The sequence below is a fragment of the Rhodococcus indonesiensis genome, from assembly GCF_047782815.1.
GTDB lineage: Bacteria > Actinomycetota > Actinomycetes > Mycobacteriales > Mycobacteriaceae > Rhodococcus > Rhodococcus indonesiensis.
On sequence record NZ_CP180630.1, the window covers coordinates 4,039,317 to 4,151,464 of the forward strand.

Genomic DNA, 112,148 nt, shown 5'->3' on the forward strand with positions numbered 1-112,148 from the left:
CTCACGACCGGCGGGGGTGAGATGGTATTCGCAGCCCCGCGCCTGCGGAACCCGTACCAGCACGCCCTTGCGCTCGAGGTGCCGCAACCGGGTGGCCAGCAGGGTGCGCGAGATGCCGGGAAGACCACGCTCGATCTCGTTGAAGCGGGTACTTCCGTAGACCATTTCGCGCAGGATCAGCGGGGTCCACCGGTCGGCGAGCACTTCGCTGCCGATCGAGACCGGACAGTACTGCCCGTACTCGCGCACACCTCCAGAGTAGGTCCAGAACGTGCACTGGGCGGCATCGATCTGCCCTCCTACCGTCGAGACATGACCACCGTAGACATCACCCAGTACCCCCGCTCCCGGCCCCGCGAGGAACTCGGTGCCGGCGCCGACGAACTCGGCCGGCGGATCGCCCCCTACTCCCGCGCCCACGACCGCGACGGCACGTTCGTCGCCGAGGCCTACGAGATCCTGCGCTCGGAGGGCCGCCTCGCCCTCGCCGTCCCCCGCGAACTCGGTGGCGACGGCGCGACCGTGCGCGACGTCGCCACCGTGCAGCGCACCCTGGCGCACCACTGTGCGGCGACCGCGCTCGCCTCGGCCATGCACCACCATGTCGTGCTCGCCGCCGCATGGCGGTACCGGCACGGTGCGCCCGGCGCCGACCGGATGCTGCGCCGCGTCGCCGAGGAGGCGATCGTGCTCGTCTCCACCGGTGGCGCCGACCAGACCCACCCCCGTGGGACCGCCCGGAAGGTGCCCGGCGGCTACCGTGTCGACGGCCGCAAGGTGTTCTGCAGCCAGGCCCCCGTCGGCGACGTGCTCGCCACCATGTTCCCGTTCGACGACCCCGACGAGGGCCGCATCGTGCTCAACATGATGATCCCGATGAGCACCGACGGGGTACGAGTCCACGACAACTGGGACTCACTGGGCATGCGCGGCACCGGCAGCCACGACGTCGAGCTGACCGACGTGTTCGTCCCGGACGCGGCCGTGGCCGCCCGCCGCCCCTACGGGGTGATCGACCCGCCGTTCCAGCTGGTGCTCAGCGTCGCCATGCCCGTGGTCGCAGCCGTGTATCTCGGGGTCGCCGAGACCGCGCACGCGCACGCAACCGCCCTCGTCGCCGGGACCCCGCGGGCGAACGACCCGACGGTGCGCCGCCAGCTCGGGGTGGCGGCCACCCGCCTGCAGGTCGCGTCGTGGGCCCTCGACGGTGCCCTCGACGTCGTCGGCGACGATCCGGTGCCGTCGATGAGCACGGTCGCCGCGGTGATGACCGCCAAGGCCGAGATCGCACGCACCGCGATCGAGGTGTGCGACCTGGCGCTCGACGTCGCCGGGGGCCGCGGCTTCTACCGGTCCAGCCCGCTCGAACAGTGCTATCGCGACGTGCGCGGGGTGAAGTTCCACCCGCTCACGCCGGAGGAGACGCTCCTGCTCGCCGGGACGCAGGCGCTCGAATCGGTGGACGCTACAGCGCTGCCGCGAAGCGCGTGACCTCGGCGGCGAACCGCTGCGGGTCCTCGACGAACGGACCGTGGTCGGTGCCCTCCCAGTACGAGGTCGTCGCGTTCGGCAGCAGTGCCGCCGCGTGCTCGGCGGCCGAGACGTCGACGACCGAGTCGGCGGTGCCGTGCAGGACGAGCACGGGGGTGTCGAGGCTGCGCAGCAGCTCGTCGTTGCTCACCGTCCGGGCGAACATCGCCGCCCGCACGCGGGGCGGGGTGCACAGGCTGGTGCCGAACAGCGCCTGCGCCGCGACACCCGTGCCCGCCCCGGTCCCGGTGAGGGCGGTGCCGAAGGCACCGAGTGCGCGGATCGCCGTCGCCGCGTCCTCGGACATCGCATCGGGGACGGCGGCGCGCATGGCCGACCCGACCTTGCCGCCCTTCTCGCCGCGCCCGATGCTGGTGATCGCGCCGACGAGCACGATCCCGGCGACGCGATCGGTGCCGTGGGTCGCGAGGTAGTCGCAGATCACCAGGCCGCCGTAGGACCAGCCGAGCAGCACCGCGCCGTGGGCGTTCTCGGCGTCGAGCACGGCCTGCACGTCCGCGGCCCACAGTTTCGACTCGTCGTATCCGGTCTCCGGGGCGCCCGAGTACCCGTGTCCGCGGAGGTCGACGGCGATCACCCGGTGGGTGCGGGCCAGCTCGTCGAGCACGGACTCGCCCCAGCACCGCGACGACTGGGCCCATCCGTGCAGCAGGACCAGGGGACGATGGGCGGGATCGCCGATGGCGCGGTAGACGATGGGGGTGCCGTCGGAACTCTCGACCTCACGGATTGTCATGCGGGTCACCCTAGCCGGGCGAGCCGCGCCACTCCCGCGGCACACGCGCACCCGACGAGCGCGGCCACCACGGCGACCGCGATGCCCGCGCTCGGCCCCGACCGGTCGATGACCTGACCGACGACGGCGGAGCCGACCGCGACACCGACCCCGAGTCCCGTGACCGTCCAGGTGATGCCCTCCGTGAGCCGGCCCGGCGGCACGATCCGCTCGGTCAGGGAGGTCGCGACGATCATGGTGGGGGCGACGGCCACCCCGGCCGCCAGGTAGAGCACGGCGAGGGCCGGCACGGTGCCGGCGAGCAGCAGCGGCCACAGCAGCACCGCGACGGCCGTCGTCGCCCCCAGCAGCTGCCGTGTCAGCGGTGCCCGCAGCCGCACCGCACCGAAGACGAGGCCGCCGAGCGCGGATCCCGTCGCGAACATCGCCAGCACCACGGTCGCGGCGCCGGGCACGCCGTGCTCGGCGGTGAACGCGACCCCGACCACGTCGACGACGCCGAAGATCGTGCCCATCGCCGTCATCGCGACCACGAGCACGACGAGCACCGGGATCCGCAGCACGCTCACACCGGGCACACCCCCGACGACCGGGCGCGCGGGCGGTTCGGTGCCGCGCTGCACGGCGAGGGCGACGGTGCCGATCACCAGCAGCACCGCCCCGAGCAACGCGCCCGCCTCGGGGAACGCGGCGACGCTCAGTCCCACCGACAGCACCGGCCCGACGATGAAGCACAGTTCGTCGATCACCGCCTCGAGCGCGAACGCGGTCCGCAGCCGGTCGGTGCCGCGGAGCAGTTCGGTCCACCGGGCCCGGACCATGGCACCGATGGTAGGCATCAGTCCCGCCGGGATCGCGCACGCGAACAGCAGCGCCTCGGGTGCCTCCCACCGCACCCCCGCCAGCATCGTGACCGTCGCGGTCGCGCTGATCCCGGCGGCGACCGGTAAGACGCGGAACTGCCCGTGCCGGTCGGCGGCCCGCGAGACCAGCGGGGTGAGCGCGGCGTAGGACAGCGCGAACACCGCGGCCACCGCTCCGCCGAGGCCGTAGTCGCCGCGGAGCTGCGAGAACATCGTCACGATGCCGATGCCGACCATCGCGATCGGCAGCCGCGCGACGAACCCCGCCAGGCAGAACGCGGCGGCACCCGGCGCGGTGAACAGTGCACGGTAGGAGCGCATTCGTGCCAGCATGCAGTACGTGAGCGTGCTGGTGTGTTTCCATGCCCATCCCGACGACGAGGTGTTCACCACCGGCGGGGTGATGCGTCTGGCCGCGGACGCGGGACATCGGGTGGTGCTGGTCGTCGCGACGGACGGCGCCGCGGGCGAGGTTCCCGACGGTCTGCTCGGGCCCGGCGAATCCCTGGCCCAGCGCCGCCGCGCCGAACTCGAGGCGTCGGCCGAGGCGCTCGGGGTCGCCCGCCTGGTTCCGCTCGGCTACGCCGATTCGGGCATGGCGGGGACGCCACGGAACTCGGACCCGGCGGCGTTCTGCAACGTCGACGTGGCGGCGGCCGCAGCGCGCCTCGCAACGGTGCTCGAGGAGGAGAGCGCCGACGTCGTCACCATCTACGACCCCAACGGCGGGTACGGGCACCCCGACCACGTGCAGGTGCACCGCGTCGGCGCCCGGGCCCAGGAGCTGACGGCGCACCCGTCGGTGTACGAGGCGGCCATGAACCGGGACCACATCCGTCGTCTGCTCGCCGCCGCCCCGGAGATGGGCCCGGATGCGGCGCCACCGGATCTGGACACCTTCGGCCTGCCCGAGACCGAGATCACCACCACGATCGACGTGTCCGCGACGATCCCCGCGAAACGGGCGGCGATGCTCGCGCACGCCTCGCAGGTGGGCGACTTCGGGCCGATGCTGGCGATGACACCGGAACAGCTCGCGAGCGCGTTCGGGCTCGAGTGGTTCCGCCGACGCGGCGCGGAGCAGGCGCTGCGGGAGCACGCCCTGCCGCTGTGACCGACCCGACCGAAGGAGCACGAATGGGCCACCACATCGAACTGAGCCGTTCCGTCGACGCCCCATCCGACCGGGTGTGGCGGGTGCTCACCTCCGTCGACTCGGCCCCGCAGGTGCTGAGCGGGGTGGACAGTGTCGAACGGCTCGCAGGCGTCGGCTACGAGGTCGGCACCCGCTGGCGCGAGACACGCAGGATGTTCGGCAGAGCGGCAACCGAGGAGATGACGGTGACGGCCGTGGAGCCCGGGCGGCACACGGTCGTCGAGGCCGAATCCGGCGGGGTGCGCTACCGCACCGAGTTCGACGTGGCCCCGGATCGGGCCGGCACGATGCTGACCGTGCGGTTCTCCGCGGACGACGACCGTCCCGGCCGGATCCGGCGGGCGCTGACTGCGCTCCTCGCTCCCCTGGGCATGCGGGTGACGCGCACGGCGCTGCGCCGGGACCTCGACGACATCGCGGCCGCGGCCCGGGCCGGGATCTGAGCGTCGTGTCGCTGTATTCGCGTTACCGCGCCACCGGCGCCGACCTGCCCTTCGGCGATCCCCTCGCGGCGCACGACGTCGCGATGGAGGGATACTTCTGGCGGTTCACCCAACCCGGAACCGGGCGGGTGGTGATCGCGCTGTGCGGCGTCAACCAGGCCGGCGACGGGTCGTGGGCGACGCTCGGCCTGGCGGCGCACCCGGGCGGATTCCTGCGGACGACGGCGTACCCGGACGGATTCGCCGACCCCCTGCGGCTCGGCGCATCGGCGGGCACGGCATTCCACGGGGAACGCGACCGGCTGCGCGTGGACCTCGGCGACGACGCCCGCCTCGACGTGCGCGTGACGGCGCCCCGGCCGTGGCCTCGTCGCCGATTCGGCGGATCCAGCATCTTCCACGCGGTTCCCGCGCTGAACCAGTACTGGCACCCGTGGCTGCTCGACGGCCGGGCCGTAGGCGAGGCCGTGCTCGGCGGCGAGACCTGGAACCTCGACGGCGCCCAGGTGTACGCGGAGAAGAACTGGGGCAGGGGCGGTTTCCCGGAGTCGTGGTGGTGGGGCCAGGCGCACGGGTTCGCGGACTCCGCCGCATGCGTCGCCTTCGCCGGCGGGCAGGTCCACGCCGGTCCCCTGCGGACCGAGGTGACGGCCGTGGTCGTCGCCCTGCCGGACGGACCTGTGATCCGGCTCGGCAACCCGGTGGTCTCCCCGGTGCGGGCACACGTCACCGACGAACGGTGGTCGCTGTTCGGCCGCGGTCCGCGGTGGACCGTCGAGATCGAGGCGACCGCCCCTCTGGGCGACGCCCACGTGCTGCCGGTCCCGCTGCCGCTCGAACGCCGCAACGTGCCCGGCTCCCTCGAGCACCTGGCGGGCTCGTTGAGCGTGACCGTCCGCGACCGCGGCACACCGGTGTGGGCGGACGAGTCCCCCCTCGCGGCACTCGAACACGGCGGTCTGGCGCGCGCCCGGGCCGAACTGGACCGTCGGGCTGCGCCGGCGGGCGCCACGGACGGTCCGCCACTGCGCAGCCGATGACCGGCGGCCCCGGATCCGCGCGCTCCCCGGTCACACGCACATGAAATTGCATGCGCGCATAGCTATTTCGTGCGCGGCTCAGCCCAGTGCCCGGCGCATCGCCCCCAGCGGATCGGAGTACAGCGAGCTCAAGGACACCACGCTCGCGGCGTGCGCCTGTACCCGGTCGCCGAATCCGGTGACTCGGACGTCGGCGCCCGACGGCGCCCCGAGCGCACGCGCGACGTGCGGTGCGGCCGCCGGGTATGCGGTGAACGCCTGGCCGCCGAGAATCACCCGGTCCGGATTGAACAGGTCACGGAGCATCGCGACGGACCGCCCCAGTATCTGCGCCCGCTCCACGAGGATCTCGTGGGCCTCGCGAGAGCCGTTGCGGGCCAGCGTGTACAGCGCGGCGATGGACGTGGCACGTGCGTCGAGCAACCCGGCCTCCCGCGCCCGGGCCAGCACCGCCCGGTCGGCGACGGTGGCCTCGAGGCAACCGCGGGCACCGCAGGCGCACGGCACCGACGATCCCGTCGGCAGGTGCGACACCGAACCCGGGCCGCCGCGTGGCGTGTGCACCCGGCCGTCGAATGCGATTGCGATACCGACTGTCTCGCGGGCGTAGAAGTACAGGGTGGCGCCCTCGACGTCGGCGGTGTCGCGGTCGGGGGTGAGCAGCAGCTCCGACGCGGCCATCGCCTCGACGTGCGCGGCGACGGAAACCGGCAGGCCCAGACCCCGGCCCACCACGGTTCCGACGGGCGCATCCGCCCAGCCGAGCCGCGGATGGTCCACGGTTCCGGTGGCCGAGTCGACGCGCCCGCCGAGCGCGACGCCTGCCCACAGCGGCGTGCGCCGATGCCAGCGCGCCGCGAAGGCCCGGGCGCTGCTGGTGATCACCCCGAGCGCCGCTTCCTGGCCGCCGCGCGGGGTGGGGATCTCCACCGCGCCGATCACGCGCCCGCGCAGATCGCTCGCGACGATGCCGGTGACGGCCGCACCGATGTGGATCCCGACGGTCAGGTAGCGCTCGTGGTCGGTCTCGAACGGCACCCGAGGCCGGCCGACGGCGCCGGGCACGGTCAGATCCGGCCGTTCCCGCAGCAGACCCGCGGCGAGCAGCGCCGACACCTGCCGGTTGACGGTGGCGATGCTCGCGCCCGTCGTCGCCGCCGCTTGGTCGCGGCAGATCGGCCCGCGCGCCGCCGCGGCGCGGAACACCGCCGCGGCGGCGCCGTCGGCGAGCTTCAGTTCGGGCGGCACGATCTGCGCGCGCGCAGTCGATCGCACACGGACGGTGGCGCCGCGGGACCGGACCCCGGGCTTCGGACGGACGGCATTGGGGTACAGAACATTCGATGTAGCTGCTGCAGACACTGCGGCTCTTCCTCGGGGGCGGGTCCGAAGACCCGGGGCGTGACGGGGAGGCGCCGATCCGCTCGACCGCGAGGGTAGCGATCCGCCGGGTGACGGCAGGAGACGAAGCGGGGCGCGAGGTGCGGTGTCAGCGACAACACAGTTCGCGCGCCAGCGGCAGCCGCGAGCCCAGCGCGGCGGTCACATAGGTGACCCGCGGAGGACGGAGACGGCGAGCTGGCATACCCCGCAACCTAGCCGCCGGGCGCCGCCGTGTCCACTCCGACCGGCGACGCGCAGGCAACGGTCCCGATCACGGTGACGAAAACCCTTACGCCGGAACAGCACCGGTGATGAGGTCGACGGTACCGACATCCGATCCACGAAAGGCAGTCCATGTCTGTCGATTTCGATACCCACACCGCACGCGTTCGCGACGTGACCGTGGTCCGCCTGGGCGGGCACATCGGTGCCCGCATCGACGGAGTCCGGCTCGGCGGCGACCTCGACGGCCCCACCGTCGAAGCGATCCGTCGCGCCCTGGCCGAGCACAAGGTGATCTTCTTCCGGGAACAGCACCACCTCGACGACGCGTCGCAGTACGCGTTCGCCGAGTTGCTCGGCACGCCGACTACCGCGCACCCGACGGTGACGTCGCGCGGGGAGCACGTGCTACCCATCGACTCCGACTACGGCAGAGCGAACAGCTGGCACACCGACGTCTCGTTCGTCGACCGCATCCCGAAGGCGTCGATCTTGCGCGCGGTGGAACTGCCCGCCTACGGCGGTTCGACCACGTGGGCGTCCGGCGTGGCGGCCTACGAGGGGCTGCCCGCGCCGCTGAAGACACTGGCCGAGAACCTGTGGGCCACCCACACCAACGTGTACGACTACGCCGCCGAGAGCGCCGAGCATCTCCGCGACGGCGCCGACGAGCGGGTCGCCGAGTACCGCGCCGAGTTCCGGTCCGAGTACTTCGCGACCGAGCATCCCGTGGTGCGCGTGCACCCCGAGACCGGAGCGCGGTCGCTGCTGCTCGGCCACTTCGTCGAGGGGTTCGTCGGGCTGAGCGGCCGGCAGTCGCAGGCGCTGTTCCGGCTGCTGCAGGACCACCAGACCCGGCTCGAGTACACCACCCGCTGGCACTGGGCCGCCGGGGACGTGGCGGTGTGGGACAACCGGGCCACGCAGCACTACGCCGTCGCCGACTACGACGGTCTGCACCGTCGGCTGCACCGCATCACCCTCGCCGGCGACGTCCCGGTGAGCGTGCACGGCGAGGCGAGCCGGTCCGTCGCCGGCGACGCGAGCGCCTACTCGATCATCGAGACGCCCCGGCCGCTCGCGTCGTAGCGGGTGCCGCGGTCGCGCGGACCCCGCGCGACCGCACCCGGGGCACCCTAGGATCGCTCGCATGACGATTTCTCCCGATTCCCGCGTCGCCGTCGTCACCGGTGCCTCCTCCGGCATCGGCGAGGCCAGCGCCCGCACCCTCGCAGCCCAGGGCTTCCACGTCGTCGTCGGCGCTCGTCGCGTCGACCGGATCGAGAAGCTCGCGGAGGAGATCGGGGGTACGGCCCTCGAGCTGGACGTCACGGACGAGGACTCGGTGACCGCGTTCACGACGGTGCTCCCGCGGGTGGACGTGCTCGTGAACAACGCGGGCGGGGCCAAGGGTATGGCCCCGGTCGCCGAGGCCGACCTCGACGACTGGCGCTGGATGTGGGAGACGAACGTCCTCGGCACCCTGCGGATGACGAAGGCCCTGCTGCCGAAGCTCGTCGACTCCGGCGACGGCCTGATCGTCACGATCACGTCGGTGGCGGCGTTCCATGCCTACGACAACGGTGCGGGCTACACCTCCGCCAAGCACGCCCAGGCGGTGCTGCACCGGACGCTGCGCGGCGAGCTGCTCGGCAAGCCGGTGCGCCTGACCGAGATCGCGCCGGGCGCGGTGGAGACCGAGTTCTCCCTCGTGCGGTTCGAAGGTGACGCCGAGCGCGCCGCCAAGGTGTACGAGGGCATCACCCCGCTCGTGGCCGAGGACATCGCCGAGATCGTCGGGTTCGTCGCGTCGCGCCCGCCGCACGTGAACCTGGACCAGATCATCGTGCAGCCGCGCGACCAGGCCAGCCCCATGCGCTTCCACCGCACCGCCGAGTAGAACCGGTGGAGATCTCGGGGGACGCCGGGCAGCACCGCCTCTCCCCGGGCCCGCTGCTCGACGGGCGGGGCCGTCTCGCCGAGGCCGGATGGGCCGGCTCCGAGGTCCGCACCTACGACCGTTCCCGGATCGCGGTGCCACGGTGGCGGATCAAGGAGTGGGACTACTACTGCGTGCTCGCCGACGGCGACGACGGTCCGTTCGGTCTCGCGCTGACCGTCGCCGACAACGGTTACCTGGGCCTGCTCGGCGTGAGCTGGCTGGACCTGACCGGCCGCACGGAGACCACCGAGAACGTGATGGTCCCGTTTCCGCTGGGACGGCTGCGGTTGCCTGCCTCCGCGGACGCTGGCGAAGTGGTCGTCGACCGGCGCGGCATCCGCCTGGAGTTCCGGCACGAGCACGGCGCCCGGCGCCTGGTCGTCCGGCATCCCGGATTTGCGGGCGGACGGGGTCTGTCGGGCGAGGTGGTGCTCACCCCGCCCGGCGACGAGCGGATGGTCGTCGCGCTCCCGTTCCCCGGCGACGATCGGGCGTTCTACTACAACCAGAAGTTCCCCGGCCTCTCCGCTGCCGGAACCGTCACGCTCGCCGGTCGTGAGCACACCTTCGACCCCGCGTCGGCATCCGGGGTGTTCGACTGGGGCCGCGGAGTGTGGACCTACGACAACACCTGGTTCTGGGCCTCCGCATCGGGACGGCACGAGGGGCGTCCCTTCGGGTTCACCGTCGGTTACGGCTTCGGCGACACCACCGCGGGCAGCGAGAACATGGTCCTGGTGGACGGCGTGGCGCACAAGCTGGACCGGGTGCAGTTCCACCTTCCGCACGGCACCTACGACGGCGCTCCGTGGCGGTTCGCGAGCAATGACGACCGGTTCGAGATGAGCTTCGAGCCGATCCTCGACCGTGCCGCCGACGTGAACGCCCTCGTCCTGCGCTCGACGCAGCATCAGGTCTTCGGCCGGTTCACCGGACGCGTCACGCTCGACGACGGTGTCCGGCTCGAGGTGCGCGACCTTCTCGGATTCGCCGAGAAGGTGCACAACCGCTGGTAGTTCGCGTCTCCTACAGCGCGGACATCGATTGCCAGGTGGGCCAGTCGATAGCCCAGTCGTAGAGGTCGCCGTCCGCAGCGGACAGTTCGATCGAGGTTCCGGATACCTCCACCGGGTCGCCGTACATCGCCGTCTCGAAATACGCCTGGGCGTCCCCGAGCGAGAGGTTGATGCAGCCGTTGGTGACGTTGGTCGCGCCCTGCTGACCGAGGGTCGCGGGGTTGGCGTGGATGAACTCGCCGTTGTTGGAAATCCGCACCGCCCAGCGCTCCCGTACGTTCTCGTAGTACGGCGGGTTGGACATCAGGAAGTCCGCGTGCTTCTCGGTGACCACGTGGATCCCGCTACGGGTGACGTTGCGGGCCTCGTTGCCTTGCCCGTAGCTCACCGGGATGTCCATGATCGTCGCCCCGTCGCGCACGACCTGCATGCGGTGCGACGTGGCGTCGGCTACGACGACCTGGCTGCGACCGATCGTGAAGTCGAGTGTGAGGTCCTCCGCGCCGTAGGCACCGTCGCCGAAGTCGAGGCCGTACAGGCGTGCGTCGAGGTGCACTGCGGTGCCGGGCACCCAGTACTGCTGCGGCCGCCAGTGGGCCTGGGCGCCGCCGTCGCCGTCGGGCAGCCACGCCCAGCTGCCGATCGTCGGCGGATCGGTCGTCACCGCCAGTGCCTTCTCGACGGCGGCCCGGTCCGCGATCGGGCCGTCGAACCGGACCACGATCGGTGCGGCGATGCCGACCTCCTGGCCGTCGGCGATGTCGAGGGTCGCGGCGACGATCCGGTCGGGGTCGACCGTGTCGAAGCTGCCCTCGACCGGCGCGGGCCGGCCGTCGGAGCCGACGGCCGTGCCGGACCAGCGGTAGGTCGCGCCGTAGCCGAGCGGCTCGGCGACGGTGAAGCTCCGGCGGTCGGCGGACAGTGCGCCGCGCACGACGGTGCCGGTGCCGGTGTTGGTGAGCGCGACGTCGGTGAACTCGCCGTCGGTGACCGAGGCCCGGGCCGGGGCGGTGGGGTCGACCCCGGTAGCACCGTCGACCGGGTCGGTGGCGACCGCCGCGATCGGCTGGGGCTCGGCCGGGACCGCGCCCCCGCCCGACGAGCACGCCGCGAGCACCGCGACGAGCGCGAGTACCGCCGACCACAACAACCGACGACGTCGTTCACCCAGGTCATGCACTCCGACGAGGGTACGCCGCGGGCCCGCATCCGCGCCGTCCGCAGCCATCCGCTCCGACGACCGTCACAGCGGACGGCTGGGCGCCGAGCGGCTGTCGATCGTCAGATCACGCAGCCCACGGTCACCGGCTCCGGCTCGAGCCGCACCCCGAACGCGTCCTGCACGCCGTCGCGGACCTCCCGGGCGAGGGCCACCAGATCCGCGGTGGTCGCGGAACCCCGGTTGGTGAGCGCGAGGGTGTGCTTGGTGGACAGCCGCACCGGCGCGTCGGGACCGGGGAAGCCCTTGCCGAACCCGGCCCGCTCGATCAGCCACCCCGCGGAGAGCTTGGTGCCGCCGTCCGCGAGGAATCGCGGGATCCGCACGTCGGGCCCGACACGTTCCTCGACGACCGCGAGCACCCGGGACAACTCGTCGTCGGAGAGCACTGGGTTGGTGAAGAACGATCCGGCGCTCCAGGTGTCTAGGTCGCCCGGGTCGAGCACCATGCCCTTGCCGCGGCGCAACGCCAGCACCTGCTCGCGTACCTCCGCGGCCGGGCGCCGCTCCCCCTCCTCGGCGTGGAGGGCCGACGCCAGCTCCCGGTAGCCGAGCGGTGCACTCGTCCCGTCCGGCCGCACGGCGAGGTCCACCTCGAGCACCAGCGCGTCGTCGGAGTGTTTGAGGACGCTGGTGCGGTAGCCGAGTCCGAGTTCCCCGGGGCCGACCCACCGGACGTCGCCGCTGGTGCGGTCGAGCAGCCGTACGGCGCGCAGGACCGATCCGACCTCCACCCCGTAGGCGCCGACGTTCTGCACCGGGGTCGCGCCGGTGGAGCCGGGGATCCCCGACAGGCACTCGAGCCCCCCGAGGCCGGACTTCACGGTGAGGGCGACGACGTCGTCCCACACCGCACCCGCCTCGGCGCGGACGGTGTCCTCGCCCGCTTCGATCCCGGTTGTCGCGATGCGCACGACCACGCCGTCGAACCCGGCGTCGCCGATCACCAGATTGGAGCCCCCCGCCAGGACCAGGGTGGGGACACGCGCCGCGTCGAGCAGGCGGACGGCCTCGACGAGCGTGTCGGTGGTGGTGCACTCGGCGAGCCACCGCGCCGGACCACCCAGCCGCAGCGTGGTCAGCGTCGACAGCGGCACGTGCTCGGACACGGCAGCGCCCGCCTCGACGAGTTGGGCCCCAATACGCGGATCAGACACCCGCAAACGGTAGCGTGCCGACCATGGGCAGCCGCATCGACCATTACTCGCACTACGCGTCCCCCGTCGCCACGGTGCACGCGGCGCTCGTCGACGAGAACTACTGGCGGACCCGCCTGGCGGAGATCGGCGGCCCGGGCGCGACGCTCGAGGACGTGCGCACCGGTGACGGGACGATCGACCTGCACATGACCCAGTCGATCCCGGCGGAGCACCTGCCGAGCTTCGTCACCAACTTCCATCCCGGCGACCTGGTCATCCATCGGCACGAGTCGTGGCAGCCGCTCACCGGGGACCGCGCGACGGGCCGCTTCTCCGCGCACGTGGACGGGCTGCCGGGCAAGGTGGACGGCACGTCCACGATGGCTCCGGACGGCTCGGGCACCATCGTGGAGATCGACGGCACCGCCGAGGTGCGGATCCCTTTTCTCGGCGGCAAGATCGAGGGCATCATCGTCGAGCAGATCGTCGAGCTGTTCGACATCGAGCGCACCTTCACCGAGCAGTGGTTGTCCGAACCCCACTGACGGCAGTCCGAACCACACCGGCGGCAGTCCGAACCACACCGGCGGCAGTCCGAACCACACCGGCGGCAGTCCGAACCCCACCGGCGGCAGTCCGCACCTCACTGACGGCAGTCCCGAGCCGCACCGGCGGCTGTCCGCACCGCACCGACGTGCCGTTGCGGAGCCGTGACGATTTCCGTCGTTCGGTAACGAACCGGTAACCTCGGCTGTCATGGCACGGCGAATCGACTACTCCGCCCGCTATCCGTACAGCCCGGAGCAGGTGTACGAGGCGCTCTCGGACCGCACGCACTGGGAGGCGCGCATCGTGGAGATGCGCAAGTACTCCGAGAACCATCTCGCGGAGTTCGAAGTGTCGGACGACGGTATCGACCTGGTCCTGCACCACGTCCTGCCCCGCACGGAACTGCCCGAGATCGCCCGGACGGTGATGAAGAAGGACATGGTCATCACCCGCAAGGAGACGTACACCCCCCTCGGCGACACGATCACCGGCAGCTACCAGGCCTCGGTCCCCGCGGGGCCCGGCAGCCTCACCGGCACGATGGAACTGTTCGCCTCCGACGGGGGCAGCACCCTGCGCACCACGTCGGAGGCCAAGGTCTTCCTGCCGTTCATCGGCGGCAAACTCGAACAGCTCATGCTCGTCAACCTCGTCGACCTGTTCCGCACCGAGGCGGAGATCACCGCCGACTGGCTCGCGCGCCGGTTCGGATAGTTCCCCAGTGCGCGTCCCGCGCCCGGAAGGTGTCGTCACCCGCGGCACCACGGGCATCAATCGCCTGCGCCGCAGCGACCGCTGGCTGATGCACCATCCCGACGTGGCCCGCGTTCTGCACTCGCGGGACGATGCGCTCGTCGTCGACCTCGGTTACGGCGCGATGCCGGTGACCACCCTCGAACTGGCCGCGCGGCTGCGCACGGTGCGTCGCAGGCTGCGGGTGGTGGGTCTCGAGATCGATCCCGAGCGGGTGGTGCCGGGCCGTGACGGCGTGGAGTTCGCCCGCGGGGGCTTCGAGCTGGCCGGGCTCCGGCCGGTGCTGATCCGCGCGTTCAACGTGCTGCGTCAGTACCCCGAGGAGGCGGTGGCGCCGGCGTGGGCTCGGCTGCGGGCCGGGCTCGCACCGGGCGGGCTGCTGCTCGACGGCACGTGCGACGAACTGGGTCGGCGGTGCGCCTGGGTGCTGCTCGACGAGCACGGACCGCGCACGCTCACCATGGCGTGGAGCCCGTTCCATTCGGCCACACCGTCGGACCTGGCCGAGCGTCTGCCGAAGGCGCTGATCCACCGCAACGTGCCGGGGGAACGGATCCACGAGCTGCTGCAGGCGGCGGATCGCGCCTGGGCGGCGGCGGCGCCGCACGCGGCGTTCGGACCGCGAATGCGCTGGCGCGCGACGCTGGAACTGTTGCGTGCCCAGGGGGTGCCGGCGGCACCACAACGCCGTCGACTGCGGGACTGTGTGCTGACCGTCCCATGGGACTTCGTCGCCCCCGCGACGGCTCAGCCGGCGGCGAGCAGCGCCAGCTCGATGCGGTCCGCGACCGCCGCGGGCTGATCGACGACCGCGGCGTGCAGCTGCGCCGAGGTCACCCGTCCGATCGCGATCGCGTCGCCGACGAGTTCGTCGAGCACCTCCTGTGAAACTCCGCCCGCCGCCAGGTCGACGGCGGTTCGCGCGGGGGTCGTGATGCGGAAGCATCCGACCTGCTCACAGTCCTGCTCGCGCAGCTGCCGGTGGTGCAGGGCGAGCCGGTTGCTCGGCACCGTCCGCTGATCGGCCGTCGACAGATGCAGGAATCGGGGTTGCAGGTGGCCCATACCGTGCAGGTCGGCCGCGCTCTGGTGGGAGACCACTGCCGCGCCCTCGTACCAGGCGCACCACTGAGCGAACTCGTCGAACTTCGTGTGCGGGCTGTCGCCGAGCCGGAACAGATCCGTCTGGATCCGGATCCAGTGCCCGGCCGCGATCCGGCCGACGAAGTCGATGGTGGCGATGCCGTGGGCCACGGCCTGTCGCGTGGTGAAGAAGCCCGCCTGCGCGAGCGCGGTGTGTCGCAGGGCCTCGTCCGGATCCACCCGGCCGGAGGCGTCGTGTTCAGGTTCCGTCCAGCCCGTCATGCCGCCACAGTACCCGAACAACTGTGTCCCACCTCACACTTTCTCGTCCCGGCTGCGCATCTTCACAGACCTTCCTCAGAGTTCTTCGGGACAATCCGATCTCATGACGAACCGGAAGCGTGTCCCCTTCGCCACCATCGGCATCGTCCTCGCCGTCGTGCTGGTCGCGGTACTCGTGGGTGCCGAGGTGTACGCCCGCAACCGCGCCACCAATTGCCTCGCGCAGTCGTTCGAAAGCGAACTCGGCACGAACGTCGACGTGGACCTGGGATGGAAACCGGTGCTGCTCTCGCTCGTCGACAAGCAGGTCTCGTCCGTCACGCTCGACAGCGACGACACGGCGTTCGGCCCTGCCCAGGAGATGCAGGTACACGCCGTGGTTCGCGACGTGGACCTACGGGAGAGCGCCGCCGGCGCCGGGACGATCGGCAGCTCGAGCGCGGAGGTCGTGTGGCCGTCGTCGGGCATTCTCGCGACCGTGCAGACGCTGCCGCTCGGCTCGCTGATCACCGACGTCACCCCGGACGCGAACGCGGGCACCCTCCGCTTCACCGTGGGCGGCGCCGGGCTGGCGGAACTGACCGTGCGGCCGGCGGCCCGGAACGGGACGATCGCGATCGAGACGGTGGACGCGTCGCTGTTCGGCATCGGGTTGCCGACAGCGCTGGTCGACGGCATCGTCCAGATCCTCACCGAGAGCTTGCAGCAGTACCCGCTGGACATGCAGGCGACGTCCGTGGCGGTCACCGACTCCGGCATCGAGGTGACGCTCGAGGGCGGCGCCTACACGATGCCGGAGCCGCCGGCCGGTCAGCAGTCGCAGAACCAGCTCGACTGCTGAGGACGCGGCCCACTCACTCGGGCAGGTCGTCGAGTACCGCGCGGGTTCCGGACAGGCCGAGCCGGGTGGCGCCGGCCTCGATCATGGCCAGCGCCGCCTCGGCCGTGCGGATGCCGCCGCTGGCCTTGACGCCGAGCCGACCGCCCACGGTCTCGGCCATCAGCCGCACCGCGTGCACCGAGGCGCCCCCGGCGGGATGGAACCCGGTGGACGTCTTGACGAAGTTCGCGCCCGCCCGCTCGGCGCACCGACATACCTCCACGATCGCCTCGTCCGACAGCACGGCCGACTCGATGATGACCTTGAGGACGGGGTCGAACCCGATCGCCTCGCGCACTGTGAGGATGTCGGCGAGCACCGCGTTGTAGTCGCCGGCGACGGCCGCGCCGACATCGATGACCATGTCGATCTCGGCGGCCCCCTGATCCACGGCGAGTCTGGCCTCGGCGCCCTTGATCAGCGAATGGTGCTTGCCCGACGGGAACCCCGCGACGGTGGCGACGACGAGTCCGTCCGTCCGCAGCGGCAACATCGACGGCGACACGCACACCGACCAGACGCCGAGCTCGCGGGCCTCGTCGACGAGCGCACGCACGTCGGCGCCCGACGCCTCGGGCTTGAGCAGGGTGTGGTCGACGATCGCGGCGACCCGGGCACGGGTGAGGGTGGTCTCCGGCATGCCCGTCAGCTTTCCACAGCGATATCCGGTTGCCCGGGGCGGCGCCGGTGTCCACACTGCTGTCGTGATCGTCCGACGAGAACTCCCCGCCGACGTCCCCGCGATCGCCGACGTGCACCGCGCCGCGTTCGCGGCGCTCACCCCCACGGACGCGGAACCGGTGGAGCCCGGTCTCGTCGAGGCGCTGCGCGCCGACCCGGCGTGGCTGCCCCGGCTGTCACTGGTTGCAACGGAAGCCGAAGGCTCGGTCGTCGGGCACGTGTGTGTCACCCGGGCGACGGTCGACGGTGAGCCGGCGCTGGCGCTGGGTCCGATCGGTGTGCTGCCGGAGCTGCAGCGCTCCGGCGTCGGCGGTGCCCTGATGCACGCGGCGCTCGGTGCCGCGGACGCCCTCGACGAACCGCTCGTGGTGCTGCTCGGGCACCTGGACTACTACCCGCGCTTCGGGTTCGTCCCGGCCGCCGAGCTCGGGGTGGAACCCGACGTGCCCGACTGGGCGTCGCACCTGCAGGCCCGTGCGCTCACCGCCTACCGGCCGCAGCTACGTGGCGTCTTCCGCTACGCGCCCCCGTTCTACGACCTCGGTTGACGCGAGGGACGTTTCCGCGCACTCCGCGGTTCGCCGCGAGATCCACCCGGTCGGCGCAACAATGAACCGGCTGGACTTCCGTCGGGCCTCCGCGGGTCCGACCGCGGATCGGAGAGAACCCGAGGAGGAGGAGGCATGACCGACGAGACGGCACAGCTCGCGAGCACCTTCGACGACGCGAGCGGCGACTTCGACCGGCTCACGCCGACGGTGTGGGGTCCGGCCGGGCAGGCGCTGGTCTTCCAGCTCGGGCCGGGTCCCGGCGCGACGGTGCTGGACGTGTGCTGCGGCGCCGGCGCCTCGGCGCTGCCCGCCGCCGCGGCCGTGGGGCCGACGGGCCGGGTCCACGCGATCGACGTCGCCGACGACCTGCTCGAGCTCGGCCGGCTCGTCGCCGCCGAACGGGCGCTGCAGAACATCGACTTCGTGTGCGCCGACGCCACCACGTGGGAACCGCCCTCCACGGTCCCGGAAGCCGGATACGACGTGCTCGCCATCTCCTACGGGGTGTTCCTGCTGCCCCACATGGACGCCGCGTTCGATCGTCTGGTGGGCCTGGTGCGGCACGGCGGCCGGATCGGTGTGACCGTGTGGCGGGCCGGGGCGATGGAGGAGATCAGCGCGACGCTGTTCGACGTCGTCGGCCGGCGCAACCCGGCGGTGGCGGGCCGGCCGTCGCTGCGGGAGCGGACGCCGCTGCGGACGATCGATCTGCCGCGCACCCTCGAGGCGTGGCTCGCGGCCGCCGGCACCCACTCGATGGAGGTACGCACCCTGTCGAACCTGCTGCCCGCCACCGACGAGCTGTGCTGGGCGCTGGTGACCGGGTCGGGCCTGCGGGCGGTCCTGGCCGGGCTCGACACCGACGCGGTCGCCGCGGTGCGCGCCGAATTCCTCGCGGCCGTCACCGAGCGCGGCATGCACACGATCGACGCGACGACCCTCGTCGGGACCGCCACGGTCCGGCGGCCCCCCGCGACGGTGTGACCGGTCGAATCGGACCGGGGTCCCACCTGAGAGACTGGACGGCATGACCTCCGCTGCCTCGTCCGACGACCGTCGGTATGTACTGTCACTGGGCTGCCCCGACGCCACCGGCATCGTCGCCCGCATCTCGACCTTCCTCGCGGACGTGGGCGGCTCGATCGTCGAAGCCGGCTATCACGCGGACCCCGACAGCGGTTGGTTCTTCACTCGGCAGGCCGTGCGCGCCTCGTCCATCCCGCTCGGCCTCGACGAACTGCGCGACCGATTCTCGGCCGTCGCGGCGGAACTGGGCCCGGAGACCGAATGGACGCTGCAGGACACCGGCGAGACCAAGCGGGTGGTGCTCCTCGTCAGCAAGGAAGGCCACTGTCTGCACGACATCCTCGGCCGGGTGGCCGCCGGGGAACTGAACGCGGAGATCTGCGCAGTCGTGGGGAACCATCCCGACCTCGAACGGGTGACCCGCCGGCACGGCATCGACTTCCACTACGTGTCCTTCCCGAAGGATCCGGAGCAGCGGGGGCCCGCGTTCGAGCAGGTGCGCAAGCTCGTCGACGTGCACGATCCGCACGCCGTCGTGCTGGCGCGGTTCATGCAGATTTTGCCGCCCGAGCTGTGCGAGCACTGGGCGGGCCGGGCGATCAACATCCACCACAGCTTCCTGCCGTCGTTCATCGGCGCACGCCCCTACCATCAGGCCTTCGCCCGCGGCGTGAAACTGATCGGCGCGACGTGCCACTACGTGACCCCCGAGCTGGACGCCGGCCCGATCATCGAGCAGGACGTGGTGCGCGTCGGTCATGCCGACACCGTCGGCGACATGGTGCGCCTCGGTCGTGACGTCGAGAAGCTGGTGCTGGCCCGCGGGCTGCGCTGGCACCTCGAGGACCGGGTGCTGGTGCACGGCAGCAAGACCGTCGTCTTCAGCTGACGGCTCGGAATCGGCCGGTCAGCCCACGGTGACGGTGCGGCTGTGCCAGCCGGTGGCGCCGTCGGGGATCGGCGGGCGGCGCTGCTCGTCCTGCACCCGGCCCTCCCCGTCGGTGGCACGCACCTCGAGGGTGTGCGTGCCGGGCGTCGCGTCCCATCGCCAGGTCCACTGCCGCCACGTGTCGAGCGAGTACTCCTCGGCGAGTTCGGCGTCGTTCCAGGGGCCGCCGTCGACGCGGACCTCGACGCGGTCGATGCCGCGTTGCTGCGCCCATGCGGTACCGGCAACGATCGCGGGCCCCGGCTCGAGCCGGCCGAAGGCGGCGGGGACGTCGATGCGTGAGGCGGTCCGGACGGGGGCCTGTTCCGCCCAGCCGCGCTGCGTCCAGTAGGCCTCGGCCCGGTCGAATCGGGTCAGTTCCCAGTCGACGACCCACTTGGTGGCGGAGACGTACCCGTACAGCCCGGGCACCACCTGCCGGGCGGGATACCCGTGTTCGAACGGCAGCGGTTCGCCGTTCATCGCGACGGCGAGCAGGGCGTCGCGGCCGTCGAGGACGGCGTCGACGGGGGTGCCGCAGGTGAAGCCGTCGGCGCTGGTGGACAGGAGCATGTCGGCGTCGGCCCGGACTCCGGCGCGGGCGAGCAGGTCGCTCATCCGGTATCCGATCCAGCGGGCGTTGCCGGCCAGGTTGCCGCCGACCTCGTTGGACACGCAGGTGAGGGTGAGGATCCGTTCGACGGGTTCGAACGCGGCCAGATCGTCCCAGGTGAGTGTCACTTCCCGCTCGACCATGCCGTGAATGCGCAGCTGCCAGTCCGCGGTGCGCAACCGCGGCACCTGCAGCGCGGTGTCGATGCGGTAGAACTCCGCCGGCGAGGTGAGGAAGGGGGTCGCCCCGGGGACCGTCACCTCGGTGCCCGCCGGCACGGGTGCGGCGGCCCGGACCGGTCGCGGGACCAGGAACCGGGCACGATCCTCGACGGCCCGCGCCAGCCGGTCGGTGAGGTGCCGGCCGGCGGCGCCGGCGGCCACGGCCACCGCGGCGGCGGTGCCGAGCACCGTGAGAAATCGGCGGCGCGGCCACGCCGCCGGGGTTGCCGTCCCGTCGTCGCGGACGCCGGATGCGGCGAGCAGCCGGACGGCGTACTGCAGCAGCACCGCGCCCGCGACGGCGCCGACGACGGTGGGCAGCGCAGCGACGGCGGTGGCACCCGGCCGGCTCAGTGCCGCGTATCCGCCGACGGCGGCCAGGACCGCGATGACGACGCCGCCGCGCGGTCGGCGGGGCTGTTCGAGCAGCCCCGCCGCCACGGCAAGCACCGCGAGGATCACCGACATGCCGATGAACAACGCCGGTTTGTCCGACATTCCGAACGTGTCGATCGCGAACTCGCGGGCCCACGCGGGCGCCCGGTCCACGGTCGTGGCGCCGACGGCGTAGAACGGCGACGAGGCCGGACCGACCAGCGCCGCGAGCAGTTCTCCGACGCCGAGGACGACACCGAACGACACCAGTCCGGCGAGGGCACGCGCGGCACGGTGGCCCGACACGGTCACGGGTCCTTCTCCAGTGGATGGCACACCGGGGGTTCGGTGCCGCGGCCGCCGCGGATGGGAGCGTCAGGCGGTTGCCTGCACGGGCTCCCGTTCGGCGAGGTACAGCAGTTCGTCGTCGAACGCGTCGATCGCCTCGACCGAGCTCATGTGCCCGATCCCGTCGAGGACGACGAAGTGCTCGAGGTGGCCGGCGGCCTCGAGGGCCTCGGCGAGCCGGTGCGCGTGCACCGGCGGCGTGAGGCGGTCCGCGGTGCCGACCAGCACGGTGGTCGGGACGGTGAGGTGCTCGAGGCCCGTTCGGATGTCGATCGCGCTGAGCGCCGCCCCCCAGTTGCCACGGGCCCGGGGGGTGCAGCCGAGCACGATCTTCTCGCAGAACTCCACCTCGGCGGGGCTCGAGCCGGGTGCGAGCGCGACGTACTTCAGCGCGCGGGTGGTCAGGGGGGAGGCGACGAGCGGCAGGGCGGCGCCGAGGACACGCCGCGCGACGGGCTCCGGCACTCGTCCCAGCCGGGGCGGCAGCAGCGCGGCCTCGGCGAGCAGGCTGTCGGTGCCGGTGCTCGCGAGCAGCACTCCGGACGCCTTCTCCCGCACCTGTTCGGGGTGGCGGCCGGCCCACGCGATGATGCTCATGCCGCCCATGCTGTGCCCGGCGAGGACTGCCCTGCGGCCGGCCGGCACCGTCGCCGCGAGGACCGCTGCGAGATCGTCGGCGAGGACATCGGGGCCGAAGGCCCGGGTACCGAGATCGCTGCGGCCGTGACCGCGCTGGTCGTAGGTGATCACCCGGTAGCGCCCGGCGAGTGCATTGATCTGCGGGATCCAGTAGTCGGCGTTGCACGTCCACCCGTGGCTGAGCACGATCGGGTCGGCGTCCGGATCGCCGTAGGCGCGGATGTGGAGGTGGGCACCGTCGTCGGTGGTGAGGTCGACGACGTCGGGGTCCAGCGTGGGCGGCGCGAGCAGCGCGTGCGGTGGCCGGTCGGCGGCGCGCACCACGGCGCGGCGACGGCGGGCGCGGTAGGCCACGAGTCCGGCGACGGCAGCAGCGCCGGCCACCCCGGCGATCACCAGCGTGGTCCTGCGGGACGGCTTCTTCACCTGTGTTGTTCTCCTGGTTGCTGGAACGACGGCCGTCGCGGGACGCGGCGGCCGAGGGACGGGTGCGCGATCACAGGACGTGGGCGCGGCGGAGCAGCAGAGTCGACGGTCCACCGATCAGGCCCACGTCGTCGAGGAACTCGATCGTCCGCCGGGTGCCCTCACGGAGCCGGTCGTGGTAGTGCGTGTTCGTCCGCACCGCCGCCGTGGCCTCGGCGACGTCGAGCCCCTCGGCGGCGTAGACGTCGTCGTGGACGAGGCTCGTGACGACGAAGTACGCGGAGATGCCCAACTGCAGCCGGACACGGGCGCGGTCGGTGCGGGACAGGTGGCGTGTGCGGCGGACTATCTCTTCGCGCGCGTAGCGGATGTGCCGGGACTCCTCGACGACGTGGATGCGGCTGACCGTGCGGGTGACGGGCTGGACCCGCTCGTCGCGCATGAAGTCGCGCTGCATCGCGTCGAGGATCTCTTCGGCGAACAGGGTTCCGCCGAATGCGAGCGCCCCACTCGCCGTGGCCTTGAACAGCCTGCCGCTCTCCCGGATCCAGCGCTTCGGCCGGTAGGACGGGATCCCGAAGTGCTGAGCCGCGCGCGCGAACATGATCGAGTGGCGGCACTCGTCGGCAATCTCGGTGAGCCCGAACTGGACGTAGGCGGTGGCGGGGTCGCGGCGGTAGAGGTCGCGCACGAGCATCTGCATCAGGATCATCTCGAACCAGATGCCGGTGCCGGCGATGCTGGCGGCCTCGTGCTGGGTCAGGACGATTCGCTGCCGTTCGCTCATCGACTCCCACAGAGCGGTGCCGTAGAGGCTGCTCCATTCGGGGGTCATCCCGTACTTGTCGGCAGGGACGGGAGCGTCCCAGTCGATTTCGAGGGCCGGGTCGTAGGAGGAACGTGCGGCGGAGGCCAGCAGTCGTTCGGCGGTGTCCTCACGGTCGGCCGTGCGGACGGTCCGGGTGAGCGCCATCGTCGATCACCTCGTCTCGGTAATTACCCGTTACTCGAAGTGTCATCAACCTTTCGGCGCTTGTCAAGGCCTCCCGGCGGGAACTACCAGCGCGGCCGCTGCACCTCGTCCACCCGTGGTCGCACGTCGACGAGGTACACGCTCACGGCGATGACCGCGATGATTCCGAGCATCATGAAGGTGCCCCAGAAGACGACGATCACCAGCAGCGAGGCGGCAAGAATGCCGAGCCACACCGGCTTGGTGAGCTTGTCGACCGCGGGGAAGGCCTCGGCGGGTTGCCGCACGGCATGCAGCAGCGCGAAACCCGCCCCGGCGAGCGCGACGATCTGCAGAGCGAAGATGATCAGGGCGGCGAGAGAATCGACGTTGGGCACGTTCCCATGGTACGAGCAACGGCCCCCACGCGAAGGTCGCGTGGGGGCCGTCGGCGGTTCTACCGCCCGGTGGAGATCAGGCGCCGGTGGTCTTGCGCGGCGCTGCCTTCTTCGCGGGCGCCTTGGCCGGAGTCTTGGCGGCAGCCTTGGCCGGCGTCTTGGCGGCCGGGGTCTTCGGCGCCTCCGTCTTCGAAGCCTCCGTCTTCGAAGCCTCGGTCTTCGGCGCAGCCGCCTTCTCTGCGGCTTCCTCGACCTTGGTGGCAGCCTCGTCGAGCTCGAGCGCGGCGGTCTCGACCCGGTCCGCGGCCTCCGCAGCCGCCTCCTGGGCCTGGCCACCGAGGTCGAGCACCCTCAGGCCGGCCTCCTCGCCGGCCCCGGAGATGGCCTCGCCGACGTCGCCGGCGGTCTCCTCGATCCGGCCGGCGGCACGGCCCGCGAGCCGGGCGGCCTGTTCGCCCACCGCGCGGGTCTGGCGCGCGACGGTGCCCAGAGCCTCCTCGGTGAGCTCGACGGCGTCGCCGAACGCAGCCTCCGCGCGGCCGATGCCCTCCTCCACGACCGGCTGCTTGCGCAGCCGTTCGATGGTCTCCTCGCCACGCTCGGCGAGCGCGGTGTAGATGTCGGAGGCCACCTTCAGGTAGGCCTCGGCCACCTTGCGCAGCTCCTCGGCGGTGAACTTCTCGCGCAGCTCGGCGAGATCCTCGGGCAGTTCGGCCGGCAGGCCGGCGAGCCGCTCGCGCAGGGACTCGACGTTCTCGGTCAGATCCTCCTGGAAATCGGCCAGGCGGCCCCGGGCACTGTCGACCCGGTCGCTGACGTCGGTCTGGGTGGTCTCGGCGCGACGGCGGGTGCGGGCCACGATGTCCGCCACCGCCTGGACCACGGTGTCACCGGCACCGACGGCGGCATACAGCGGGGTGGCGAGGTTCTTCGGATCGGTCATGTCAGTTCTCCTGTCGATCAGGGTCGGTCGCGCCGTTCGGGGCAGCGGCCGCGGGTGCGGATACCTCGGGTACAGACACCTCGGGTGAGAGGTCCGCCCCGGAAGGGTGGGAACCGTTCTCGCGGCAGAACGATTCGTAGATGTCGAGCAGGACCTGCTTCTGCCGCTCGTTGAGTACGGCATCGGTCAGCAGCGCGTCGCGCACCGCGCTCTGCGGGCGTTGCTCCAGGATCCCGGCCCGGACATAGAGGACCTCCGCGGACATCCGGAGCCCCTTGGCAATCTGCCCGAGCACCTCGGCCGAGGGCTTGCGCAGCCCTCGCTCGATCTGGCTCAGATAGGGATTGCTGACGCCGGCGAGCTGGGAGAGCTGGCGCAGAGACACCTGCGCCGCCTCGCGCTGCGAGCGGATGAAACTGCCGATGTCCTGCGCGGCAGTACTGACCACCCGCGTGGCAATCTCGGTGGCGCCGGACGCGTCGTCCTTGTCATCGTCCCCTCCGTCGGCGGGTTCACCCCGTTCCTTCGTGGACACATTTCCACTGTACCCACAAGTGCTAGCTGTAGCAAGCACTCTGCTAGCAGGTGTGACACGTCACGCGAACAGCAGATTCGACAGGGTGTAGATGGCCAGACCGGCGAGCGACCCGACCACCGTGCCGTTGATCCGGATGAACTGCAGATCGCGTCCCACCTGGAGCTCGATCTTGCGGCTCGCCTCCTCCGCGTCCCAGCGCTCCACCGTCTCCCGGATGACCGCGGTGATCTCGTCGGCGTAGTTGGCCGCGATGTACCGGGCCCCGTCGAGCAGCCAGCGGTCGAACTTGCCGCGCAGCTCGTGGTCCTCCATCAGCCGCACACCGAAGTGGATGACGTTCTCGGTGACCTTCGTGCGCAGCGTGCTGTGCGGGTCGTCGACCGACTCGAGGATCATCCGCTTGGCCGCGCGCCACGTCGCGGAGGCCAGCTGGGTGACCTCCTCGCGGCCCATGATCTCCGCCTTGACCTTCTCCGCCTTGGCGATGGTGACCGGATCGTGCTGCAGGTCCCGCGCGTACTCGGCGAGGAACCGGTTCGCGGCCACGCGCACCTCGTGGTCGGGATTGGACCGCACCTTCCAGGTGAACTCCACCAGCTCGCGGTGGATCCGCTCGCCGAGCAGCAGGTCCACGAACTTCGGCGACCACGACGGCGAGTCGCGGCTGATGATGCGGTCGATCGTCTCCTGGCTGCCGAGGGCCCACTGATGAGCCCGCTCGGCCAGCATGTCGATCAGCGGCAGTTGCCGGTTCTCGGCGAGCAGTTCGGACAGCACCCGGCCGATGGGCGGCCCCCATTCCGGCTCGGCGATGCGCTTGACGATGGTGTTGTCGATGATCTGCTGGATGTCCTCCTCGCGCAGGACCGTCACGAGTCCCCGCAGCACCGTCGACGTCTCCTGCGCGATCCGTTCGGCGTGTTCGGGCTCCGCCATCCAGGTCCCCAGGCGCAGCGGGATCCGGGCGTTCTCGACCTTCGCCGACACCACCTCGGGGGCGAGGAAGTTGGAGCCGACGAACGAACTCAGGCTCGCCCCGAGCTGATCCTTCTTCCGCTTGATGATGGCCGTGTGCGGAACGGGGATACCCAGCGGATGCCGGAACAGCGCGGTGACCGCGAACCAGTCCGCGAGCGCGCCGACCATCCCGGCCTCGGAGGCGGCGCGCACGTACCCCACCCATTCGCCGGCGCCGCGCGTCTCTTGCCAGCGGCAGAACAAGTAGATTGCGGTCGCCGCGAGCAGAAAGCCGGTGGCGACCGCCTTCATCCGGCGCAGGTCTCTGCGCTTGGCGTCATCGTCGATGCTCATCAACTGCACCTCCGCCATTGTGCCGAAGACACCTCCGCCGTTGTGCCGAAGCCGCGCCCGGCTGTGCCGAAGCCGCGCCCGGCTGTGCCGAAGCCGTGCCCGGCGAGGGCGGCACGCGGCGGAAACGGACGTGGCGTCCCGATCGGGACGTCCACACGGCCGGTCGCGCGGCCCCCTCTAAACTGGACGGACGATCGAGCGAACGGATGTGCCACCCAGTGCCGAACCACCGAGTTCCCCAGCCCCCGTCCCCGACCGACACGCCGGTCCCGACGACCGCCGCGCCGACCAAACAGGACGGCCGCAAGCGTCGCTGGCACGAACACAAGATCGCCCGCCGCGAGGAACTCGTCGACGGCACGATCAAGGCGATCCGGACCCGCGGGCGCGACGTCGGGATGGACGAGATCGCCGCCGAGATCGGCGTCTCCAAGACCGTTCTCTACCGGTACTTCACCGACAAGAACGACCTGACCACGGCGACGATGCTGCGGTACGTGGAGACGATCCTGGCGCCGCGCATCTACGCGGCGGTGGCAGAGGACCTCGACGAGTACGACCTGACCCGGGTCGCGATCGCCACCTACGTCGAGACCGTCGCCTCCGATCCCGAGGTGTATCTGTACGTGATGACCAACAGCGCCGCGGCGGGGCGCGACGTCGTGGCCGACTCGGAGCGGATGATCGCCGAACTCGTCGCGACGGTGATCGGTGAACGGTTGCGGCACCTGGAAATGGACTCGGGCGGGTCCGTGCCGTGGGCGTACGCGATCGTGGGCGCGATCCAGCTCGCCACCCACTGGTGGATTTCCAACAAGTCGATGTCGGCGGAGGACCTGACCGACTACCTCACGATGATGACCTGGGGCGGAATCTCCGGGATCGCGGCCGTCGGCGGCTCACCGGCCCGCTTCAAGAGCCGGCCGCACCCGCTGCTTCCGGACGCCGGAACATCGTGACCCTGTTTGCGTGACCCTGTTTATGTGACTGGGGTTTACATGTAAAGTCGCGGGCATGTCCGACCCACACGACGACGAACCCGACGGCTACCGCGGCCCCGCCGAGGTCACCGTCGGCGAGCGGCACGCCACCACGGACGTGCAGCTGTCCGGGGCATTCGACCCCATCAGCGGCCGCTACCGCTGGCGGGGCCGCCTCCGCGGACTCGCGGCAGCCCTCCCGGGCACCGACCTCTCCCCCGGCACCGACGTCCGCCTCACGGTGCCCGGACCCGAGGGCCCCGTCCCGGCGGCCGCCCGGATCACCGAGACGGACCTGTGGGGCAGCCACATGGTCGACGGGATCTCGGCTCCGCCCTACCCCACCCGCCCGGACGACACCGAGCTCGAACTCGGCTGATCCGGCCACGGGATGTGGCACGCTCGGCAGATGACCGTCAAGAGCACCGACCCGTGGCAGACACCGGCCGTCGAGGTGCTCCGCGCCCACCCCGGGATCAGGGTCGCCGAGATCGAGACCAACGCAACCCCGGGTTTCACCGGCGACAAGGCCACCGGTGAACGGCTCATCGAGGAACGCGGGGCGGTGCTCTCGCGCCTGCAGGAGATGCTGTTCGCCAACGGACGCTGGGGGGACCGCCGGTCGATCCTGCTGATCCTGCAGGGCATGGACACCGCCGGCAAGGGCGGCATGGTCCGCAACGTCATCGGTCACGTGGATCCGCAGGGCGTCGACCATACGTCGTTCGGCGTGCCCACCCCCGAGGAGAAGCGCCACCACTACCTGTGGCGTATCAACAAGGCGCTGCCGCGGGCGGGGCAACTCGGGGTGTTCGACCGCTCGCACTACGAGGACGTGCTCGTCGTGCGGGTCCGCAACCTCGTACCCGAGAGCGTGTGGAGCACCCGGTACGACGAGATCAACCAGTTCGAGCGTGAACTCGTCGACAGCGGGACCACGCTGATCAAGGTGGCGATGTTCGTCTCGCTCGACGAACAGAAGCGGCGCCTGGCCGAACGGCTCGAGCGGCCGGACAAGCACTGGAAGTACAACCCCGGCGACGTCTCCGAACGCAAACTGTGGCCCGCCTACCAGGAGGCGTACCAGGCGATGCTGGACAGGACGTCGACGGAGCACGCCCCGTGGTACGTCGTGCCCTGCGACCGCAAGTGGTACAGCCGCATCGCCGTCATGGAACTGCTCATCGACGCGTTCGAGCGCCTCGACCTGGACTGGCCGTCGGTCGAGTTCGATGTGGAACTCGAGAAGCGGCGCCTGGCCGAGGCGTGAGACGGCGGAGCCGTCAGAACAGGTGCGGCGTCTCGCGATGCAGACGATGGTCGTGATGGACGGTACTGCCGATCATCGCGATCGCCGACGCGACCGCGAGGACGCACACTATCCCTGCGACGAGCGCCCACCCGCCGTTGCCGGACCCCGCGGCGTAGAGGAAACCCGCGAGACTCACGATCGAGACCAACGCGAGCATGTAGCCGGTCCATGCGACGAACAGATTGAGCTTCATGACCGCCCTCCTTTCCTCGGAGCGACGTTGTCCCTGGTGGAGCCGACAGTACCCGTACAGTGACGCAGGTCACAAGAGGGCGGCGGTGCGCCCGGGAGGTTTGACGAGCGCCGCACGGGGCATGCCGAGAGGGTGCAGCCCACAGCGGTTCCGAACGAGGACTGGAACAAGCGGGTCCGGCACGAGACGCCCGTGCAGCGGCTGGACCGGAACTGGTCGAGTCTGCTGCAGGAGCTGCGCGTCGTGCAGACCGGCGTCCAGCTCCTCACCGGCTTCCTGCTCACTCTGCCGTTCCAGAGCCGGTTCGACGAGCTCACCGGCTTCCAGCGCGGCGTCTATCTCGTCACCGTGCTGGCGTCGATCACGGCCACCATCCTGCTCGTCGCCCCGGTGGGCATGCACCGCCTGCTCTTCCGGCAGCGCCGCCTCCCGGAACTGGTGGTCACGGCGCACCGCTTCGCCATGGCGGGTCTGCTCCTGCTCGGTGTCGCGATGGCCGGCGTCGTCGTGCTGGTCGTCGGGCTGGTGGTCGGCACCGCCGCCGGCATCGCCGGGGGCATCGTCACGGTCGTGCTGTTCCTGACCCTGTGGGTGGTCTACCCCTGGCGATACCGGCGCTGACCCCCCGGCTCAGCCCGGCAGCGTCTCACCCCCGATGGGGGCGAGCACTTCACCGCTGTAGTACGACGACATCGTCTCGGAGGCGAAGAACACGTACGAGGGTGCGATCTCGTCGGGCTGCGCCGCCCGGCCGAACGGGGCCTGCTGCCCGAACGTCGCGACCTTCTCCGCATCCATGGTCGCCGGGATCAACGGCGTCCACACCGGTCCCGGTGCGACGCAGTTGATGCGGATTCCCCGGTCCTGGAACGACTGCGCCAGCGAGTACGTCAGCGCGAGCACCGCGCCCTTGGTCGCCGAGTAGTCGATCAGCGACTTGTTGCCCCGCAGGCCGTTGATGGAGGCGGTGTTGATCACGGCGGAACCGCGCGGCAGGTGGGCGAGCGCCGCCTTCGTCACGTGGAAATAGCTGTCGATGTTCACGGCGAACGTCCGCCGCCACTGGGCGTCGTCGAGTTCGGTGAGGTCGTCCACCGGTTCCTGGTACGCGACGTTGTTGACCAGCAGATCGAGGCCGCCGAGCGCCGCCGCCGACTCGGCGACGACTGCGCGGCAGTGGTCTGCCGCGGCGAGATCTCCCGGGAGCAGATGGCACCGACGACCCGCACGCCGCACCAGTTCCGCGGTGTGCTCGGCGTCGTCGTGCTCGTCGAGGTAGGCGATCGCGACGTCGGCGCCCTCCTTCGCGAAGGCCACCGCCACCGCGCGCCCGATCCCGGAGTCACCGCCGGTGATCAGCGCCTTGCGGCCGGCGAGCAGGTCGCGGCCGCGATAGTTCCGCATCTCGTCGCGGGGTTGCTCGGCCATGTCGGCCGTCTCACCGGGATAGTCGATCGTGTGCGGCGGACGCTCGACGTCCTCGCCGCCGGACACCGTCCCGTTCTCCGTGTCGCTGTTGTCACCGTCGCCATTTTCACCATTCATGTCCGGGCGGATACCCGCGCGGACCCACCCCACACCCGGCGTTTCGCACGAATCGGGTCCGGGTATCCGCGCACATGCCTGCGAATTCTGCGACCGCCGTGCTGCAGTCCGCCGCCCTCCCCCGGGCTCGGGGGCCTGTCTCCCAGCAGGTGATCGAACGGCTCTCGCGTCCCGCCGACACCGACACCTGGCCGGTCGAGGTGGCCGGCACCGATCCCTACGGCGAGGATGCCCAGCTGGCTCTGGCGGTGTTGTACGAACTGTCCTACCACGGGTTCGACGGGGTCGACCCCGGCTGGGAATGGGCGCCGGGCCCGCTGGCCGTCCGAGCCGGTCTCGAACGGCTCTTCCTGGACCGGCTGCGCGCCGACGTACCGTCGGGCGACGATCCCCAGCGAGTGTTCGACGACCTGTGCCGCGAACCCGAGGACGCGTGGGGCGTGTCCCATTACATCCGCGACCACGGCACGTGGGAGCAGGTGCGCGAGTTCTTCGTCCACCGGTCCGTCTACCACCTCAAGGAGGCCGACCCCCACTCGTTCGCCATCCCGCGGCTCACCGGCCGAGCGAAGGCGGCGCTGGTGGCAGTGGAGTTCGACGAATTCGGCGGCGGCCGGGCCGAGCGCATGCACTCGGTCCTCTACTCGGACCTGCTCGCCGCGGCCGGTCTCGACACGGGATACCTGGCCTATCTGGACCGGGTGCCCGCGGAGACGCTCGCCACGGTGAACTTCATGTCGCTGTGCGGTCTGCACCGCGCGCACACCCCGAAGCTCGTGGGCCTGTTCGCCTCCGCCGAGATCACCTCCTCGCCGATGGCCCGCCGGATGGCCCGCGGTCTCGAACGCCTGGGCGCACCGGACGCGTGCATCCACTTCTACACCGAGCACATCGAGGCGGACGCGGTGCACGAGCAGGTCCTCCGCTACGACGTGGCGGGTGATCTCGTCGAGCGCGATCCGCGCTGCGCCGGGGACGTCGCGTTCGGTGCAGAGGCGATGGAATACCTCGAGGGCCGGCTCGCCGCGTACCTGCTCGAGCGGTGGCAGAACGACGAGCCGTCCCTGCTCGGCACCGGAGCCGTCTGATCGTCCCCCGGCTGATCCGGCCCGGCACCCGACCTCTCGGGTGCCGGGCCGTCGTCGTTCAGTCCTCCCGGCCGGAATCCTCCTCGTCGATCAGGTGCACTGCCGCTTCCTCGGCGGACGCGGCGCCTCCGTCGATTCCGACGTCCGTCCCGAACAACTCGGCGTCCTGATCCTCGGCGGTGCCCTCGTCCGGCGCGACGAGGCGTCCGGCGCGGGCCCGGCCGGCCTCGGCGACGGAGCTGCGGAATTCGCTCTCGCCCTCGTCCTCCCGTTCGGGTTCCTCCTCACGCAGGCGCTCGTCCAGGGTCTCGTGGCGGTCGAGGCCGACGGGTCGTTCCATCGGCGAGAATCCCTCGTCGAGGACGTCGTCGACGCCGCGGTCGATCAAGGAGTCCTCCGGCTGCAACTGGTCCTCGTCGTCGACGCTGTACTCACCGGGGACGCTGTCCCCAGGGTTCTCCGAAGTAGGCATGCCCCAGACAATGCCACCGGTACCGTCGGCGCGCCACGAATCCACGGGAAGTGCCCACCGTCGACCGATGAGAGGTTCGCGAGGTTTCGGCACGGCTGATGCGGGTATCCCCTCGCCAAGGCCCGGAGGCGACCGGCAACGGGCACCGACAGCGAGGTGACACTCATGATCATTCTGGGTTTGATTCTGCTCGTGGTGGGTTTCCTCACCAACATCTCGATCCTGTGGACACTCGGGATCATTCTCCTGGTGGTGGGCGCAATCCTGGCGATCCTCGGAGCAACGGGCCGGGCTGTCGGCGGCCGGAAGTACTGGTATTGATGCATGACGTGTGACGGCGCGTAGACGCGTTGCGGGGCGGGCGGTTCCTCAGGAACCGCCCGCCCCGCTGTGTGCGTACCGTGCGCCGGCCGAAGGGGCCGGACTCAGCGCGGATCGCGCCGGGGCCGGCGGTGACCGGTGTCGCACAACGGGTACCGCTCGCTGCGACGGCACCGGCAGATCGCGACGACGAACCGGTCCGACTCCACCTCCTCGCCGTCCTCGGCGACGATGCGAACCGGGCCCTCGACCAGGGCCGGACCGCCACGGACGAGCCGGACGACCCTCGGCTCCTCCCCCGCTAGGCCCTCCACCCGCAGTCCCGGGCACAGGCCGGGCACAACGATGCTCCCGGGGGACGTGTCCCGGGGGCTGCCACCCGTGGCTACCTCACGGGCAGTGCGTTCGATCGGCACGGATCACCACCACTTCCTCGGTGTCGACTCCTGCAGGCAGCTCGTACCGCGTCCGCAGATATCCGGTGCGGCTGCGCATCACGGGTCCGAACGGGACCCGGCGACGGGCGACGACGGAGGCCTTGAGACCGCCGTCGCGCAACCGGACGAGCGTCTCGCCCACCCCCGAGAACTCGGAATGCACGACGAGTGCGAAACCGCCGGGGGACAACAGGTTCGGCAGCCCGGCGCACAGGGGGTCCAGCACCGCCCGGCCGTCCGCACCGGCATCCCAGCGGGCATCGCCGGAATCGGCGTCGTGCGGGACGTAGGGCGGATTGGACAGCACCACGTCGAACGGGCCGTGCCGGCCGGCCTCGTCCAGACCACCGCGCACGACCCGGATCGGAAGCTTCCGTGATCTCGCATTGAGACGCGCCGCGAGGACCGCACGGGGCGCGATGTCCAGTGCGGTCACGGACCCGGCGCCGGACATCGCCGCCGATACTGCGATGAAGCCTGTGCCGGTGCAGAAGTCGAGCACCTTGGCGCCGGGGGGTGCCGCCGCACGGTCCAGTGCTCCGGCGAGCAGATGCGAATCCTCCTGCGGGCGGTACACACCGGGCAGTCGCCACACCCTCCTGGGCGCCGGCACGTTACCGGACCCCGGCTGCGACGGCACGGCCCCCGTGGGTGGACCGGACGAGGGACACGGTGAGTTCCGGGCGAGACGTCGTTGTCATACGTGGGAGTACCCCTCGGAACGGCCACCCGAAACGTGGTGGGGACGGAAGGCGGCGGCGCCGCCGCGGCGCGACACCGCGGCCCCGTCCGGACGAGTGCGGGAGGCCGCGGACCGCACCGAACCCGGCCGCCCGGCGGCCGGCGCCGCGGTCAGCGAACCGAGCATGAACGACAACCCCGCCGCCACGGCGAGTCCCGCCCCGACACCCGTGAGTGCGGAAGCGGAGAGCACACCCACACCGACGGCGGCGATCACGCAGATTCCGGCAGCGAGTGCGGCGACTCCACCTTCCACCTCACGCAACGCCTGCGGCACGAGCGACGGGCCGTGCCCCTGCCGGATCGGTGTTCCCACTGGCATTCCCATGCCTACTGATACCCGTTCGGCGGATCGTCCAATCGCGTCGGCGACGAGACCGGGAAATCAGCTGCGTGTCAGCATGTCCGAGATCGCCTCGTTCAGCCGCCGCCGCACCCTGCCGCCCACGCCGTGGTCACGCAGAGCTGCGCGGGCCGCGTTCCACCCGCACATGCCGTGCACGCCGCCGCCGGGGTGGGTGGACGACCCGGCCAGGTACACACCCTCGACCGGCGTGCGGGGACCACCGAAGCCGGGCAACGGCCGGAACACGAGCTGCTGGTGGATCTGGGCGGTGCCGCCGTTGACCGCCCCGCCGACCAGGTTCGCATTGGCGGCCTCGAGGTCGCGAGGGCGTTGCACGCTGCGGTGCACGATCGAGCTCAGCACCCCCGGAGCGTGTGCCTCGAGTTCGGCGTCGACGCGCCGGGCCAGTTCCTCTGCGGAGGCGTCGTCGGCGACACCGCGTGGCAGATGGGTGTACGCCCAGGCGCTTTCCGTCCCCTCCGGTGAGCGCACCGGATCGGCGGTGGTCATCTGACCGAAGATGATGAACGGGTGCTCCGGCACGCGACCGGTCGCGAGGTCGGCCGACCAGCGCACGAGACCGTCGGCGTCGGCGCCGAGATGGACGGTCCCGGCTGTCGCGAGTGCCTGCGAGCGCCACGGAATCGGCCGGTCGAACCCGTAGTTCACCTTCACCACGGGCGTGTCCCACTCGAAGCGCCGCAGGTCGTCGCGGACCGCGGCCGGCACGGCGTCCGCGGGCAGGAGCGAGCCGAACAGCGCCGGCGCGGACACGTCGGCCAGTACCGCCCGCCGGACCCGGAAGCGTTCGCCCTGCTCGGTGCGGACCTCGGTGACCGTGCCGCCGCCGACCTCGATGCCGGTGACCTTCCGGCCGCACAGAATCCGCGCCCCGCTGTGTTCGCCGCGACGCGCCAGGGCCGCCGCGAGTTCCCCGGCCCCACCCTCGGGCACCGGATAGCCCACATCCTGCGCGAGCATGGTCAGGACGTACCCCATGATTCCGCTGCCCGCCGAGTCCACGGGGGTGTCGGCGTGCATCGCGTTGCCGAGCAGCAGCAGCCGCGCGTGTTCGCCACCGAACAGTTCCTCGGACATCCGGCGGGCGGGCAGCGCCAGCATCCGGACGAAGCGCAGGGCGTCCGCGGTACCGAGGCGGCGCAGCAGCCCCGCCGGGCCGCGTACGGGTGGAAAGGGCTCGAACAGGGTGCTCAGGAACGGTTCACGGATCTCTTTCCACTGCTCGGTCAGCCGGATCCAGGCGCTGCCGTCGCCGGGATGCCGCCGTTCGAGTTCGGCCGCGGTCGCCGTGACGTCCGGGAAGACCACCGCGGCGTCCTCGTCGTACGGACCGGCGGCGTGCCCGTACACCTTCGGCGCCCGGCGCAGGCGCAACCCGTGCGAGGACAGGTCGAGCGCCCGGAACGCCGGAGAGGCCGCCGCGAGGGGATAGAAGGCGCTGAACAGGTCCATCCGGAAGCCCGGATGGAGTTCCGCCGTGCGGACGGCGCCACCGACCTCGTGCTGCTCCTCGAGCACCAGGACGTCCCAGCCGGCGTCGGCCAGCACGGCCGCGGCCGTCAGGCCGTTCTGGCCGGCGCCGACGACGACGGCATCGACGGTCTCGGCACTCACTCGCCGACGCCCTTCGGCTCCGTGGCGCGTTCGGCCATGAGGACGAGCCGGCGCAGGCATTCGACGTTGCGCGGCAGCACCAGCCGGGCCTGGATCGCATCGGGAACGAGTTGACCCGGGCCGGCGGCGGCCTGCTCCGCCATCTCGATCCGGCAACCGCCGGGTCGCTCGTGCAGGCGCATGGTGATCTCGGCCTGTCCGGCCGGCCACGCCCGCGCCCGCAACTTCAACTCCTTGCCGGGAACCGACTCCACCACCTCCGTGTGGTCGTTCAGCAGGGCGGGCCACACCCCCACCGAGTGGTGGATGCGGCTGCCCACCGCCGGCCACGTGTCGTCCACCGCCCGGATACGGGAGGCCCCCACCACCCAGCCCGCGTACGACCAGCCGTCGGCGAGGACGTCCCACACCTGCTGGGGCGTCGCCGTGGTGTCGCGCTGCGCCGTCTCACTCATCCCGATACCCTCTCTCGTCGCTGCGCCGCGAGTGGTCACGGCGGGACGCGGCGCCCGACGGTCCCCCGCCCGAGCAGGGCGCTCATCGTCTCCAGCGGTCCGCGACTGCGCAGGACCGGGCTGTCGGTGCCGGCCTCGGCCTGCATACCCGCGATGGCCTCGCGCCACACCCGGGGGCCCGGGACGGTCGTGTCCCAATCCAGGTCCCGGCGGGCCCGGTCGCAGTTCAGCATCGGGGTGTTGTACGCCAGGTCGATCCAGCCGCCGGCGATCGGTTGCAGGTGGACCTGCCAGGTCGCCTCGACGACGGCCCGCAGCACCTGCCGCGGCACCGGGACGGCCCGCGCCCCGAATGCGCCGGCGATGTCGGCCGCCCGCAGCGGTTCGGGGGCCGCGAGGTTGAACACGCCCGGTACGCGCCGCTCCAGGGCGACGTCGAGGGCGGCGGCCACGTCGTCGGCGTGCACGGCCGGGATCGCCGTTCCGGAATCCACAGGCAGCATAGGTAGGTGACGAAGCACCAGGTCGGGCACGTATCCCGGTACCGCGTAGCGTCGCAGCGCGCTACCGCCCGCGTACTGACCGATGAAGCCCGGCCGGAACCGGGTGACGATCGGCGCCGCGGCCGTCTCCGCGATGCGTCGGTCGAGCAGCCGCTCCGCCGCGACCTTGTCGACGCTGTACGCGCACGATTCGATGCCGGTCGCGGGCCACGACTCGTCGACCGCGCGGCCGTACGCCCCGGCCGCGTACACCGCGGCCGAGGACATGTGGACCAGATGCCCGACGCCGGCGGCGAGGACGGCGTCGATCACGGCCGCGGTGCCGTCCACCCCGGTGCGGCGCAGGTAGTCCCGTCGGTGCGAGGGCTGGAAGCCCCAGGCCAGGTGCACGACGGCGTCGGCGCCGTCGACGACCGGGCGCAGCCGGGTCTCGGCGTCGGGCGCGGCGAGGTCGATGCTGTGCCAGTTCATGTCGCCGTAGGGATCGGTGGCCGGTGGCACGCGGCGGGCGACGGCCACGATCTCCGGCGGTTCCGATCTCAGAGCGAGCCGTCGCAGCAGGGCGGTGCCGACATTGCCGCTGGCGCCGGTGATCACGATGCGCTGTCCCATGATCGCAGGAGTTACCCCCCCGAGCTGCGTCGTACACCCCTCGTGGCAGGTTTCACCCGCCCGGGGACGGGTATGCCCGTGGGCATGACGGGCTCGCAGATGGACATCCTCTATTCCGGGACGGAATCGGCGACGTGGCTGGACGGCCCGGCCGAACTGTTGGGTAGGCAGCTCGAGCGGATCGCGGACACTCCGGTCGGCGCGGTGCTCCACGGCACGCCGGTCGGTCACCCGCTGCATCCGGCACTCGTGACCGTGCCCATCGGGGCATGGACCGCGGCCGTCGCCTTCGACGCCCTGCGGCAACCCGAGGCCGCGCGGCGGCTGATCGGGCTCGGACTGCTGGCGACTCCGCCGACGGTCCTGGCCGGCTGGGTCGACTGGGCGCACACCGACACCGTGCAGCGCCGGGTCGGGCTGATCCACGCAGTCGTCAACGGCACCGGAGCGGCCCTCATGGCCCTGTCCTACCGCCGCCGGCGGCGGGGGCCCACCGCCGGCGCGGTGACGCTCAGCGCCGCCGGCGCGGCACTGATCGGGCTGGGCGGGCTGCTGGGCGGTCACCTCGCGTATTCGCTCGGCGCCAACGTGCATCCGGCCGAGGTGCCGAACGCTCCCGCCTACGATCCCGTCCTCGCCGGTTCGCCCGACGGAACGGCCTGACAGGCCGACACCGCCGAACGAACCGCACGCTCGTCACCGCGGGCGGCGCACCCACCTCTCCCCGAAGGATCTACATGACTGCCCCGTCCCGCGACGGCAACGACGACAATGCCCCCTCTGCCTTCGTTTTCGCCCCCACCCCCCTGCTCACCGTCACCGTCGAGTCGTCGCCGTCCGACGTCCCCGAACTGCACGTCCATGCCGGCGGCCAGGGCTTCTGGATCGCCCGCATGGCGGTCACTCTCGGCCTGAACGTGCGGCTGTGCGGCACCTTCGGCGGCGAGACCGGTCCCGTCGTCAGCGATCTCATCGCACGCGAGGGCGTGTCGGTGCGACCGGTGTTCACCGCGGGGCAGAACGGCTCGTACGTGCACGACCGCCGCGGCGGTGAGCGCGAGGAGATCGTCGAGGTCCCGCCGCCCACGCTCAACCGGCACGAGGCCGACGACCTGTTCGGTGCGGCCTTGTCCGAGGGTCTCGACGCGGACGTGGCGCTGCTCGGCGGCCCGCACTGCGACCAGGCGATACCGCACGACGTCTACACCCGGCTGGCCGCCGACCTGACCGCGATGAACGTCCCCGTCGTCGCCGATCTGTCCGGTCCGACGATGACTGCGGCGCTCGAGGGCGGCCTCGCCGTACTCAAGGTCAGCCACGAGGATCTCATCGAGGACGGGCGGGCGAAGTCCGACGACGTCGACGACCTGATCGCCGCCATGAAGGAACTCGTCGCCCAGGGTGCCCGGAACGTGGTGCTCTCCCGCGCCGGCGACCCGGCACTCGCGCTCGTCGACGACGAACTGATGGAGATCGTCTCGCCGCCGCTGAACATTGCCGACCACCGCGGCGCCGGCGACTCCATGACCGCCGGGATCGGGGCTGCGCTGGCTGCCGGGCGGCCCCTCGCAGAGGCGCTGCGGCTCGGGGCGGCCGCCGGCGCCGTCAACGTCACCCGGCACGGGCTGGCCACCGGACAGCGAGAACTCGTCGACAAGGTCGCCGAGAGCGTCGAGGTCCGGCCGTTCGCGAAGGGCAAGAAGGGGAGGTAGTCCTGTGAGAGCGCTGATCGTCAACGACGACGGGGTGGACAGCCACGGCATTTCGGTGCTCAGCCGGGTGGCGGTCGAGGCCGGTCTCGACGTGGTGGTGGCCGCGCCCCACGCCGAGCGCAGCGGCGCCAGCGCCTCGCTCAGCGCCCTCGAGGAGGACGGCCGGCTCGTCGTCTCGCCGCGCACGTTCCCGGACCTGCCGGACACGACGGTGCTCGCCGTGGAGGCGTCGCCGGCACTGATCGCCTTCGTCTCGATGTACGGCGCCTTCGGTCCCCCACCCGACATCGTGCTCTCCGGGATCAATCACGGCCCCAACACCGGTCATGCGATCCTGCACTCCGGAACGGTCGGCGCGGCGCTGACCGGCGCCAACCACGGCAGTCTGGCCCTGGCCGTGTCCCTGGCAGGATCGGTCCACGAGCACTGGGACGGCGCCGAGGCCGTCGCCCGGCATGCCCTGCAATGGGTGCTGAGTCAGGGCGTGCCGGGCACTGTGCTCAACGTCAACGTGCCCGACATACCGCTGCACGAGCTGCGCGGGCTGCGCACGGCACCGCTCGCTGCGTTTGGTGCCGTGCAGGCCGACATCGGCGAGTCGGGCCAGACCCCGGACGACGACGACCGCCGGTTCGTGACGGTGACGTTCAGCGACATCCGGGCCGAGGAGGCCGAGGACACGGATGCGGGCCTGCTCGCCCAGGGCTGGGCGACGGCGACGGTGCTGCGGTCGCCTTTCGAGGCCGCCGACGTCGCCACCGAGGATCTGCCGCGCACCGCAGCCGACCTGGGGTGACGCCGGCGGCACCGAACACCGGCGCACCGGTCAGGGCTCGAGCTGGATCTTGATCGCCCCCTCCTGCTTGCGCTGGAAGATCTCGTACGCGTGCGGGGCGTCCGACAGCGGCAGCCGGTGCGTGGCGAAGGTGTCCACACCGAGCGGATCGTCGTCGGTGAGCAGCGGCATGATCTGCGGCACCCAGTTGTTGACGTTCGCCTGGCCCATCCGCAGCCGGATCTGCTTGTCGAACAGGGTCATCATCGGCATCGGGTCGGTCATGCCACCGTATACGCCGCTGAGCGAGATCGTGCCGCCGCGCCGTACCACGTCGATCGCGGTGTAGAGGGCGTGCAGGCGATCGATACCGACGTGGGTCATCAGCGGCGCGGCCAGCGCGGAGGGCAGCAGGCTCGTCGCGGTGTGCATCGCCGACGCGACCGGTGACCCGTGAGCCTCCATGCCGACCGCGTCGATCACCGAATCGGTGCCACGGCCGTCGGTGCGGTCCCGGATCATCTCGCCCAGCGAGTTCCCGGCCTCCTTCAGGTCGATGGTCTCGATGCCGCGCGTGGCGGCCCGCGCGAGCCGCTCGGGCACCATGTCGACACCGATCACCCGGTAGCCGCGGTGCACGGCGATCCGCCCGGCCATCTCACCGATGGGTCCGAGGCCGAGTACCGTCACCGAACCACCGTCGGGAACGTGCGCGTACTCCACGGCCTGCCACGCGGTGGGCAGCACGTCGGACAGGTAGACGAACCGCGAGTCCGACGGCCCCTCCGGAACCGAGATGTGGGTCGAATCCGCATGCGGCACACGCAGATACTGCGCCTGGCCGCCGGGAACACTCCCGTACAGCTTCGAGTACCCGAACAGCGCTGCCCCGGAGCCCTGGTCCCGGACCTGCGTGGTCTCGCACTGGGAGAACAGGCCGTCCCCGCACATGAAGCAGCTGCCGCACGAGATCTGGAACGGGATGACCACGCGGTCACCGGGTTTGATCTTCGTGACCTCCGCACCGACCTCCTCGACGATGCCCATGGGTTCGTGCCCGAGGATGTCCCCCGGCGACATGAACGGCCCGAGCACCTCGTACAGGTGCAGATCCGAACCGCAGATGTTGGTGGTCGTCACCCGGATGATCGCGTCGGTGGGCTGTTCGATCTTGGGGTCGGGGACCGTGTCGACGCTCACCTTCCGCTTGCCCTGCCATGTCACTGCCTTCATCGCCGCTCCTCTCGCCCCGGTCGTGCCGGGCTCTTCCAGTCGTGGGCTACGCGGCACAACGCCGGCTCGAACCGCCTACCCGCCAGGGCGGGATGCAAACCTCCCTGCGCTACCGCAGCATCGGCGACCAGCGCGAATACCCCGGTCGCAGCTCGACCCGGCCGTCGCCGACCCGGCGCACGTCGCGCCACAGCACGAGGAACGCACCACGGTGTCGCCACCGCAGATACCGGGCGATCAGCGCGGGCCGGACCTCCTCGGTGCGTTCGTAGCCGAGGAACGAGCCACTCGAACACGGGCTGACGAGCACGCCCTCAAGCCGCAGCCGGTTCTGCGGCGACTCCACGAACCGCACGTCGACGGCGAAACCCACGCGACGGCCGTCCGCATCGTGGACCCGCGCCCCGACGAGTTCACTGAGGCGCACGACGACCTCCGGGGAGGCGCGCGACGATGCGGTCCCGGACCCACCGCTCGACCCACAGGTGGTCCAGTCGATCGCCGGACACTCGCAACTCCACCGTGGTGCCCAGGTGGGCGACGTCCGACCAGTCGATCGTGTCGAGTCGCGAATCCGGCGGCCGACCACCGAATATCCTTGTCGGAAGCGCGTTTCCGCTCAGAATTGCATGCACCGTCGGCGGCGGCGCGGCGGGGTCGATGTCCGTCCCGGCCTCGACCCCGGCCAGCTCGACATCGTCGACGGTGGTCACCGGCCGGCCGTCGACGTCCACGACCAGCCGGTCGAGCAGATGCAACCGGGCGTCGACGAGCCGGCCGCGCAGCGGCGCCTCGGGCAGCTTTCCGGATTCGCTCATGCTCCCGCTCCCGTCATCACCAGCAACGGCACCGCTGCGATCGACGCGACGACGATCACCGGAAGGTAGGCGAGGGCGAGTGCGTTGACGACCGGTCCGTTGACGTGTTCTCCCATGTATTCGCGGTCGTTCGCGACCAGGAGGATCGGCAGGTAGGTCAACGGCAGGGCGACCGCCGAGAACACCACCGACACCTCGGTGACCAGAACCGGGTCCACCCCGGTCGCCAGTACCGCGAGACCGACGACCAGGGCGATCATCATCGACACGTGGAAGCGCGCCGCCTCCGCCGGGCGCCGGAACTTGCCCCACGACCAGCCGAAGAACTGCGCGAGCGTGTACCCGCTCGACAGGGTGGTCTCGAGCGCCGCCCCGAAGGTCGCCGCGACGATCCCGACGAGGACGAACGCCAGCGCGAGCGTGCCGCCGGCCACCACGACCGGCATCACGACCTCCGACAGCGACGTCACCTCGATGCCGCGGGGCAGAAGAACCACCGCGGCGCATCCCGCGATCGCGACCGACAGGATCCCACCGAGCGGGAACCCCACCGCCACGTTGATCCGGGAGCGGGCGAGATCGGCGACCGTCCACCGCTCCTCCACCGCGCCGGAAGAGAAGAAGAACACCTCGTACGGGGTCATCGCGGCGCCGAAGAGAGCGACGGCGTAGAACCAGTACACGGCCGTCGACTCGGACTCGGGGACCGCCGGCGCGAATGCCTGACCGGTGAGTTCCCCCCAGTCCGGGCCCGTCAGGAACAGCGCGACGGCGAACACGATCAGACACAGGCCCAGCAGGCCCGTGACGTTCTCCATCACCGAGAACCGCACCCGCCAGATCACGAGCCATACCGCGAACGCCGCCACGGGCATCCACATCAACGGTCCCGTCCCGGCGGCCAGCTGCAGAGCGAGGGCTACGCCGCCGACCTCGGCGGTCAGGGTCAGCAGGTTGATCAGGAACGACGCACTGAGATTGGCGAGCGCCGCGCGCGGACCGAGCCGTTCCCGGATGATCTCGAAGGTCGCGCGACCGCTCACCGCGGCGACGCGTCCGGCCATGTTCGCGTACAGGCAGATGCCGCCGACCCCGAGGACGACGACCCAGGCCAGACCGAGCCCGAACCGTGAGCCCACCACGGCGTTGGTGACCATGTCGCCGATGTCGAGGAACCCGCCGATGGCCGTGAGGATTCCGAGGGCGACACCGAGGAGCTTCTTCATCGGCTCCCCTCCGCGAACGCGGACAGGTAGCCGGTGAGATCGGCCAGGCGGCCCGTCACGTCCGCCGCGGACGGGGCTGTGGCGACGGCGTCCGTTCGAGCGCGGGCCTCACCGAGGACGGTCGCGGCGGCGTCGATCCGGTCGAGGAGCGCGGCGCGGTGCGCCGCCTCCTGACCGGTGGCGACCTCGACCGCAGCCACGGCCGAGTAGGCGGCGAGCACCTCGTCGAGTGCGTCCGACAGCACGGTCACGGCGTGGGCGCGGGTGGTGCGGTGCCCGGCCACCAGTTCCATCGCCAGTTCCGCGGAGGCGGTGGCCGAGGCGGACTGCGCGGCGGCACGCGCGAGGTCGCCCTCCGTGCCACCCGGCAGCCCCGCACAGCTGCCCAGCACCGCGGCGGATGCGACGAGCCATGCCGCGACCGTCCGTCCCACGCTCCCGTGCCCTGCCTCCACCGGATCCACCTCGCAGTCCGATGCCCGCGGGTCCACGAGCGGGCACCTGCCGGATACCGCGTGGCGCCGCGGTCGAAACTCGCGGGCGGACTCAGGACCGGCGCAGCAGCCGGATCACGGCGCGTTCGACGACGGCCCGGGATTCGTCCGGATCGCCGCACCTGCCGGCTCGCCGCAGCGCAGCGCGGATCGTGCGGCCGTCCGCCCAGGCCCGCATCACGCGGGGGTCGACGTACGAGGCTCGTGCCACCGCGGGGGTGTTGCCGAGCTCCTCCGAGACCGCACGCATCACGGCCGCCTCGACCCGCGTCCGGCCGCGCCCACTGCCGGGCACGTCGTGCTCGGCGAAGGCCGCGGCGGCAAGCACCGTCGCCCCCCACGTGCGCAGATCCTTCGCACTGCAGTCCTCCCCGGCGAGTTCCTTGAACCGGGCGTTGACGTCGTCCGCGTGCAGCTCGCGGATCGCATCACCGTCGCGGTAGACCAGCAACCGGCCCGATTCGCTGCGGACCCGGCGCAGCGCCCGGACAGCCGTCGCCAGGTCGGCGTCCTCGACCGTGACGACCCTCCGGATACCGCCCTTGGCCGGATAGTCGAACGTCAGGGTGGTGTCACGCAGCCGCACGTGGCTGCGCAGCAACGTCGCAACCCCGTAGGTACCGTTCTCGGCCGCGTACTCCTCCCCGCCCACCCGGAACACGGCCCGGTCCAGCAACCGCAGGGCCAACGCCTCGACCCGGCGCCGCCCCACCCCCCGCCCGGTCAGGTCGGCCTGCACCTGGGCCCGCCAGGACGGAAGCCGGGCCGCCATGGCCAGTACCCGGTCGTGCTTCTCCTCGTCGCGCTCCTCGCGCCACCGCTGGTGGTACAGGTACTGCCGCCGGCCGGCGGCATCGATGCCCACGGCCTGGATGTGCCCGTCGGGGCGGGGGCAGATCCACACCTTGCGCCACGCCGGAGGGATGACGAGCTCGTGGATACGGGCGAGCACGGCCTCGTCGGTCACGCGATTGCCGTCGGCGTCGTGATAGGTGAAGCCCCGGCCGCGGCGCACCCGCCGGATCCCGGGGCCGGACGTGTTGCTCCGCCGCAATCGCATCCCCCTCCCTCCTCCCGCCGGCTCCCTGCCCCGCGGATACCCCGGCGGGCACCCGGGCAACCGGAGGTTTCCCGCACGCGGCACCGGGCATACCCCACAGGTGACCTCCCTGTGGCTCTCCCGCACCGATACCGCCCACCTCGACGACACTCCGTGGCCCGAGGGTCCGGCCCGCTTCGACACCGTCGTGGTCGGCGCCGGCCTCACCGGAGTGGTGACAGCTCTCCTGCTCGCGCGCGCCGGACACCGCGTGGCCGTCCTCGAGGCCCGCACGGTCGGCGCCGTCACCACCGGCAACACCACCGGCAAGGTCAGCCTGCTGCAGGGCAGCACGCTCTCGAGTATCGCCCGGGGCCATTCGCGCGACGTCCTGCGCAACTACGTGGCCGGCAACCTCGAGGCCCAACGGTGGGTGGTGCAGCTGTGCCGCGAACGGGACCTGCCGATCGAATCCGCGGCGGCCTACACCTACAGCGCCGGCGAGGAGAGCGCCGCCACGGTGCGCGCCGAGTACGAGGCCTGCCGCGCCGCCGGGCTCGACGCCCGCATGACCACCGAGACGGAACTGCCGTACCCCGTGGCCGCCGCGGTGACGCTGGCGGACCAGTCGCAGATCGATCCGATGCCGTTGCTGCACGAGCTGGTCCGGGAACTCCGGGAGCGCGGTGGCGCACTGTTCACCGGTTGCCGGGTCCGGAAGGTCCGCTCGGACCGGAACGGCTGCGTGGCCGTCACCGATCGTGGCGACGTGCAGGCCGGGCACATCGTGCTCGCGACGGGGACACCGATCCTCGATCGCGGCGGGTTCTTCGCCCGGCTCGAGCCCCAGCGGTCGTATGCGGCCGCGTTCGAAGTGCCGGGCGACGTCCCGAGCGGCATGTACCTGTCCGTGGATTCGCCGACGCGGTCGCTGCGCACGGCGTACGGAGGGCAGTACTTCCTCGTGGGCGGCAACGGGCACACCGTCGGGCGGGCACACGACCATCGCGGGGCCGCGGACGATCTCGTCGCGTGGACGGGCCGCCACTTCCCCGGCGCGAAAACCGTGGCACGTTGGTCGGCGCAGGATTATTCGACACTCGACCACCTGCCGTACGTGGGTCCGCTGCTGCCCGGCAACGACCGGTTGCTCGTGGGCACCGGCTACGGCAAGTGGGGAATGACGAACGCGGTGGCCGCGGCCCGGTTGCTGTCGGACCGCATCCTCGGCGAGGTGACTCCGGAGTGGGGGTCGGCGTTCCAAGCCTGGAGTCCCACACAGGTTTTCGATCTTCCGGCCGCGACCCGCCTCAATGCCGCCGTGGCGGTGGAGATGACGCGCGGATGGATGCGCGCCGAGTTCTCCGGGGACGGCGCGCTGCCGCCCGCCGGCGGCGGCGAGGTACGCCGGGAGAAGCTCCGTCCGGTCGGGGTGTGCACCGTGGACGGCACCACGCACCGGGTGTCCGCGGTGTGCCCGCACCTGGGCGGGGTGCTGCGGTGGAACGATGCGGAGGCCTCCTGGGACTGCCCGCTGCACGGTTCCCGCTTCGCCGCGGACGGGCGCCTGCTCGAGGGTCCCGCCACCCGGGATCTGCCGCGGGAGTGACGTTTCCCCGTCGCCGGCCTCGGGTACGCGACCGGCGGAACACGACGAAAGGACGACTTGCGATGAGTGACCCAGGAAACGGCCGGCTGGCGGGACGCACCGTGGCCGTCCTCGCGACGAACGGTGTCGAGGAAGTCGAGTTGGTGGAGCCGCGGCGCGCGGTCGAGGAGGCGGGTGGCACGGTGCGCCTGCTGTCGCTCGAACCCGGTGAGATCCAAGCCATGAAGTCCGACGTGAACGCAGCCGGAAGATACCGGGTCGACCAGGCGGTATCGGAAGTGTCGGTGTCGGACTTCGACGCCCTGATCCTGCCCGGTGGCACCACCAATCCCGATCACCTGCGCCAGGACTCCGCCGCCGTCGCGTTCGTGCGGGACTTCGTCGAGTCGGGGCGGCCCGTCGCGGTGATCTGTCACGGGCCCTGGACGCTGGTCGAGGCCGACGTGGTCCGGGGACGGACGCTGACGTCCTACCCGAGTGTCCGCACGGACATCCGCAACGCCGGCGGAAACGTGGTCGACGAGGAAGTGGTCGTCGACGGGAACCTGGTGTCGAGCCGCAATCCGAAGGATCTGCCCGCCTTCTGCACGACCCTCGTCGACGTGTTCGCGAACGCGGAGCAGCACGCCGGTTAGCTCGCGTCACGTCACGCGCCGTCCGAGAGAGTGCTCGCCTCCCGAGGCATAATCGTTGCGTGACGGAACCGAGCACGCGCACCGGCGACACCCGGACCGACGACGCCTCCGAGCAGGTGTTCGCGAGCGGGAAGCCGCAGCGGGTCGGGAGTTTCCGCTATCTGATCGACGAGGACAAGTGGGAATGGTCGGACGGCGTGGCACGGATGCACGGCTATGCCCCCGGAACCGTGCAGCCGACCACCGACCTGCTGCTGCAGCACAAGCACCCCGACGACCGGGCCCAGGTCGCCGCCATGGTGAGCGCCATGCAGCGCAACGGTGAGCCGTTCAGCGGCCGGCACCGGATCGTCGACGCACACGGCAGGGTCCGACCGGTGGTGGTGATCGGCGACCGCCTCCTCGACGAGCGAGGACGGGTCGTCGGCACGGCCGGGTTCTACGTGGACCTGTCCGACGCCTACGACGACGAGGTCCGCGAGGGCGTCGAGGAGGCGGTCTCGGCGCTCACGCAGGACCGTGCCGTCATCGAACAGGCCAAGGGCATGATCATGGCGGTCTACCGGATCCAGGAGGATCACGCCTTCGAGATCCTCGCCTGGCGGTCACAGGAATCGAATGTCAAGCTCCGTGCGCTCGCCGAGCAACTGGTCCACGACGTCACCACCGGACTCGACGTGCCGGCGGTGTTCCGGAACGAATTCGACCATCTGCTCATGACCGTGCACGAGCGCGTCCCGTCGAAGTCGACTCCCCCGGGCGCCGTCACGGACTCGGCTGCGGAAGTTCGCACTCCACCTTCGGATTGACACCGGCGTAGTTCAGCGGTCCCGCGACGACCGTCACCGCGACGGTGGCGAAGTCGGCGCAGTTCTGCTCGGCTTCCGTGAAGTACCCTCGCTGCCCGGCCGCGATCGCCCCGATCACCAGCCACACCAGCACTACGAACGTCACAATGCGCATCGCTTCTCCTCGGGAGACGAAGACCCGGGAGCCGAACGGCCCCCGGGTCGTGGACGAACGACGGGCGCGGCCCAGCGGCCGCTCACCCCGTCACTGCTGATGCGAGCGCTGGCGGGCCTCGTCGACCTCGGCGTCGGCGCGGGCCTTCTCCGCTTCGGCTTCCTTCTTCGCGGCCTCCCGCTGGCTGTCCGCCTTGTCCTGCTGGGCCCGCCCCTCCCGGGTGAGCTCGTCGTTGCCGACGACGGCGCCGGTCGCCTCCTTGGCTTTGCCCTTGACGTCTTCGACGACGCCCTTCACGCCTTCGCTCGGTCCGCTCGTGTTCTCTGCCATGCGACTCTCCCTCGTCGGCGTTCCTCGCTTGCGAGCCAGGAATACCCTCGTCGAACTCCGGCAAACCACTCGGGACTGCGGCGCCTGTAGCTGCGCCGTCTACATCAGGATTCCCACGATCACCACCAGGAAGAGCACCACGATCAGCGCGACCGCGCCGATCGCGAGGATACCGGTGGGCGGGAAGTGGTTCCGAGTGCGCGGCTCGGGTGCCGACAGTCCGGAGGTGGTACCCGAGTCCGGGGGTGTCGAACCAGGTGCCACCCCGCCGCCGGGCTTGAGATCGGGCGTCCGGGCAGGGTCGGGATCGGTGTCGGAATGCGCCTGCGGATCGGGGATGTTCCGCGGATCGGGGGCGTTCATCACCCACTCCTTTCTCTCGGCGGCCGACACCTCGACCGGAGGTGACGTGGCCGGAGGGTGCCGTCCGCCTCAGAGAGTGTTGTGGAACCCGCGCTGTCAGTCGGTGAGGTCCTCTGCTAGCCGGCGTGCCGCTTCGGCTTCGATCGGACCGCGGGGCTCGATGTCTTCGCCGGCCAGGCGGGCCGCCATGAGCCTGATCATCGCGACCTGGATCATGGCCTCGGCATGTGCCGTCTTGCGTTCGTAGTCCCGTGCCAACCGTCTACACCTCGTCAACCATCCGAAGGTCCTCTCGACCACCCACCGCCGGGGCAGCACCTGGAAGCCTTTCACGTCCGCGTTGCGAGGTACCACCACGACCTCGAGATTCTCGGTGCGGGCCGCCCAGTCGACCAGGCCCGCATCGACCGAGTTGACGTACCCGCCGTCGACCCACACCAGCCCCAAGCCGGGGAACCGGGTCCGGGCCCCGGCCAGCACCAGCCGGGCCCCGGCCCGGTCCTGCACCGACGCCGAGTGCACCAGCCCGACCAACATCAACCCGAGGGTGTCGACCAGCAGATGACGCTTGCGGCCCCGGACGCGTTTGCCGGCGTCGTAGCCGATCTGCTCGCCGCCCTCGCTGCTGCGCACCGACTGCGAGTCCAGCACCGCCGCCGATGGCTGCGGATCACGTCCGTCGTTGGCACGCAACCGATCTCGCAGGGTGTCGTGGATGCGCGCCCAGGTGCCGTCCGCGCTCCAGGCGGCGAAGATCCGGTAGGCGGTGCTCCACGGGGCCAGATCGTGCGGGACCAGCCGCCAGGCGCAGCCGGTGGCCAGCACGTACAAGATCGTGTCGACGACCAGTCGGCGCGGGTGCACCGGCGGCCGGCCCCCGAGCCGCGGACTCGGTCGAGGCAGCAGCGGTTCGATCACCGCCCACTGCGCATCGGTCAGCGACGAGTCGTAGGCGGGCTTGCACACACACGGACACACGTACCGAGACGATCATCGATCACGTTCGGATACCACGGCCGACACGCCGCGTCCGCACAGGGTTCCACAACACTCTCTCAGGTGGGTTCCCGGCCCGCCTCCGGTCAAACCGCCGCACCGGCTCGGGTTACGGCGGGCCGTGCAGGGTATCCGCAGGCCATGACCGAGCCGGCGGCCGGCGAGCAGTTTGACGGGACCGGCCGCCGGGCACCCGTTCCACAGGACCGGACATCCGAGAGGAGGAGCGTGATGGCTACCTGCGATACGTGCGGCAACGACTACGACAAGACCTTCACCGTGACCCGGGGCGACGTCTCGGGCACATTCGACAGTTTCGAATGTGCGGCACAGGCGATGGCGCCGCAGTGCGCACACTGCGGTTGCCGCATTCTCGGCCACGGAGTGGAAGCCGACGGCACCATGTTCTGCTGCGCCCACTGCGCCCGGAAATCGGGACAGGTCGCGCTCACCGACCGAGCGTGAGGAGAGCGTGAGGAGACACTGTGACACAAGATGTGGAGAAGCGGTGGCGGGATCCCCGCACCGCGCGTTCGGCGGTGCGCTATGCGGCCGTCGTCGTCGTCGCGGCCCTGCTGCTGATGGCGGCGGTGGTGATCTGGGCCGCCACGAACGGTGACCGGTGCGCCGACGAGGAGTTCCTCGTCTGCACCGACCCGGCACGGCTCGTCCTGGCCCTCGGCCCCACGGCGATTTTGCTCTTCGGCGCGGTCGGCGCGTTCGTGCAGACCTACCGGGTGTGGCGCTCGGGCGGGACCTGGCCGATCTGGCACGGCACGGGCTGGGGACTGATGATCCTGACCCTGGTGTACGGGACGATTTCGTCCGGCGTTCTCGTCGCGGGGTGAGCCGACGAGACACCGGGCGGGCGTGTTTCGACAGGAACCGCCCGGGCTATTCCTCCGTCCCGGGGCGTTGCGCCCCGCGCATCCCGATAGAGCGCCCCGCGCACCCCGATGGAGGAACGATGATCCGATCCAGCCCGTATCCCAGGGTGCAGCGCACCCGGATCCAGGGTTACGCCCTCGCGGTCGGCATCGTGTTTCTCTTGATCGGCGCGCTCGGCTTCGTTCCCGGTCTGACCAGCGGGTACGACTCGATGACGCTCGCGGGACACGAGTCGCACGCGCATCTTCTGGGCCTGTTCCGGGTCTCGGTTGCCCACAACCTCCTGCACCTCGCCTACGGCGGGGTGGGAATCCTGGCCGCCCGCAAGGTGCGCGCGTCGCGGATCTACCTGATCGCCGGTGGCGCCGCGTACCTGGCACTGTCGGCGTTCGGCATGGTGGTCGGCCACGACAGCGCCGTCAATGTGGTGCCGGTCAACGCGGCCGACAACTGGTTGCACCTGGCATTGGGCGTGCTGTTGCTCGTCCTGGCGGTCGATCCGCGCGGCAACCGTCCCCCTAAGCTCCCGAAGCCTGCCTGACCGGCAGCCGAGCCGGCCGGCGGACAGTCGCAATTGCGGATCAGGACGAGTGCGGCTCAGATCGGCGCTCGCAGGGCGTGGATCGCGCTGTCGAGCGTGGCATGCGCGTAGACCGGTTCGCCGAGCACCCGCAGCAGCCGATTCACCGCCCGTCCACCGACGAGCGCCCACCGGGAGCTCCGGCGCCGGGCCAGGGTGTCGAGTTCCTCGAACACGGTCAGTCCTGCCGAACCGAAGAAGTCGACGTCCGACAGGTCGAGCACCACACGCGACGACGTGTGCAGCCGGGCTCCCGCGTAACTGCACAATGCGGGAGCGTTGCGCATGTCGAGTTCGCCCGCCACAGCGACCCGGACGAGCGCGGAACTGATTCTCTCGGTGGAGAAATCCGCCCCGGACGAGGTACGGCAGAGCGGCGGCTGATCCGATCGGGTGACCCACAGCGAGGTGACTTTGCGCTGGGTAACGGTAGTCATGAGCTTCCCATCGTCGGGAGAGTGGAAGCGCCGACGGGACGGGACCGCACTGACACCGGCTACCGCGAATATGCGGCACTTCCGAGCCAGGCTGTGTGCTCAACCTCACTCACACCCTACGGCAGTCGCCACGGCACTGCAAAGAACCGGCCTACCAGCTGCAATGCCACTGGTACGGAAACCGTTTCCGCATGATTGAGAACCCCGCGTCGCGGGTAGTCTCGCGAGGAACACCCGCTCGCCCGGGCCCTCAACCTGCCGCAACGGAGAAACAACACACATGGCGAACACGGCATCGATCGATTCGGCCCTCGAACGCACCCATCCCGTAGTGGAGTTGCGGGTGCGCGCGGAACCAGGCCAGCTTCCCGTACTGCGCGCGGTCGCTGCCGCCATCGCCATCCAGCAGGGCTTCGACCTCGATGCAGTGGCCGACGTCAAGCTCGCGATCGACGAGGCGGGCACCCGGCTCATCACCCGGGCTCCGGAAGGTGCGACGTTGTCGTGCCGGTTCCAGGCGATGCCGCCTGCACTGCGGATCAGCGCGTCTGCTCTCACGGTCGACGGTGGACTGACCGCGGATTCGCGGACCTTCGGGTGGCATGTACTCAATGCGCTCGCCGACTCCGTCGACGTGAAGGTGGACGAGACCGACGAGGGATCCGTCACCACCATCGACGTCTCCCTGACCGACAGCAGCGCTGTTCTGTGACGGGGACCGGCGCCCAACGGCGCAGCGGCCGAGCCGCCGACGAATACGCCGACGTCATCCCTCTCTTCGAGAAGATGGTGACGCTCGGCGAGGACGATCCTGCACGCGGAACCATGCGCGACAGCCTGGTCGAACGGTGCCTGCCGCTCGCGGAACACATCGCCCGCCGATTCGACGGCCGCGGCGAGGCGTTCGACGATCTTCTGCAGGTTGCCCGCCTCGGCCTGGTCAACGCCGTGGACCGGTTCGATCCCGAGCGCGGCTCGGACTTCGTGTCCTTCGCGGTTCCGACCATCATGGGCGAGGTGCGCCGCCACTTCCGCGACGCCGGTTGGGCGGTACGCGTGCCGCGCCGGATGAAGGAGATGCACCTGGCGCTGAGCAAGGCGACCGGGGAACTCTCGCAGCGCCTCGGCCGTGCCCCCACGGCGGCCGAACTCGCAGCGGAACTGGGACTCGATCCCGAAGAGGTCGCGGAAGGCCTCGTCGCCGGCAACGCATACCAGGCGGTCTCGGTCGACCGGCCTGCCCCGGCCGGGGACGACGGCGTCACCCTTGCGGACACTCTCGGCGACTACGACGCCGCGCTCGCGCACGTGGAGAACCACGAAGCGCTGCGTCCGCTGCTGGCCGCGCTGCCGGAACGCGAGCGCACGGTCGTGCTGCTGCGTTTCTTCGGGAACATGACCCAGACCCAGATCGCCGAACGGGTCGGTGTGTCCCAGATGCACGTGTCACGACTGCTGACGAAAACCCTCGCCCAGCTGCGTGAACAACTGGGCGAGGGCTTCTAGGACCGAGGGTCGCTCTTCGTCCCCGGGTCACTGCTTCCCGGGCCAGGTGCCGGTGACGCGGCGGAAGCCGACTGCGCTCGCGCGGTTCGCCGCCGCGCTCACCGCGCCGAAGATCGCTCCCTGCACGGCGGCGGAGACCAGCACCTCACGCCACCCGAAGCGGCTGTCCATGGCCTCCGGCGGATCGTCCTGGCCGGCACCGAGCGCCCACACCTTCCGGAACACCATGCCGGCGGCCACACCCGCCAGAGAACTGACTACGAGGCTCACGGGCCGGTACAACGCCTTCTTCACATTTCCTCCACGTGTCGAGGTACGAGGCGGGAGTACCCGGCCGTCGCGGTCTCACACCTGCCGGACTGCTCAGATGGTGGTGGCATCGATGACGAAGCGGTAGCGCACGTCGCTCGCCACGACCCGGTCGTACGCCTCGTCGATCCGGTCGGCCGGGACGACCTCGATCTCGGCGCCGATCCCGTGTTCGGCGCAGAAGTCGAGCATCTCCTGGGTTTGCGGGATGCCGCCGACCATGGAGCCGGCGAGACTGCGGCGGTTCCGGGCGAGCGAGAACGCCCGGAGCGTGAGCGGGTGTTCGGGCAGGCCCAGCTCGACGAGGGTGCCGTTGCGGGCGAGCAGCGACAGGTAGGCATCCATGTCGAGATTCACCGACACGGTGTTGACGATCAGGTCGAATGTGTCCCGCAGATCCACGAAGGTCTGCGGATCGGTCGTGGCGCGGTAGTCGACGGCGCCGAACCGCAGCCCGTCCTCCCGCTTGGCCAGCGAATGCCCCAGCACGGTCACCTCCGCACCCATTGCCGCGGCGATCTTCACGCCGACGTGGCCGAGACCGCCCATGCCGATGACGGCGACCTTCCTGCCCGGTCCGGCGCCCCAGTGCCGGAGCGGGGAGTACAGGGTGATGCCCGCGCAGAGCAGCGGCGCCGCCGCATCGAGCGCCAGGCCGTCGGGGATCTTCAGGACGAAGTGCTCGGTGACGACGATATGGGTGGAGTATCCGCCCTGAGTCACCTCGCCGTCGCGGCCGACCGCGTTGTAGGTGCCGGTGACCCGCTCGGTGCAGTACTGCTCGTCGCCGCTGGTGCAGGCCTCGCACTCGAGGCACGAGTCGACGAAGCAGCCCACGCCGACCCGGTCGCCGACCGCATGCCTGGTGACGTCGGAGCCGACAGCGCTCACCACCCCGACGATCTCGTGGCCGGGGACGACCGGGTAGCGGGTGCCGCCCCACTCGTTGCGGGCGGTGTGGATGTCGGAATGGCAGATCCCGGCGTACCGGATCTCGATGAGCACGTCGAGGGGACCGAGCTCGCGCCGCTCGATGGTGGTCTTGACGAGGGGGCTGTCCGCCGCGGTGGCGGCGTACGCAGCAACGGTAGTCATGCGTTCATGCCTACCTGCCGGCGCGCCGACGCGCACCCGCGGGGCTGCTCGCGGGTGCGCGTCGGCGGTGCTTTCCGGTCGCTACTGTCCGGCCGCTACTGTCCGGCCGCGCGGCGCCGCAGCCGGCGTGCGGCGGCGACGAGGTTGCGCAGCGACGGCTCGAGCTGCCAGTAGTGCCGGGTCTTGAGCCCGCCGTCCGGATTGGCCCACAGCCGGTCGAGTTCGACGGATTCCGCAGCGGTGCTGAGCAGTTCGTCGAGCTCGTCGATGTCGGGAATGCGCGCCGAACGGCTCTCGTAGACACCGGGCCCGACACCGTGCGTGAGCGCCTTGTCCTTGATGGCCTCGAGCACCCAGCGGATCGAACGGGTCGCGACGATCGCCGTGACGTCCGCGTCGAGCCGTTCGATCGCGTCGACCACCGACGCCTGACCGGAGTAGGTCAGGTGCGTGTGGATCTGTGTCTCGGGCTTGGCGCCGCCCGTCGCGAGCCGGAATGCGTCGACCGCCCAGTCCAGGTACTCGGCCCGGCCGTCCTGCCGCAACGGCAGCAGTTCCCGGATCGCGGGCTCGTCCACCTGGATGATCGCGATGCCGGCCCGCTCGAGATCGGCGATCTCGTCGCGGATCGCCAGCGCCAGCTGGTCGGCCGTCTCGTGCAACGGCTGGTCCTGGCGCACATACGACCGGGCCAGCATCGTGACCGGACCGGTGAGCATGCCCTTGACCGGCTTGTCGGTCAGCGACTGCGCGAACGCGATCCACTCCACCGTCATCGGCTTCGGCCGCACGATGTCGCCGTAGAGGATCGGCGGCCGCGTGCACCGCGACCCGTAGGCCTGCACCCAGCCGAAGTGCGTCGTGGCGAAGCCCTCGAGCAGTTCGGCGAAGTACTGGATCATGTCGTTGCGCTCGTGCTCGCCGTGGACGAACACGTCGAGACCGATGTCCTCCTGCAACCGGATGGTGGACTCGATCTCCTCCTGGATGCGCTTGACGTAGTCGTCCCACGACATGCGCCCCTCACCCAGCTCGTAGCGGGCCTTGCGGATCTCGGCGGTCTGGGGGAACGAGCCCAGGGTGGTCGCCGGCACCGGGGGCAGCTTCAGGCGCTCCTGCTGCGCGGCGCGGCGCTCCTCGTACGGGACCCGGCGGCGGTGTTCGGGGCGCAGGGCGTTGACGCGGGCGCGGATCGTGTGCTTCTGCTTGAAGTGCACCGAGGTCGGCGGCTTGCGCCACCGCTCCTCCGCCCCGGTGGTCAGTGCCTTGGCGAGCGAGACCACCTCGCCCACCTTCTGCTTGGCGAACGCCAGCCGGTCCGCCACGTCGCCCGGGATGTCGTACTCGGCGAGCACGTCGTAGGGCACGTGCAGCAGTGAGCACGACGTGGAGACCACCAGGTCGGGCGCGACGGCCGCGAGGCTGCTCAGGTATTCGAGAGTGCGGTGCCGATCGGCCTTCCACACGTTGCGGCCGTCGACGACCCCCGCATAGATCCGTTTGCGCTTGAGTCCCGGCACCGCGGCCAGCTCCTCGGCGCTCATCCGGCCGTTGACCAGGTCGAGACCGATGGCCTCGACCTTGGTGGCAGCGAGGAGGGGCAGCGCCTCGCCGAGGTGGCCGTAGGGGCCGGTGACGAGCAGGCGCGGGCGCAGCGGCGCGTGGGAGAGGGTGTCGTAGGCCCGCGCGAACACCTCGAGCTCCTGCAGGGTGCGATCCTCGGTGAAGGACGGCTCGTCGAGCTGCACGCACCAGGCGCCGGCGCGCGCGAGTTCCGCGAACAGCTTCTCGTACTCCGGCAGCAGCCGGTCGAGCAGGTCGAGCGTGGAGAACCCGTCCTGCTCGGACGTCTCCGAGACCTTGGACAGCAGCAGCAGGGACATCGGGCCGAGCACGACCGGGCGCAGCTCGATGCCACGGGCCTTGGCGCGCTCGAACTCGTCGAGTACCGCCGCCGAGTTCAGGGCAAAGGTGGTGGTCTCGTCGAGCTCGGGCTGCCGGTAGTGGTAGTTGCTGCCGAACCAGCGGACCAGCTCGAGCGGCGGGAAGTCCTCACGGCCCCGGCACAGCGTGAAGTAGAGGTCGAGTGGATCGAGCTCGCCGACGAGCGGGCGGAACCGCTCGGGGATCGCACCGAACAGCAGTGCGTTGTCGAGCACGTGATCGTAGTAGGAGAACGTGTTGCCCGGCACCTGGGTGAGTCCGGTGGCGGCGAGTTCGCTCCAGGTGGACTCCTGGATCTCGCGGGCCACCGCGACGAGTTCGTCGCGCGTGCCGGTACCGTGCCAGTAGGCCTCGAGCGCACGCTTGAGTTCACGGCGGGGTCCGATGCGCGGATACCCGAGAATGCTGGAGCCGTATCCGTCTGCATTGCTGGCCATCAGGGGTCGACCTTTCCCTCGATGCACCTCGCGCCCGTGCCCCGACAGCCAGCGCAACGGCTGTGCTGTCGGCACACGGGCGCCGAGATGCGGTGTGGTGCTACCTACCTAGCTGACTTTCTTGGCGGCACGACCGTTGTCGGCGTACTCGTAGAAGCCGGCGCCCGACTTCTTGCCGACGAGGCCCGCCTCGACCATGCGCAGCAGGAGCGGCGGAGCCGAGTAGAGCGGCTCCTTGAACTCCCCGTACATCGAGTCGGCGATCGACTTGACCGTGTCCAGGCCCACCAGGTCGGTCAGCGCGAGCGGACCCATCGGGTGCGCACATCCGAGAACCATCGCCTTGTCGATGTCCTCCTTGGTGGCGAAGCCGGATTCGACCATCCGGATCGCCGACAGCAGGTAGGGCACGAGCAGCGCGTTGGCGATGAAGCCGGCCCGGTCGGAGGACCGGACGACCTGCTTGCCGAGCACCTCGGAGGCGAAGGCCTCCGCGCGCTGGGAGACCGCGGGGCTGGTCTTGAGCGTGGTGACCAGCTCGACCAGCGGCAGCACCGGAACCGGGTTGAAGAAGTGCATGCCGATGACCCGCTCGGGCCGGGTGGTGGCGATGCCCAGCTTCATGATCGGGATCGACGAGGTGTTGGATGCCAGCACCGCGTTCGGATCCGTGACGATCTTGTCGAGCTCCGCGAAGATCTCGGCCTTGACCTTCTCGTCCTCGACGACCGCCTCCACGACGAGCTGGCGATCGGCGAAGTCGCCGAGGTCGGAGGTGAAGCGCAGCCGCCAGGCGGCCTGCTCACGCTCCCGTTCGGTGATCTTGCCGCTGCTGACACCGCGGTCGAGGGACCGGAGGATGCGGGCACGCCCGGCAGCCGCGAGTTCGCGGGTCTGCTCGTACACAAGTACGTCGACATGAGCGCGCGCGCACACCTCGGCGATACCTGCGCCCATCATCCCGGCGCCGATCACGCCGACGCGCTGAATCTTTTCGCTGGTCACGTCAGCTCCTACTCGTCATGTGGGGGTCGTGAGAGAGGTTTTCGACAGAGGGTGGATACGGCCGCGGCGGGACCTGGTCGTTCGAGATCCCGCCGCGCCCACATCCGGTTGCCGGTTCCTAGTGGAACTGGCCCTCCTCGGTGGAGCCCTTCAGGGCCGCCGTGGAGGTGTTCGGGTCGACGGTGGTGGCGATGGCGTCGAAGTAGCCGGCGCCGACCTCACGCTGGTGCTTGATGGCGGTGAAGCCACGCTCCTCGGCGGCCTTGAACTCGCGCTCCTGCAGGTCGACGAAGGCGGTCATGCCCTGGCGGGCGTAGCCGTGGGCCAGGTCGAACATGCCGTAGTTCAGCGAGTGGAAGCCGGCGAGGGTGATGAACTGGAACTTGAAGCCCATCGCGCCGAGCTCCTTCTGGAACTTCGCGATGGTCGCGTCGTCCAGGTGCGCCTTCCAGTTGAAGGACGGCGAGCAGTTGTAAGCGAGGAGCTGGTCCGGGAACTCGCCGCGGACGGCCTCGGCGAACTTCTTGGCGACCTCGAGGTCCGGCACGCCGGTCTCCATCCAGATCAGATCGGAGTACGGCGCGTACGCCTTGGCGCGCGCGATGCAGGGCTCGATGCCGTTCTTGACGCCGTAGAAGCCTTCGGCGGTGCGGGTGCCGTCGAGGAACTCGCGGTCACGCTCGTCGACGTCGGAGGTCAGCAGCGTCGCGGCCTCGGCGTCGGTGCGGGCGATGACGACCGTGGGGACGTCGGCGACGTCGGCCGCGAGGCGAGCCGAGGTCAGGGTGCGGATGTGCTGCTGGGTCGGGATGAGCACCTTGCCACCGAGGTGGCCGCACTTCTTCTCCGACGCGAGCTGGTCCTCCCAGTGCGAACCGGCGACACCGGCCGCGATCATCGCCTTCTGCAGCTCGTAGACGTTGAGCGCGCCACCGAAGCCGGCTTCACCGTCGGCCACGATCGGGGCGAGCCAGTTGTCGACGGAGGTGTCGCCCTCGATCTTGGCGATCTCGTCGGCGCGCAGCAGCGCGTTGTTGATGCGGCGGACAACCTGCGGAACCGAGTTCGCCGGGTACAGCGACTGGTCCGGGTAGGTGTGGCCGGACAGGTTCGCGTCACCGGCGACCTGCCAGCCGGACAGGTAGATGGCCTTGAGGCCGGCGCGGACCTGCTGCACGGCCTGGTTGCCGGTGAGGGCGCCCAGCGAGTTGATGTAGTCCTCGTTGTTCACGAGGTCCCAGAGGATCTCCGAACCGCGGCGGGCGAGGGTGGCTTCCTCGACGACGGTGCCCTGCAGCTTCGCGACCTGCTCGGCCGTGTAGTTGCGGGTGATCCCCTTCCAGCGCGGGTTGGTGTCCCAATCCTTCTGGATTTCCTCAGCGGTCCTCGGGGTGCCGGTGGTCGACATCTAAAGCTCCACTCTCTAGATCGGATCCGCGCCGGACGTTCTGCAGTACGTGCGTACTACTTCACATCCTTCGCGAACCTTTCGGATGTACCACTCGACAATGACACACCCCGAAAGTGCGGTCTACCTGTTGCTAATGCCAATCTTCGCTAGGTTTTCCAATAGCCTTGCAAAGGTTGTAAACGTTTGGGGCGTCCAACGAACTCGCCTACCGGGCCCTGGGCTACTCGTCGGTAGCAATTACCTCGGCATTGTCCGCCACGCCGCCTCCGGCGGGCGCGGATCGCGAAGACCTCCGAGTGCGGGCCCACCAGCCCCGGGAACGCGGGATACCGCCTCCATTGTGACCAGTCTCACAGAATCGGCTGCGGCGAATCGGGAAGTCGTCCCGGTCGAATCGGCCGGGGACCAAGATCGTTCGTCTACCATGTGCGCGTTGATCAGTCGGGGCCGGTCACGCCGAGCGGGCGTGCCCACTCCCCACTCGCACACGAGTCGAGGAGGGCGCCATCCTTTCCGCCACGTCGAAGCCGGTGATCGAGGCCACCCTGCCGGTCGTCGGTGCCCATATCGGCCGGATCTCCGAATTGTTCTACGACAAGCTCTTCGCGGCCGCACCCTCGCTGCGGACCGACCTGTTCAACCGCACCAACCAGGAGAACCGGGAGCAGCAGAAGGCCCTCGCGAGTTCGGTCGCCGCGTTCGCGACGCTCCTGGTCACCGAGGACGCCGCGGACATCGACGCGATCATGGCCCGGATCGCCGCCAAGCACGCCTCGCTCGGCGTCCAGGCTCCCCACTACGAGGTGGTGCGGCACCAGTTGTTCGCCGCGATCGCCGAGGTGCTCGGGGATGCGGTCACCCCCGAGGTCGCCGCGGCCTGGCGCGAGGTCTACACCCTGATGGCCAACTCGCTCATCGAGCAGGAGGCCGCCCTCTACGACAAGGCCGGGGTCCGGCACGGCCAGGTGTGGCGCGTCGTCGTGGTCACCGACGTCCAGTTCGACGGCGCCGAGGTCGCGACTCTGACGCTGCGCTCACTCGACGGCACTCCGCTCCCGGATTTCCTTCCCGGACAGTACATCTCCATCGCGACCACCCTCGGTGACGGCACCCGTCAGATCCGCCAGTACACCCTCGTGCGCAGCCACGTCCCGGGCGAGTGGGCCGTCACCGTCAAGCGGGTCCGGGGCGGGATCGTCTCCCCGTTCCTCGCCGGGGGCGTCGGCATCGGCACCGAACTCGTCGTCTCCCATCCGTTCGGCAGCCTCGTCGTCGAGGACGGCGACGATCCTCTGGTGCTGATCTCGGCCGGCATCGGCATCACCCCGACGCTCGCGGCGCTGCAGCACCTGGCGGCGCACCGATCCGAGCGCGAGGTTCTCGTCGTGCACGTCGACCGCTCGACCTACGACCATCCCCGCCGCGCGGAGACACAGGCCCTGGTCGATCGCCTGCCGCGGGCCCGCATGCAGACCCGGTACTCCGAGTTCGAAGAACTCCGCGAGGACGGCCACTCCCCGCTCGACGGTGTCGAGTTGCCGACCGACCCGCAGGTCTACGTGTGCGGTCCGGTCCCGTTCATGCGCTCGATCCGGCAGACGCTGCTCGCTGCGGGGGTATCGCCCGACGCCGTCCACTACGAGGCCTTCGCGCCCGGTTCCTGGCTGGGCCTGGCGGAGAGCTAACGTTGCGAATCCCTCGTTGCAAAGCTGTGTAGACGCTCGTACGCTGGGGTGATGCCAAAGACGTTCGTCGGCGCCCGCCTGCGCCAGCTGCGGACCGAGCGGGGATTGAGCCAGGCAGCACTGGCCAAGACCCTGGAGATCTCGGCCAGCTACCTCAACCAGATCGAGCACGACGTGCGGCCGCTCACGGTTCCGGTCCTGCTGCGCATCAGCGAGGTCTTCGGGGTCGACACCACGTTCTTCTCGTCCCAGGACGACACCCGGCTCATCGCCGAGATGCGAGAGGTGGCCCTCGACCAGGAGATGGGCATCGACGCCGACGCCCAGGAGATCGCCGCGATGGTGTCGGCCCACCCCGGGCTCGCACGGGCGATGGTCAACATGCACCGGCGGTTCCGCAACACCACCGCGCAACTCGCCGCCGCCACCGAGGACCGGTACAGCGACGGCAGCGGCACCGGCACCATCACCATGCCGCACGAGGAGGTCCGCGACTACTTCTATCAGCGGCAGAACTACCTGCACGAACTCGACACCGCCGCCGAGGAACTCGCCACCCGGATCCGCTTCCACCGGGGCGACATCTCCGGCGGCATCATCAAGCGCATGGAGGCGGTGCACGACGTGCAGCTCGTCCGTCGCGTCGATCTCGGCGAGAACGTGCTGCACCGGTTCGACCCCGCCACGCGCACCCTCGAGATCTCCGCGCGGCTGTCGGGCGGCCAGCAGGTGTTCAAGCTGGCCACCGAGCTGGCCTACCTCGAGTGCGGGGAGCTGATCGAGAAGCTGGTCGCCGAAGGCGCCTTCACCAGCGAGGCCTCGCTCTCCCTGGCCCGCCACGGCCTCGCCAACTACTTCGCGGCGGCGATCATGCTGCCGTACGCGCAGTTCCACGAGATGGCCGAGGACTTCCGGTACGACGTGGAGCGGCTCTCCGCCTTCTACGCGGTCAGCTACGAGACCATCGCCCACCGGATGTCGACCCTGCAGCGACCGAAGCTGCGCGGCGTGCCGTTCTCGTTCGTCCGCGTCGACCGGGCGGGCAACATGTCCAAACGGCAGTCCGCCACGGGCTTCCACTTCTCCACCAGCGGCGGCACCTGCCCCCTGTGGAACGTGTACGAGACGTTCGCATATCCGGGCAAGATCATGACCCAGCTCGCCCAGATGCCCGACGGACGTCGCTACCTGTGGGTCGCACGCACGGTCGAGCGTCGCGCCGCCCGATACGGCCAGCCGTCGAAGACCTTCGCGATCGGCCTCGGCTGCGAACTGCGCCACGCCCACCGCCTCGTCTACGCCGACGGACTCGACCTCAGCGACGCCAACCCCGGCGCTCCCATCGGGGCCGGCTGCCGCGTGTGCGAGCGCCTGAACTGCCCCCAACGCGCATTTCCCCCACTGGGCAAGGAACTCGTCATCAACGAGCACCAGAGTTCGGTGTCCCCCTACCTCATCAAGTAACACCCGCGCACATGTTCGTCGTGCGCGAAAGCGATTGCGTGCGCGGCTGACTGCGAAGTTCGCGGATCCTCTGTCCACAGGCGGACGATTCATCCACAGATCGCCGTCTCGCGCCCGCGGCTCGCGGACGGAGCGCCGGCGTTCGGGCACGCTCCACGTATGAGCGAACCTACGCCGCTGCTGCGCCCTGCCGCCCTCGCAACCGGGATCACCGACGCCGAACTACGCCGAGGAATCCGTACGGGTCGTCTCGAACGCATCGTGCCGGGGATGTACCTCGGGCGAGAGGACGCCGGGCAACTCGACGATGTGGCACGCCACGTGCTGCGGATCCGGTCGAGCGCAGCGCGGTTGCGCGAGGGCGCCGCGATCAGCCACGTCTCGGCCGCCGTCGTCCACGGCTTCGCGGTCTGGCGCACCGACCTGTCCCGCATCCACCTCACCCGCGATCGCGCGTCGGGTGGTCGACGTACCCCACGTCAGCACGTCCACGCCGCGGCCCTCCCCCACGACGAAGTCGAGACCGTGGAGGGGATCCGCGTCACCTCGGCTGCGCGGACGGTCGTGGACCTCTCGCGCACGGTCACCGCCGAAGAGGCCGTGGTGACGGGGGACTCCGCGTTGCGCGGGTATCCCGGTCTGCGGCCGGCACTGGCCACCGCACTCCACCGGGCCGAGGCGCGAACGGGAATCGCCGCGGCACGGCGAATCGTCCCGTTCCTGGACGGTCGCAGCGAGAGTCCCGGCGAGTCGATCAGCCGGCTCCGCATCCGCCAGGCCGGACTGCCGGCCCCGGCGCTCCAGCACGACGTCCGGACGAGCGAAGGCCGATTCGTCGCGCGGACCGACTTCTACTGGGAAGAGCCCGGGATCGTCGGGGAGTTCGACGGCATGGGCAAGTACGGCGCCGACGACCCCGGAACCACGGCCGAAACGGTGCGGCGCGAGAAGCTGCGCGAGGATGCGCTGCGAGACCTCGGCTTCGAGGTGGTCCGCTGGACGTGGGCGGAGCTGTTCCGGTTCCCGACGGTTGTCGCCCGCTTCGAACGGGCCGTCGCCCGATCGCGTCGCTGAGAACAACCGCGAAGACCCTAGGCATCCGCATCGGCAATTGCTGGCGCGGACGGCTATTCATGGTGCGGAAAGGGCACCACCTCGGGGTGTGCGCATTCGGCAACGAGGTCGTAACACGCGTCATGAACTCGTCACCGCGAGACATTCTCACGCAACACCGGCCGCCTACTCTTCGGACCCACGGATACAGCGCTGTATACGCAGCCCGGATACGCCGGGCCCCGTCCGGTTCCCACCTTCGAAGAAGGGCACCTCCATGCCAGTTGCCACATCCACGTTCGCCAGGCGCGCCGTCGCCGCGCCGGTCGCGCTGGCCGCCGTCGGTCTCGTGCTCAGCGCCTGCGGCAGCAAGGCCACCGACAGCACCGACGCCGCCGGATCCGCCTCGTGCGTCGACACCTCCGGCGACACGATCAAGGTCGGCTCGTTGAATTCGCTCTCGGGCACCATGGCGATCTCCGAGGTCACGGTGCGTGATTCGATCGCGCTGGCCGTCGAGGAGATCAACGCGAACGGCGGTGTTCTCGGCAAGCAGATCCGGATCGTGGCCGAGGACGGCGCGTCGGAGCCGACGGTGTTCGCCGAGAAGGCCGAGAAACTGATCAGCTCCGACTGCGTGGCCGCGGTGTTCGGTGGGTGGACGTCGTCGAGCCGCAAGGCGATGCTGCCGGTGTTCGAGGACCTGAACTCGCTGCTGTACTACCCCGTGCAGTACGAGGGCCTCGAGTCGTCGCCGAACATCTTCTACACCGGTGCCACCACCAACCAGCAGATCGTGCCCGCGCTGGACTACCTGAAGGAGAAGGGCGTCCGGTCGCTCTACCTCGTCGGCAGCGACTACGTCTTCCCGCAGACCGCGAACCGCATCATCCGCGCGTACGCCGAGGCCAACGGCATCGAGATCAAGGGCGAGGACTACACCCCGCTCGGCTCCACCGACTTCTCCACGATCGTCAACAAGGTCCGCACCGCCGACGCGGACGCGGTGTTCAACACCCTCAACGGCGACTCCAACGTCGCCTTCTTCCGCGAGTACGCCAACGTCGGCCTCACCGCCGCCGACATGCCGGTGATCTCGGTGTCCATCGCCGAGGAGGAGGTCGTCGGAATCGGCGCGCAGAACATCGCCGGCCAGCTCACCGCGTGGAACTACTACCAGACCGTGGACAGTGCCGAGAACACGGCGTTCGTCGACGCGTACAAGGCGAAGTACGGCGCGAACAAGCCCACCTCCGACCCGATGGAGGCCGCGTACGCCTCGGTGTACCTGTGGAAGAACACCGTCGAGAAGGCGAACTCGTTCGCCGTCGCCGACGTGCAGGCCGCAGCCGACGGCGTCTCGTTCGACGCGCCGGAGGGCACCGTCACGATCGACGGGGACAACCACCACATCTCCAAGACGGCCCGCATCGGCGAGATCCGTGGCGACGGACTGATCTACACGGTGTGGGAGTCGAGCGGGGTGATCGAGCCGGACCCGTACCTCGAGAGCTACGACTGGGCCGCCGGCCTGTCCGGTAGCTGATCACCGTGACCGGGAAGCCGACGAGAAGGGAGGCGACATGGATGTCGTCGTAGGACAGCTCTTCACGGGTCTGAGCATCGGCTCGATCCTGCTGCTGGCGGCGCTGGGCCTGTCGCTGACGTTCGGGCAGATGGGCGTGATCAACATGGCCCACGGCGAGTTCATCATGGCCGGCTCCTACACGGCATACGTCGTGCAGCAGGTGGTCTCGGCCGCCGGGGTGTCCCTGCTGGTGTCACTGCTCGTCGGTTTCCTGGTCGGTGGCACGATGGGAGTGCTGCTCGAGGTCGCCCTCATCCGGCGCATGTACCACCGCCCCCTCGACACCCTGCTGGTGACCTTCGGCGTGGGCCTGCTGCTGCAGCAGGCCGCCCGCGACGTCTTCGGCGCACCCGCCGTCAACGTGGTTGCACCGCAATGGCTCTCGGGTGGCGTCGAGATCTTCGGAGCGGTGGTGCCCAGGACCCGGCTGTTCATCCTCGTGCTCGCCGTCGTGTGCGTCGCGATTCTGATCGCCGCGATGAAGTACACCCCGATGGGCCGGCGCATCCGGGCCGTCGTGCAGAACCGCGACCTCGCCGAAACCGTGGGCATCTCGTCCCGCCGCACCGACATCACCACCTTCTTCCTCGGCTCCGGACTGGCCGGTCTGGCCGGGGTGGCCCTGACCCTGATCGGCTCCACCAGCCCCACCATCGGCCAGTCGTACCTCATCGACGCGTTCCTGGTGGTCGTCATCGGCGGCCTCGGCCGGATCGAGGGTGCCGTCGTCGCGGCGGTCGCGCTCGGCCTGCTCAACTCGTTCATCGAATACTCCACCACCGCCTCGATCGCGAAGGTGATCGTCTTCGTGCTCATCGTCATCTTCCTGCAGGTCCGGCCGCAGGGCCTGTTCGCGGTCAAGACAAGGAGCCTGGTCTGATGCCTGCCCCGAGACTTCTGCCGACACTCACCCGGCCCGGACCGGCCCGCACCTGGGCCGGGTTCGCACTCGCCGCGCTGTTGCTGTTCGTCCTCGCCCCTGTCGTGTTGTCGGACTTCCGGCTGAACCTGCTCGCGAAGTTCCTGTGTTTCGCGATCGTCGCCGTCGGGATCGGTCTCGCCTGGGGCCGGGGCGGCATGCTCACCCTCGGCCAGGGCGTGTTCTTCGGCCTCGGCGCCTACATCATGGCAATGCACCTGAAGATCGCCGACGCCGAGCTGCGCGGCGAGGCCGTCCCGGACTTCATGCAGATTGCCGGAATCCGTGAACTGCCCGGCTACTGGGCGCCGTTCGCCTCTCCGTTCGTGACGATCGCCGCGATCCTGGTGCTCCCCGCGCTGGTCGCGGTGCTGCTCGGGCTCGGCGTCTTCAAGCGCCGCGTCAAGGGTGCCTACTTCGCGATCCTCTCCCAGGCCCTGACCGCCGCCTTCGCGATCCTGCTGATCGGGCAGCAGTCGATCGGCGGATCGAACGGACTCAACCGCTTCCGCAGCTTCTTCGGCCTGTCGCTCGCCGACCCGGCGAACAAGCGGATGCTGTTCTTCGTCGCCGCGGGTGTTCTGCTCGTCGTCGTCGCGCTCACCCGGCAACTGATGTTCTCCCGGTACGGCGAGCTGCTCGTGGCCGTGCGCGACCAGGAGGAGCGGGTCCGCTTCCTCGGCTACGACCCGGCCGACGTCAAGGTCGTCGCCTACGCCACGGCGGCCTTCTTCGCCGGCATCGCCGGGGCGCTGTTCGTGCCCGTCGTCGGCATCATCTCCCCCGCCGACGTCGGCATCGTCCCCTCCATCGCGTTCCTCATCGGCGTCGCCATCGGCGGCCGCACGACCCTGCTCGGCCCGGTCCTCGGGGCCATCGGCGTCGCGTGGGCCCAGACCGCCCTGTCGGAGAACTTTCCTTCCGCGTGGACCTACGCCCAGGGCCTGCTGTTCATCGTCGTCATCGGGTTCTTCCCCGCCGGCCTGGCCGGGCTCGCGACGTTGCGCCGGCGACGTACCCGCACCGGCCCGGCCCGCCCGATCCCCGCACCGACCACGACGATGGAGCCGGCGAGATGACCGAACCCCACTACGGCGGCAACGCCGGTATGTCCAGCCAGTACCTCGAGATCCGCGATCTGCGGGTGAGCTTCGACGGGTTCACCGCCGTCGACGGCGTGGACCTGACCCTGTTGCAGGGCGACCTGCGCTTCCTCATCGGCCCCAACGGCGCGGGCAAGACCACCCTCGTGGACGCCGTCACCGGGCTGGTGCCGGCCACCGGATCGGTCACCAAGTCCGGCACCGAACTGCTCGGCAAGAAGGTGCACAAGATCGCCAGGCTCGGGGTGGGCCGCACCTTCCAGACCGCGTCGGTGTTCGAACAACTCACCGTGCTGCAGAACCTCGACATCGCCGCCGGCGCCGGTCGCTCCCCGTGGTCGCTGCTGCGCCGCCGCACGACGGTGCTGCCACAGATCGAGGAGGCCCTCGAGACGATCGGCCTGACCGGCCTGCGCGACGTGCCCGCCGGCATCCTCGCGCACGGGCAGAAGCAGTGGCTCGAGATCGGCATGCTGCTCGTGCAGAACTCCGACGTGCTGCTGCTCGACGAGCCCGTCGCCGGGATGAGCCACGACGAACGCGAGGAGACCGGGCAGTTGCTGCGCCGGATCGGGGCGCAGCGCACCGTCGTCGTCGTCGAGCACGACATGGACTTCATGCGCGCCTTCGCCACCTCCGTCACCGTCCTGGCCCGCGGCAGGGTGATCGCCGACGGGACCGTCGAACAGGTGCAGAACAACCCGCAGGTCCAGGAGGTCTACCTCGGGACCGCCACCGCTGTACAGGAGGCGTGAGATGCTCGAGCTCGTCGACGTGCGGACCGGGTACGGCCGCACCGAGATCATCCACGGGGCCACCCTGACCGTCCCCGCCGACGGAGTCGTCGCCGTCATGGGTCACAACGGGGCCGGCAAGACCACCCTGCTGCGCGCCGCCGTCGGCCTGCTGCCCACCACCTTCGGCCGGATCCTCCTCGACGGCGAGGACATCACCTCGCTGCGGCCCGCCGCGCGCGTCGCCCGCGGCCTGGCCTACGTCCCCCAGGGGCAGCAGTCCTTCGCGCAGCTCACGTGCGCCGAGAACCTGCAGGTCGTCGCCGACGGACGCAGACGCGGCAAGCAGCTCGTCGCCGACATGCTCGAGCTGTTTCCCGCCCTCGTGCCGTTGCTGGACCGACGCGCCGGTCTGCTCTCCGGTGGTCAGCGCCAGCAACTCGCGATCGCCCGCGCTCTGATCACCGAGCCCCGCATGCTCATCCTCGACGAGCCCACCGAGGGGATCCAGCCGTCGGTCGTCGCCGAGATCGAGAGCACTGTGGTCGAACTCAGCCGGCGCGGCGACCTCGGGGTCCTGCTCGTCGAGCAGCACATCGGCTTCGCCCTGCAGGCCGCGCAGCGGTACTACGTCCTCGAATCCGGCCGCATCACCGCCAGCGGCGACGGCGGGACGGACGCCGCCGGCACCGTCCGCGCGGCCATGGCGATCTGATGAGCGCCGGCGGCACGCGGCGTGACCGGGTCTACCGGGCGCTGCGTTCGGATCTGATGACGGGCGTTCTGCCGCCGGACGCCCGGCTCGGCGAGGAACGACTCGCCGAGCAGTACGGGGTCTCCCGGACGCCGGTGCGGGAAGCACTGGCGCGGCTGGTGTCCGACGGGCTGGTCGAGCGGCGTGAGCAGGGGCTGTTCCCGTACCGGCCGCGCTTCGACGACCTCGCCGACCTGTACGAGCTGCGGACCACATTGGAGCTGAGAGGCATCCGCCGGGCGCTGGCCGATCACTCGGTCCGGCACGATCCGCACGTGCTCGGCGCCGAGCTCGACCGGTGGTACGCGCTGCGGCGGGATCTGCCCGAACCGGACGCGGGCTTCGTCGGGCTCGACGAACAGTTCCACCTGGCATTGCTGGCTGCCGCCGGCAATGCGGCCCTGTGCGACGCACTGGCTGCCGTGAACGCGAAGGTGCGGCCCGTGCGCATGTTCGACTACCTGACGCACGACCGGATCACGGCGACCGTCGACGAGCACATCGGCGTGGCGGAGGCGGTGCTCGCCGGCCGCCTCGAAGACGCCCACGACCAGCTCCTCGCCCACATCGACACCTCGCGGGCGGTGGTGGTGCAGCGCGCCGAGCAGGCCCGGAGCATGGCCCGATTGGCGCGTGCCGTGCGAGACTGACCGGCATGTCGCCTCGCATCCGGCCCGGCCGGTTCAAGGAACTCGGCCCCCTCAACTGGGCGGTCTGGCGTGTGCTCTCGACTGTGGCGGGAACGAAAGACGCGCGCCTGTTCAGCACCCTGGGCCGTACCGGCGGCCTGTTCCGCGGCTGGCTGCACTACTCCGGGAAGCTCATGCCGTTCGGGCGGTTGCCCCGGTTCGAATCCGAACTGGTCATCCTGCGGGTGGCGCATCTGCGCGAGTGCGGCTACGAGTGGGACCACCACACCCGCCTCGGCCGCCGCGCCGGCATCACTCCCGAGATCCTGCAGCGCATCCTCGACGGCCCCGAGGCCCCCGGATGGAGCCCGCGGCACCGGGCGATGCTCGCGGCCGTCGACGAACTGGTCACCACCAAGGACCTCGGCGACGAGTCGTGGGCGGCGCTGGCCGCTCACCTCGACGACCGGCGGATGATCGAATTCTGCCTGCTGGTAGCGCAATACGACGGCCTGGCCACCACCATCGGCGTGCTGCGCATCGAGCGGGACTTCTGAGAGTTCTTCCTAACCGTCGCTTTACCGCGGGCAATCTCGGCGAAACACGACGTCCATAGCGTATACAGCTATGTCGACACGTACGGATACAGCCACGGCGCAACCGCTCCGGACCCGGGTGTACCGGGAGCTGCGTACCGAACTGATGAACGGCTCGATCCCGGTCGGTGAGCGGCTGACCGAGCCGAAACTGTCCGCGCGCTTCGGCATCTCCCGCACCCCGGTCCGGGAGGCCCTCGCGATGCTGTGCGCGGACGGCCTGCTGCGCCGCGAGGAGTACGGATTCTCGCCGGTGCCCCCGAGCATTCCCCGCATCCGCGACCTCTACGAGCTGCGGATCACCCTGGAACTGCAGGGCATTGCGCGCGCGATCGACAATCCCGATGTGCGGCACGACCGCGTCGCCCTCACCGCCGAACGCGAACGATGGTTACACCTGTCCGCCCATCCGCCGCAGCAGGAACCGGGTTTCGTGGTGCTCGACGAGGAGTTCCACGTGGCCCTGCTCGCCGCATCGGGCAACGCGGAACTGGCCGGCTCGCTCGAGTCGGTCAACTCCCGGATCCGGCACGTGCGGATGTACGACTTCATGGTCAACAGCCGGATCGAGACGTCGATCACCGAACATCTCGCCATCGTCGACGCCGTCCTCGGCGACGAACTCGAACTCGCCCACCGGTTGCTGCACCGGCACATCGGCGAATCCCTCGCAGTGGTGCTCGACCGGGTGACCCGTGCCGTCACCGCGATGTCGTTCGCTCACTGACGACCGTTCCGCCCCCACACCTTCCCCGTCACCGAAGGAGCCCGTCGTGACGTTCGCTTTCGACACCCTGCTCGTCGCCAACCGCGGCGAGATCGCCTGCCGCATCATGCGTTCGGCGCACACGCTGGGGCTGAAGACCGTCGCCGTCTACTCGGATGCGGACGCGTCCGCCGCGCACGTCGAAATGGCGGGCATGGCAGTGCGTCTCGGCCCGGCCCCGGCCGCGCAGTCGTATCTTCGGGCGGATGCGGTGATCGAGGCGGCGCTGTCGACCGGCGCCGGCGCCGTCCATCCCGGCTACGGCTTCCTCTCGGAGAACGCCGAATTCGCGGCCGCGTGCGAGTCGGCGGGCATCGCGTTCATCGGGCCCACCCCCGAGCAGTTGCGGGTCTTCGGCGACAAACACACCGCCCGCGAGGCGGCCCGTGCCGTCGGGGTCCCGCTCGTCGAGGGCAGCGGCCTGCTCGGGTCCGTCGACGACGCGCTTGCCGCAGCCGCCACCGTCGGTTACCCCGTGATGCTCAAGGCCGTCGGCGGCGGCGGCGGCATCGGGATGCAGGCCTGCCACACCCCGGGCGAACTGCGGGACGCCTACGAGCGGGTGCAGCGTCTCGCGTCCGCGAACTTCTCCTCGTCGGGGGTGTTCCTCGAACGGTTCGTCGCCCACGCCCGCCACATCGAGGTGCAGGTGTTCGGCGACGGTCTCGGCCGCACGATCAGTCTCGGCACACGCGACTGCTCGCTGCAGCGACGCAACCAGAAGGTCGTCGAGGAGGCGCCCGCACCGAACCTGCCCGACGCGGTCGTCGAGGAACTGCTCGCGTCGTCGCGACGGCTCGCGTCGTCGGTGCACTACCGCTCCGCCGGCACCGTGGAATTCGTGTACGACGTCGAGCGCGGCGAGGCGTCGTTCCTGGAGATGAACACCCGTCTGCAGGTCGAGCATCCGGTCACCGAAGAGGTGACCGGCATCGACCTGGTGGAGTGGATGCTGCGGCTCGGCCGGGGCGAGACCGAGATGCTCGACGCCCTGCCCGACAGCGGACCGCGCATCGTCGGTCACGCCGTGGAGGCGCGCGTGTACGCGGAGGACCCGGGGCACGACTACCGGCCCAGCGCCGGGCTGCTCACCGCCGTCGAGTTCCCGGCCCACACCCGCGTCGAGACGTGGGTGGACACCGGCACCGAGGTGAGTTCGTTCTACGACCCGATGCTCGCCAAGATCATCGTGCGCGGCGAGTCCCGTCGCACCGCGTTCGCGGCCCTCGCCGAGGCGCTCGACGACACGCACCTGTACGGGGTGCAGACGAATCTGCCGCAGCTGCGGCGCATCTGCACGGCGGAGCCGGTGCTCGGGGCCGCTCACACCACCGCGACGCTGCGGGAGGTGCGGGCGACGGGCCACCGCATCGACGTGCTGCGCGCGGGCACCATGACCACGGTGCAGGACTTCCCCGGCCGGATCGGGTTGTGGGCGGTCGGCATTCCGCCGTCGGGGCCGATGGACGACCTGTCGATGCGCGCCGCGAACGGCGCCGTCGGCAACCCGGAGGGGGCACCGGCGCTGGAGTGCACGTTGCAGGGTCCGCGTCTCCAGTTCTCCGACCCGACGCTCGTGTGCGTCACCGGTGCCCCGGTCGTGGTCACCGTCGACGGGACCCCCGTGCCCATGTGGGAGCCCCTGGAGGTGCCGGCCGGTGGCGTGCTCGACGTCGGCACCCCGGCCGAGCAGGGCCTGCGCACCTATGTCGCGGTGCGTGGCGGTCTCGACGCCCCGCTCTACCACGGCAGCGCTTCGACGTTCACGCTCGGCGGCTTCGGGGGCCTCACCGGCAGGGCCGTCGCCACGGGCGATGTGCTCGGTGTGGCCGAGTCCCGGGCGCTCGCCTCCCCCGGACCGGTGCCCGTGGACCGTCGGCCGGAGTTCACCCGTACGTGGCACCTCGCGGTCACCGAGGGGCCGCAGCCGGCACCGGCGTACTTCACCGAGGACGACCTGGCCCAGTTCTACGCCGCCACGTGGACGGTGCAGTCCCACGCGAACCGCACCGGGATCCGCCTGGAAGGCCCGAGACCCGGCTGGTCCCGCACCGACGGCGGGGAGGCCGGGCTGCACCCGTCGAACCTGCACGACAACCCCTACTCGGTGGGCGCGCTCAACGTCTCCGGCGACACCCCGATCCTGCTCGGCCCGGACGGCCCGAGCCTGGGCGGATTCGCCTGCCCGCTGACGGTCGTCTCCGGGCACCGCTGGAAGATGGGACAGATCCGGCCCGGGGATTCGGTGCGGTTCGTCCCGGTGACCGACGAGGCGGCGGTCGAGCTGCGCGGCGCCACCACTCGCGCCCTCGACGTCCCGCCCGTGGCGCGGCCGTCCGCACTCGACGGCGGCCGCTTGGCCGGCACCCCGGCATTCCTGGATCGCCCCGAGGTGGTCTATCTCCGCGGCGGCGACGACAACATCCTCGTCGAATACGGCGAGATGGTGCTCGACCTCGGTCTGCGGATGCGGGTGCACGCGCTGTCCGAGGCGCTCGCGGCGCTGCGCCTGCCGGGCATCGTCGACGTCACGCCGGGTGTGCGGTCCCTGCACGTGCACTTCGACCCGGACGTGCTGCCTCAGCACCGCGTGCTGGGGATCCTGCAGGATCTCGAGACCGAACTGCCGGCCACGCACGACCTGGTGGTCCCCAGCCGCACCGTCCGCCTGCCGCTCTCGTTCGACGACCCGTCGATCGCCGAGGCGATCTCCCGCTACCACAGCGGTGTCCGCGCGTCGGCGCCGTGGCTGCCGTCGAACACCGAGTTCATCCGGCGCATCAACGGACTCGACTCGGTCGAGCAGGTGCGGGACACGGTGTTCGACGCCGAGTACCTCGTCCTCGGCCTCGGCGACGTGTATCTCGGTGCGCCGCTGGCCGTTCCGCTCGACCCCCGGCATCGGCTCGTGACGACGAAATACAACCCGGCACGCACGTGGACCCCGTCGGACGCCGTGGGCATCGGCGGCAAGTACCTGTGCGTCTACGGGATGGAGTCCCCTGGCGGCTACCAGTTGATCGGGCGAACGGTACCGATCTGGTCCGGATACCGGCAGTCCGGCCCGTTCGAGGACGGCAAGCCGTGGCTGTTCCGCTTCTTCGACCGGATCGTGTGGGAACCGGTGAGCCCGGAACAGCTGCTCGAGCACCGCGCCGCGTCCCTGGCAGGCCGGTTCGACGCCGAAGTCTCGGAGGGTACGTTCGCCCTCGCCGACCATCTGCGGTTCCTGGCGGACAACGCCGAGTCCATCGACGCGTTCCACGAGCGGCAGTCCGCGGCGTTCGAGACCGAGAAGCTGGCATGGCACGCGGCCGGTGAGTTCGACCGGGCCGAGTCGGCACCGGCAGAGGTGGCCGAGTCCACCGACCCGCTCGCCGGGATGCCGGCCGGATCCGTCGTCGTCGAAGCCCCCATGGTCGGCAACGTGTGGCGGGTCGAGGTGGCGGAGGGTCAAGAGGTCGGCGCCGACGACACCGCCGTCATCCTCGAGGCCATGAAGCTCGAGATGCCGGTGCCGGCCGCCGTGCAGGGGACCGTCCTGAAGGTCCTCGTCGGACCGGGCGCGAAAGTCGCCCCCGGTACCCCTCTTCTCGTGATCGGAGCAGCATGAGCATCGTTGTGGAACAGGCACTCTCGGCGACGTCGGTGTCGAGCCGGGCCCGCGCGGAGGCGGCGCTGCGCCGCATCGACGAGGTGGACCGGCCGGAGGTGTGGATCGCGCTGCGGCCTGCCGCCGAGGTGCTCGCCGACGCCGACTCCGTGGACGAGCGCGTCGCGGCGGGCGAGAACCTGCCGCTCGCGGGCCTGCTCGTCGCGGTGAAGGACAACGTGGACGTCGCGGGGATGCCGACCACGGCGGGCTGTCCCGAGTTCGCGTACACCCCCACCGAGACCGCCTCGGGCGTCGCGCGCCTCGTCGACGCCGGTGCGGTGATCCTGGGCAAGACCAACCTCGACCAGTTCGCCACCGGTCTCGTCGGCACCCGCAGCCCGTACGGCGCGGTGCGCTGCTCCTGGGATCCCGAACGGGTGTCGGGCGGCTCGAGCTCGGGTTCGGCGACCGCGGTCGCACTCGGTATCGCGGACCTCGGGATCGGCACCGACACCGCGGGTTCCGGCCGGGTCCCGGCCGCGCTGCAGGGACTCGTGGGGATCAAGGCCGCCCTGGGCGTGATCCCGGCCCACGGCGTGGTGCCGGCCTGCGTGGACTACGACTGCCTCACGGTGTTCGCCACGTCGCTCGACCTGGCGGCGACCGCCGCGGCGGTGATGGCCGGGCCGGAACCGCGCGACCCGCGCAGCCGGACGTGGCCGGCCGACGTAGCGTTCGCGGCGCCGGCGTCGCCGCGTGTCGCGGTTCCGCGCGCCGAGAATCTCGTCGCGCTGTGCGACGACTACCGGGACGCGTTCGCGCGCACGGTCACTGCGGCGCGCGACGCCGGGATGGAGGTGACCGAAGTCGACGTCACCCCCCTGCTGGAGGCCGCGACGCTGCTCTACGACGGCGCCGTCGTCGCCCAGCGGTATGCAGCCGTCGGCGAGTTCCTGGCGACGAACCCCGCCGGCGCCGATCCGACGGTCGCGGCGATCGTCGCGGCCGCAAAGCGCCCGGCGGCGCACGAGCTGGTGGCCGACCTCGACACGCTGACCCACGTCGAGGCCGTCGCGGCGGGCCTGCTGGACGGGTTCGACGGGCTGTTGCTGCCCACCACCACCGAGCACCCGACGATCGCGGCGGTGCAGGCGGACCCGACCGGGATCAACCGGCGGATGGGCACGTTCACGAACTTCTGCAATCTGCTCGACATGGCGGCCGTCGCGGTGCCGGGTGCACCGACCGTCGACGGCCGTCCCTTCGGGGTGATGTTCGTCGTGCCGGCCTTCGCCGATCAGGTCGCGGTCGATCTCGCGGCCCGGTTGACGGGCGTCCCCACGCCGGAGTTCGTCACGGGCGGTGTGGAGCTGGCGGTGTTCGGGGCGCACCTGCGTGGCCAGCCGATGCACTTCCAGCTCGAGGAGATCGGCGCCCGGTTCGTCGACGAGGTCCGCACCTCCGACGCGTACCGGCTGACGGCGCTGAACACCACTCCCCCGAAACCCGGCCTCGTCCGTCACGGCGCAGGCCGGGGCGCGCCGATCGCCGGCGAGCTCTTCCGCGTCTCCGAGGCCGGCCTCGGCCGGTTTTTAGCCGCACTGCCCGCTCCGATGACGCTCACCAGCGTCGAACTGTCCGACGGTCGGTGGGTCGTCGGCTTCGGCTGCACGCACGACGCCGCGGCGGACGCCGTCGACATCACCGAGTTCGGCGGCTGGGTGGCGTACCGGAGTCGCTGAGTCGGTGCGCGACTTCGGAATCTGCCTACGCCCCGGCGTGGGCGGATTCCGGTTCACCGCTTCGATTTCCGAGCGACGGCACGGGCGAATCGTTCGGCGACGACGTCGAACCGCTCCAGGTCGGCCCACGTCCACCGGACGACCTCGAGCCCGAGATCGCGCAGCGCGTCCTCCCGATGCTTCTCCGCGACGAGATCGCGGCGGTCGGAGTACTTCCCGGCGCCGTCGAACTCGCCGACGACGCCCTCGGTTTCCCAGAAGAAGTCCACGCGGTACCGGCGCCCGTCCCGAACCACGACCTCGTGCTGCAGTTCGGGCCGCGGCAGGCCGCATCGAGCCATCCGCAGACGGGACAACGACTCCCCGACACTGTCGCTCCGCCCGTCGAGTAGGTTCACCACCGCGGCTGCCCGAGATGCGCCGGTACGGTGCCGGGCGGCGGCGAGCACCCCCGGCAGGAGCTCCCGCGCGGACGGTTCGGCGCGCAGGCCGGAGTCCCCGGCGACGACGGCCTCGTCGAGCGGCAGCGACCGCCCGAGGTCGACGACGGTCCGCGCCACGGAGGTGACGTGGACGCCGTCGATTACGACGACGTCGCCGTCGCGCCAGTCGGTTGCATGCACATGCAGGTATGTGGCCTTGCGCCCACTCGCAGATGTCCGCGAGACGTGCACCCGGCGCAGGTCCACGTTCCACACGTCCAGGCCGAGCAGGACGGCGGCCGACACGTGGCTGAGCGCATCCCCGGGCCGCAGACCCGCGCCGAAGTGCCGCGCCATGACCCGGTGGCGGCCCACGTCGTCGAGGGACGCGACGTCGGTTCGGTCCAGGTAGACGCCGGGTTTCAGCGCGACGAGGTCTCCGGCACGCAGCGCCGCCCGGATCCGGTCGTCCGATATGCCTTGCGTCAGCAGGTCCTGTCTCGTCATGGCGATGGGATCGGTCATGCAAGGAGGGTGACGCACACCTCGGGCGGCCGCGGTCGGAATATGCGCGGACCGGCGCATCTGGGGATGAAGCCGCTGCCTGTGGACAACCGGGATTCCCACGGTGTTTCGGAATCCGCCCATGCCACGTCGTGAGCGGATTCCGAAGGCGCGCGCGGATCCGCGATCGTCAGCGCGGCGGCGGCTCGACCTCCACCCCGCCGTGCTCGTGTTCCGGACCGGCGGCCGGGTGGTCTGCCGGCAGCCGGCTGCGGAAGCGGGCCGCCTCGCTCGGCGCCGCCGACGGATCGTCCGCGCTGCGGTACGGCCCCGGCTTCGGCCGCGGTTTGCCGCCGGGGAAGGCGAGACGCAGGATCGTCCGGTGCACGGTGCCCCACTGCTTCGACAGGGGCCCGGTGTTGTACGGCAGCCCGTACCGCTCGCAGATGTCCTTCACCGCGGGCGCTACCTCGGAGTACCGGGTGCTGGGCATGTCGGGGTAGAGGTGGTGTTCGACCTGGTAGCCGAGGTTTCCGCTGATGACGTGGAACAGCGGACTGCCCTCGATGTTGGCCGCGCCGACCAGCTGACGGACGTACCATCCGCCGCGGCTCTCGTTCTCCACCTCCTTCCGGCTGAAGGTGTACGTCTGATCCGGGAAGTGGCCGCAGAAGATGATTGCGTGCGACCACACGTTGCGGATGATGTTGGCGGTGAAGTCTGCCGCCAGGGTGGCCAGAAACGTCTTCTCCACCCCCGGCAGGACCTTGTCGAGCACGTCGGCGACGGCGTCGGCCCGCGGGGCAGCGCCACCGCGCCCGAGACGGCCGAGTCCCCGCAGCCGGCGTCCGATCCGGGAGGTCCGCGGCTGCGGGATCCGCCCACCCGACAGCAGCGCCGTGGCCGCGAACGCGCCGGCCGAGACCAGCGGCCAGCCCACGTAGTCCTTGACGAACTGCCGCCGCGCCTTGCCCGCGATGCCCTTCAGCTCCTCGAGCACCTGCCCCGGCGTCTTCTCCCCTGCCCACAGCGCGTCGAGATCGAGGTCGTGCAGCGCCACCCCCCACTCGAAGAACGCCATGAGCAGCACGTTGTAGAACGGCTGGGCCAGGTAGACCGGGTGCCACTTCTGGTGCGGATCGATCCGCATGATCTCGTACCCGAGATCCTTGTCCTTGCCGCGGATGTTCGTGAAGGTGTGGTGGATGTAGTTGTGGGAGTGCTTCCAGCCCGCCGCGGTCGAGGCGGTGTCCCAGTCCCACACCGACGAATGGATGTCCGGGTCGTTCATCCAGTCCCACTGCCCGTGCATGACGTTGTGGCCGATCTCCATGTTCTCGAGAATCTTGGCCATGCCGAGGCAGGCCGTGCCCGCGACCCAGGCCGACTTCGACGCCGAACCGAGCAGCAGGGCCCGGCCGGCGACGGCCAGCTGTCGCTGCGTCGCGATCACGGTCTTGATGTAGCGACGGTCGCGCTCCCCCAACTCGGAGTAGACCTTGTCGTGGATGGCGTCGAATTCCTTCGCCAGTGCGTCCAGCGTTTCCTCGCTCAGATGCGCGAGTGGACTCTCGATCTCCGTCGTCATCTCGCGTTCCTTCCGTTCACAGCTCGATTTCGATGTCGCCCTCGGCGGTGTGGATGCAGGTGCGGACCGCAGCGCCGGCGGGTTCCGCGACCTCGTCCGTACGCAGGTCCCGGATCTTGCCGGAACGCAGCGTGCCCACGCAGGTGTGGCAGATCCCGATCCGGCATCCGTACGGAAGCTGCAGACCCGCCTTCTCGCCCGCCACCAGGATCGGCGTGCCGCCGTCGCATTCGACGTCGGCCTCGCTGTCGAGGAAGTGGACCGTACCGCCCTCACCCGATCCCGCATTCCCGCCGATGATCGGCTGGAAACGCTCCATGTGGAGCTTCTTCGGATCACCGTGGTCGTTCCAGTGCTCGACGAATGCGTCGAGCATGTCGCCGGGGCCCGAGCAGAACGCCTCCCGCTCCCGCCAGTCGGGGCACAGCTCGTCCAGATCGGCCGGGGTCATGCGGCCCTGCTCCGCGGTGAGCCGCAACACCAGCCGGAAGCCGGGGCGGCGCGCGTCGAGGTCACGCAGCACGGAAGCGAAGATGACCTCGTCGGCGGTGCGGGCCGAGTGCACCAGAACGACGTCGTCGAGGCGATCGCGGTGGTCCAGGCTGCGCAGCATGCTCATGATGGGGGTGATACCGCTGCCGGCGCTGACGAACAGCATCTTCCCAGGCAGTGGATCGGGCAGGGTGAACACGCCCTCGACCTCGCCGAGCCGCACCACGTCGCCGGGCCGGATGCGGTGCACCAGGTAGGGCGAGACCACGCCGGTTTCGACCACCTTCGGGGTGACGCTGATGAGTCCGTCCTCGGGATCGGGATCGGAGGTCAGCGAGTAGGCGCGCCAGTGGTAGACGCCGTCGATGATCACGCCCAGTCGTACGTATTGACCGGGGCGGTGCCCGCGCCACTCGTACGCGGGACGGATCAGTACGGATGCCGCGGCGGGCCCTTCCGGTACCACCCGCTCGACCCGGCCCCGCAACTCCCTCGTGGTCCACAGGGGATTGATCATCTCGAGGTAGTCGTCGGGCCGGAGAGGAGTGAAGAGGTGTCGGACGGCGCGCAACATCATCTTGCGCACCGGATGCACCGTGGGACGCGCACCCCGTTCTGCCATGCCGACAACGTACCCCGCGTCACGGGTATCCAATCAGGTTTCGTCTCCCGAGACGACGACAGCCCGCGGCGACGTTTCGGTCACCGCGGGCTGAGGCCGGTACATCCGAGCGGGGATCTGCCCGCGCGGAGGATCTTCGACGCGCTGGGATCAGAAGTTGATCATGTGGCCTGCGAGGCCGTGAATGGCCTCCTGCAGTGCCTCGCTCAGCGTCGGGTGGGTGTGGACGTTGCGGGCCAGTTCGTTGACCGTCAGGTCCCACTTCTGCGCGAGGGTCAGCTCGGGCAGGAGCTCGGAGACGTCGGGGCCGATCAGGTGGCCGCCGAGCAGCTCGCCGTGCTTGTTGTCGGCGATCAGCTTGACGAAGCCGTTGGGATCGCCGAGGCCGTGGGCCTTGCCGTTCGCGGTGAAGGGGAAGGTGGCGACCTTGACGTCGTAGCCCTCGTCGCGGGCCTGCTGCTCGGTCAGGCCGAAGCTGGCGACCTGCGGCTGGCAGAACGTCGCGCGCGGCATCATCCGGTAGTCGTCGAAGGTGAGGGTCTCGGCGCCGCCGATGGTCTCGGCCGCGACCACGCCCATCGCCTCGGCGACGTGCGCGAGCATGAGCTTGGCGGTGACGTCACCGATGGCGTAGATGTGCGGCACGTTGGTGCGCATCACGTCGTCGATGGCGATCGCGCCCCGGTCGGTGAGTTCGACGCCGGTGTTCTCGAGGCCGAAGCCCTCCACCCGCGGGGCGAACCCGACGGACTGCATGACCTTGTCGACGACCACGGACTCGACGTTGCCCGACTTGTTGTCCTTGATCGCGACGGTCACCTTGTTGCCGTCGTCGTCGATGGACTGCACCGCGGCCCCGGTCATGATCTTCACGCCGAGCTTCTTGTACGCCTTCGCGATCTCCTTGGAGACGTCGGCGTCCTCGTTGGGCAGCGCCCGGTCGAGGAACTCGACGATGGTGACGTCCACGCCGTAGTTCTTCAGCACGTAGCCGAACTCCATGCCGATGGCGCCGGCGCCGACGATCAGGATCGAGCCCGGCAGGTCGCGGGTGAGGATCTGCTCCTCGTAGGTGACGACGTTCTCGCTCAGCTGCGTGCCGGGCAGCAGCTTGGTCACCGACCCGGTCGCGATGATCGCGTTGTCGAAGGTGACCGTCTCGGTCCCGCCCTTGTTGAGCTCGACCGAGATGGTGTTGGCGTCGACGAACGAGCCGGCACCGTCGTATTCGGTGATCTTGTTCTTCTTCATCAGGAAGTGCACGCCCTTGACGCGGCCGTCCGCGACCTTGCGGCTGCGGTCCATGGCCGCGCCGAAGTCGAAGGACACGTCCCCGGACATGCCGAACGTCTTGGCCTCTTTCGTGAAGAGATGCGCCAGTTCGGCATTGCGGAGAAGCGCCTTGGAGGGAATGCAGCCCACGTTCAGGCAGACACCACCCCAGTACTTCTTCTCGATGATGGCGGTGCTCAGGCCCAGCTGTGCCGCGCGGATAGCAGCGACGTACCCACCGGGACCGGCTCCGAGGACAACGACGTCATAGTGTGAGGTCACGAACAAACAGCGTAGACCTGCCGCTCCGGCGTGTCTGCGGATGGTCCGGTTACTCGCCGGTAGTCCCGGCACCGGGCACGAATCGGGCGTGCACACGGGGTCGAACGGAGTGGAAACCGTATGCGCAGCCCGCGGTCAGCGGCGGAAGCTCCGCATCCGCCGCACGTAGCGCAGCACCTTCCGGACCGGCACCGGTCGCGGCCAGTCGACGGCGCGGAACCACGCCTCGCTGCCGCCGTCGACCACCACGACCGAGCCCACGAGGAAGTCGGCGGCCGGGGACAGCATGAACTCCACCCACTCGGCGATCCGGTCCGGCTCGCCGAACCCGCCGATCGGGACGGGGAAACTCCGGACCCGGTCACCCTCCGGGCTCGCGAGCTGGGTGTCGAGGAGGGGGGTCGCCACCGCGCCCGGCGCGAGGACGTTCAGGCGGATCCCCGCCCCCGCCCAGTCCGGGGTCACCGCGTTCCGGCGCACCCAGTGAGTGACGGCAATCTTCGACGCGGCGTAGGTGAAGGGAGCGGCCGCGGGCCGGATCCGTCCCGCCCGCCGCACCCCTTTGTCGAGGTCGCCGGCGAGAAACGCCCGCACCGCCGACATGGGCACGGCGGGGGTGGTGGTCGTCGAATTCGACCCGAACACGACGACCTTGCTGTTCCCGGCCGCCGCGAGCGCCGGGCGCCACCCTTCGAGCAACTCGATCACGCCCCGGACGTTGACCTGGGCGAGGGTCTGCTCCTTGCCGGGCACCGGGCCGAGACCCGCGGCGAGCACCGCACCGTCGAGCCGGTTCCCGGCGCGCTCGAGGGTCCGACGCACCGCCGCGGCCCGCCCCGCCGGGGTCGCGAGGTCGGCGACGACGTCGCCCTCCTTCAGGTCGACGGTGATCACGGTGTGGCCCGCGGCCCGCAGCCGGTCCGCGCTCGCCGCGCCCATGCCGGACGCCGCCCCGGTCACCGCGTACACGCCCATCGCCACTCCCTCGTCGATCCGGTTCCGACCGGCACGCTACCGCCGGAACCGTCCTGAACCAAGCAGTTGCTCGCCCGCATCTCGGGGTCTCCGCGTACGCCTTGCCTACGCCCGCGCGACCTGTGCGAGGGCCTCACGCAGCAACGCCTCGTACCGGTCCAGCTCTCCCGGCCCGATCACCTGCGGACTGGTGGTGATCGACAACGTGACCACGTCGCCGATTCCGTGCACGCCGTGGGTCAGGCCCATGACCGGCGACAACCCCGGGAATCCGGCGGTGAAGCGCACGGCGGCCCCGCCGAGTACCAGATCCTCCGCGCCGCGGTACACGCTGGACAGGACCGTATTGCCGGTGACGGTCCGCGGCACCGCACCGAGGTCGGCGCGAGCGAGCCCGAACCGCAACAGCGGCGCCGGAAGGTGCGTGAACGGACGGTCCCGGAGATCCACGGCCGGATGCGCGAGCCGTCGTCGCCGCAGCGCCAGGTCGGCGGCGATCGCCGCGGCACGTTCCCGAGGATCGTCCACGTGCGCGAACAGCCGGACGCCGGCACTGCGGTAGGAGTTGCGCGCCATCCCGTTTCGGGCGACGGAGACCGGCACCTCCGCGCCGAGCCGGTCGGCCGGGAAGTCGCCGAGGAACTCGCGGAGCGCGGACGCGATCGCGGTCAGCGCACCGACGGTCACGGTCCCCACCGTGCGCAGGTCCGTCGCCGGGCACACGATCGTCCGCACCGCACGCCGCGGGCCGGGATCGGTGTTCACGGCGCTCAGCGGGCATCCCGGGGCCGGCGGCGGGACGGCCGGATCGGCCAGGTCCCGCTCGGCGCGGCCCGCGCGTACCCCCGTCACCAGCAGTGCGCCCAGCTGGATCGGCACCCGGGTCACGGCCCGCAGCAGCATCGCCGGCACCGACGGCGCCTCCGGCCCGGTCGCGGCACCGTCGGCGGTCGGACCGGGCTCGGACAGCAACGCCCGGGCCAGGGCCGAAGCGCGCATCCCGTCCGCGAAGGCATGCGAAACCTGCAGCACGACAACGGTTGCGGTCGTGGTGCAGCGTGGCGCCCCCGTCACGCCGGCCAGCAAGTGCAATCGCCACGGCGCGGCCGTGATGTCGAGCCGGTCGGTCAGCAGTTCACCGAGGGCCCGCTGCACTCCCGGCCAGGACGGATCCGGCAGCCGGTGCACGACGAACCGGTCGGCACCGACGAGTCCCGCCGCCCAGTACGGGTAGTCCAGACCCCCCGGCACCGGCACGGCGCGCAGCCGGAGTTCGGGGACGACCGACGCCCGCTGCCGAAGTTCGGTCACCAGGGCGTCCGGGTCGCCGGCCTCCCCCTCGAAACAGAACAGCAGGAACTGGTCGCTGCGGACACGGTCGTCGAGCCAGTCCCGCAGGGCGTCGGAGGGATGCAGCTGCATGCCGCCAGTGTGGCGGGTGCGGCGCGGAAGCCGCGCCCGCGGTCCCCGCCGGGTCGTCCCGGCCCGGATGGGTAAGAATTGCCTATGGCCGACGACACGAACGACCCGCACCTCTGGCTCGAAGACGTCACCGGCGACGAGCAGCTCGGGTGGGTGCGCGCGCACAACGACCGCACCGTCGACGAGCACACCCGCACGGAGGCGTTCGAGACGCTGCAGTCCCGGATCCGGGAGGTGCTCGACACCGACGCGCGCATTCCGTACGCGCGGCGCCGCGGCGAGTACCTGTACAACTACTGGCGCGACGCCCGGCACGTGCGCGGCCTGTGGCGGCGGACCACCATGGAGCAGTACCTGCGCGACGAACCGAACTGGGACGTGCTGGTCGACCTCGATGCGGTCGCCGAGGCGGAGGGCGAGAACTGGGTGTGGTCGGGGGCGCAGGTGCTGCGACCCGACCAGTCCCGGGCTCTGATCGGCCTGTCACGCGGCGGCGCCGACGCCACCGTGATCCGCGAGTTCGACATGGAGTCAAGGAAATTCGTCGACGGGCCGGACAGTTTCACGGTGCCGGAGGCGAAGACCGACATCGGCTGGATCGATGCGGACACCGTGTACGTCGGTACCGACTTCGGCGACGGCTCGCTCACCGACTCCGGGTATCCGCGCCTGGCCAAGCGCTGGCGCCGCGGTACGCCGCTGACGGAGGCCGAGACGGTGTACGAGGGCGACAAGTCCGACGTCGCCGTCTCCGCCTGGTACGACCGCACTCCCGGTTTCGAGCGCAGTTTCGTCGAGCGCGCCATCGACTTCTACACGTCGCACCGGTTCGAATTGCGGCCCGACGGGGAACTCGTCCGGATCGAGGCCCCGGACGATGCGAAGGTCTCCGTGTACCGCGACCACCTGCTGATCCGGACCCGGTCACCGTGGCTCGGACATCCGGCGGGCACCCTGCTGGCCGCGAACTACCCGGACTTCCTGGCCGGGTCGCGCGAGATGACGGTGCTGTTCGCGCCGGACGCGCACAGCTCGCTGGAACAGTACGCCTGGACGCGCAACCACCTGCTGACGGTCGTGCTGCGCGACGTGCAGACCGAGGTGCGGGTGCTCACCCCGGACGCCGACGGGTGGACCGATCGACCCGTCGACGACGTGCCGCCCGCGACCACCACCTCCGTGATCGACGTCGACCCGCTCGAGAGCGACGAATTCTTCCTCAACTCCAGCGGTTTCACCGTGCCCGCGACGCTGCTGTCCGGCACGGTCGGCGGGCCGCTGGAGTCGATCAAGCAGGCACCGGCGTTCTTCGACGCCGAGAACATCACCGTCACACAGCATTTCGCCACATCGGACGACGGGACCCGGATCCCGTACTTCGTCGTCGGCCGCGACACCTCGTCCCCCGCTCCGACCCTGCTGTACGGCTACGGCGGATTCGAGAACTCGATGGTGCCCGCGTACAGCGGCGGCGTGGGCCTGGCGTGGCTCGAACGCGGTTACACCTACGTGATCGCCAACATCCGCGGCGGTGGCGAGTACGGGCCGCAGTGGCACACCCAGGCGCTGAAGGAGAACCGGCACAAGGTGTTCGAGGACTTCGCCGCGGTGGCACGAGATCTGGTCGCGCGCGGCATCACCACCGCCGACCGTCTCGGCATCCAGGGTGGGAGCAACGGCGGCCTGCTCATGGGGGTGATGCTCACCCGCTACCCCGAACTGTTCGGAACGATCGTGTGTCAGGTGCCGCTCCTCGACATGAAGCGCTACCACCTCCTGCTCGCCGGAGCGTCGTGGATGGCCGAGTACGGCGACCCCGACGATCCCGACGAGTGGGCCTACCTGCGCGAGTACTCGCCGTACCAGAACACCGCCCCGGACGCGGCGTACCCGCCGATCCTGATCACCACCTCGACGCGCGACGACCGAGTGCACCCCGGACACGCCCGGAAGATGGTGGCCCGGCTCGAGGAACAGGGCCACGAGGTCTGGTACTACGAGAACATCGAGGGCGGCCACGGCGGCGCCGCGGACAACGCCCAGGCCGCCTTCAAGGCGGCACTGACGTTCACGTTCCTCGAACGCATGCTGTCCGGGTAGGGGTCACCGGTCCTTGAGCCAGGCCGCGACGCGGTCGACGGTGTCCGCGTTGTCGCGAATCCAGCCGTTGTGCCCCAGCGGCCGGGACTGGTGCCACGTCGTCACGTCCGCGCCCGGCATCTTCTCGAGCAGGTGCCGGGCGGCGGCGACCGGCGTGAGGTCGTCGCCCTCGACGGTGACGGACAGGACCGGCAGCTTCAGCTCGGCGAGCCGCTGCTCGTAGTCGACGTCGGCGTCGCGGGGCTCGAAACGCCCGCTCCGGGCCAGGCGCGCCCAGTCCGAGATGAGCTGCCGGGACTGGCGACCGAAACCGGCGACGTCGAGCCGGTCGCCCGGCCAGAACCCGGCGATGCTCGCGGTGATCGACATCGCCGCGGACCCGAGGAGCAGACCCGGCCCGCGGATCCCCGCGTGGTGGCGGTAGTACGGGGTCCCCGCGGCGACGAGAACCAGGCCGCCAAGCCGTCCGGGGTTGCGGGCGGCATAGAGCGCCCCGAGCTGCCCGCCCATCGAATGCCCCAGCAGGTACGGGGTGGAGTCGAGGAACCGCTCGTGCACCACCTCCAGCATGGCCGGCAGGTCGACGGCCACCAGTTCCTGGTAGCCGTAGTCGCTGTCGGGTCCGGGGCGGGGCCGGCTGTCCCCCTGTCCGGGTAGCTCGCAGAGCGCGGCGTCGAACCCGTGCGCGGTCAGGGCGTCGGCGAAGGGCTCGTAGTAGCCCGCCGGAATGCCGAGGCCGGGCAGGATCACGACGACGGGCCGCGGCGCGTCGATGCGGGCCGGTTGTTCCGGACCGGGGAACAGGCGAACGGGTGTCGTCGTGCCGCCCGGCAGCTGGATCGGTACGGTCTCCACCGGCTCAGCCTAAGCGGTTCCGGTGTCCGGGTCAGGCGGTTCGGCGGTCGGCGCGGTACCGAGTCCCGCGGCGTCGAGGGCCGACTCGGTGAGGCTGCGCCCGAGCGCGATCATCTCCGCCGCGCGGTGGAAGTCGAGACTGCGACCCGACTTGCGGGGGATGCGGATGAGCACGTCCGGCGGGTACCCGGCGAGCTGGTAGCGGGCCAGGGCCGACTGCATCAGATCGAGCGAGCGGTTCATCACCTCGAAGCGGCTGAGCTTCGGGACCGGCACCGGATCGTCGACGGCGTCGACGGCGTCGGCGGCCACGTCCTCCGCGGCGTCGCTGCGGGTTACCGGTCCACCGCCGAATCGACCGACCATCGTGCGGACGACGTCCCGCTCGAGCAGTTGCGCGGCGCTGCGGCGGAATCGGCCGATCCACTCGTCGACCGGTCGCGGCTCCGCACTCGCGTGGGCCGGGGCCCCGCCCTCGACGTCGCGTTCCTCGGCCCCGAGACTGACACCGATGGTGACGTCGGCGCCCGCGGCGAGGATCGGGGCGAGCGGCAGCGGATCGAGGATCCCGCCGTCCGCGAGCACCCGCCCGTTGAGCACGTACGGGGTGATCACGCCGGGGATCGCGATGGATGCGCGGATCGCCACGTCGACGGGGCCGCGCTGGAACCAGACGGATCGTCCGGCGGCCAGGTCCGTCGCGACGGCCGTGTACGGGATCCGCAGCCCCTCGATGGGCGTGTCGCCGAGGATCTCGCGCACCTTGTCGAGGATCTTCTCGGCGTGGATGGCGCCCGGCGCGGACAGCGACACGTCGAGCAGCCGCAGCACGTCGAGCTGTGTCAGCGACGTCGCCCAGCGGGTGTAGTCGTCGAGCTTGCCCGCCGCGTACAACCCACCCACGAGCGCGCCCATGGACGAGCCCGCCACGCCGGCGATCTCGAGTCCGCGTTCCTCGAGCGCCTCGATCACGCCGATGTGCGCGTAGCCGCGGGCGCCCCCGCTACCCAGGGCGAGCGCCACCCGCGTCGGTCCGGCCATGCCCAGATCCTACGGAGCCTCGTCGGTGCGCACCCCGAGACGGAAGTTCAGGGTGCGGATCGGGGCGTCACCCGATGTGGAACCGGTCCTGCGCCCGGCACGCTCGACGGCATGACATGCACTTCGAGCAGTTCCCTCGTCGTACCCGAAACCGCGCGCCGCTCAGGACGTTCGATGCGCGCCTCGATCGCCGCCGGGTGCGCGGCGGTGCTGCTGGGCGCCGGGGCGGCGGTGTTGCCGGGCGCCGGGACGGCGGCGGCCCGGCCGGCCCCGAACGTCGTCGGCATGAGCGAACAGCACGCCCGGGCCACGCTCGAGGCGCAGGGCGTGCCGTACAACGTGGTCAACCGCGCGGGCGCGGCGTCCGGACACTGCCACGTCACCGGCCAGCGCGACCGGGGCTACCGCACCGAGGTCGACATGCAGTACGACCACGAGAAGAACGAGTTCGAACGGGTCGAGACGCCGATCTGGCAAGGCGTGGGCCTGACGGTGGTCTGCAACTGACGAGTTCTCGCCGACGATCGGGCGAGCCGGGATTCCGGCCCGCCCGATCGTCTTTCCGGTTCACCGACCGGCTCGGGAGGCTACTCTCCTGGCATGGTCCGTCTGCTCGCGTCCGCGGTCGTCGCACTGCTCGCCAATGCACTGGCGCTGCTCGTCGGCGCCTGGGTCCTGCCCGGCATGTCGCTCGACGGCGTCGCCTTCGTCATCGCCGTCGCCCTGTTCACCGTGACGGCGATGCTCGTCGACCCGCTGCTGCGCCAGCTGGCGGTCACCAAGACCCCGGCACTCCTGGGCAGCAGCGCGCTCGTCTCGACGCTGGTCGCGCTGATCGTCACCTCCCTCGTCAGCGACGGCCTGCAGATCCGTGGCGCGGCGACCTGGATCCTCGCGACGGTCATCGTGTGGGCCGTCGCGCTGGTCGCCCGGATGCTGCTGCCCTTGGTGGTCTTCAAGAAGACGCTCGCCAAGAATCGCTGAGGACGCACCCCGAGACGAAAGATCAGGGTCGGAATCGGGGCGTCACCCGATGTGGCGGGCAGGCCCGCGGCGGCACTCTTGTCGCATGACATTCGAGAACAACACCCCCGCTCCCCGTCCCTTCGCCCGTTCCCGCTCGCAGCGCATGCTCGGCGGTGTGTGCGGCGGTCTCGCCGAGTACTTCGGCATCGACGTCAACCTCGTCCGTGCCGGCGTGGTGGTCGCCGCGTTCGTGACCGGAGGCGGCGCCGCCCTGGTCTACCTGGCGCTGTGGATGCTGCTGCCGGAGTGACGGCGAGCCTGCACCCCTTCCACGAAGCGTGCACCCGCTCCGGAACGTCGGAGAGGGTGCACGCTTCCCACACCGGGTGTCGGCTCGCCCCGGCGGTGTCCTAGCGTCGACTCATGTTCTCCAGGATTCCCGTGCTCGGTCGCCTCGACCCGTTCCTCGTCGGCATCCTCACCACCGTCGCGGTCGCGGGACTGCTGCCGGCCTCGGGCACGGCCCTGGACATCTTCACGTGGGCTGCGAAGATGGCCATCGGTCTGCTGTTCTTCCTCTACGGGGCACGACTGTCCACGCGCGAGGCACTCGAAGGCCTCCGGCACTGGCGCCTGCATCTGACGATCCTCGCCACCACGTTCGCGCTGTTCCCGCTGCTCGGGCTGGCGACGAAGCTGCTGGTGCCGACCGTCCTGACCGAGCCGCTGTATCTGGGGGTCCTCTACCTGTGCCTGCTGCCGTCGACGGTGCAGTCGTCGATCGCGCTGGTCTCGGTGGCCCGCGGCAACATCGCGGGCGCGGTCGTCTCCGCCAGTGCCTCGAGCCTGCTCGGCATCGTCGCCACCCCGCTGCTCGTCGCGCTGACGATGACCACCCAGGGCGTGACGTTCAGTGCCTCGGCGGTGCTCGACATCGTGCTCATGCTGCTGGTCCCGTTCGTGGCCGGACAGCTCCTGCGCCGCTGGATCGGCGGATGGGTCGGCAGGCACGGAAGGCCGCTGAAGATCGTCGACCGCGGCTCGATTCTGCTCGTCGTGTACGTCGCGTTCAGCCGCGGCATGAACGAGGGCATCTGGTCGAGCCTGTCGCTCGGGCGGCTGCTCGCCCTGACGGGCGTGTGCCTCGTGCTGCTCGCTCTGGTCCTGGCGATCACGTGGTTCGGCGCACCGCGCCTGGGTTTCGCCTACGAGGACCGCGCGACGATCCTGTTCTGCGGTTCGACCAAGTCGCTCGCCACGGGCCTGCCGATGGCGACGGTGCTGTTCCCGGGCCAGCCGATCGGGCTGATCGTCCTGCCGCTCATGTTGTTCCACCAGATCCAGCTGCTGGTGTGCGCGGCGATCGCGGCGCGGCTGGCGAAGCGCGCGGCCGCCCCGGCCGTCGCGGTCTGACCCGGTCGCCCCTCACCCGAACGCAGCCGCGGCGGCAGGAGATCCTGCGGCTGCGGCTGCGATTCGGTTGCGGTCTCGGGCCGGGACTAGTCCGCGCTGCCCGAGCCGAGGTCGGCGATCAGTTCGAGGATGGGCGTGATGAGGTCGAGCAGGCTGCCGATCATGATCTTCTCCGTCCGGGTGGTGGGTGGCCGCTAGTCGTCTGCACTCAGCGAGTCCAGAACCTCCAGCAGATCGAAGTTTTCGAGCACCCAGCCGATGATGTCCGCGAGAGATCCCATGGCGACTCCTCCTTGATTTCGTCCGTGTCACGGATGCGCGGCCCTGGAATGCGGCCGCGACGCCATTGTTACAACAGGACACGACCCGAGAACGCGGAAATCGGAGAAATCACCCGAACTGCCGACGCCACGAGGCCCGGCCCCACCGAAGTGGAACCGGGCCTCGAAGACGGTCGGGGGTGGATCAGAAGTCCATGCCACCCATGCCGCCGGTCGGGTCGCCGGCGGGAGCGGCGGCCTTCTCCGGCTTGTCGGCGACGACAGCCTCGGTGGTCAGGAACAGGGCCGCGATGGACGCCGCGTTCTGCAGCGCCGAGCGGGTGACCTTGACCGGATCGTTGATGCCGGCGCCCAGCAGGTCCTCGTACTCGCCGGTGGCGGCGTTGAGGCCGTGGCCGGCGGGCAGGTTGCGCACCTTCTCGGCGACGACGCCGGGCTCGAGGCCGGCGTTGAAGGCGATCTGCTTCAGCGGAGCCTCGAGGGCGACCTTGACGATGTTGGCACCGGTGGCCTCGTCACCCTCGAGCTTCAGGTCGTCCAGAACCGGGGCGGCCTGCAGCAGCGCGACGCCGCCGCCGGCGACGATGCCCTCCTCGACCGCAGCCTTGGCGTTGCGGACGGCATCCTCGATGCGGTGCTTGCGCTCCTTGAGCTCGACCTCGGTGGCGGCACCGGCCTTGATGACCGCGACACCGCCGGCCAGCTTGGCCAGGCGCTCCTGCAGCTTCTCGCGGTCGTAGTCCGAGTCCGACGCCTCGATCTCGGCGCGGATCTGGTTCACGCGACCGGCGATGGCGTCGGCGTCGCCGGCACCGTCGACGATGGTGGTCTCGTCCTTGGTGACGACGACCTTGCGCGCACGGCCGAGCAGCTCGAGGCCCGCGGTCTCGAGGGAGAGACCGACCTCTTCGCTGATGACCTCGCCACCGGTGAGGATGGCGATGTCGGCGAGCTGGGCCTTGCGACGGTCACCGAAGCCGGGGGCCTTGACGGCGACCGACTTGAAGGTGCCACGGATCTTGTTGACGACCAGGGTGGACAGAGCCTCACCCTCGACGTCTTCGGCGATGATCGCCAGCGGCTTGCCGGACTGGATGACCTTCTCCAGCAGCGGCAGCAGGTCCTTGACGGTCGAGATCTTGCCCGACACGAGCAGGATGTAGGCGTCCTCGAGCACGGCCTCCTGACGCTCGGCGTCGGTGGCGAAGTACAGCGAGATGTAGCCCTTGTCGAAGCGCATACCCTCGGTCAGCTCGAGCTGGAGGCCGAAGGTGTTGGACTCCTCGACGGTGATGACGCCTTCCTTGCCCACCTTGTCGATGGCCTCGGCGATCAGTTCACCGATCGCGGGGTCGCCCGCGGAGATGCCGGCGGTGGCGCCGATCTGCTCCTTGGTCTCGACCTCCTTGGCGGTGTCGAGCAGCTTGGCGGTGACGGCCTCGACGGCCTTCTCGATGCCGCGCTTGAGGCCGAGCGGGTTCGCACCGGCAGCGACGTTGCGCAGACCCTCGCGCACCAGCGCCTGGGCGAGCACGGTGGCGGTGGTGGTGCCGTCACCCGCGACGTCGTCCGTCTTCTTGGCAACTTCCTTGACCAGCTCGGCGCCGATCTTCTCGTACGGGTCCTCGAGCTCGATCTCCTTGGCGATGGACACACCATCGTTGGTGATCGTGGGGGCGCCCCACTTCTTCTCGAGCACGACGTTGCGACCCTTGGGCCCCAACGTCACCTTGACAGCGTCGGCGAGGCTGTTCAGGCCCCGCTCGAGGCCGCGACGGGCCTCTTCGTCGAACGCGATGATCTTGGCCATTGCGAAGTGATCCTCCGGATATGGGGGTGACACGCAGGGCGACCGCTCGTCGGGTCGCCCCATGTACGCCTTCGGCCGGAAGCAGTGCCCGCGACGGACGACCAGGGGTGTCGATATTCCCGGCCTCACCGTCCCGACCTGGCACTCACGTGTTGCGAGTGCCAAGAGCATTCTTAGCACTCGAGGGTGGCGAGTGCAAGGTTTGGAGCACCCGCCACCCTCGTCGCGCAGGCCCGGTCCGGGGTGGGCTCAGCGACGCGTGGAACCGACGCCGACGGCGCACCACTGGCCGGTGGCCGTGTTGACCGCGAACGACTGCGGACCGACGCAGGTGACGCCGGTCGGGTCGGCCGTCGCCCCCGAACCCCAGCCGGCGACGGACACCGTCGTCGCCGGGCCCTGGGCCGAGGAATGGCTCAGCCCGCCGCCGAGGGCGTATGCATAGGCGCGGCCACCGTCCCCGGCCCCGCTCAAGGCTGTCCCGAAGCCCGTCGCGTGGGCTTCGGCCGCGCCCGCCGTCTGCGCCGACGACACCGCGGTGCCGCTCTCGGAAGCGAACGAGTGGGCCGTGCCGCCCCCGGCGGCGGTCGCGCCGCAGCTCGCGGTGTCGGACACCAGGATCTCGTTGGCCGACGGCGGCGACACGCACGTCACCGGTGCCGCCGCGGCGGTGCCCACGCCGAGCAGGGCCGCCGATGCGACACCGAGAGCGGCGACCACACCGGCCCGGAGGAGACGGCGGGGGACTACGACGGCACGGATGGATCGGATGGACAACAAGGTCTCCTCTGCGCTGGGCCGGGGCTCGGATACTGCGGACGGGGGCGACTCCCCCGGCGCGAGGGTACCGGCCGGACCCGCCCGGAGCGAGAGGGCGTCAGAGCGTGTCGAGGAGCTCCGGCAGGTCGGCCACCGAATCGACCACCCGGTCGGGACGCTCGACCGCGAGATCGAGCACCGACTGCCGAAACTTGCCGGTGCGCACCAGGATTCCCGTCATACCGAGTCGCTGGCCGGGGATGACCTCGGCGTGCAGGTCGTCGCCCACCACCGCCATCCGGTCCGGTTCGGTGCCCATCAGCTCGGCCGCGGCGAGAAAGCCCCGCATCGACGGCTTTCCGACCGCGACGACGGTCTGCCCGCTCAGCTCCTCGAGACCCGGCAGATAGACGCCGGTGTCGATGCGCAGCCCGTCCGCGGCCTGCCACGTGGCGCCGCGGTGCATGGCCACCACCGGCACCCCGTCGAGCATCAGTTCGGCGACCCGGCTGAGGGCACGGTGGCTGAACTCCGGCCCGGCCCCGCCCAGCACGACCACCTCGGGGTCGTCCTCGTCGCGCACGATGCCCTCGAGGTCCGCCTCCACGTCGCCGTGGTTGAGCACCCAGCAGCGCCGGCCCGGGTAGGTCTGCCGCAGATACTCGGCGGTGAGGGACGCGGCCGTCACGATCTCGGCGGGTTCGACCGGCATGCCCAGGCCGGAGAGGGTCTCGGCGATCTGCGCACACGTCCGCGACGTGGTGTTGGTCAGGAAGGCCCGATGCACGCCGCGCTCGCGGAGCCCGGCAAGCACCTCCGCGGCGCCCGGCACGGGCACCCACGACGTCACGATCACGCCCTCGATATCGAACAACACCCCGTCCACACCGGCCATGGTGCGAGCCTATCGGGTCACCCCACCCCCGCCGCCCACGGACCGAATGTCACATCGCGTCGATCGAATCGACGCGATGTGACATTCGGCCGGGAAAGGGTGAGCCGGAGGGGCGCGCGCCTACAGCGTGCGCGCGAGGCGCTCGGCGAGCAGGCGGGCGAACGCCGCCGGGTCGTCGAGTTCCCCACCCTCGGCGAGCAGCGCGGTGCCGTACAGCAATTCGGCGGTCTCACCGAGCGTCGGATCGTCGGCGCGCTGGGCGTGCGCGTCGCGCAGCGCCGTGACCAGCGGGTGGTCCGGGTTGAGCTCGAGGATGCGCTTGGTGTGCGGGACGGGCTGGCCCGACGCCCGGTACATCCGCTCGAGGGCGGGCGACATGGCGAACGTGTCGCCGACGAGGCACGCGGGCGACGTGGTCAGCCGCGACGACAACCGCACCTGCTTCACATGCTCGTCGAGCGTCTCGCCGAGCCACGACAGCAGGTCGGCGTACTCCTTCTCCCGCTCCTCGCGCTCGGCCTCCGCGGCCTTCTTCTCGTCCTCGGTACCGAGGTCCACCTCGCCCTTGGCGATCGACTGGAACCGCTTGCCCTCGAACTCGGGGACGGACCCCACCCACATCTCGTCGACCGGGTCGGTGAGCAGCAGCACCTCGAGGCCCTTGGCGCGGAACGCCTCCATGTGCGGCGAACTCTCGATCTGCTGCCGGGACTCGCCCGTCATGTAGAAGATCTCGTCCTGGCCCTCCTTCATCCGCGCGACGTACTCGGCGAGCGTCGTCGTGGCGTCCTCGCTGTGCGTGGACTCGAAGGAGGACACCGCGAGCAGGGTGTCGCGGTTGTCGAAGTCCGAGAGCAGACCCTCCTTGAGGACCCGGCCGAACTGCGACCAGAACGTCCGGTACTTCTCCGGCTCGTTGGCCGCCATGTCCTTGATCGTCGACAGCACCTTCTTGGTGAGCCGCCGGCGGATCGCGCGGATCTGCCGGTCCTGCTGCAGGATCTCGCGGGAGACGTTGAGCGACAGGTCCTGTGCGTCGACCACGCCCTTGACGAACCGCAGGTACTCCGGGACCAGTTCCTCACAGTCGTCCATGATGAACACGCGCTTGACGTAGAGGTGGATCCCGGTCTTGCGCTCACGCATGAACAGGTCGAACGGCGCCTGCGACGGAATGAACAGCAGCGCCTGATATTCGAAGGTGCCCTCGGCCTTCATCGGGACGACCTCGAGCGGCTCGTCCCACGCGTGGGCGACGTGCTTGTAGAACTCGTTGTACTCCTCGGCGGAGACGTCGTCCTTCGAGCGCGCCCACAGCGCCTTCATCGAGTTCAGGGTCTCGGTCTCGCGGACCACCTCGGCGACGGACCCCTCGCCCTCGGCCGGCTTCGTGTGTTCGACCTGCATCCGGATCGGCCACGCGATGAAATCCGAGTAGCGTTTGACGATCTCCTTGATCTTCCACTCGGCCGTGTAGTCGAACAGGTGGTCCTCGGTGTCCTCCGGCTTGAGGTGCAGCGTCACCGACGTGCCCTGGGGTGCGCCCTCGACCGTCTCGATCGTGTACGTCGCCTCGCCGCTCGACTCCCACCGGGTGCCGTCGTGCTCCCCCGCCTTGCGGGTCAGCAGGGTCACCTTGTCGGCGACCATGAAGGTCGAGTAGAAGCCGACACCGAACTGCCCGATGAGCTCCTCCGGCGCAGCCGATTCCTGCGCCTCCCGCAGCTTGCGCCGCAGTTCCGCCGTGCCCGACTTCGCGAGGGTGCCGATCAGGTCGACCACCTCGTCCCGCGACATGCCGATGCCGTTGTCGCGGACGGTGAGGGTGCGCTGCTCCTTGTCGACCTCGATCTCGATGTGCAGATCCGAGGTGTCGACCTGCAGGTCCTTGTTGCGGAACGCCTCGAGCTTGAGCTTGTCCAGCGCGTCCGACGAGTTGGAGACGAGTTCCCGGAGGAAGGTGTCCTTGTTCGAATACACCGAGTGGATCAGCAGATCCAGCAGCTGACGAGTCTCCGCCTGGAACTCGAGCTGTTCGATACCCGTGGTCATGGATGGTTCCCTTCGACAGCAGAACGTTCGACGAAATCGTACGACCGGTCCGGTCCACTCTTCCAAGGGGCCACGGCCGGGCCCCGAGCGCACTCGGTCTCGGATCCGACACATCCGCCCGGACCTGTTGTCGTGGGGTGCTCCACCGCAGTGTCATGGAGTGAGACGAAGGCGCGCCGGTGTCGAGAGGAGGCCCCATGGCCACCGGAACAACCCCCTCCCCCGGACCGCGGCCCGTGCGCGCCCCGCGCGGTCCCGAGTTGCGGTGCCGCGGCTGGCAGCAGGAGGGCGCGCTGCGACTGCTGATGAACAACCTCGACCCCGACGTCGCCGAACGACCGGACGACCTGGTGGTCTACGGCGGCACCGGCCGGGCGGCCCGCAACTGGGCCGCATTCGACGCGATCGTGCGGACCCTCGAGACCCTCGGCGACGACGAGACGCTGCTCGTGCAGTCCGGCAAGCCCGTCGGGGTGCTGCGCACCCACGAATGGGCGCCGCGCGTGCTGCTGGCCAACTCGAACCTGGTCGGCGACTGGGCGACCTGGGAGGAGTTCCGCCGTCTGGAGGCGCTGGGACTGACGATGTACGGGCAGATGACCGCGGGGTCCTGGATCTACATCGGCTCGCAGGGGATCTTGCAGGGAACCTACGAGACGTTCGGGGCCGTCGCCCGCGCGCGGTTCGGGGGCAGCCTCGCCGGGACGGTCACCCTGACCGCGGGCCTGGGCGGCATGGGTGGGGCGCAGCCGCTGGCGATCACGATGAACGAGGGTGTGGCGATCTGCGTCGAGGTCGACGAGGCCCGGGTCGACCGTCGGCTCGCGCAGGGCTTCCTCGACACCAAGGCCGACGGTGTCGAGGCGGCCCTGGCCGAGGCGCTCGCGGCACGCGATGCGCGCCGACCCCGCTCGATCGGAGTGGTCGGCAACGCCGCCGACGTCGTGCCGGCGCTGCTCGCGATGCAGGCCCCGATCGACATCGTCACCGACCAGACCTCCGCCCACGACCCGCTGTCCTACCTGCCGCGCGGGGTGACGGTCGAGGAATGGCACACCCTCGCGGCGAAGGACCCCGTGTGGTTCACCGAGCAGGCCCGCCGGTCGATGGCCCGGCACGTGGAAGCCATGGTCGGGTTCCTCGATCGCGGCGCCGAGGTGTTCGACTACGGCAACTCCATCCGCGACGAGGCCCGCAAAGGCGGCTTCGACCGGGCATTCGCCTTTCCCGGCTTCGTCCCCGCCTATCTCCGTCCGTTGTTCGAGGAGGGCCGCGGACCGTTCCGGTGGGTCGCGCTGTCGGGCGATCCCGCGGACATCGCGGCCACCGATCGGGCCGTGCTCGAACTGTTCCCCGAGAACGAGCATCTCGTCCGATGGCTCACCCTGGCCGGACGCGCGGTGCCGTTCCAGGGGCTGCCGGCCCGCATCTGCTGGCTCGGCTACGGCGAACGGGACCGGGCGGGCCTGAGGTTCAACGAGATGGTCGCCGCCGGAGAGGTCTCCGCCCCGATCGCCATCGGCCGGGACCACCTCGACGCCGGGTCGGTGGCCTCGCCGTACCGCGAGACCGAGGCGATGGCCGACGGTTCGGACGCGATCGCCGACTGGCCGCTGCTCAACGCCCTGGTGAACACGGCGTCCGGGGCGTCGTGGGTGTCGATCCACCACGGCGGCGGCGTCGGAATCGGCCGGTCGCTGCACGCCGGGCAGGTGTGCATCGCCGACGGCACCGACCTCGCCGCGCGCAAGCTCGAGCGGGTGCTGACGAACGACCCGGGCACCGGCGTCCTCCGGCACGCCGACGCCGGTTATGCCCGGGCCACCGAGGTCGCGGCGCGTCGCGGACTGCGCATCCCGATGCGGGAGAGCTGACGCGATGTCGCACGGACGGGACTGGACCCTGCTCGACAACATCGGCTGCCTCGTCACGAACGACCCGGAGCTCGGCCGGGGTCCGCTGGGGCTGCTCGTGGACGCCGCGGTCGTCGTCGGCGAGGGTCTGGTGCGGTGGGTGGGGCCGAGCTCGCGGATCCCCGAGGGCGCCGCCGGCGCCCGGCACGATCTGCAGGGCCGAGCCGTGCTGCCCGGGTTCGTGGACAGTCACGCCCATCTCGTGTTCGCCGGCGAGCGCGCCGAGGAGTTCGCCGCCCGGATGGCCGGTGCGCCCTACACGGGCGGTGGCATCGCCACGACGATCGCGGCGACCCGCGCGGCGACCGATCGCGCGCTCGCGGCGACGGTCTCGCGGCTCGTCGCGGAGGGCTGGAGGTCCGGGACGACGACGGTCGAGTGCAAGTCCGGGTACGGCCAGTCCGTCGCCGACGAACTGCGCAGCGTGCGGATCGCCGAGGTGTACACACCCGAGACGACATTGCTCGCCGCGCACGTCGTGCCACCGGAGTTCGCGGGCCGCCCCGACGACTACGTCCGGCTGGTGTGCGAGGAGATGGTCCCCGTGTGCGCCCCGCACGCGAGGTGGATCGACGTGTTCTGCGAGCGGGGCGCATTCGACGCCGATCAGTGCCGGGCCGTGCTGCAGGAGGGGATGGCGCACGGCCTCACGCCGCGGGTCCACGGCAATCAGCTCGGTCCCGGGCCCGGCGTGCAGCTGGCGGTGGAACTCGGCGCGGCGTCGGTGGACCACGTCACGTACACGACGGCGGCGGACGTGGCGGCGCTCGCCGCTTCCGGCACGGTCGCGACGCTGCTGCCGGGCGCCGACTTCTGCACGCGCAACCGGTATCCGGATGCGCGGGCACTGCTGGACGCCGGGGTGACCGTCGCCCTGGCCACCGACTGCAACCCCGGCACCTCCTACCTCACGAGCATGCCGTTCTGCATCGCGCTGGCGGTGCGCGAGATGCACATGAGCCCGGAGGAGGCGGTCCGCGCGGCGACCGCCGGCGGCGCCGCGGCGCTGCGCCGCACCGACGTCGGCGTCGTCCGGGAGGGCGCACGGGCAGATCTGATCGCGCTGGACGCCCCGTCGTATCTGCACCTGGCGTACCGGCCGGGAGTGCAGCTGATCCGCGAGGTCTGGCAGGAAGGAATGCTGATTTGACGATTCCGGTCGACGTGCCGCCGGCCCCGTGGACGGGCCGCGACGACGGGCCCGGTGTCGAACACCTGCGCTGGCACGGCGTGGTCTCGCCGCTGCCCGCGGACGCCGCGCCGGCTCAGGTCCTGATCGGATTCCGCAGCGACGAGGGTGTACGTCGCAACCGGGGGCGGCCCGGCGCGGCGGACGGGCCGGTCGCATTGCGGCGCGCCCTGGCGTCGCTGGCGCTACCCGCTCCGGTCGCCATCCACGATGCCGGTGACATCGAGGTGCGCGGCGGCGCTCTCGACGACGGGCAGCACCGTCTCGGGGCCGCGGTGGCCGCGCTGCTCGACGCGGAGCACGCGGTGGTGGTTCTCGGCGGCGGGCACGAGGTGGCCTTCGGCAGCTACCTGGGCTGGGCCGGGTCCGCGGCCGCGCGGGCCGGGGCCCGGTGGGGGGTGCTGAACGTGGACGCGCACTTCGACCTGCGGGCCGCGCCCGTCCCGACGTCGGGCACCCCGTTCCGGCAGATGGCCGAACGCGAACGCGAACAGGGCCGGTCGCTGCGCTACGCGGTGGTGGGCATCGCGCAGCCGAGCAACACGGCCGCGCTGTTCGCCGCCGCGGACGAGTTCGGGGCGCAGTACCTGCTGGACGACGAGTGCCGCGCCACGAACCTGCCGGTCGTGGAGACGTTCGTGGAGGACTTCGTCCGCGAGCTGGACGCGGTGCATCTGACGATCGATCTCGATGTTCTGCCCGGCTGGGTGGCACCCGGGGTGAGTGCCCCGGCGGCTTGTGGGGTCGCGTTCGAGGTGGTGCAGCACGTGTGCGACGTCGTGGCGCGCAGCGGCCGGCTCGCGCTCGTCGAGGTCGCCGAACTGGCGCCGGCCCTCGACGTCGACGGGCAGACGGCACGGGCGGGGGCGCGGCTGATCCACCGGATCGTCACGGGACGGCGGGACGGCGGCCACCCTCGGTTCGCGGGCACCGAACCCGCGGACGGTCCATGATGGAGGTGATGGGGTACCTCGAGATCGGGAGTGCGTCATGGCGATTCGTCGGGTCGTCGTCGTCGGGGCGGGCTTCGCCGGGTTGTCGACGGCGTGGTTCCTGCAGGAGCGCGGCGTCGAGGTCACGGTGCTCGACCGGACCGGGGTCGCGGCGGATGCATCGTGGGGCAACGCCGGCTGGCTGGCGCCCGCGCTGACGCTGCCGCTGCCGGAACCGGCGGTGCTGCGGTACGGGATCCGATCGATGCTGACCCCGTCGTCACCCGTGTACGTGCCGCCCGCGGTCGACCTGCGGTTGTGGCGGTTCCTGGTGGGTTTCGCGCGGCACTGCACCACCCGCCGGTGGCGGGCGGCGATGACCGTGTTCGCCGAGGTGAACCGGAGCGCGCTGGGCGCCTACGACGATCTGGCCCGCGGCGGGGTCGTCGAACAGACCCGGCCGGCGGATCCGTTCCTGGCCGCGTTCGCGTCCGAGGACGACCGTCGCGTGCTCGTCGAGGAGTTCCGGCAGGTGGTCGCGGCCGGCGGCGAGGTGGACTTCGACCTGCTCGACGGCGACACGATCCGCACCCTGGAACCGCTGCTCGGCGACGGGGTGCGGGCCGGGATCCGGCTGCGGGGGCAGCGGTTCCTCGATCCGCCGCGGTTCGTCGCCGCACTCGCGGACTCGGTGCGTGATCGCGGCGGTGCGGTCGTCACCGGGTGCGAGGTGCAGGCGGTCCGGGACGACGCGCGCGGCGTGCGTGTGGTCGGTACCGACGGCACGGACCGGGCGGCGGACGCGGTGGTGCTGGCCACCGGTGCCAGGCTGGGCGACCTGGCCCGGCCGTTCGGGGTCCGGATGCCGGTACAGGCCGGTCGCGGCTACAGCTTCAGCGTGCGCCCGGCGGGCCTGCCGAAGAACCCGATCTACTTCCCGGCCCAGCGGGTCGCATGCACACCGCTGCACGATCGGTTCCGCATCGCCGGGATGATGGAGTTCCGGCGGCCCGACGCCCCGCTCGACCCGCGCCGGATCCAGGCCATCGTCGACGCCGCGCGGCCGCTGCTCACCGGCGTGGACTGGTCCGCCCGCACGGAGGAATGGGTGGGTTCGCGCCCCTGCACCCCGGACGGTCTGCCGCTGGTCGGGGGGACCCGCTCGCCGCGCGTGTTCGTCGCGGGCGGTCACGGCATGTGGGGGGTGGCGCTGGGCCCGCTGACCGGGCGGCTGCTGGCCGACGCGATGACCGGTACGCCGGCGACGGTCCTGCGGCACTTCGATCCGCTGCGCTGACGATCAGTCCAGCGCTCCGATCGCCGCCTCGGCCGCGGCGACGAGCTCCCCGCTCGCGGCGAGCCGGACCGCGACGTCGATCTCGGGACCGAGCCGCCGGTCCGGGCCGGGCCCGGCCACGTACCGGCGGAGCGCGGCGACGACGGCGCCGGTCCCGGGCGCCGGAGCGAGCGGGGCGCGCAGGTCCAGGGCACGCGCCGCGGTCAGCGCCTCGATGGCCAGGACCCGGGTCAGTGCGTCGAGGCTGCGGCGCAGCTTGCGGGCGGCCGACCAGCCCATCGACACGTGGTCCTCCTGCATGGCCGACGACGGAACGGAGTCGACACTGGCCGGCACGGCGAGGCGTTTGAGGTCGGCGACGAGCGCGGCCTGGGTGTACTGGGCGATCATGTGTCCGCTGTCGACGCCGGGGTCGTGCGCGAGAAACGGCGGCAGGCCGTGGCTGCGGGCCACGTCGAGCAGCCGGTCGGTGCGGCGTTCGCTGATGCTCGCGACGTCGGCGACGACGATCGCGAGGAAGTCGAGGACGTACGACAGCGGGGCGCCGTGGAAGTTGCCGTTCGATTCGATCCGGCCGTCGCCGGTGACGACGGGGTTGTCGATCGCGGAGGCGAGTTCGCGTGCGGCGACCTGCTCGGCGTGGGCGAGGGTGTCACGGGCCGCTCCCGCGACCTGCGGGGCGCACCGCAGCGAGTAGGCGTCCTGGACCACCGGGCAGTCGGGGGTGCGGTGGCTGGCCACGACGGCGGACCCGGCGAGGAGCCGGGTCATGTTGGCGGCGGCCGTCGCCTGACCGGGGTGCGGCCGCAGGGCGTGCAGGTCGGCGGCGAAGACCCGGTCCGTACCGAGCAGCGCTTCGGTGCTCATCGCGGCCGTGACGTCGGCGAGCCGCAGCAGGGCGCGCAGGTCGTGGCACGCGAGGACCAGCATGCCCAGCATCCCGTCGGTGCCGTTGACGAGGGCGAGTCCTTCCTTCTCGGCGAGCACGACGGGATCGAGACCCGCCGCGGCGAGGGCCTGGGCGGCCGGCACGAGCCTGCCCGCGGCGTCGCGGACGTCGCCCTCGCCGGTGAGGGCGAGGGCCACGTGGGCGAGGGGGGCGAGATCCCCGGAACAGCCGAGGCTGCCGTGCTCGGGCACCACCGGCGTGATTCCCGCATTGAGCATCGCGGCGTAGGCCGTGGCCGTCCCGGGACGGACCCCGGTGTGCCCGGTGGCGAAGGTCGACAGGCGCAGCAGCATCATCGCGCGGACCACCTCCCGCTCCACCTCGGGCCCGGTTCCGGCGGAATGGGATCGGATCACGCTGCGCTGCAGATCAATTCGCGATTCCGGCGGAATGTGGCGGGTGGCGAGCGCCCCGAAACCGGTGGTGATGCCGTACGCGGGCCGGGGATCGTGGGCGAGCGCGTCGACCACTGCGCGGGCGGCGCCGACGAGAGCGAGCGCCTCCGCGGAGATCCGGACCGGCACACCGGACCGTGCCACGCGCAGGACGTCGTCCGCGGCGACGGGACCGACCCCGACGACGACTTCACCGGCCACGGCCACCTCCCGGTCGATGCGCGCTATCCGGATTGTGTCCCCGGCACCGGCCGGTTCGCCGCGGAATCGAGGTGGGAAGGGCGGCCGGGTGACCGCGTCCCGATCGTGGGCGCGGTCGCCCGCCCAGGGTTACGAGAGGCGCAGGTTCACGAGACGCCCGGGTTCACGGCCCCAACGAGTCCTCGACCCGGTCGAACCACTCGAGCACGGCTCGTTCGTAGACGATGCCGAAGTCCAAGGTCGCCGACGAGTACGGATCCGCACCGCATTCGGCAGCGCGCTCGTAGTCGGCGAGCCGGCGTTCGTGGGCCACCCGGTGGACGGCGAGCATCTCCGCCAGCCTGCCGGGGGGCAGATGCCTGCCGAACGCGACGGTGAGCAGCAGCGGGTAGCGGATGTTCTCCGGCCCGGGTTCGCGTTCGATCCACTCGGCGAACGCGGCCCGGCCGGCGTCCGTGAGCGCAAACGGCTTACGGTCGCGCGGGCCCACCTCGCCGGCCTCGACCAGACCGGCCCGTTCCATCGCGGCGAGTTCGCGGTACACCTGGCTGGTCGTGATCGACCAGAACTTTCCGATCCGCTCCTGCGCGGTCACCACCAGATCCCATCCCGTCTTCGGGCCGTCGTGCAGGAATCCCAGCAGCGACGCCGCGGTGGCATTCAGCGGGCGGGCCGCAGTGATATTGCTCGCACGGCCGGCGGTGACCTCGGACGGGCGATCGGCCATAGCTGACACCTTCCCTGGGGGTTGACATTCCACTGTGGCATATCCACCATGGTGATAGCGACCTTCCACTGTGGAACTTCGACCCGCAGACCCGGTCGCCTCGATCCCTCCGGGAGGCAGCGATGGAATACGCCGACGGCGTCCGCATCTCCGACCCCGAACGCGAACGTCTCGTCGACGAACTGGGCCGGCACCTCACCGCCGGCCGGCTCACGATCGGCGAGTTCGACGAGCGCGTCGGAGCGGTGTACCGATCCGTCACCACCGACGAGGCGCGCCGGGTGGTGAGCGACCTTCCCGCAGCACCCCCGCCCGCACCCGTCCGCGCCCCCGCTCGCACTGCTGACCTCCGGCTGCCCGTGCATCAGCGGATCGAGTGGGCGGCGTGGGCCGCAGCCGGGACGATCAACCTCGCCATCTGGGCGATCGTGTCGATCGCCGTCGGCGCGGCGGTGTACCCGTGGCCGATCTGGGTGATCGGACCGTGGGGACTGGTACTGCTCGGCCGAACGCTCGCCGGACGAGAGGGCACCGCCCCCTCCACGGGCCCCAGCCGCAGCGGACGGCAATCTCACCGGTGGTGCACATCACAACTTCGGCTATGATCGACGGGAATTACTTGTAACTCGCAGTTACGCGAAGGATCAGGGAGGACCCCCGTGTCGAAGACGCTCGAAGCCACCGTCGAGATCACCGCATCGCCGCAGCAGGTGTGGCAGGTGATCTCCGACCTGAAGCGGATGGGCGAGTGGAGCCCGCAGTGCCGGAAGATGGTCGTTCTCGGCGGACCCGTCGGCCCCGGGACCAAGACGATCAACATCAACCGCAAGGGCCTGCTCGTGTGGCCCACCACCGCCAAGGTGCTCTCGTTCGAGCCGGGCCGCCTGCTCCGCTTCCGGGTCGCGGAGAACGGAACCGTCTGGTCGTTCACTCTGGATCCGACCGAGACCGGCACCCGGGTGACCCAGAGGCGGGAAGCCCCCAACGGCACCAGCAAGGTCTCACAGTTCCTCATCGACAAGGTTCTCGGTGGCGCCACCGCCTTCGACGACGACATGGTGGTCGGCATGAATGCCACCCTCGCGCGCATCAAGCGGGAGGCCGAGGGCGCGGCCCTCGCCCGGTGACCCTCCTCGCGTAGGCTGTGATAGCCCGCGGGCCGCACGCCCGCGGGTCACACCGCGCGACACTAAGAGGAGCCGTGGCCCGAAAGCCCACACCCCCCGGAACCCCACCGCCCACCAGCGTCGAACACGTACTCGAACTGGTCCGCAAGACGATTCCACCGCTCCACCCGGCCGGCATCCCCTTCGTCGCCGCGCCGCTCGCCGTCGCGGCGCTCGGCCGCAACCGCAAGTGGATCCGTCGCGCCGGCCTCGCCTCGGCCGCCGCCACCGCCGGGTTCTTCCGGCATCCGCACCGGGTGCCGCCGAACCGGGTCGGTGTCGTCGTGGCCCCGGCCGACGGTGAGGTGGCACTGGTGGACACCGCGGTGCCGCCCGCCGAACTCGAGATGGGTACCGAGCCACGGCCGCGGGTGAGCATCTTCCTGTCCGTGCTGGACGTGCACGTCCAGCGCAGCCCCGTCGGAGGCACCGTCTCCAAGGTCGTGCACCGGCCCGGGCAGTTCCTCTCGGCCGATCTCGCCGATGCCAGCGAAGTCAACGAGCGCAACAGCATGCTGCTCGAGACGCGCGACGGGGCCGACGTGGCCGTCGTCCAGATCGCCGGGCTGCTCGCCCGCCGCATCGTGTGCGACGCCCAGGTGGGTGACACCCTGCCGATCGGCGACACCTACGGCCTGATCCGTTTCGGTTCCCGCGTCGACACCTATCTGCCCCCGGGCAGCACTCTCCTCGTCGAACGCGGGCAGAAGACGATCGGCGCCGAGACCGTCATCGCGCAGCTGCCGTGAGCCCGTCCCCGGCCTCCCAGGCAGCCCCGGAGCGCAGACGCCGCGGGCGCCCGCAGGCCGTGCGGCTGCTGCCGAGCGTCATCACGATCCTTGCGCTCTCCGCCGGGCTGTCGGCGGTGAAGTTCGCCCTCGACGGCCAGCTGGGCACCGCGCTGGGCATGATCGGTGCGGCGGCCGTGCTGGACTCCCTCGACGGACGCATCGCCCGCCTGCTCGACGCCACCACCAAGATCGGCGCCGAACTGGACTCGTTGTCCGACGCGGTCGCGTTCGGCGTGGCGCCGGCCCTCGTGCTGTACGTGACGCTGCTGGACGGCAGCCCCTTCGGCTGGATCGTCGCCCTGCTGTACGCGGTCAGCATCGTGCTGCGCCTGGCCCGGTTCAACACGCTGCTCGAGGACGACACGGTGCCCGCGTACGCCCGCGAGTACTTCGTCGGCGTGCCGTCCCCCGCCGGCGCCCTCGTCGCCCTGGCACCGGTCGCCGCGCACGTCCAGTGGGGCGACGGCTGGTGGGACTCCTACCCGGTGGTGGCCGTCTGGACGCTGCTCACCGCCGCCCTCGTCGTCAGTCAGATCCCGACCCTGGCGATGAAGTCGGTGTCCGTCCCACCGCGCTACGCAGTCGTCCTGCTGGTGCTCGTGGCGGTCGCGGCGGCCGCACTGGTCACCTACCCGTACGTGCTCATGCTCGTCCTTGTCGGCCTGTACCTGGCGCACATCCCGTTCGCGGTCCGCTCCAAGCGCTGGGTGGCGGCGCGGCCGGAGACGTGGAACATCAAACCGTCCGAGCGGCGCGCCCTGCGCGCCGAGCACCGCGCCCTGCGGCCCCGCCGGGTCGGGATCCGGCGCGCTCCGCAACCCCGGCAGTCCGCCGCGCGGCTCGGTCTGCGCCGCCCCCGCGGACGCTGACGACGCTCTAGGCTCGGCGGGGTGAGCAGCCCCGAACTCGCATTGACCGTCCGTCTGAACACCTCTGCGGCCGATGCGCGCCGCGGCGTCGTCCGCGTGCACCCGGAGGTGCTCACCGCGCTGGGCCTGCGCGAATGGGATGCGATCGGCCTGATCGGCGGCCGCCGCACGGCGGCCGTCGCCGGCCTCGCCCCCGCCGGCACCCCGACCGGCACGATCCTGCTCGACGACGTCACGCTGTCCAACGTGGGGCTGCGCGAGGACGCCACCGTCCTCGTCGGCCCGGTCGTCGTCCACGGTGCCCGCACCGTCGCGGTCGCCGGATCGGCGCTCGCCACCCACACGATCGACGACGTCACGCTGCGTCAGGCACTGCTGGGCAAGGTCCTCACCGTCGGCGACGCGGTGTCACTGCTGCCCCGCGATCTCGGTCCGGGTACGAGTACCGCCCCCACCACCCGCACCCTGTCCCGCACGTTCGGGATCGCCTGGACCACGGAACTGCTCACCGTCACCGCCGTCGACCCCGGCGCACCGGTGAGCGTGCAGCCGAACACCGCGGTGAGCTGGGGCAGCGCCCCGGCCGGACGACTCGTCGCCGAGACTCGTCCGGCAGCCGTGCGGTCGGCCCGGTCCCCGGTTCCCACCCCGCCGCCGCCACCGGTGGAGGACCTCGTCGGCGTGCAGACCCAGGCCGGCAAGCTCTCCGAGTGGCTGAAGCTGGCCCTCGACGAGCCGGAACTGCTGCGCACCCTCGGCGCCTCCCCCCACCTGGGGGTGCTGATCACCGGGCCCGCCGGCGTCGGCAAGGCCACCCTCGCCCGGGCGGTGCTCGCCCACCGTCGCGTCGTCGAACTCGACGGGCCCGGCGTGGGTGCCACCGCCGCCGACGACCGGCTGCGCCGCGTCACGGCCGCCGTCGCCGACCTGGCCGCCGGCGGGGTCCTGCTGGTCACCGACATCGATGCGCTGCTGCCCGCGAATCCCGAACCGGTGTCGGCGCTGATCCTCGACCAACTGCGCCGCGCCGTCGACACCGTCGGGGTTGCGCTCGTCGCGACCACGGCGCACCCCACCGAGGTGGACTCGCGGGTCCGGTCCCCCGAGATCTGCGACCGGGAACTGGCCCTGCCGCTGCCCGACGGCGCCACCCGTCGCGCCCTCCTCGACGTGCTGCTGCGCCGGGTGCCCACCGGCGACCTCGCCCTCGACGCCGTCGCCGCCCGCGCACCCGGCTTCGTCGTCGCCGACCTGGCCGCCCTGTGCCGGGAGGCGGCTCTGCGGGCGGCGGCGCGGGCGAGTCGCGACGACACCGAGCCGGAGCTGACCCAGGACGACCTCCTCGGTGCGCTCGAGGTGATCCGCCCCCTGTCACGATCGGGCACCGAGGAGCTGGCCATCGGCAGCGTCACCCTGGACGACGTCGGCGACATGGTCGACACCAAACAGTCGCTCACGGAGGCGGTGCTGTGGCCGTTGCAGCACCCCGATTCCTTCGCGCGCCTCGGTGTCGAGCCGCCGCGCGGTGTGCTGCTCTACGGGCCCCCGGGGTGCGGCAAGACCTTCCTGGTACGGGCACTGGCCAGCTCGGGACAGCTGAGCGTGCATGCCGTCAAGGGCGCCGAGTTGATGGACAAATGGGTGGGCGCCTCGGAGAAGGCCGTGCGGGAACTGTTCCAGCGCGCCCGAAATTCGGCACCCGCGCTGGTGTTCCTCGACGAGATCGACGCGCTCGCCCCCAGACGCGGGCAGAGCTCGGACTCCGGGGTCACGGACCGGGTGGTGGCCGCGCTGCTCACCGAACTCGACGGGGTCGAACCACTGCGCGATGTCGTGGTGCTCGGCGCCACCAACCGGCCCGACTTGATCGATCCGGCGCTGCTGCGCCCCGGCCGGCTCGAACGGCTGGTGTTCGTACCGCCGCCGGACGCCGAGGCGCGCGCGGCGGTTCTGCGCACCGCGGGCCGGTCGGTGCCGCTGGCCGACGACGTGGACCTCGATGCCCTCGCCGCCGACCTCGACGGTTACTCCGCGGCGGACTGTGCGGCGCTGCTGCGGGAGGCGGCGCTCGCGGCGATGCGCCGCAGCGTGGACGCCGCGGCGGTCACCGCCGGCGACGTGGCGGCGGCACAGAAGACGGTGCGCCCCTCGCTGGACGCCGCCCAGGTCGAACACCTTCGTGCCTACGCCGAAGGACGCTGACGATGCCGGCCGTGACGGTGCGAGTGGACGAACCCGTCGCGGGGCTCGCCGCGTTGTGTGCGGGCGCTCTCGCCGGCTTCGCCGTGTCGGTGGACGTGGTGGCACTCCCCGCCGGCACCGGCAGCGTGGCGGCACCGATCGTGTTCGCGGTGGCGGCGGTGCTGGCGGTCGCGGGGCTGCAACACTCCGGCTCACGCCGCACGGCGTGGCTGCTGGCCGCCGGCTGCACGGTGGTGCTCGCCACGGTGCGCTTCGCGGTGCCGGCCGCCGACGTCGACACCCTCACCGTGCTGGACCTCATCGGCGCGGGAGCCGCCGGGATCCTGCTGGGGTCGGCGGTCGCCGCAGTGTGGGGGGAACCGATCGGGCCGTGGGCGGTGGTCACCGGGACGTGGGCGGTGTTCCTCGTCGCCGGCCCGGCGGAGACGTGGCTGCAGTCGTCGGCACTGCCGTCGCCGCTGCAGTGGCCGCTCGCCGTCGGGGCCGGAGCCGTGGTGCTCGCCGCGCTCGTCGCGGGGCCCGGAGCCCGGGTACAGCGGGCGGATGCACGGCTGCCGATCGTCGCGGTCGGGGCGACGGCGGCGCTCGCCGTCGGCATGCACGTGCTCGGGGGCTGGGTGGACGAGCATGCGGCGGGGACGTGGATGTGGCCCGTCGTCGTCGGCGCGCTCGCCGCGACGGTGCTCGGCGTCGAAGCCGTCGCCCGTGTCCTGCCCTTCGCGGACGGCCGGTTCCCGGTCGCCGCGCTCGGGGCGACGGCGGCGGCGTACCCGCTCGTCGACGAGCTCGCCGGGACGGAGGTGTCCGCGTGGGTGCCCGCGACCGGGTTGCTGGCCGTCGCGGCGGGAGCGGCGTCGGCGTGGCGGGTTCCGCGCGTCGAGCTGGGACTGGGGGTGGCCCTGATCGTCACGCTGACCGCTGCGCTGTGGCCGGGTCTCGGGGCGGACGGCCCGCAGTTGCTGGTGCGCGTCGCCCTGGTCGCCGCGGGTACCGGGCTCGCGCTGAGGGCGGCACTGCCGCGGACGGCGCCGGTCGCCGCGATGGGGCTGGGGCTGCCGTTCGCGGCGGCCACGGTCGCCGCGGTAGGGGCCTTACCCGCCGACCAGCGGATGCTCACCGGCGCGCTGGCGGCAACCGTCGCGGTGTGCGCCTGGCGCTGCCGGGGTTGACGTGACCGATCTCACCGAGCCCGGACCAAACCGAGTGCGTGCAGGTGCTCGAACACCAGCATCGAGCCCGGCGCGACCTCGGGAAGGGCGGCGTAGTCGGCGACCGTGAACCAGCCGAGCTCGGCGATCTCCGCCGCCGGACGTGGCTCTCCGGCGAGTTCGGCCGTGAAGCAGGTCATGTGCAGGCGGGTGCCGGGCGGGTGTCCGAACGCGTCGGCCTCGAAGATCCCGATCTCGGCCACGGTGCCGTCGACGAGGCCGACGCCGAGTTCCTCGCGGATCTCCCGGTGCAGTGCCTGCTCGGGTGTCTCACCGGGATCGATCTTGCCGCCCGCCATGTAGAAGGCGGTCTTGCCGACGGAACGGGTCTGCAACAGACGTCCGTCGCGGACGTACGCGAGCGCGGCGGTGCGGATCGGGCCGGTGGCGGGCATGGAGGGACTCTACGATGGGAGTCGGGCGCCTGAGCGTCGACGGTCCGTTCGCAACGTTGTGAACGATACCGGTAGACTTCAGTCAATCCGATTTGTCCATTTGCACAGCAGCGCGTGTGCCGGGGCTTTCCCGGTTCCGCGTAGTTCGGGCATCGCCCCCAGCGGGCGACGCCCGCCAATTGCAAGCCTGTTACACCCCGCCGCCAGGCCCGACCCCGACGGAGTGCCTTTTGCTCGCCATACTCATCGCCCACGCGGTCGCCACTCTCGTCGCGCCGCCTCTGGTCAGAGTCATGGGGAGAAATGCGTTCCTGCCGCTGGCGCTGGTGCCGCTGGCGAGCCTCGGCTGGGTGATCGGCAACTGGAGCACCGAACGCACCCTGCAGATCGCCTGGGCTCCGGGTCTGTCGATGAACATCGACATGCGCTTCGACTCCCTCGCAGCGATCATGTCGGCGCTGGTGCTGGGCATCGGCGCGCTCATTCTGCTCTACTGCGCCCGGTACTTCACCGACGACGAGCCCCGCCTGGGCATCTTCGCCGCCCAGATGGTCGCCTTCGCCGGGGCCATGTTCGGCCTCGTGACCAGCGACAACATGCTGGTTCTCTACATCTTCTGGGAACTGACCACAGTCCTGTCGTTCCTGCTGGTCGGCCACTACGCGGAGCGGGCGTCGAGCCGCCGCGCGGCCACCCAGGCCCTGCTCGTCACCACCGCCGGCGGCCTCGCGATGCTCGTCGGCGTCATCGTGCTGGGGCAACTGGTCGGCAGCTACAACCTCTCCGACGTGATCGCGGCCGCCCCGAGCGGCTGGCTGGCCGGGGTGGGTATCGCCCTGGTGCTGGTCGGCGCCCTCTCGAAGTCGGCGGTGGTCCCGCTGCACTTCTGGTTACCCGGCGCGATGGCGGCCCCGACCCCCGTCTCCGCGTACCTGCACGCCGCCGCGATGGTCAAGGCGGGCATCTACCTGGTGGCGCGGCTGGCTCCGGCGTTCGCCGATGCGGCGCCGTGGCGGCCCATCGTCGTCACCCTCGGCCTGGCCTCGATGCTGCTCGCCGGCTGGCGCGCGTTCCGGGCCTTCGACCTGAAGCTGATCCTGGCCTTCGGCACCGTCAGCCAGCTCGGTTTCCTCATCGCGCTCGTCGGGATCGGCAGCCGGGAGGCAGCACTGGCGGGCATGGCCATGGTCGTGGCCCACGCGATGTTCAAGGCGTGCCTGTTCATGGTGGTGGGCATCGTCGACCACGGCGCGGGCACCCGCGACATCCGGAAGCTCGCGCACCTCGGGAAACGGACCCCGTTCCTCGCGGCAGTCGCGGCCGTCGCCGCGATGAGCATGGGCGGGTTGCCCGTGTTCATCGGGTTCGTCGGCAAGGAGGCCGCCCTCGAGGCCGTGCAGGTGACGACCCTGCTGAGTCCGTGGGCACGGATCGCAGTCCTCACTGCGATCGTGGTCGGGTCGATCCTCACCCTGGCGTACAGCATCCGGTTCGTGTGGGGCGCCTTCGGACGCAAGCAACTCAAGCGCCCCAGTCCGGCCGTGCAGGGCTTCCACGCGCCCGGGCCGCTGCTGCTGTTCTCTCCGACCGTCCTGGCCTTCGGCGGCCTGGCCGCCGGACTCGCCGCGCCGTGGATCGACACGCTGCTCTCGCCGTACGCGGACACGCTGCCCAGCACCCTGGACAAGCCGTACCACCTCGCGCTGTGGCACGGCGTCGGCCTCCCCCTCGTACTGACTGCCGTCGTCGTGGCCGGCGGAACCGCGCTGTACTTCGCGCACCGCACCATCTCGCGCCTGAAGTTCGAGCGTCCGGTGCTCGGCAACGCCGACCGCATGTACGACGAGACGTTGCGGCTCATGGACACGGTGTCGATGCGTCTGACCGGCTTCCTCCAGCGTGGTTCGCTGCCCTTGACCCAGGCGACGATCCTGATGACGCTGGTCCTGCTCCCCACGATCCTGCTGTTCGTGTTCGGTGTCGCGGAACGTCCCCGGCTCCGCTGGTGGGACAGTCCGTTCGAGTTCGTGGTGGTGCTCGCGATCATCGGCGGTGCCCTCGCCGCCGCGATCATGCGCAACCGCATCGCGGGCGTGCTCGTCGTCGGCCTGACCGGATACGGCTGCGGCCTGCTCTTCGCCTTCCACGGCGCACCGGACCTCGCATTGACACAGGCCCTGGTGGAAACCCTCACGCTGGTGATCTTCGTGCTGGTGTTGCGCAAGCTGCCGGCCGAGAACCGGCACGTCGCCGGCAACCGCCTCCGCCGAGCCCTCCTCGGTGTGGCCGTCGGCGCGACGGTCACCGGAATCGGGGCCTTCGCCGTCGCGGCGCGCAGCACCGAACCGATCGCCCTGCTCCTCCCGCAGGCCGCCTACGAGTCCGGCGACGGCAAGAACGTCGTCAACGTCCTGCTCGTCGACATCCGGGCGTGGGACACCCTCGGGGAGATCTCGGTACTTCTCGTGGCCGCGACGGGCGTGGCGAGCCTGGTCTTCCGGACCCGGCGGTTCGGAGCGGCCCCCCGGGTCGCCGACGCCCCCGCCGCACAACTCGATGCAGTGGCCGCCAGCACCGAGACGACCTGGCTCCGAGGTGGGGACCTGATCGATCCGCGACACCGGTCGTTGATCCTCGAGGTCACGACCCGGCTGGTCTTCCCGACCATGATGGTGTTGTCGGTGTACTTCTTCTTCGCGGGCCACAACGCCCCGGGCGGCGGCTTCGCCGGTGGGCTCACCGCGGGCCTGGCGCTGGTGCTGCGCTATCTCGCCGGTGGTCGCTACGAACTCGGCGAGGCCGTCCCGATCGACGCGGGCAAGATCCTGGGCCTGGGCCTGATCTTCTCGGCGGGCACCGCGCTCGTCTCGCTGTTCCTCGGGG

115 protein-coding genes (2 of these 115 cut by a window edge) are annotated in these 112,148 nt (G+C 70.8%); 60 read left to right on the forward strand and 55 right to left on the reverse strand.

The window, feature by feature from the left end; translation table 11 throughout:
- Positions 1-249 carry the beginning of a winged helix-turn-helix transcriptional regulator gene (locus ACM26Y_RS18480; RefSeq protein ID WP_054373328.1) on the reverse strand. Its footprint begins 444 nt before the window's first position, so only the first 249 of its 693 coding nucleotides appear in the window; its start codon is at positions 247-249; its stop codon lies off the left edge, out of view.
- A 63-nt stretch (positions 250-312) separates the two neighbouring features.
- Here ACM26Y_RS18480 and ACM26Y_RS18485 point away from each other — a divergent pair, with 63 nt between their 5' ends.
- Entirely contained in the window at positions 313-1,491 is a 1,179-nt protein-coding gene (locus ACM26Y_RS18485; protein WP_416061536.1) for an acyl-CoA dehydrogenase family protein, read from the forward strand.
- On the opposite strand, the gene ACM26Y_RS18490 is transcribed toward ACM26Y_RS18485, so the two are convergent.
- Positions 1,466-2,287, reverse strand: a complete 822-nt coding sequence (locus ACM26Y_RS18490) for an alpha/beta fold hydrolase (RefSeq protein WP_040782980.1) — start codon at positions 2,285-2,287, stop codon at positions 1,466-1,468. The genes ACM26Y_RS18485 and ACM26Y_RS18490 overlap by 26 nt on opposite strands.
- Before the next feature lie 5 nt (positions 2,288-2,292).
- Entirely contained in the window at positions 2,293-3,483 is a 1,191-nt protein-coding gene (locus tag ACM26Y_RS18495; RefSeq protein ID WP_416061537.1) for an MFS transporter, read from the reverse strand.
- Between ACM26Y_RS18495 and ACM26Y_RS18500 the strand changes: the two genes are divergently transcribed.
- The 3 genes from ACM26Y_RS18500 to ACM26Y_RS18510 are packed head-to-tail and all read left to right on the forward strand — an operon-like array spanning position 3,482 to position 5,789.
- Positions 3,482-4,264: a PIG-L family deacetylase gene (locus tag ACM26Y_RS18500; protein ID WP_416061538.1), complete on the forward strand. Its 783-nt coding sequence runs from the start codon at positions 3,482-3,484 to the stop codon at positions 4,262-4,264. The two genes, ACM26Y_RS18495 and ACM26Y_RS18500, sit on opposite strands and share 2 nt — an antisense overlap.
- Positions 4,265-4,287: 23 nt before the next feature.
- Entirely contained in the window at positions 4,288-4,749 is a 462-nt protein-coding gene (locus ACM26Y_RS18505; protein ID WP_416061539.1) for an SRPBCC family protein, read from the forward strand.
- A gap of 5 nt (positions 4,750-4,754) precedes the next feature.
- Positions 4,755-5,789: a tocopherol cyclase family protein gene (locus ACM26Y_RS18510; RefSeq protein WP_416061540.1), complete on the forward strand. Its 1,035-nt coding sequence runs from the start codon at positions 4,755-4,757 to the stop codon at positions 5,787-5,789.
- A gap of 78 nt (positions 5,790-5,867) precedes the next feature.
- Here the strand turns inward: ACM26Y_RS18510 and ACM26Y_RS18515 are convergent, their stop codons facing one another.
- Positions 5,868-7,064: an ROK family protein gene (locus ACM26Y_RS18515; RefSeq protein ID WP_416061541.1), complete on the reverse strand. Its 1,197-nt coding sequence runs from the start codon at positions 7,062-7,064 to the stop codon at positions 5,868-5,870.
- 462 nt (positions 7,065-7,526) lie between these two features.
- Here ACM26Y_RS18515 and ACM26Y_RS18520 point away from each other — a divergent pair, with 462 nt between their 5' ends.
- From ACM26Y_RS18520 to ACM26Y_RS18530, 3 genes are all read left to right on the forward strand, one after another.
- Positions 7,527-8,483, forward strand: coding sequence for a TauD/TfdA dioxygenase family protein (locus tag ACM26Y_RS18520; RefSeq protein ID WP_289377829.1), 957 nt, complete (start codon positions 7,527-7,529; stop codon positions 8,481-8,483).
- A gap of 61 nt (positions 8,484-8,544) precedes the next feature.
- Positions 8,545-9,294: an SDR family NAD(P)-dependent oxidoreductase gene (locus tag ACM26Y_RS18525; RefSeq protein WP_003937523.1), complete on the forward strand. Its 750-nt coding sequence runs from the start codon at positions 8,545-8,547 to the stop codon at positions 9,292-9,294.
- A 5-nt stretch (positions 9,295-9,299) separates the two neighbouring features.
- Positions 9,300-10,352 carry a DUF2804 domain-containing protein gene (locus ACM26Y_RS18530; protein WP_416061542.1) on the forward strand — a complete coding sequence of 351 codons (1,053 nt, stop codon included), beginning with the start codon at positions 9,300-9,302 and terminating at the stop codon, positions 10,350-10,352.
- A 10-nt stretch (positions 10,353-10,362) separates the two neighbouring features.
- On the opposite strand, the gene ACM26Y_RS18535 is transcribed toward ACM26Y_RS18530, so the two are convergent.
- The gene (locus ACM26Y_RS18535) at positions 10,363-11,532 is read right to left on the reverse strand and encodes a L,D-transpeptidase (protein WP_040782977.1); all 1,170 of its coding nucleotides are present in this window, start codon (positions 11,530-11,532) and stop codon (positions 10,363-10,365) included.
- Between the two features lie 101 nt (positions 11,533-11,633).
- Positions 11,634-12,680: a UDP-N-acetylmuramate dehydrogenase gene (locus tag ACM26Y_RS18540; protein WP_416063707.1), complete on the reverse strand. Its 1,047-nt coding sequence runs from the start codon at positions 12,678-12,680 to the stop codon at positions 11,634-11,636.
- A 71-nt stretch (positions 12,681-12,751) separates the two neighbouring features.
- Between ACM26Y_RS18540 and ACM26Y_RS18545 the strand changes: the two genes are divergently transcribed.
- The 3 genes from ACM26Y_RS18545 to ACM26Y_RS18555 all read left to right on the forward strand — a co-directional run bounded on the left by ACM26Y_RS18545 (position 12,752) and on the right by ACM26Y_RS18555 (position 14,814).
- Positions 12,752-13,255: a DUF2505 domain-containing protein gene (locus ACM26Y_RS18545; RefSeq protein ID WP_371383446.1), complete on the forward strand. Its 504-nt coding sequence runs from the start codon at positions 12,752-12,754 to the stop codon at positions 13,253-13,255.
- A 211-nt stretch (positions 13,256-13,466) separates the two neighbouring features.
- Positions 13,467-13,973 (forward strand): DUF2505 domain-containing protein, encoded by a 507-nt coding sequence (locus ACM26Y_RS18550; protein ID WP_003937518.1) that lies wholly within the window; start codon positions 13,467-13,469, stop codon positions 13,971-13,973.
- 7 nt (positions 13,974-13,980) lie between these two features.
- Complete coding sequence (locus ACM26Y_RS18555; RefSeq protein WP_407040995.1) at positions 13,981-14,814, forward strand: class I SAM-dependent methyltransferase; 834 nt, start codon at positions 13,981-13,983, stop codon at positions 14,812-14,814.
- Here the strand turns inward: ACM26Y_RS18555 and ACM26Y_RS18560 are convergent.
- Positions 14,760-15,377, reverse strand: coding sequence for a type IV toxin-antitoxin system AbiEi family antitoxin domain-containing protein (locus ACM26Y_RS18560; protein ID WP_054374879.1), 618 nt, complete (start codon positions 15,375-15,377; stop codon positions 14,760-14,762). The genes ACM26Y_RS18555 and ACM26Y_RS18560 overlap by 55 nt on opposite strands.
- Before the next feature lie 103 nt (positions 15,378-15,480).
- Here ACM26Y_RS18560 and ACM26Y_RS18565 point away from each other — a divergent pair, with 103 nt between their 5' ends.
- The gene (locus tag ACM26Y_RS18565; RefSeq protein ID WP_054374880.1) at positions 15,481-16,218 is read left to right on the forward strand and encodes a DUF2993 domain-containing protein; all 738 of its coding nucleotides are present in this window, start codon (positions 15,481-15,483) and stop codon (positions 16,216-16,218) included.
- A 13-nt stretch (positions 16,219-16,231) separates the two neighbouring features.
- Here ACM26Y_RS18565 and deoC read toward each other — a convergent pair whose 3' ends face one another.
- Complete coding sequence (deoC, locus tag ACM26Y_RS18570) at positions 16,232-16,897, reverse strand: deoxyribose-phosphate aldolase (RefSeq protein WP_003937514.1); 666 nt, start codon at positions 16,895-16,897, stop codon at positions 16,232-16,234.
- A 64-nt stretch (positions 16,898-16,961) separates the two neighbouring features.
- Between deoC and ACM26Y_RS18575 the strand changes: the two genes are divergently transcribed.
- The 3 genes from ACM26Y_RS18575 (at position 16,962) to purU (ending at position 19,404) form a co-directional block, all read left to right on the forward strand.
- Positions 16,962-17,486 (forward strand): GNAT family N-acetyltransferase, encoded by a 525-nt coding sequence (locus ACM26Y_RS18575; RefSeq protein WP_416061543.1) that lies wholly within the window; start codon positions 16,962-16,964, stop codon positions 17,484-17,486.
- A gap of 135 nt (positions 17,487-17,621) precedes the next feature.
- Positions 17,622-18,473 (forward strand): class I SAM-dependent methyltransferase, encoded by an 852-nt coding sequence (locus tag ACM26Y_RS18580; protein ID WP_416061544.1) that lies wholly within the window; start codon positions 17,622-17,624, stop codon positions 18,471-18,473.
- A 43-nt stretch (positions 18,474-18,516) separates the two neighbouring features.
- Positions 18,517-19,404 (forward strand): formyltetrahydrofolate deformylase, encoded by an 888-nt coding sequence (gene purU / locus ACM26Y_RS18585; RefSeq protein WP_003937511.1) that lies wholly within the window; start codon positions 18,517-18,519, stop codon positions 19,402-19,404.
- Between the two features lie 18 nt (positions 19,405-19,422).
- Here the strand turns inward: purU and ACM26Y_RS18590 are convergent, their stop codons facing one another.
- From ACM26Y_RS18590 to ACM26Y_RS18620, 7 genes are all read right to left on the reverse strand, one after another.
- A complete protein-coding gene (locus ACM26Y_RS18590) occupies positions 19,423-20,964 on the reverse strand; it encodes a molybdopterin-dependent oxidoreductase (protein WP_416061545.1) in 1,542 nt (513 codons plus the stop codon).
- Between the two features lie 63 nt (positions 20,965-21,027).
- Complete coding sequence (locus tag ACM26Y_RS18595) at positions 21,028-22,065, reverse strand: alpha/beta fold hydrolase (RefSeq protein ID WP_371383969.1); 1,038 nt, start codon at positions 22,063-22,065, stop codon at positions 21,028-21,030.
- Between the two features lie 70 nt (positions 22,066-22,135).
- Entirely contained in the window at positions 22,136-23,038 is a 903-nt protein-coding gene (locus ACM26Y_RS18600; RefSeq protein ID WP_416061546.1) for an AurF N-oxygenase family protein, read from the reverse strand.
- Between the two features lie 83 nt (positions 23,039-23,121).
- The gene (locus ACM26Y_RS18605) at positions 23,122-23,415 is read right to left on the reverse strand and encodes a DUF2516 family protein (RefSeq protein WP_003937507.1); all 294 of its coding nucleotides are present in this window, start codon (positions 23,413-23,415) and stop codon (positions 23,122-23,124) included.
- Between the two features lie 76 nt (positions 23,416-23,491).
- On the reverse strand, positions 23,492-24,358 hold the full coding sequence (locus ACM26Y_RS18610; protein WP_416061547.1) for a heparin-binding hemagglutinin: 867 nt from the start codon (positions 24,356-24,358) through the stop codon (positions 23,492-23,494).
- 1 nt (position 24,359) lies between these two features.
- Complete coding sequence (locus ACM26Y_RS18615; RefSeq protein WP_289381823.1) at positions 24,360-24,893, reverse strand: helix-turn-helix domain-containing protein; 534 nt, start codon at positions 24,891-24,893, stop codon at positions 24,360-24,362.
- A gap of 60 nt (positions 24,894-24,953) precedes the next feature.
- Entirely contained in the window at positions 24,954-26,207 is a 1,254-nt protein-coding gene (locus ACM26Y_RS18620) for a DUF445 domain-containing protein (protein ID WP_235157420.1), read from the reverse strand.
- Positions 26,208-26,425: 218 nt separating this feature from the next.
- Between ACM26Y_RS18620 and ACM26Y_RS18625 the strand changes: the two genes are divergently transcribed.
- The 3 genes from ACM26Y_RS18625 to ACM26Y_RS18635 are packed head-to-tail and all read left to right on the forward strand — an operon-like array spanning position 26,426 to position 28,457.
- Entirely contained in the window at positions 26,426-27,166 is a 741-nt protein-coding gene (locus ACM26Y_RS18625; RefSeq protein ID WP_003937503.1) for a TetR/AcrR family transcriptional regulator, read from the forward strand.
- A 55-nt stretch (positions 27,167-27,221) separates the two neighbouring features.
- A complete protein-coding gene (locus tag ACM26Y_RS18630) occupies positions 27,222-27,566 on the forward strand; it encodes a DUF4873 domain-containing protein (RefSeq protein ID WP_416061548.1) in 345 nt (114 codons plus the stop codon).
- Between the two features lie 30 nt (positions 27,567-27,596).
- A complete protein-coding gene (locus tag ACM26Y_RS18635; protein WP_040783064.1) occupies positions 27,597-28,457 on the forward strand; it encodes a PPK2 family polyphosphate kinase in 861 nt (286 codons plus the stop codon).
- A 13-nt stretch (positions 28,458-28,470) separates the two neighbouring features.
- On the opposite strand, the gene ACM26Y_RS18640 is transcribed toward ACM26Y_RS18635, so the two are convergent.
- Positions 28,471-28,692: a hypothetical protein gene (locus tag ACM26Y_RS18640; protein ID WP_003937500.1), complete on the reverse strand. Its 222-nt coding sequence runs from the start codon at positions 28,690-28,692 to the stop codon at positions 28,471-28,473.
- Between the two features lie 132 nt (positions 28,693-28,824).
- Here ACM26Y_RS18640 and ACM26Y_RS18645 point away from each other — a divergent pair, with 132 nt between their 5' ends.
- Entirely contained in the window at positions 28,825-29,313 is a 489-nt protein-coding gene (locus tag ACM26Y_RS18645; protein ID WP_003937499.1) for a DUF6328 family protein, read from the forward strand.
- 9 nt (positions 29,314-29,322) lie between these two features.
- Here the strand turns inward: ACM26Y_RS18645 and ACM26Y_RS18650 are convergent, their stop codons facing one another.
- The gene (locus ACM26Y_RS18650; RefSeq protein WP_054374893.1) at positions 29,323-30,120 is read right to left on the reverse strand and encodes an SDR family oxidoreductase; all 798 of its coding nucleotides are present in this window, start codon (positions 30,118-30,120) and stop codon (positions 29,323-29,325) included.
- A 191-nt stretch (positions 30,121-30,311) separates the two neighbouring features.
- On the opposite strand from ACM26Y_RS18650, the gene ACM26Y_RS18655 reads away from it, so the two are divergent.
- Complete coding sequence (locus ACM26Y_RS18655; RefSeq protein WP_416061549.1) at positions 30,312-31,325, forward strand: iron-containing redox enzyme family protein; 1,014 nt, start codon at positions 30,312-30,314, stop codon at positions 31,323-31,325.
- Positions 31,326-31,383: 58 nt separating this feature from the next.
- On the opposite strand, the gene ACM26Y_RS18660 is transcribed toward ACM26Y_RS18655, so the two are convergent.
- Positions 31,384-31,797 carry a DUF5709 domain-containing protein gene (locus tag ACM26Y_RS18660; protein WP_040783059.1) on the reverse strand — a complete coding sequence of 138 codons (414 nt, stop codon included), beginning with the start codon at positions 31,795-31,797 and terminating at the stop codon, positions 31,384-31,386.
- A 165-nt stretch (positions 31,798-31,962) separates the two neighbouring features.
- On the opposite strand from ACM26Y_RS18660, the gene ACM26Y_RS18665 reads away from it, so the two are divergent.
- The gene (locus tag ACM26Y_RS18665) at positions 31,963-32,118 is read left to right on the forward strand and encodes a DUF6131 family protein (protein ID WP_003937495.1); all 156 of its coding nucleotides are present in this window, start codon (positions 31,963-31,965) and stop codon (positions 32,116-32,118) included.
- Positions 32,119-32,222: 104 nt separating this feature from the next.
- Here the strand turns inward: ACM26Y_RS18665 and ACM26Y_RS18670 are convergent, their stop codons facing one another.
- From ACM26Y_RS18670 to ACM26Y_RS18695, 6 genes are all read right to left on the reverse strand, one after another.
- On the reverse strand, positions 32,223-32,432 hold the full coding sequence (locus ACM26Y_RS18670) for a CDGSH iron-sulfur domain-containing protein (protein ID WP_003937494.1): 210 nt from the start codon (positions 32,430-32,432) through the stop codon (positions 32,223-32,225).
- 76 nt (positions 32,433-32,508) lie between these two features.
- Positions 32,509-33,150, reverse strand: coding sequence for a HemK2/MTQ2 family protein methyltransferase (locus tag ACM26Y_RS18675; protein ID WP_416061550.1), 642 nt, complete (start codon positions 33,148-33,150; stop codon positions 32,509-32,511).
- 102 nt (positions 33,151-33,252) lie between these two features.
- Complete coding sequence (locus ACM26Y_RS18680; RefSeq protein WP_416061551.1) at positions 33,253-33,612, reverse strand: hypothetical protein; 360 nt, start codon at positions 33,610-33,612, stop codon at positions 33,253-33,255.
- A 69-nt stretch (positions 33,613-33,681) separates the two neighbouring features.
- On the reverse strand, positions 33,682-35,277 hold the full coding sequence (locus ACM26Y_RS18685; protein WP_054371743.1) for a phytoene desaturase family protein: 1,596 nt from the start codon (positions 35,275-35,277) through the stop codon (positions 33,682-33,684).
- Positions 35,274-35,732, reverse strand: a complete 459-nt coding sequence (locus tag ACM26Y_RS18690) for an SRPBCC family protein (protein WP_054371742.1) — start codon at positions 35,730-35,732, stop codon at positions 35,274-35,276. The genes ACM26Y_RS18685 and ACM26Y_RS18690 overlap by 4 nt, the downstream gene beginning before the upstream one ends.
- A 35-nt stretch (positions 35,733-35,767) precedes the next feature.
- Complete coding sequence (locus ACM26Y_RS18695) at positions 35,768-36,847, reverse strand: NAD-dependent epimerase/dehydratase family protein (protein ID WP_416061552.1); 1,080 nt, start codon at positions 36,845-36,847, stop codon at positions 35,768-35,770.
- A 72-nt stretch (positions 36,848-36,919) separates the two neighbouring features.
- Here ACM26Y_RS18695 and ACM26Y_RS18700 point away from each other — a divergent pair, with 72 nt between their 5' ends.
- From ACM26Y_RS18700 to surE, 3 genes are all read left to right on the forward strand, one after another.
- Positions 36,920-37,510 carry a DUF2231 domain-containing protein gene (locus ACM26Y_RS18700; protein ID WP_416061553.1) on the forward strand — a complete coding sequence of 197 codons (591 nt, stop codon included), beginning with the start codon at positions 36,920-36,922 and terminating at the stop codon, positions 37,508-37,510.
- Positions 37,511-37,584: 74 nt separating this feature from the next.
- Complete coding sequence (locus ACM26Y_RS18705) at positions 37,585-38,559, forward strand: PfkB family carbohydrate kinase (protein ID WP_416061554.1); 975 nt, start codon at positions 37,585-37,587, stop codon at positions 38,557-38,559.
- A gap of 4 nt (positions 38,560-38,563) precedes the next feature.
- On the forward strand, positions 38,564-39,355 hold the full coding sequence (surE, locus tag ACM26Y_RS18710; RefSeq protein ID WP_416061555.1) for a 5'/3'-nucleotidase SurE: 792 nt from the start codon (positions 38,564-38,566) through the stop codon (positions 39,353-39,355).
- A gap of 30 nt (positions 39,356-39,385) precedes the next feature.
- On the opposite strand, the gene ACM26Y_RS18715 is transcribed toward surE, so the two are convergent.
- The 6 genes from ACM26Y_RS18715 to ACM26Y_RS18740 form a co-directional block, all read right to left on the reverse strand.
- Positions 39,386-40,567: a zinc-dependent alcohol dehydrogenase gene (locus ACM26Y_RS18715; protein WP_003937485.1), complete on the reverse strand. Its 1,182-nt coding sequence runs from the start codon at positions 40,565-40,567 to the stop codon at positions 39,386-39,388.
- A 109-nt stretch (positions 40,568-40,676) separates the two neighbouring features.
- Positions 40,677-40,994 carry a PRC-barrel domain-containing protein gene (locus ACM26Y_RS18720; protein WP_237210752.1) on the reverse strand — a complete coding sequence of 106 codons (318 nt, stop codon included), beginning with the start codon at positions 40,992-40,994 and terminating at the stop codon, positions 40,677-40,679.
- Positions 40,981-41,385 carry a hypothetical protein gene (locus tag ACM26Y_RS18725; RefSeq protein WP_054371737.1) on the reverse strand — a complete coding sequence of 135 codons (405 nt, stop codon included), beginning with the start codon at positions 41,383-41,385 and terminating at the stop codon, positions 40,981-40,983. The genes ACM26Y_RS18720 and ACM26Y_RS18725 overlap by 14 nt, the downstream gene beginning before the upstream one ends.
- Complete coding sequence (locus tag ACM26Y_RS18730; RefSeq protein ID WP_416061556.1) at positions 41,382-42,611, reverse strand: NRAMP family divalent metal transporter; 1,230 nt, start codon at positions 42,609-42,611, stop codon at positions 41,382-41,384. The genes ACM26Y_RS18725 and ACM26Y_RS18730 overlap by 4 nt, the downstream gene beginning before the upstream one ends.
- Positions 42,608-43,102 (reverse strand): hypothetical protein, encoded by a 495-nt coding sequence (locus tag ACM26Y_RS18735; RefSeq protein ID WP_416061557.1) that lies wholly within the window; start codon positions 43,100-43,102, stop codon positions 42,608-42,610. The genes ACM26Y_RS18730 and ACM26Y_RS18735 overlap by 4 nt, the downstream gene beginning before the upstream one ends.
- Positions 43,103-43,157: 55 nt before the next feature.
- Positions 43,158-44,165, reverse strand: a complete 1,008-nt coding sequence (locus ACM26Y_RS18740; protein WP_416061558.1) for a DNA topoisomerase IB — start codon at positions 44,163-44,165, stop codon at positions 43,158-43,160.
- Between the two features lie 100 nt (positions 44,166-44,265).
- On the opposite strand from ACM26Y_RS18740, the gene ACM26Y_RS18745 reads away from it, so the two are divergent.
- The 3 genes from ACM26Y_RS18745 (at position 44,266) to ACM26Y_RS18755 (ending at position 47,197) form a co-directional block, all read left to right on the forward strand.
- Positions 44,266-45,753 carry an FAD-dependent oxidoreductase gene (locus ACM26Y_RS18745; protein ID WP_416061559.1) on the forward strand — a complete coding sequence of 496 codons (1,488 nt, stop codon included), beginning with the start codon at positions 44,266-44,268 and terminating at the stop codon, positions 45,751-45,753.
- A 62-nt stretch (positions 45,754-45,815) separates the two neighbouring features.
- Entirely contained in the window at positions 45,816-46,388 is a 573-nt protein-coding gene (locus ACM26Y_RS18750; RefSeq protein WP_003937478.1) for a type 1 glutamine amidotransferase domain-containing protein, read from the forward strand.
- Positions 46,389-46,447: 59 nt separating this feature from the next.
- The gene (locus ACM26Y_RS18755; RefSeq protein WP_416061560.1) at positions 46,448-47,197 is read left to right on the forward strand and encodes a PAS and ANTAR domain-containing protein; all 750 of its coding nucleotides are present in this window, start codon (positions 46,448-46,450) and stop codon (positions 47,195-47,197) included.
- Here the strand turns inward: ACM26Y_RS18755 and ACM26Y_RS18760 are convergent.
- From ACM26Y_RS18760 to ACM26Y_RS18775, 4 genes are all read right to left on the reverse strand, one after another.
- Positions 47,154-47,351, reverse strand: coding sequence for a hypothetical protein (locus tag ACM26Y_RS18760; RefSeq protein WP_416061561.1), 198 nt, complete (start codon positions 47,349-47,351; stop codon positions 47,154-47,156). The two genes, ACM26Y_RS18755 and ACM26Y_RS18760, sit on opposite strands and share 44 nt — an antisense overlap.
- Before the next feature lie 90 nt (positions 47,352-47,441).
- Positions 47,442-47,681: a CsbD family protein gene (locus ACM26Y_RS18765; protein WP_003937475.1), complete on the reverse strand. Its 240-nt coding sequence runs from the start codon at positions 47,679-47,681 to the stop codon at positions 47,442-47,444.
- A 99-nt stretch (positions 47,682-47,780) separates the two neighbouring features.
- Positions 47,781-48,044, reverse strand: coding sequence for a DUF6480 family protein (locus tag ACM26Y_RS18770; protein WP_416061562.1), 264 nt, complete (start codon positions 48,042-48,044; stop codon positions 47,781-47,783).
- Between the two features lie 96 nt (positions 48,045-48,140).
- Positions 48,141-49,010, reverse strand: coding sequence for an IS5 family transposase (locus tag ACM26Y_RS18775; protein ID WP_235431173.1), 870 nt, complete (start codon positions 49,008-49,010; stop codon positions 48,141-48,143).
- A 261-nt stretch (positions 49,011-49,271) separates the two neighbouring features.
- On the opposite strand from ACM26Y_RS18775, the gene ACM26Y_RS18780 reads away from it, so the two are divergent.
- From ACM26Y_RS18780 to ACM26Y_RS18790, 3 genes are all read left to right on the forward strand, one after another.
- Positions 49,272-49,505, forward strand: a complete 234-nt coding sequence (locus ACM26Y_RS18780) for a hypothetical protein (RefSeq protein WP_003937473.1) — start codon at positions 49,272-49,274, stop codon at positions 49,503-49,505.
- Between the two features lie 20 nt (positions 49,506-49,525).
- The gene (locus ACM26Y_RS18785; protein WP_040782958.1) at positions 49,526-49,888 is read left to right on the forward strand and encodes a hypothetical protein; all 363 of its coding nucleotides are present in this window, start codon (positions 49,526-49,528) and stop codon (positions 49,886-49,888) included.
- Positions 49,889-50,007: 119 nt separating this feature from the next.
- Positions 50,008-50,469 (forward strand): DUF4383 domain-containing protein, encoded by a 462-nt coding sequence (locus ACM26Y_RS18790; protein WP_416061563.1) that lies wholly within the window; start codon positions 50,008-50,010, stop codon positions 50,467-50,469.
- Between the two features lie 56 nt (positions 50,470-50,525).
- Here ACM26Y_RS18790 and ACM26Y_RS18795 read toward each other — a convergent pair whose 3' ends face one another.
- Positions 50,526-50,945 (reverse strand): STAS domain-containing protein, encoded by a 420-nt coding sequence (locus ACM26Y_RS18795; RefSeq protein WP_003937470.1) that lies wholly within the window; start codon positions 50,943-50,945, stop codon positions 50,526-50,528.
- A gap of 280 nt (positions 50,946-51,225) precedes the next feature.
- On the opposite strand from ACM26Y_RS18795, the gene ACM26Y_RS18800 reads away from it, so the two are divergent.
- Both ACM26Y_RS18800 and ACM26Y_RS18805 read left to right on the forward strand, forming a co-directional pair.
- Entirely contained in the window at positions 51,226-51,657 is a 432-nt protein-coding gene (locus ACM26Y_RS18800; RefSeq protein WP_003937469.1) for an ATP-binding protein, read from the forward strand.
- Complete coding sequence (locus ACM26Y_RS18805; RefSeq protein ID WP_003937468.1) at positions 51,654-52,451, forward strand: SigB/SigF/SigG family RNA polymerase sigma factor; 798 nt, start codon at positions 51,654-51,656, stop codon at positions 52,449-52,451. The genes ACM26Y_RS18800 and ACM26Y_RS18805 overlap by 4 nt, the downstream gene beginning before the upstream one ends.
- 27 nt (positions 52,452-52,478) lie before the next feature.
- Here the strand turns inward: ACM26Y_RS18805 and ACM26Y_RS18810 are convergent, their stop codons facing one another.
- The 5 genes from ACM26Y_RS18810 to aceA all read right to left on the reverse strand — a co-directional run bounded on the left by ACM26Y_RS18810 (position 52,479) and on the right by aceA (position 58,649).
- Positions 52,479-52,745, reverse strand: a complete 267-nt coding sequence (locus ACM26Y_RS18810; protein WP_003937467.1) for a DUF4235 domain-containing protein — start codon at positions 52,743-52,745, stop codon at positions 52,479-52,481.
- A gap of 69 nt (positions 52,746-52,814) precedes the next feature.
- Positions 52,815-53,855, reverse strand: coding sequence for an NAD(P)-dependent alcohol dehydrogenase (locus tag ACM26Y_RS18815; RefSeq protein ID WP_003937466.1), 1,041 nt, complete (start codon positions 53,853-53,855; stop codon positions 52,815-52,817).
- 95 nt (positions 53,856-53,950) lie between these two features.
- On the reverse strand, positions 53,951-56,236 hold the full coding sequence (gene metE, locus ACM26Y_RS18820; RefSeq protein WP_416061564.1) for a 5-methyltetrahydropteroyltriglutamate--homocysteine S-methyltransferase: 2,286 nt from the start codon (positions 56,234-56,236) through the stop codon (positions 53,951-53,953).
- Positions 56,237-56,344: 108 nt separating this feature from the next.
- Positions 56,345-57,241 carry a 3-hydroxybutyryl-CoA dehydrogenase gene (locus tag ACM26Y_RS18825; RefSeq protein ID WP_003937464.1) on the reverse strand — a complete coding sequence of 299 codons (897 nt, stop codon included), beginning with the start codon at positions 57,239-57,241 and terminating at the stop codon, positions 56,345-56,347.
- A gap of 118 nt (positions 57,242-57,359) precedes the next feature.
- A complete protein-coding gene (aceA, locus tag ACM26Y_RS18830) occupies positions 57,360-58,649 on the reverse strand; it encodes an isocitrate lyase (protein ID WP_003937463.1) in 1,290 nt (429 codons plus the stop codon).
- A 533-nt stretch (positions 58,650-59,182) separates the two neighbouring features.
- Between aceA and ACM26Y_RS18835 the strand changes: the two genes are divergently transcribed.
- The 13 genes from ACM26Y_RS18835 to atzF all read left to right on the forward strand — a co-directional run bounded on the left by ACM26Y_RS18835 (position 59,183) and on the right by atzF (position 75,280).
- A complete protein-coding gene (locus ACM26Y_RS18835) occupies positions 59,183-60,337 on the forward strand; it encodes a globin domain-containing protein (protein ID WP_054371725.1) in 1,155 nt (384 codons plus the stop codon).
- Positions 60,338-60,388: 51 nt separating this feature from the next.
- Positions 60,389-61,801 (forward strand): acetate metabolism transcriptional regulator RamB, encoded by a 1,413-nt coding sequence (ramB, locus tag ACM26Y_RS18840; protein ID WP_289378558.1) that lies wholly within the window; start codon positions 60,389-60,391, stop codon positions 61,799-61,801.
- 159 nt (positions 61,802-61,960) lie between these two features.
- Positions 61,961-62,875 carry a hypothetical protein gene (locus ACM26Y_RS18845; protein ID WP_416061565.1) on the forward strand — a complete coding sequence of 305 codons (915 nt, stop codon included), beginning with the start codon at positions 61,961-61,963 and terminating at the stop codon, positions 62,873-62,875.
- 256 nt (positions 62,876-63,131) lie between these two features.
- Positions 63,132-64,400: an urea ABC transporter substrate-binding protein gene (gene urtA, locus ACM26Y_RS18850; protein WP_416061566.1), complete on the forward strand. Its 1,269-nt coding sequence runs from the start codon at positions 63,132-63,134 to the stop codon at positions 64,398-64,400.
- Between the two features lie 37 nt (positions 64,401-64,437).
- The gene (gene urtB, locus ACM26Y_RS18855; protein ID WP_289378554.1) at positions 64,438-65,322 is read left to right on the forward strand and encodes an urea ABC transporter permease subunit UrtB; all 885 of its coding nucleotides are present in this window, start codon (positions 64,438-64,440) and stop codon (positions 65,320-65,322) included.
- Positions 65,322-66,440, forward strand: a complete 1,119-nt coding sequence (gene urtC, locus ACM26Y_RS18860; protein ID WP_416061567.1) for an urea ABC transporter permease subunit UrtC — start codon at positions 65,322-65,324, stop codon at positions 66,438-66,440. The genes urtB and urtC overlap by 1 nt, the downstream gene beginning before the upstream one ends.
- Positions 66,437-67,219, forward strand: coding sequence for an urea ABC transporter ATP-binding protein UrtD (urtD, locus tag ACM26Y_RS18865; protein WP_003937456.1), 783 nt, complete (start codon positions 66,437-66,439; stop codon positions 67,217-67,219). The genes urtC and urtD overlap by 4 nt, the downstream gene beginning before the upstream one ends.
- Position 67,220: 1 nt before the next feature.
- Positions 67,221-67,913, forward strand: coding sequence for an urea ABC transporter ATP-binding subunit UrtE (urtE, locus tag ACM26Y_RS18870; protein WP_003937455.1), 693 nt, complete (start codon positions 67,221-67,223; stop codon positions 67,911-67,913).
- Positions 67,913-68,602 (forward strand): GntR family transcriptional regulator, encoded by a 690-nt coding sequence (locus ACM26Y_RS18875; protein ID WP_416061568.1) that lies wholly within the window; start codon positions 67,913-67,915, stop codon positions 68,600-68,602. The genes urtE and ACM26Y_RS18875 overlap by 1 nt, the downstream gene beginning before the upstream one ends.
- A 5-nt stretch (positions 68,603-68,607) precedes the next feature.
- Positions 68,608-69,138: a carboxymuconolactone decarboxylase family protein gene (locus ACM26Y_RS18880; RefSeq protein ID WP_416061569.1), complete on the forward strand. Its 531-nt coding sequence runs from the start codon at positions 68,608-68,610 to the stop codon at positions 69,136-69,138.
- A 70-nt stretch (positions 69,139-69,208) separates the two neighbouring features.
- Positions 69,209-69,904 carry a GntR family transcriptional regulator gene (locus tag ACM26Y_RS18885; RefSeq protein ID WP_416061570.1) on the forward strand — a complete coding sequence of 232 codons (696 nt, stop codon included), beginning with the start codon at positions 69,209-69,211 and terminating at the stop codon, positions 69,902-69,904.
- Positions 69,905-69,950: 46 nt separating this feature from the next.
- A complete protein-coding gene (gene uca / locus ACM26Y_RS18890) occupies positions 69,951-73,556 on the forward strand; it encodes an urea carboxylase (RefSeq protein WP_416061571.1) in 3,606 nt (1,201 codons plus the stop codon).
- Positions 73,553-75,280, forward strand: coding sequence for an allophanate hydrolase (atzF, locus tag ACM26Y_RS18895; RefSeq protein WP_416061572.1), 1,728 nt, complete (start codon positions 73,553-73,555; stop codon positions 75,278-75,280). Before uca ends, atzF begins: the two co-directional genes overlap by 4 nt.
- A gap of 53 nt (positions 75,281-75,333) precedes the next feature.
- Here the strand turns inward: atzF and ACM26Y_RS18900 are convergent, their stop codons facing one another.
- The 6 genes from ACM26Y_RS18900 to ACM26Y_RS18925 form a co-directional block, all read right to left on the reverse strand.
- Positions 75,334-76,227 carry a hypothetical protein gene (locus ACM26Y_RS18900; RefSeq protein WP_416061573.1) on the reverse strand — a complete coding sequence of 298 codons (894 nt, stop codon included), beginning with the start codon at positions 76,225-76,227 and terminating at the stop codon, positions 75,334-75,336.
- A gap of 169 nt (positions 76,228-76,396) precedes the next feature.
- On the reverse strand, positions 76,397-77,794 hold the full coding sequence (locus ACM26Y_RS18905) for a fatty acid desaturase family protein (protein WP_416061574.1): 1,398 nt from the start codon (positions 77,792-77,794) through the stop codon (positions 76,397-76,399).
- A gap of 16 nt (positions 77,795-77,810) precedes the next feature.
- Complete coding sequence (locus ACM26Y_RS18910) at positions 77,811-78,908, reverse strand: ferredoxin reductase (protein ID WP_416061575.1); 1,098 nt, start codon at positions 78,906-78,908, stop codon at positions 77,811-77,813.
- A 150-nt stretch (positions 78,909-79,058) separates the two neighbouring features.
- Positions 79,059-80,462, reverse strand: coding sequence for a dihydrolipoyl dehydrogenase (lpdA, locus tag ACM26Y_RS18915; RefSeq protein WP_003937446.1), 1,404 nt, complete (start codon positions 80,460-80,462; stop codon positions 79,059-79,061).
- A 135-nt stretch (positions 80,463-80,597) separates the two neighbouring features.
- Positions 80,598-81,437, reverse strand: a complete 840-nt coding sequence (locus ACM26Y_RS18920) for an SDR family oxidoreductase (RefSeq protein ID WP_416061576.1) — start codon at positions 81,435-81,437, stop codon at positions 80,598-80,600.
- A gap of 105 nt (positions 81,438-81,542) precedes the next feature.
- Positions 81,543-82,859 (reverse strand): wax ester/triacylglycerol synthase domain-containing protein, encoded by a 1,317-nt coding sequence (locus tag ACM26Y_RS18925; RefSeq protein ID WP_416061577.1) that lies wholly within the window; start codon positions 82,857-82,859, stop codon positions 81,543-81,545.
- An 84-nt stretch (positions 82,860-82,943) separates the two neighbouring features.
- Here ACM26Y_RS18925 and ACM26Y_RS18930 point away from each other — a divergent pair, with 84 nt between their 5' ends.
- The gene (locus ACM26Y_RS18930; protein WP_416061578.1) at positions 82,944-84,959 is read left to right on the forward strand and encodes a prolyl oligopeptidase family serine peptidase; all 2,016 of its coding nucleotides are present in this window, start codon (positions 82,944-82,946) and stop codon (positions 84,957-84,959) included.
- 3 nt (positions 84,960-84,962) lie between these two features.
- Here the strand turns inward: ACM26Y_RS18930 and ACM26Y_RS18935 are convergent, their stop codons facing one another.
- Positions 84,963-85,814 carry an alpha/beta fold hydrolase gene (locus ACM26Y_RS18935; protein ID WP_003937442.1) on the reverse strand — a complete coding sequence of 284 codons (852 nt, stop codon included), beginning with the start codon at positions 85,812-85,814 and terminating at the stop codon, positions 84,963-84,965.
- A gap of 9 nt (positions 85,815-85,823) precedes the next feature.
- On the reverse strand, positions 85,824-86,855 hold the full coding sequence (locus ACM26Y_RS18940) for a patatin-like phospholipase family protein (RefSeq protein ID WP_416061579.1): 1,032 nt from the start codon (positions 86,853-86,855) through the stop codon (positions 85,824-85,826).
- A 174-nt stretch (positions 86,856-87,029) separates the two neighbouring features.
- Between ACM26Y_RS18940 and ACM26Y_RS18945 the strand changes: the two genes are divergently transcribed.
- From ACM26Y_RS18945 to ACM26Y_RS18960, 4 genes are all read left to right on the forward strand, one after another.
- Positions 87,030-87,362, forward strand: coding sequence for a PASTA domain-containing protein (locus tag ACM26Y_RS18945; RefSeq protein ID WP_003937440.1), 333 nt, complete (start codon positions 87,030-87,032; stop codon positions 87,360-87,362).
- Positions 87,363-87,455: 93 nt separating this feature from the next.
- The gene (locus ACM26Y_RS18950) at positions 87,456-87,839 is read left to right on the forward strand and encodes a phage holin family protein (protein ID WP_003937439.1); all 384 of its coding nucleotides are present in this window, start codon (positions 87,456-87,458) and stop codon (positions 87,837-87,839) included.
- Positions 87,840-87,924: 85 nt separating this feature from the next.
- Positions 87,925-88,131: a PspC domain-containing protein gene (locus ACM26Y_RS18955; RefSeq protein WP_003937438.1), complete on the forward strand. Its 207-nt coding sequence runs from the start codon at positions 87,925-87,927 to the stop codon at positions 88,129-88,131.
- 113 nt (positions 88,132-88,244) lie between these two features.
- Positions 88,245-89,234, forward strand: a complete 990-nt coding sequence (locus tag ACM26Y_RS18960; RefSeq protein ID WP_289378536.1) for a bile acid:sodium symporter family protein — start codon at positions 88,245-88,247, stop codon at positions 89,232-89,234.
- A gap of 465 nt (positions 89,235-89,699) precedes the next feature.
- Here ACM26Y_RS18960 and groL read toward each other — a convergent pair whose 3' ends face one another.
- The 4 genes from groL to htpG all read right to left on the reverse strand — a co-directional run bounded on the left by groL (position 89,700) and on the right by htpG (position 95,031).
- Positions 89,700-91,325, reverse strand: coding sequence for a chaperonin GroEL (gene groL, locus ACM26Y_RS18965; protein WP_010592200.1), 1,626 nt, complete (start codon positions 91,323-91,325; stop codon positions 89,700-89,702).
- 249 nt (positions 91,326-91,574) lie between these two features.
- Entirely contained in the window at positions 91,575-92,102 is a 528-nt protein-coding gene (locus ACM26Y_RS18970) for a DUF6764 family protein (RefSeq protein ID WP_416061580.1), read from the reverse strand.
- Between the two features lie 100 nt (positions 92,103-92,202).
- Positions 92,203-92,979 (reverse strand): HAD-IIA family hydrolase, encoded by a 777-nt coding sequence (locus tag ACM26Y_RS18975; protein WP_003937435.1) that lies wholly within the window; start codon positions 92,977-92,979, stop codon positions 92,203-92,205.
- 120 nt (positions 92,980-93,099) lie between these two features.
- Complete coding sequence (gene htpG, locus ACM26Y_RS18980; protein WP_416061581.1) at positions 93,100-95,031, reverse strand: molecular chaperone HtpG; 1,932 nt, start codon at positions 95,029-95,031, stop codon at positions 93,100-93,102.
- A 197-nt stretch (positions 95,032-95,228) separates the two neighbouring features.
- Between htpG and hutU the strand changes: the two genes are divergently transcribed.
- The 4 genes from hutU to ACM26Y_RS19000 are packed head-to-tail and all read left to right on the forward strand — an operon-like array spanning position 95,229 to position 100,362.
- Complete coding sequence (hutU, locus tag ACM26Y_RS18985; protein ID WP_416061582.1) at positions 95,229-96,905, forward strand: urocanate hydratase; 1,677 nt, start codon at positions 95,229-95,231, stop codon at positions 96,903-96,905.
- Positions 96,906-96,909: 4 nt separating this feature from the next.
- Positions 96,910-98,094, forward strand: coding sequence for an imidazolonepropionase (gene hutI / locus ACM26Y_RS18990; protein WP_416061583.1), 1,185 nt, complete (start codon positions 96,910-96,912; stop codon positions 98,092-98,094).
- Positions 98,091-99,086, forward strand: a complete 996-nt coding sequence (gene hutG, locus ACM26Y_RS18995) for a formimidoylglutamase (protein ID WP_416061584.1) — start codon at positions 98,091-98,093, stop codon at positions 99,084-99,086. Before hutI ends, hutG begins: the two co-directional genes overlap by 4 nt.
- Before the next feature lie 37 nt (positions 99,087-99,123).
- The gene (locus ACM26Y_RS19000; protein ID WP_416061585.1) at positions 99,124-100,362 is read left to right on the forward strand and encodes an NAD(P)/FAD-dependent oxidoreductase; all 1,239 of its coding nucleotides are present in this window, start codon (positions 99,124-99,126) and stop codon (positions 100,360-100,362) included.
- A 3-nt stretch (positions 100,363-100,365) separates the two neighbouring features.
- Here the strand turns inward: ACM26Y_RS19000 and hutH are convergent, their stop codons facing one another.
- Both hutH and ACM26Y_RS19010 read right to left on the reverse strand, forming a co-directional pair.
- Positions 100,366-101,913 (reverse strand): histidine ammonia-lyase, encoded by a 1,548-nt coding sequence (hutH, locus tag ACM26Y_RS19005; protein ID WP_289378528.1) that lies wholly within the window; start codon positions 101,911-101,913, stop codon positions 100,366-100,368.
- A gap of 157 nt (positions 101,914-102,070) precedes the next feature.
- Positions 102,071-102,634, reverse strand: coding sequence for a PadR family transcriptional regulator (locus tag ACM26Y_RS19010; RefSeq protein WP_289378527.1), 564 nt, complete (start codon positions 102,632-102,634; stop codon positions 102,071-102,073).
- Positions 102,635-102,756: 122 nt separating this feature from the next.
- Between ACM26Y_RS19010 and ACM26Y_RS19015 the strand changes: the two genes are divergently transcribed.
- The 6 genes from ACM26Y_RS19015 to ACM26Y_RS19040 all read left to right on the forward strand — a co-directional run bounded on the left by ACM26Y_RS19015 (position 102,757) and on the right by ACM26Y_RS19040 (position 108,831).
- A complete protein-coding gene (locus tag ACM26Y_RS19015; RefSeq protein ID WP_416061586.1) occupies positions 102,757-103,239 on the forward strand; it encodes a DUF1707 SHOCT-like domain-containing protein in 483 nt (160 codons plus the stop codon).
- Between the two features lie 54 nt (positions 103,240-103,293).
- Complete coding sequence (locus tag ACM26Y_RS19020; RefSeq protein WP_416061587.1) at positions 103,294-103,761, forward strand: SRPBCC family protein; 468 nt, start codon at positions 103,294-103,296, stop codon at positions 103,759-103,761.
- A 74-nt stretch (positions 103,762-103,835) separates the two neighbouring features.
- Complete coding sequence (locus ACM26Y_RS19025; RefSeq protein ID WP_003937425.1) at positions 103,836-104,549, forward strand: phosphatidylserine decarboxylase; 714 nt, start codon at positions 103,836-103,838, stop codon at positions 104,547-104,549.
- Between the two features lie 59 nt (positions 104,550-104,608).
- Positions 104,609-105,460 carry a CDP-alcohol phosphatidyltransferase family protein gene (locus tag ACM26Y_RS19030; protein WP_003937424.1) on the forward strand — a complete coding sequence of 284 codons (852 nt, stop codon included), beginning with the start codon at positions 104,609-104,611 and terminating at the stop codon, positions 105,458-105,460.
- A gap of 21 nt (positions 105,461-105,481) precedes the next feature.
- Entirely contained in the window at positions 105,482-107,662 is a 2,181-nt protein-coding gene (locus ACM26Y_RS19035; RefSeq protein WP_416061588.1) for an AAA family ATPase, read from the forward strand.
- A 2-nt stretch (positions 107,663-107,664) separates the two neighbouring features.
- Positions 107,665-108,831 (forward strand): hypothetical protein, encoded by a 1,167-nt coding sequence (locus ACM26Y_RS19040; RefSeq protein WP_416061589.1) that lies wholly within the window; start codon positions 107,665-107,667, stop codon positions 108,829-108,831.
- An 11-nt stretch (positions 108,832-108,842) separates the two neighbouring features.
- Here the strand turns inward: ACM26Y_RS19040 and ACM26Y_RS19045 are convergent, their stop codons facing one another.
- Entirely contained in the window at positions 108,843-109,265 is a 423-nt protein-coding gene (locus ACM26Y_RS19045) for an NUDIX hydrolase (RefSeq protein WP_289379072.1), read from the reverse strand.
- Between the two features lie 230 nt (positions 109,266-109,495).
- Between ACM26Y_RS19045 and ACM26Y_RS19050 the strand changes: the two genes are divergently transcribed.
- Positions 109,496-112,148 carry the 5' portion of a Na+/H+ antiporter subunit A gene (locus tag ACM26Y_RS19050; RefSeq protein WP_416061590.1) on the forward strand. Its footprint extends 179 nt past the window's final position, so only the first 2,653 of its 2,832 coding nucleotides appear in the window; the start codon lies at positions 109,496-109,498; its stop codon lies beyond the right edge, outside the window.

Excerpts from the sequence above, each read along its gene's own strand:
- ACM26Y_RS18565 (WP_054374880.1), top strand. The coding sequence starts at position 15,481 with ATGACGAACCGGAAGCGTGTCCCCTTCGCCACCATCGGCATCGTCCTC.
- ACM26Y_RS18550 (WP_003937518.1), top strand. The coding sequence starts at position 13,467 with ATGGCACGGCGAATCGACTACTCCGCCCGCTATCCGTACAGCCCGGAG.
- groL (WP_010592200.1), bottom strand. The coding sequence starts at position 91,325 with ATGGCCAAGATCATCGCGTTCGACGAAGAGGCCCGTCGCGGCCTCGAG.
- urtB (WP_289378554.1), top strand. The coding sequence starts at position 64,438 with ATGGATGTCGTCGTAGGACAGCTCTTCACGGGTCTGAGCATCGGCTCG.
- ACM26Y_RS18910 (WP_416061575.1), bottom strand. The coding sequence starts at position 78,908 with ATGGCAGAACGGGGTGCGCGTCCCACGGTGCATCCGGTGCGCAAGATG.
- ACM26Y_RS18955 (WP_003937438.1), top strand. The coding sequence starts at position 87,925 with ATGACATTCGAGAACAACACCCCCGCTCCCCGTCCCTTCGCCCGTTCC.
- hutI (WP_416061583.1), top strand. The coding sequence starts at position 96,910 with ATGTCGCACGGACGGGACTGGACCCTGCTCGACAACATCGGCTGCCTC.
- atzF (WP_416061572.1), top strand. The coding sequence starts at position 73,553 with ATGAGCATCGTTGTGGAACAGGCACTCTCGGCGACGTCGGTGTCGAGC.
- ACM26Y_RS18600 (WP_416061546.1), bottom strand. The coding sequence starts at position 23,038 with ATGGCGCTCACCCGGACCGTCCGCACGGCCGACCGTGAGGACACCGCC.
- ACM26Y_RS18900 (WP_416061573.1), bottom strand. The coding sequence starts at position 76,227 with ATGACCGATCCCATCGCCATGACGAGACAGGACCTGCTGACGCAAGGC.
- ACM26Y_RS18715 (WP_003937485.1), bottom strand. The coding sequence starts at position 40,567 with ATGAAGGCAGTGACATGGCAGGGCAAGCGGAAGGTGAGCGTCGACACG.
- ACM26Y_RS19045 (WP_289379072.1), bottom strand. The coding sequence starts at position 109,265 with ATGCCCGCCACCGGCCCGATCCGCACCGCCGCGCTCGCGTACGTCCGC.
- ACM26Y_RS18760 (WP_416061561.1), bottom strand. The coding sequence starts at position 47,351 with ATGCGCATTGTGACGTTCGTAGTGCTGGTGTGGCTGGTGATCGGGGCG.
- ACM26Y_RS18945 (WP_003937440.1), top strand. The coding sequence starts at position 87,030 with ATGCGCGCCTCGATCGCCGCCGGGTGCGCGGCGGTGCTGCTGGGCGCC.
- ACM26Y_RS18500 (WP_416061538.1), top strand. The coding sequence starts at position 3,482 with ATGCAGTACGTGAGCGTGCTGGTGTGTTTCCATGCCCATCCCGACGAC.
- ACM26Y_RS18795 (WP_003937470.1), bottom strand. The coding sequence starts at position 50,945 with ATGACTACCGTTACCCAGCGCAAAGTCACCTCGCTGTGGGTCACCCGA.
- metE (WP_416061564.1), bottom strand. The coding sequence starts at position 56,236 with ATGGCCAGCAATGCAGACGGATACGGCTCCAGCATTCTCGGGTATCCG.
- hutU (WP_416061582.1), top strand. The coding sequence starts at position 95,229 with ATGGCCACCGGAACAACCCCCTCCCCCGGACCGCGGCCCGTGCGCGCC.
- ACM26Y_RS18650 (WP_054374893.1), bottom strand. The coding sequence starts at position 30,120 with ATGGCCGAGCAACCCCGCGACGAGATGCGGAACTATCGCGGCCGCGAC.
- ACM26Y_RS18875 (WP_416061568.1), top strand. The coding sequence starts at position 67,913 with ATGAGCGCCGGCGGCACGCGGCGTGACCGGGTCTACCGGGCGCTGCGT.
- ACM26Y_RS18705 (WP_416061554.1), top strand. The coding sequence starts at position 37,585 with ATGACTGCCCCGTCCCGCGACGGCAACGACGACAATGCCCCCTCTGCC.
- ACM26Y_RS18770 (WP_416061562.1), bottom strand. The coding sequence starts at position 48,044 with ATGAACGCCCCCGATCCGCGGAACATCCCCGATCCGCAGGCGCATTCC.
- ACM26Y_RS18665 (WP_003937495.1), top strand. The coding sequence starts at position 31,963 with ATGATCATTCTGGGTTTGATTCTGCTCGTGGTGGGTTTCCTCACCAAC.
- ACM26Y_RS18630 (WP_416061548.1), top strand. The coding sequence starts at position 27,222 with ATGTCCGACCCACACGACGACGAACCCGACGGCTACCGCGGCCCCGCC.
- ACM26Y_RS18800 (WP_003937469.1), top strand. The coding sequence starts at position 51,226 with ATGGCGAACACGGCATCGATCGATTCGGCCCTCGAACGCACCCATCCC.
- ACM26Y_RS18905 (WP_416061574.1), bottom strand. The coding sequence starts at position 77,794 with ATGACGACGGAGATCGAGAGTCCACTCGCGCATCTGAGCGAGGAAACG.
- ACM26Y_RS18845 (WP_416061565.1), top strand. The coding sequence starts at position 61,961 with ATGAGCGAACCTACGCCGCTGCTGCGCCCTGCCGCCCTCGCAACCGGG.
- ACM26Y_RS18620 (WP_235157420.1), bottom strand. The coding sequence starts at position 26,207 with ATGAGCATCGACGATGACGCCAAGCGCAGAGACCTGCGCCGGATGAAG.
- urtE (WP_003937455.1), top strand. The coding sequence starts at position 67,221 with ATGCTCGAGCTCGTCGACGTGCGGACCGGGTACGGCCGCACCGAGATC.
- ACM26Y_RS18920 (WP_416061576.1), bottom strand. The coding sequence starts at position 81,437 with ATGGGCGTGTACGCGGTGACCGGGGCGGCGTCCGGCATGGGCGCGGCG.
- ACM26Y_RS18525 (WP_003937523.1), top strand. The coding sequence starts at position 8,545 with ATGACGATTTCTCCCGATTCCCGCGTCGCCGTCGTCACCGGTGCCTCC.
- htpG (WP_416061581.1), bottom strand. The coding sequence starts at position 95,031 with ATGACCACGGGTATCGAACAGCTCGAGTTCCAGGCGGAGACTCGTCAG.
- ACM26Y_RS18485 (WP_416061536.1), top strand. The coding sequence starts at position 313 with ATGACCACCGTAGACATCACCCAGTACCCCCGCTCCCGGCCCCGCGAG.
- ACM26Y_RS18545 (WP_371383446.1), top strand. The coding sequence starts at position 12,752 with ATGGGCAGCCGCATCGACCATTACTCGCACTACGCGTCCCCCGTCGCC.
- ACM26Y_RS18765 (WP_003937475.1), bottom strand. The coding sequence starts at position 47,681 with ATGGCAGAGAACACGAGCGGACCGAGCGAAGGCGTGAAGGGCGTCGTC.
- ACM26Y_RS18655 (WP_416061549.1), top strand. The coding sequence starts at position 30,312 with ATGCCTGCGAATTCTGCGACCGCCGTGCTGCAGTCCGCCGCCCTCCCC.
- urtC (WP_416061567.1), top strand. The coding sequence starts at position 65,322 with ATGCCTGCCCCGAGACTTCTGCCGACACTCACCCGGCCCGGACCGGCC.
- deoC (WP_003937514.1), bottom strand. The coding sequence starts at position 16,897 with ATGCCGGAGACCACCCTCACCCGTGCCCGGGTCGCCGCGATCGTCGAC.
- ACM26Y_RS18660 (WP_040783059.1), bottom strand. The coding sequence starts at position 31,797 with ATGCCTACTTCGGAGAACCCTGGGGACAGCGTCCCCGGTGAGTACAGC.
- ACM26Y_RS18495 (WP_416061537.1), bottom strand. The coding sequence starts at position 3,483 with ATGCTGGCACGAATGCGCTCCTACCGTGCACTGTTCACCGCGCCGGGT.
- ACM26Y_RS18635 (WP_040783064.1), top strand. The coding sequence starts at position 27,597 with ATGACCGTCAAGAGCACCGACCCGTGGCAGACACCGGCCGTCGAGGTG.
- ACM26Y_RS18750 (WP_003937478.1), top strand. The coding sequence starts at position 45,816 with ATGAGTGACCCAGGAAACGGCCGGCTGGCGGGACGCACCGTGGCCGTC.
- ACM26Y_RS19010 (WP_289378527.1), bottom strand. The coding sequence starts at position 102,634 with ATGGCCGATCGCCCGTCCGAGGTCACCGCCGGCCGTGCGAGCAATATC.
- ACM26Y_RS18940 (WP_416061579.1), bottom strand. The coding sequence starts at position 86,855 with ATGGCCGGACCGACGCGGGTGGCGCTCGCCCTGGGTAGCGGGGGCGCC.
- purU (WP_003937511.1), top strand. The coding sequence starts at position 18,517 with ATGACCTCCGCTGCCTCGTCCGACGACCGTCGGTATGTACTGTCACTG.
- ACM26Y_RS18880 (WP_416061569.1), top strand. The coding sequence starts at position 68,608 with ATGTCGCCTCGCATCCGGCCCGGCCGGTTCAAGGAACTCGGCCCCCTC.
- ACM26Y_RS18725 (WP_054371737.1), bottom strand. The coding sequence starts at position 41,385 with ATGAGCGAATCCGGAAAGCTGCCCGAGGCGCCGCTGCGCGGCCGGCTC.
- ACM26Y_RS18930 (WP_416061578.1), top strand. The coding sequence starts at position 82,944 with ATGGCCGACGACACGAACGACCCGCACCTCTGGCTCGAAGACGTCACC.
- ACM26Y_RS18975 (WP_003937435.1), bottom strand. The coding sequence starts at position 92,979 with ATGGCCGGTGTGGACGGGGTGTTGTTCGATATCGAGGGCGTGATCGTG.
- ACM26Y_RS19040 (WP_416061589.1), top strand. The coding sequence starts at position 107,665 with ATGCCGGCCGTGACGGTGCGAGTGGACGAACCCGTCGCGGGGCTCGCC.
- ACM26Y_RS18560 (WP_054374879.1), bottom strand. The coding sequence starts at position 15,377 with ATGACGGGCTGGACGGAACCTGAACACGACGCCTCCGGCCGGGTGGAT.
- ACM26Y_RS18695 (WP_416061552.1), bottom strand. The coding sequence starts at position 36,847 with ATGGGACAGCGCATCGTGATCACCGGCGCCAGCGGCAATGTCGGCACC.
- urtD (WP_003937456.1), top strand. The coding sequence starts at position 66,437 with ATGACCGAACCCCACTACGGCGGCAACGCCGGTATGTCCAGCCAGTAC.
- ACM26Y_RS18780 (WP_003937473.1), top strand. The coding sequence starts at position 49,272 with ATGGCTACCTGCGATACGTGCGGCAACGACTACGACAAGACCTTCACC.
- urtA (WP_416061566.1), top strand. The coding sequence starts at position 63,132 with ATGCCAGTTGCCACATCCACGTTCGCCAGGCGCGCCGTCGCCGCGCCG.
- ACM26Y_RS19015 (WP_416061586.1), top strand. The coding sequence starts at position 102,757 with ATGGAATACGCCGACGGCGTCCGCATCTCCGACCCCGAACGCGAACGT.
- ACM26Y_RS18610 (WP_416061547.1), bottom strand. The coding sequence starts at position 24,358 with ATGACCGATCCGAAGAACCTCGCCACCCCGCTGTATGCCGCCGTCGGT.
- ACM26Y_RS18960 (WP_289378536.1), top strand. The coding sequence starts at position 88,245 with ATGTTCTCCAGGATTCCCGTGCTCGGTCGCCTCGACCCGTTCCTCGTC.
- ACM26Y_RS18885 (WP_416061570.1), top strand. The coding sequence starts at position 69,209 with ATGTCGACACGTACGGATACAGCCACGGCGCAACCGCTCCGGACCCGG.
- ACM26Y_RS18790 (WP_416061563.1), top strand. The coding sequence starts at position 50,008 with ATGATCCGATCCAGCCCGTATCCCAGGGTGCAGCGCACCCGGATCCAG.
- ACM26Y_RS18740 (WP_416061558.1), bottom strand. The coding sequence starts at position 44,165 with ATGCGATTGCGGCGGAGCAACACGTCCGGCCCCGGGATCCGGCGGGTG.
- ACM26Y_RS18490 (WP_040782980.1), bottom strand. The coding sequence starts at position 2,287 with ATGACAATCCGTGAGGTCGAGAGTTCCGACGGCACCCCCATCGTCTAC.
- aceA (WP_003937463.1), bottom strand. The coding sequence starts at position 58,649 with ATGTCGACCACCGGCACCCCGAGGACCGCTGAGGAAATCCAGAAGGAT.
- ACM26Y_RS18950 (WP_003937439.1), top strand. The coding sequence starts at position 87,456 with ATGGTCCGTCTGCTCGCGTCCGCGGTCGTCGCACTGCTCGCCAATGCA.
- ACM26Y_RS18700 (WP_416061553.1), top strand. The coding sequence starts at position 36,920 with ATGCCCGTGGGCATGACGGGCTCGCAGATGGACATCCTCTATTCCGGG.
- ACM26Y_RS18505 (WP_416061539.1), top strand. The coding sequence starts at position 4,288 with ATGGGCCACCACATCGAACTGAGCCGTTCCGTCGACGCCCCATCCGAC.
- ramB (WP_289378558.1), top strand. The coding sequence starts at position 60,389 with ATGCCAAAGACGTTCGTCGGCGCCCGCCTGCGCCAGCTGCGGACCGAG.
- ACM26Y_RS18815 (WP_003937466.1), bottom strand. The coding sequence starts at position 53,855 with ATGACTACCGTTGCTGCGTACGCCGCCACCGCGGCGGACAGCCCCCTC.
- ACM26Y_RS18580 (WP_416061544.1), top strand. The coding sequence starts at position 17,622 with ATGACCGACGAGACGGCACAGCTCGCGAGCACCTTCGACGACGCGAGC.
- ACM26Y_RS19000 (WP_416061585.1), top strand. The coding sequence starts at position 99,124 with ATGGCGATTCGTCGGGTCGTCGTCGTCGGGGCGGGCTTCGCCGGGTTG.
- ACM26Y_RS18520 (WP_289377829.1), top strand. The coding sequence starts at position 7,527 with ATGTCTGTCGATTTCGATACCCACACCGCACGCGTTCGCGACGTGACC.
- ACM26Y_RS18640 (WP_003937500.1), bottom strand. The coding sequence starts at position 28,692 with ATGAAGCTCAATCTGTTCGTCGCATGGACCGGCTACATGCTCGCGTTG.
- ACM26Y_RS18690 (WP_054371742.1), bottom strand. The coding sequence starts at position 35,732 with ATGAGTGAGACGGCGCAGCGCGACACCACGGCGACGCCCCAGCAGGTG.
- ACM26Y_RS18730 (WP_416061556.1), bottom strand. The coding sequence starts at position 42,611 with ATGAAGAAGCTCCTCGGTGTCGCCCTCGGAATCCTCACGGCCATCGGC.
- ACM26Y_RS18925 (WP_416061577.1), bottom strand. The coding sequence starts at position 82,859 with ATGCAGCTGCATCCCTCCGACGCCCTGCGGGACTGGCTCGACGACCGT.